Source organism: Micromonospora sp. DSM 43699, assembly GCF_055517075.1.
The window spans coordinates 1-112,055 of sequence record NZ_JBTMMT010000013.1 but is presented as its reverse complement, the minus strand read 5'-3'; the positions used below and the strand labels follow the sequence as shown (position 1 = coordinate 112,055).

Below are 112,055 nucleotides of genomic sequence, written 5' to 3'. Positions count from 1 at the left end.
CCGAAGGCCAACCCCGAGCCGGGCATCGACGCCTACGTCTGGGTGAAGCCCCCGGGTGAGTCCGACGGCTCCAGCTCCCTCATCCCGAACAACGAGGGCAAGGGCTTCGACCGGATGTGCGACCCGACCTACACCGGTAACGCCCGTAACGGCAACAGCATGAGCGGCGCCCTGCCCAACGCGCCGATCTCCGGCGCCTGGTTCTCCGCGCAGTTCCAGGAGCTCATGAAGAACGCCTACCCGGCGCTCTGACGAACCTGCCCGCCGCGGCTGGAGTGAGGCACTGACGCGGTAGGGCGCACCCGGGCCCCCGGTCCGACCGAGAGGTTGGACCGGGGGCCCACCCGTATGCCAGGGCGCGGGCTCAGGGAACTGTGCGTTCCACAGCGGCCCGGCCCAGCTCGGCCAGATCCCGCCGGGCCCGTTCCAGGTTCTCCGGCGTCAGGTCCTGCCCGCGCGCCATGACCAGGTCCTCCGGCTCCCAGGGCTGCTCGGCCCCGGTACGGATGCCGTCCCCGCCGGCCCCGGTGCCGGTCCCGGTGGCCCCGGTGCCGGCCGCGTACGGGTCACCGATCAGGTCGCCGGGCTGGGCGTCGGTCGCCGCCGGCCGGTCACCCGGCGCGGTGAACGTCGGGTCGTCCGGGTCGGTGCCACCGGCGCCGGCCAGCTGCGGCACGGTGGAGTCGTCGTCCACCGCGGCGGCCACCTCCGGGCTCTCCTCCATCGGTCGGCTCGGGTCACGATCGGTCATGGTGCCGCCCTCCTGTCCCAGACGCGTTCCCGCGATCCGGGTACCCCGTCCGGGCGGCCCCATGCCGGGAGCGGATCAGACCTCCCGGGCCTCCTCGGTGGTGGGCGGCACCACCGGGCGCAGCCACTGCCAGGCCAGCATGAACAGCCCGAAGGCCAGCATCGCCAGCCCGGCCCAGAGGTTGATCCGGACGCCCTGTGCCTTGTCGATCTCGGCAGCCGAGTCGAAGACGCCGACCAGCCCGACGATCACCCCGTACGCGACGAAGAGGCCACCGATCACCCGGCGGATGTCGAACAGCCGGGCGGCGGCGGACCGCTTCCGTTCGTTCTCGGTCTCCTCGACCTGCGGGTCGTTCGCCCGCTCGCTGTGCTGGTCCATGTCCTACGCCTCCCTCTCGTGACCGACCGGGCTCAGAAGACCGGGATGTAGAAGAGCACGGCCAGCACCAGCGCGATCGCGCCGAGCAGCACCGGCGACCGCCACCAGACCTGGTCCCCGGTGAGCACGTCGCCCTTCAGGTCGACCCCGCCCATGCCGTAGACCAGACCCTTCAACTCCTCGGCCCGCTTGGGCCGGGTCAGCGGGGTGACCACCGCGGCCACCACGGCGACCGTGACGAACGCGATGCCCGCGCCCCAGAAGCTCTCCTCCAGGTCGGAGTTGAAGTGCACCACGCCGGCCTTGTAGAGCAGGTAGGTCGCCAGCGCGGCCAGGGTGCCCGCCAGCAGCGACCAGAAGCCGGCCAGCGCGCTCATCCGCTTCCAGAACATGCCGATGATGAAGGTCGCGAAGAGCGGGGCGTTGAACAGCGAGAAGAGCGCCTGGATGTAGTTCATGATGTTGCTGAACCCGGCGGCGATGAACGCGGTGCCGATGCCGACCACCACGCCGGCCACTGTCGCGATCCGACCGATCCGGATGTAGTACTCGTCGGGCCGGTCCCTGCGGACGTACGCCTGCCAGATGTCGTAGGTGAAGACGGTGTTGAAGCCGCTGACGTTGGCCGCCATGCCGGCCATGAACGAGGCGACCAGGCCGGTGACCGCGATCCCGAGCACCCCGTTGGGCAGCAGGTCGCGCATCAGCAGCGGAATGGCGTTGTTGTAGACCAGGTCGCCGGACTCGGCACCCAGCCCCTTGACGGTGACCAGCGCGATCAGGCCGGGGACCACTGTCACCACCGGGATGACCAGCTTCGGGTACGCGGCGATGATCGGCGTACGCCGGGCGGCGCTCATGTTCTTGGCCGACAGCGCCCGCTGCACCTCGGCGAAGTTGGTCGTCCAGTAGCCGAAGGACAACACGAAACCGAGCCCGAACACGATGCCCAGCCAGTGCGCGCCGAGCGGGTTGGCGGTGCTGCCGGTGCCCTCCCAGGCGTGCAGTCCGGCCTCACCCAGCTTGGAGTCGCGGACCGACTCCATCAGGCCGGACCAGCCGCCCACCTTCACCAGGCCGATGACGGTGATCGGCACCAGACCGGCCACGATGACGAAGAACTGGAGCACCTCGTTGTAGATCGCGCCGGTGAGCCCGCCGACGGTGATGTACGCCAGCACGATCGCCGCGCCGACGACGATCGCCAGCCAGAGCGGCCAGCCGAGCAGCGCCTGCATGATCAGCGCCAGCGCGTACAGGTTGACCCCGGCGATCAGCACCTGGGCCACCGCGAAGCTGATCGCGTTCAGCAGGTGGGTCGGGCGGTTGAACCGCAGCCGCAGGTACTCGGGGACGCTGCGCACCCGGGAGCCGTAGTAGAAGGGCATCATCACGATGCCCAGGAAGATCATCGCCGGCACGGCGCCGATCCAGTAGTAGTGGACGGTCATGATGCCGTACTGCGCGCCGTTGGCGGCCATCCCGATGATCTCCAGCGCGCCCAGGTTGGCCGAGACGAAGGCCAGACCGGTCACCCAGGCGGGCAGCGAACGCCCGGAGAGGAAGAAGTCGACGCTGGTGCGGATCGCCCGGCGGGCGGCGAAGCCGACGCCCAGCACGGTGACGAAGTAGAGCGCGAGGATGCCGTAGTCCAACACGTTCATGTTCAGTCTGAGTCCGGCACCGTCCATCGTCCCGCCACCCTTCCGCCGCGCCGTCGGCACTCGCCGGGGGCGCTATTACCCCTCGTGCGGAGTTTCATGCCGTCCGTCCGGGTCGAACTCGGGGTGAGCCGACGACGCCCCGGCCGGGAGTGGCTCCGGCCGGGGCGTCGACTGGTTCGGCAATGGTGGTCGGGTCTGCGCCAGGGCCTCGGCGGCCCGGTGCGCGGGGTCAGCGGCCCAGCACGCGGTCCAGGAAGTCCCGGTACTGGCGGACCGCCACCCGGAGCTGCTCGGTGTCGGCCTCACCGGCACCCTGCCAGCCACCCAGCTTCTCCTTCTGCGCGGCAAGCGCCTCGGAGAGGGCGTGGATCGCCTCCTCGACGAGCGACTGCGCCTCGTCGGCAGCGGCCCGGGGGTCGTCGACGAAACGGAGCTGGACGTCGCGCCAGCGGTCCCGGAACCCCTGCGCGGCGTCCGCCTCGAACAGGGTGGCGGCGTCGCTCGGCACGTTCCCGGTGGACACCTGGCCGGCATCCGCCGCCACCGCCGCACCTGCCGCGCCGCCGTCGGCCGCCACCGTCGTCACCCCGCCGGAGGCCGCCGCGTCGGGGTCGACCAGGGCGGGGTCGGCGCTGCCGTATCCGGCGGTGTCGGTCTCCGACAGGTCGCCGGGAGCGACCCGGTCGACGACGTCCGGGCCGCCGTGCCGCCCCCGGTCGTGGATCCGGTCCGCCGCGGTCGGGTCGGCCCGCTCGTCGTCGAACGGCTCGGTACGCCCCGGTGCCCCGTCGCCGGGCAGTGCGGTGTCCTCGTCCCGGGCGTCCCGTTCGTCCTGCGGTCGCCCACCGGCCAACGCCGACGCGGCTACCGCATCGCCCACGCTCGTCGCCCCGAAGGCGGTCGGCAGGGGAGCCGGCTCGTGGAACTCCGGGCGGCCGTCGCCGTCCGGGTCGGTCACGGTGTCCCGGTCGGCCCTGGCGTCCCCGTCTGTGGCGTCGGTGTACCCCGCGTCCGGGGGTGGCACCGCCACCGGAGTGGACCGGACGGTCTCCGGGTGGTCGTTGTCGAGCTGTCGTTCTTCCTGGCGCATGACGGTGTTCTCCTCAGCGGGTGGTGGCGTCCTGGGCGCTGTCCGGGTGCTGCTGTTCGGTGGGGCGGTGTCCGACAGGTTCCTCGCCGAGCAGGTCGGCGAAGAGGGCCCGGTAGTGGACGACCGCCTGGCGGAGGTCCTCGGTGCCGGCCTCGCCCCGCTCGTTGCGTACCCGGATCTCGTGCGCCTCCCGGTAGTGGGTCAGGGTGCGGGCGTGCTCCACCGAGAGGTGGGCTGCCTGCTCGGTGAACTCCCCGGTCGGGTAACCGCGGTCGGCGATCAGTCGGCTGACCAGCTCGTCGGCGTCGCCGACGGTTTCCGCCGGCGAGTCGACGAAGCGGACCTGGAGCTCCTCCCAGGCGGCGGCGTAACGGGCCCGGTCCTGCGGGCTGAGCGGGGTGAGCTCCAGCTCCGCGTGGCGGCGCTCCCGTTCGCGCAGTTCCCGCTCGGCGGCACCGCGGCTGTCCTGCTCGGCGACCACCCGGTCGTACTCCGGGCCGAACCGGGACCTGAGGGCACGCCGGCGGTTGGCCACCACGGCCACGGCGACCAGCGCCGCCACCACCAGTACGACGAGAACCAGTAGGACTATCTGCGTGGGCGACATGGCTCCTCCTTCCTCTGCGGTATTCCCTCCCCGCACTGATCACCAATCCCGATCCGCTGAATTTCCTCCACCGGGTGCCGCCGCGGACCGCGCCGAACCGGTCACCACGGACGTGGGGCACGATCCGGGTGGAAAAACCTGATCACGATTCCGGTCGGCCGCCGGGGAGCGGCCGACGGGTCGACGTGGGCCTGCTGCCCACCGTCGATGCCTGGTCAACCTGGTGGCGACCCGATGCTCCGCAGGCCCGCGCGGGGAGGTCGGCGGACCGGGCGACGACGACGCAGCGGTGACGCCGGGGGACGCACGGTAGTGCTGAGCGTCAGGATTACGTATCCTGCCCAAGGTGCCGTGCCGGTGCCCGGCGCCGATGCCGGAACCACCCGGCCACCGCCGACACTCCGCCCCGGGCGAGGACTGATGGACACCCGCGACTGGCCGATCCGCGCCAAGCTGACCGCCCTGGTCGTCACCCCGGTGGCCGCCCTGCTGGCGCTCTGGATCTTCGCCACCACGTTGACCTTCGGGCCGGCGCTCGACCTGCTCGCCGCCCGGACCCTGCTGTCGGACTTCGGTCGTCCCGGCGAGCGGGTGGTGGCCGAGCTGCAACGCGAGCGCCGGGCCTCGGTGGTCCAACTGGCCGGCACCGAGACCCTGCCCGCCCTCGCCGAACAGCGGCGACGCACCGACGAGGCGATCCTCGAACTCCGTCGGAGGATGGCCGGCGAGCAGCTCCGGGACGCCGCCGGCGACCTGCTCGACGCCCGGCTCGACGCGCTCGGCGCCGCCCTGGAGGCGCTGCCGGCCGGTCGGGGATTCATCGACCGCAGGCAGGTCGACCGGGCCGGTGCGATCGGGCTCTACAGCGGAATGATCTCCTCGGCGTTCCAGGCGTTCGCCGCGACGGCGGCCCTGCCCGACGCCGAGCTGAACCGGCAGGCGCTCGCCCTGACCGCGGTCGGCCGCTCCCGTGAGCTGCTCGGCCAGACCGACGCGGTGCTGGCCGGTGCGTTCGTCACCGGCCGGTTCACCGAGGGCGAGCACCTACGGCTGGTGCAGACCATCGCCAACGAGCGGTTCCTCGTCGAGACGGCCGTGGCCGACCTGCCGGCCGCCGACCGGGCCGCCTACCAGCGGCTGGTGGAGGGGGAGGCGTTCGTCCGGCTGCGCACCATGCAGGAGCGGCTGCTGACCGCCGGGCCGTCCGCCGCTCCACCCGTCGACGCGCGGAACTGGCAGGCCAGCCAGGAAGCGGTCCAGCAGGAGTTGCGGGACTTCGAACTGAGTCAGGCCGACGGGCTGGCCGAGCGCTCCGTACCGGTCGCCGTCACGATCCTGGTCCGGCTCGGTGCCGCCGGGGTGTTGGGGCTCGTCGCGATCGTGGTGTCGCTGCTGGTCGCCGTCCGGGTCGGCCGGACGCTGGCCCGCCGGTTGACCGCGGTCCGCAGCGCCGCGCTCGAACTGGCCGGGCACCGGCTGCCCGACGTGGTGGCCCGGTTGCGCCGGGGCGAGCCGGTCGACGTGGCCCGGGAGGCACCGCCGCTGTCCTACGGCGCGGACGAGATCGGCGACGTGGGCCGGGCGTTCACCGAGGTCAGCCGGGTGGCGGTCCGCTCGGCGATCGACGAGGTGACACTGCGACGCGGGTTGAACGAGGTCTTCCTCAACCTCGCCCGACGCAGTCAGGGGCTGGTGCACCGGCAGCTCGCCGTGCTCGACCGGATGGAGCGCCGCGCCGAGGACCCGGACGAACTGGCCGAGTTGTTCCGCGTCGACCACCTGGCGACCCGGCTGCGCCGGCACGCCGAGGACCTGGTCATCCTGGCCGGGGCGGCCCCGGGGCGGGGCTGGCGGCAGCCGGTCGCCGTGCTGGACGTGCTGCGCGGCGCGATCTCCGAGGTGGAGGCGTACGACCGGGTGGACATCGGTCGGGTCGAGTCGGCCGGGCTGCTCGGCCGGGCCGTCGCCGACGTCATCCACCTGCTCGCCGAGCTGATCGAGAACGCCACCGCGTTCTCCCCACCGCAGCGTCGGGTCGAGGTGACCGGGGCGGCGACGGCCGACGGCTACCTCGTCGAGATCATCGACCACGGGCTCGGGATGTCCCCGCAGGCGGTCGAGGACGCCAACCGGCGACTTGCCACCCCGCCGGAGTTCGACCCGGCCGACAGCGCCCGGCTCGGCCTGTTCGTGGTGTCCCGGCTGGCCGCCCGGCACGACGTCCGGGTCACTCTGCGGGCCGGGACCACGGTCGGGCTCACCGCGCTGGTGCACGTCCCGGCCGACCTGGTCACCGAGGAACCGCCTGTCGCCCCGCCGGCCCGCGACCGGCCGGCGACCCGGTTGACCACCCTGCCCCGGCCACGGACCACCCGGGCCGTCCGGGCCCGGCCGGAGCCGACCGTGCTGCCGTTCGCCCCGGCCCGTACCTCCTCGGTGGAGGCGGCCCCCGACGGCGAGGGGCTGCCCCGCCGGGTCCGTCGCCAGGGGCCGGTGGCCCGCCCACGTCCGGCAGCCGGTCACGACGCGCCCACCGCCCGCTCGCCCGAGGAGGTACGGCGGCAGATGTCGGCCCTCCAGGCCGGTACCGCCCGGGGTCGCCTGGAGAGCAGCGGCGTCCATCCGGTGTCGCCGGTCCGGCCCGACCCGACCGTCGGTGACGACCCGGGGAGGCGGGACGACGCCGTTGCACAGTCGCCGGCCGGTCCGGTGGCGACGCCCGATTCCACCGCGACTGAGAGGGACGCCTAGTGGTGCACACGACAAGGCAGAACGCCGACCTCGGCTGGTTGCTCGACGAGCTGGTCGAGCGGGTGCCGGCCGCCCGGCAGGCGGTGGTCCTCTCCGCCGACGGCCTGCTGCTCGGCGCCTCCGCCGGGCTGGAGCGCGCCGACGCCGAACACCTCTGCGCACTGGCGTCGGGCTTCTCCAGCCTGGCCAAGGGGGCCAGCAGGCAGTTGGCCGCCGGTGGGGTGCGGCAGACCGTGGTGGAGATGGAGGAGGCGTACCTCTTCGTGACCGCCGCCGGGCAGGGCGCCTGCCTCGCGGTCGCCTGCGCGGCGGACGCCGACATCGGCCTGGTGGCGTACGAGATGGCGATGCTCGTCGTCCGGGTCGGCGAGAACCTGACCGCGCCGGCCAGGGCGGCGGTGGGGATCGCCGATGCGGGCTGAGCAGCCGGGCCCCCAGCACGAGTGGTTGGACGGTGCGGCCGGCCCGGTCGTCCGCCCGTACACCCTCACCGGTGGTCGGGTGCGGCCCGCCGTCGGCGGCTTCGACCTGGTGGCCTTCGTCCTGGCCGCGGCGGGCGTCGACCCGTACGGTCAGCCGGGCCTGCAACCGGAGCACCGCCGGCTGGTGGAGTACGCCCGGCACCCGGTGGCGGTCGTGGACCTCGCCGCCGACCTGGACCTCGCCCTCGGGGTGGTCCAGGTCCTCCTCGGTGACCTGCTCGCCCGGGGGCTGGTCACCGTGCACGAGCCGCCGGCCACCGCCGGCATTCCCGACGACGACATCCTCAAGGCGGTGGTCAGTGGACTACGTGCGCTCTGATCGCGACTCCTCACCGGCCAGGCTGCCCCTGGCCCTGAAGATCCTCATCGCCGGCGGTTTCGGCGCCGGCAAGACGACCCTGGTGAGCGCGCTCAGTGAGGTCCGGCCGTTGCAGACCGAGGAGGTGCTGACCGACGCCGGCATCGGCACCGACGACCTCTCCGGGGTGGAGGGCAAGTCGACCACCACGGTGGCGATGGACTTCGGTCGGATCACCATCACCGACGATCTCCAGGTCTACCTGTTCGGCACCCCGGGGCAGGACCGGTTCTGGTTCCTCTGGGACGAGTTGGCCTTCGGCGCGCTCGGCGCGGTGGTGCTGGCCGACACCCGTCGGCTGGCCGACTGCTTTCCGTCGATCGACTACTTCGAGCAGCGCGGCATCCCGTTCGTGGTGGGGGTCAACTGCTTCGAGGACACCCGCCGGTTCGGCGTCGACGCGGTCCGGCAGGCGTTGGACATCGAGCCGGAGGTGCCTGTGGTGCTCTGCGACGCCCGGGACCGGCAGTCCGGCAAGCTGGTGCTGATCTCGCTGGTCGAGCACGTGGCGCGGCAGCGCGGCGAGCCGGTGCCGGTAGGCTGACCGACCCGGTCCGGTTCGACGGAGGGTGGTGCGGTGACGGGCACGATCGTGCACATCGGTGGTTACACGGCGCAGACGGGTGGGCGTGGTGAGGGCATCGTCGCCGCCCGACGGGATCCGGAGTCGGGGGAGTTGACCCCCCTCGGCACGGTCGCGGTGACCCCGGCACCGTCCTTCCTCGTCCGCCATCCCGACCGGCCGGTGCTCTACGCGGTCAACGAGCTGCCGGAGGGGCAGGTCAGTGCCTTCGACGTCGATCCCGACGGCGGGCTGACCCCGTTGGGGGTGTGGTCGACCGGGGGTGCCGAGCCGGCCCACCTGGCGGTCGCCCCCGACGGTGGGCACCTCTTCGTCGCCAACTACGGCGGAGGCAGCGTCGCCGTCCTGCCGTTGGACGGACGCGGGGTGCCGGGGGAGCGCACCGACCTGGTGGTGCACCAGGGGCACGGCCCGGATCCGGAGCGTCAGGAGCAGGCGCACTGCCACATGGTGTCGCCGGATCCCGGCGCCGGCCCGCTGCTCGCCGTGGACCTGGGCACCGACTCGGTCTACCGCTACGACCTGGACGTCGGCTCGGGCCGGCTGACGCCGCGGGCGCCCCGGGTGCGGACGGTCCCCGGTACCGGCCCCCGGCATCTGGCCCGGCACCCCGACGGGCGGCGCTGCTGGCTCGTCGGCGAGCTGGACGCGACGGTGACCGCCTACGAGGTGACCGCCGACGGGGTGCTGCACCAGCGGGGTCGGGTGGACGCCAGTGCGCGGGCCGGTCACGTCCAGCCGTCGGAGGTCACCGTCGGGCCGGACGGCCGGTTCCTCTACGTGGGTAACCGCGGGGTGGGCACGGTGGCGGTCTTCGCCCTCGACGGGGAGCTGCCCCGGCTGGTCGACGAGGTGGCCACCGGCGGGGAGTGGCCCCGCCACTTCGCGCTGCGCGGGCGGCACCTCTATGTGGCCGACGAGCGGGCCGACATGATCCGGGTGTTTTGGGTCGACCCCGACTCGGGCGTGCCGTCGCCGGTGTGCGAGCCGTTCCCCACCCCCAGCCCCACCTGCGTACTGCCCTGATCCCTGGGCTGTCCGGTGTGGTTCAGTGCCACGTCACGAGACTGTTTGGTTACGCAGAGTGGGAAAACGGTGATCAACTGTTTCTCCTGCGTAACTTTCGTCCGAACGGTCATGGCAGAAAGCGAACGAGATACGCAAGATGGTCAGCGTGTCTGGCCGCCATCGCATGCGTTCAACAATCCGTGGAGCGGGCGCCGCCGCGGCGGCGACCGCGCTCGTCGTCGTGGTCGCGGGTTCCTGGGTCGGCTACCAGCAGTTGGCGGGACCGTCCTGTTCCGGTGAGATCCAGCTCGGCGTGGCTGCCGCGCCTGAGGTCGCGCCGGCTGTCGAGGCGGCGGCGGCCCAGTGGATGGCGGACGGGGCCGCTGTCGGCGGGACCTGCATCAAGGTGAACGTCACCGCCTCCGAGCCGGTGGAGGTGGCCGCCGCGGTGGCCAGCAAGCACGGGGCCAGCCTCGCCGGGGTGGGGCAGGCGAGCGGCACCGCGGTCACCCCCGACGTCTGGATTCCCGACTCGTCGACCTGGCTGCTGCGCCTCAAGAGCGGCGGCGCCACCGCGTTCGCGCCGGGCAACGGCGCCTCGATCGCCCGCAGCCCGGTCGTGGTGGCCATGCCACAGCCGGTGGCCGCCACCAAGTTCGGCTGGCCGGACAAGAAGCTCACCTGGAACGACATGCTGCGCGCCGTACGCAGCGACAAGCCCCTGCGGGCCGGCATCGTCGAGCCGACCCAGGACGCCGCCGGGCTCTCCGGCCTGCTCTCCCTCACCGCCGCCGCCAGCGGCGGCGGTGGCGACGCCCAGCAGGCGACCACGGCCGCCCTGCGGGCACTGGCCACCGGTCGCTCGGCGCTGCGGCAGGACCTGTTGGCCCGGTTCCCACGCTCCAACGACCCGACGTCCATCGCCAGCGCGCTCGGTGCCGCCGCGCTCTCCGAGGAAGACGTCATCGCCTACAACAGCACCAAGCCGCCGATCCCGCTGGCCGCGCTCTACCTGGAGCCGTCGCCGATGCCGCTGGACTACCCGTACGCGGTGCTCCCCGGGATCGACCAGGCCAAGTCGTCGGCCGCGAAGGTGCTCTTCGAACTGCTCACCACGCAGGGCTTCAAGAACCGGCTGGCGGTCCAGTCGCTGCGCGCCCCGGACGGCAACTGGGGCGACGGCTTCCAGGCGCCACAGGGTGCGCCGAGCCCGGCCGGCGGCGGTACGGCCGTGCCCCCGGCCGGTGGGACCGCCGCGGGCGGCCTGGACCCGGTGGCCATCGACCGGGCGGTCTCCGGATGGTCGATCGCCACCCAGTCGGGGCGGATGCTCTGCGTCATCGACGTCTCCGGCTCGATGAAGACCCCGGTCCCGTCGGCCAACAACGCCAGCCGGGAGCAGGTGACCGTGGCGGCGGCCAGCCGGGGCCTGAACCTCTTCGACGACTCCTGGTCGATCGGGCTGTGGACCTTCTCCACCAAGCTGGTCGGCTCGCGGGACTGGCGGGAGATCGAGCCGATCAACCCGCTGTCCGGCAACCGGGGCAAGTTGGAGCAGGGGCTCGCCGGCATCCGCCCGTCCAGCGGCGACACCGGCCTGTACGACACCATGCTGGCGGCGTACAAGACCGTCCAGGACGGTTGGGAACCCGGCCGGGTCAACTCGGTGGTGCTCTTCACCGACGGCAAGAACGAGGACGACGACGGCATCTCCCAGCCCGCCCTGATCAGCCGGCTCAAGCAACTCAACGACCCGGAGCGGCCGGTGCAGGTGGTCGTCATCGGCATCGGTAGCGAGGTCTCCAAGGCCGAACTCCAGTCGATCACCAACGTCACAGGTGGCGGCGCCTTCGTCACCGAGGACCCGTCCAAGATCGGTGACATCTTCCTGAAGGCCATCGCGTTGCGTCCGAACGCACCTCGCTGAGCCCTCACACAGAGCAGAGGAACCCGCCGCGCCGGGCAAACCGGTGCAGTGGTGCCCTTTCCGGCTCCGGCCGGGTAGAGAAACTGACGGTAATGCGTCCGAAGCAATCGGTGTACGTCGTTGTAGGGCAGGATGTTGGGAGCGCCCCGGTGGTGGGCCCGCACCGGTGAACACCAGGCCCGGAAGCGACCAGTGTGATGTGGGGGAGGTTGGGTGACCCCGGCGACGCTGTCCACGCCCGTCCGTACTCCGCCGTCGGCGCCAGCTGGCCGGTCGGCGGGTACCCGATCCCAGACCAGCCAGCGGGGCTACGTACGCACGCTCGTGGTGCTGGACACCGCCGTGCTGTCGCTCGCGGTCCTCGCCGGCTACGCCACCCGGTTCGGCGACGCGGTGCCGCGCGGCTCCGAGATCCCGTACGTGGTGGTGGCCCCGGCCCTGGTGCTCGTCTGGTTGGTCTCGCTCAAGGCGCTGCGCTGCTACGACAACCGGGTGCTCGGCTACGGCGCGGACGAGTACCGGCGGGTCAGCGGGGCCAGCCTGCGACTCGCCGGCGGGGTCGCGATCGCCGGGTACATCTTCGACGCCGGGGTCTCCCGGGGCTTCCTCGGCATCTCCTTCGCCGTCGGCACGGTCGGCCTGGTGGTCACCCGGTTCGCCGCCCGTAAGGCGCTGCACCGGGCCCGCTGCCGGGGTGGCGGCTGGTCCCGTCGGGTCCTCGTCGTCGGGGACACCGCGCACGTGTTGGAGCTGGTGCACACCCTGCGCCGGGAGCCGTACGCGGGCTACCACGTGGTCGGCGCGTGCATTCCCGACGCGTTGCTCGCCCCGGTGCCGCAACGGCTCAGCGACGTGCCCGTGGTCGGCTCCCTGCGGGGCATCCCGGAGGCGGCCACCGCGATCGGCGCGGACACCGTGGCGGTCACCGCGTCCGGCGAGCTGACCGCGACCCGGCTGCGCCGGCTCGGCTGGCAGTTGGAGGGCACCGGGATCGACCTGGTCGTCGCCCCCGCGCTCACCGACGTGGCAGGTCCACGCATCCACACCCGGCCGGTCGCCGGCCTGCCGCTGATCCACGTCGAGGCGCCCGAGTTCCGGGGTGCCCGCAAGCTGGTCAAGGAGTTCGTCGACCGGTCCGCCGCCGCGGTGGCACTCCTGCTGCTGCTGCCGCTGGTGGCGGTGATCGCGCTGGCCGTCAAGCTGGACAGCCGGGGCCCGGTGCTGTTCCGGCAGACCCGGGTCGGGCAGGGCGGCCTGGAGTTCGGCGTGCTGAAGTTCCGCACCATGGTGGTCAACGCCGACGCGCTCCTCGCCGAGCTGGCCGTCCGCAACGAGACCAACGGGCTGATGTTCAAGATGCGGGACGATCCGAGGGTCACCCGGATCGGGCGGCTGCTGCGCAAATGGTCGCTCGACGAGCTTCCCCAGCTGGTCAACGTGATGCTCGGCCAGATGAGCCTGGTCGGTCCCCGCCCACCGCTGCCCTCCGAGGTGGCCCGCTACGACGGCGACGTGGCCCGCCGGCTGTTGGTCAAGCCCGGCATGACCGGTCTCTGGCAGGTCAGTGGCCGGTCCGACCTGAGCTGGGAGGACGGCATCCGGTTGGACCTCTACTACGTGGAGAACTGGTCGCTCGCCGCCGACCTGACCATCCTGTGGAAGACCTTCGGCGCGGTGCTGCGGGGCCGCGGGGCCTACTGACCCCGGCCGCCGATCCCGGCCCTCGGCATCGGCCCCGGCCCGGCCTAGGCTCACGGCTGCGGGCCGGTCCAGTCCAGGCAGACCACCACCGCGTCGTCGATCAGGTCGCCGGCGACGAAGGCACGCAGGTCGCCGATGAGCGAACGGACCGCGTCCAGCGGCGTCATCGGGCCGGTACGCCGCAGGAAGCGGTCCAGCGCCGCCTCCCCGTAGCGGACCTGCTGACCGGTCGCGTCGATCACGCCGTCGCTGAGTACGAAGAGCCGGTCGTCGCGGCGCAGTTCGAAGCGTTGATGCCGGTAGTCGGTGTCCTCGAACATGCCCAGCGGGAACTGTTTCTCCAGCACCTGCTCGCTGACCTCGCCGTCGCGCAGCAGCACCAGCCGGGGTGACCCGGCGTCCACCGCCGTCAACACGCCGGTGGCCAGGTCCAGCTCCATCACCAGTGCGGACAGGTGCTGCTCACCCCGGTGCAGGGCGTAGATCGCCTGGTCGGCGAGGGCGACCTGGTCGGCGAGGGCGAGCCCGCCCCGGCGCGCGTTGCGCAGCGCGTGGGTGGCCAGCGCGGTGAGCATCGAGGCGGCCACCCCCTCGCCGGTGCCGTTGATCGTCGACAGCCACAGCCGGTCGCCGTCGTCGGACCAGTCGAAGCTGTCCCCGCGCACCGCGTACGCCGGTTCGAGCTGGCCGGCGAGGCGGAACGAGGGACGGTCCCGACTGCGCCCCGGCAGCAGCTCCCACTGCATCTCGGCGGCCAGGGTGAGCCGGCGGGCCCGGCTGGAGGCCCGGTAGACGTCGGTGCCGGCGGTGACGGCGGCCAGCTCGTGCCCCAGGGCGGTGGCGATGCGGGCCAGCTCCTCGACGGTCGTCGGGTCGTCGGGCACCGGGGTCAACCGCAGCACCCCGCGCCGTTCACCCCGCATCCCGACCGGGAACCAGCCGACGCCGTCGGCGCGCACCGGCTGCTGGTGGTCGAAGCAACGCCAGGCCGGGTGCCCCGGGCCGGTCAGCGGCTCCCCGTCGCCCAGCGGCAGCAGCACCGACAGCCGGTAGTCGACCTGGAACAGCTCCACGCCGGTGATCCGATGGGCCCGCGCCAGCTCGTCGGCGAGCCGGTCCAGCAGCAGATCTGCCGGCGCCTCGGTCAGCGCCTGTCGGGCCCGGGCCTCGCCGCCGCTCGTCATCACGCCTCCTGACAGCGCAGATCCCCTGGTAAGGGGGGTAGTCTCGGGCCCACCATGGCCGAAGAAATTGGTCCTCGTGGACCAGACATGAGTATGGTCGCCGAGCTGGACGCCGCGGCGGGGGCCCTGCTGTCCGTGTGGGAGGCGGCCCGGGAGAGCACCACCAGCCGGCTGTCCAGCGCGCAGCTGCGCGCCGTCATGGTGGTCGAACGGCACGACGGGATCAACCTCCGTCGGCTCGCCGCCCTGCTGGACATGCTGCTCTCCTCGGCGAGCCGGCTCTGTGACCGGTTGGTCGCCGCCGGCATGCTGGAGCGGGAACCGGGCCGGCAGGACCGGCGGGAGATCGCCCTGCACCTGACCCCGGAGGCGGCTCGCCTCCTCGGCGAGCTGCGTCGGGACCGTCGCCAGCGGCTCGCCGACGTGCTGGCCGAGATGAGCGGCGAGGGGCGGCAGGCGTTGCTGCACGGGCTGGTGGAGTTCGACCGGGTGGCGCGGGCACGGGAGGGGGCGACCGGTCCGGTGGTCGAGTTCCGGTCGGCGGCACCCCCGCCGGTGCGGCCCCGGACGTCCCCGGACGGTCCGTCGGTGGTCCGCACGGCCTGACCCCGCCGCCCGGGTGCGGTCAGGCCGGGTACGCCGCGCGGACGGCCAGCATCGCGATGTCGTCGTGGCTCTCCCCGTCCAGCCACTTGTCGACGAGTTGCCGCAGCCGGTCGATCACGGTGGCCGGTGGCAGCCCGGCCACCGAGGCGAGCGCCCGGCGCAACCGGTGCTCGCCGAACATCTCGACGCCCGCCGGGCCGCCGCGCGCCTCGGTCACCCCGTCGGTGTACGCCAGCAGCAGCTCCCCGGGGGCGAGCCGGATCTCCGCCTCGGCGAAGGTCGCCGAGGCGAACGCCCCGATCGGCATCCCGCCCACCCGGACCGCGACGGTGCTCCCGTCGGCGCGTACCACGATCGGGGACGGGTGCCCGCCACCGGCGATGCGGACCCGTACGCCGCCGTCGGGCTCCGGTTCGGTGGTGCCCAGCAGCAGGGTGGTGAACTGGCCACGCCGGGCGGTGTCGGGAAAGTCGAACAACGCCCGGTTGAGCAGTGCGACGAGTTCCCGGGGGCGTTGCTCGACCAGCCGCAGGGTCCGCAACGACTGGCGTACCCGCCCGGTGAGCACGGCCGCGCCGACCCCCTTGCCGCAGACGTCCCCGAGGGCGAACAGCGCACCGGTGGCGGTGGGGAAGACCTCGTAGAAGTCGCCGCCGATGCGCAGGGTGTCCCCGGCGGCCCGGTAGCCGCCGGCGAGGGTGACCCCCGGCACCGGGGGCAGCCGTGGGGGCAGCAGGCTCTGCTGGAGCACCCGCGCCAGGTGGGCCTGCGCACCGTAGAGCTCGGCGGCTGCCACCGCCGACCCGGCCCGGGCGGCGAATTCCCTGACCAGCTCGATGTCGCGTGGGTCGAACCCGGCCCGGCCGGCCCGGCGGACCAGGATCAGCGCGCCGGCCGGGCGGCCGGGGCTGAGTATCGGGCTGACCAGCACGGTGCCGGGGCGGCCGAAGCTCGCCGGCAGCACGGTGGCCAGGACGGCCGGGTCGGCGTCGAGCCAGGGACCGGGGTCGGTGGGCTCGTCGCCGAGTGCCTCGACGAGCCGGGGGACCTCGTCGATCAGCCCCGCACCGCCGGGCACCTCGACCGGGCCGGGTTCGCCGTCGGCGTACCGGAGCCAGCGCGGGAGGTCTCCGCCGGGCTGCGGCGACCGGTGCACGACAAGCGAGGCGTCCGCCAGGTAGGGCACCGGCAGGGTGACCGCGGCCCGCAGTGTCTGCGCGCGGTCCAGGGACAGCCCGAGCCGGCTGCCGGCGCGGGCCAGGAACGTGGTGCGGGCACGCTCGGCCAGCAGCGCGTCGGCCCGCGCCTGCTCGTCGGTGACGTCCCGCACGTACCAGGCGTGACCACCGGCGGCGAGCCGACGGCCCTCGCCCCGCAGCCGGCGGCCGTGGTGCTCGGTGGCGAACGTCCTGATGCCCTGGGCGACCGCTCGGGCGAGCGCCGGCACGGCGCCGCAGGCCAGGTCGGTGCCGGGGGTCAGCTCCGGCAGCAGGTGCCCGGCCATCGCGTTGGCCAGGGTGACCCGCCCGGCGTGGTCGGTGGTGACCACCGCCTCGGCGAGGCCGTCGAGCAGTTCACGGGCGAGCTGCGGGTCGGTCGGCGACGGCTGGTCCGGTGACGGGTCGGCCGGCGTGCGCGCCGCCCGGGCACCCCCACCCGCCGGGCCGACGGGCCCGTCCCGGTGGGTCGTCGTCACCGCCGGTCGCCGGGCGCGTCGGCCTGTCGACCTCTGCGCATGCTGGGAGTGCTCTCCTCGGTAGAAAGATCCTTGCCGCAGGGAAAGCGTACCGAGGTGGGGCGGTGATCGCCCAGCGCGCAGGGGGTCAGTCCGGGCGGGACAGCCACCCGGACGGACGGGCGATGATCCGACGTACCACCGAACCGGCCCCGCCGACGGCGGCGGACTCGGCCCCGAGCGCCGCCGGGCGGACCGTGACCGGGGACCACCCGCTGGTGAGCACCCGGTCGTCGAGTTCGGCCAGCACCGGCGGGCACAGCCACTGCGCGAGTGTCGCGTATCCGCCGCCGAGCACGACGGTGTCCAGATCGAGCAGGTTCACCACGCCGGAGACGGCCACCCCGAGCGCGGTGCCGGCGGCCTGCAGCGCGGCGAGCGCGGCCGGGTCGCCGGCCCCGGCCAGGTCGGCCAGCCGGCGGGCGGCGGTGTCGGCCGGCAGGTCCGCGCCCGCCAGCCCGGCCGCCGCCAGCACCGCCTCCTGCCCGGCGTACGTCTCCAGGCAGCCCCGGGCGCCGCAGCGGCAGGTGGGGCCACCGGGATCCACGGGTACGTGGCCCAGCTCGCCGCTCCAGCCCCGGGAGCCCCGGAACAGCGCCCCGTCGAGCACTATCCCGGCACCGATGCCGATCTCGCCGGAGACGTGCAGGAAGCTCTGTGGCCCGCCGGGGCGGGCATGCAGTTCGCCGAGCGCGGCCAGGTTCGCCTCGTTCTCCACCAGCAGTGCCGGCACCCCGTCGACCGGGTCGGTGAGGGCGGGGTGGGCGGCGAGCAGGCCCGGCACGTCCACGTCCCGCCAGCCCAGGTTGGGGGCGAGCCGGACCAGTCCGTGGGCGTCGACCAGGCCCGGCACGGCCAGGGCCGCCCCGGCCAGGGTCAGCCCCGCGTCGGCGGCGGCGGCGCTCACCCGCGTGGCCAGGGCGACCAGGCCGGCGAGCGCGTCGGCGGGGGAGAGCGGGCGCAGGTCGACCCGGCGTACCTCGTGGTGTCGGACGGCACCGGTGAGGTCCACCACGCAGGCGGCCAGGTAGTCGACGTTGACCTCCAGCCCGAGCCCGGCCGGGCCGGTGTCGCCGAGCAGCAGCCCCCGGGCGGGTCGGCCGGCGCCGGTGCGGGGCGCGGGGTCGGCCTCGGTGACCAGCCGCCCGGCGATCAGGTCGTCGACGACGGCGGAGACGGTGGCCCGGGTCAGGCCGGTGTCGGCGGCGATCTCGGCCCGGGAGGGCGGCCGACCGGTGGTGGCGATCCGCCGCAGCACCACGGCGAGGTTGAGTTCGCGCAGGCTTCCCTGGCGGACCGCGCCGGCGGTCCGGGTGTCGGTCACCCCTTGACAGTGCCACAGCCCCGCCATTTAATTCAACCACTGAACAAATTGTGCGCGACACACCCACCGCCACCATCATCACCACCGGAGGTCTGCCATGGCACCCCGTCCCACTCCTGCCGACAAGTTCTCCTTCGGGCTCTGGACGGTGGGCTGGCAGGCCCGTGACCCGTTCGGTGACGCCACCCGCCCCGAGCTGGACGCCGTCGAGGCCGTGCACCGGCTCGCCGAGCTGGGCGCGTACGGCATCACCTTCCACGACGACGACCTGATCCCGTTCGGCGCGGACAACGCCGCCCGGGAGGCCCAGCTCGCCCGGTTCCGCAAGGCGCTCGACGAGACCGGCCTGGTCGTGCCCATGGTCACCACCAACCTCTTCACCCACCCGCTGTTCAAGGACGGCGGCTTCACCAGCAACGACCGCGACGTCCGTCGCTACGCGCTGCGCAAGGTGCTGCGCAACGTCGACCTCGCCGCCGAGCTGGGCGCCAAGACCTTCGTCATGTGGGGTGGCCGCGAAGGCTCCGAGTACGACGTGGCCAAGGACATCCGGGCCGCGCTGGACCGCTACCGCGAGGCCGTCGACGTGCTCTGCCAGTACGTCGTGGACCAGGGCTACGACCTGCGGTTCGCCATCGAGCCCAAGCCGAACGAGCCGCGCGGCGACATCCTGCTCCCCACCGTCGGGCACGCGCTGGCGTTCATCTCCGAGCTGGCCCGGCCCGAGATGGTCGGTCTCAACCCGGAGGTCGGGCACGAGCAGATGGCCGGGCTCAACTACGCCCACGGCATCGCCCAGGCGCTCTGGCAGGGCAAGCTGTTCCACCTCGACCTCAACGGCCAGCGGGGCATCAAGTACGACCAGGACCTGGTCTTCGGCCACGGTGACCTGATGAACGCGTTCGCCCTGGTCGACCTGCTGGAGAACGGCGGCCCCAACGGTGGCCCGGCGTACGACGGTCCGCGCCACTTCGACTACAAGCCCTCCCGTACCGAGGACATCGCCGGGGTGTGGGCGTCGGCCGAGGCCAACATGCGCACCTACCTGCTGCTCAAGGAGCGGGCGGCGGCGTTCCGGGCCGACCCGGAGGTGGCCGAGGCGCTCGCCGCCAGCAAGGTCGACGAACTGGCCAGCCCCACGCTGAGCGCGGGCGAGGGCTACGCCGAGCTGCTCGCCGACCGGTCCGCGTTCGAGGACTTCGACGTGGACGCGACGGCCGCGAAGGGCTTCGGCTTCGTCCGGCTCAACCAGCTCGCCGTCGAGCACCTGCTCGGCGCGCGCTGAGGCGGCCCGACATGCCGCTCGTCGCCGGGGTGGACTCGTCCACCCAGTCCTGCAAGGTGGTCGTCCGGGACGCGGAGACCGGCGTGCTGGTCCGACAGGGCCGCGCGCCGCACCCGGACGGCACCGAGGTCGACCCACGGGCCTGGTGGGATGCCCTGCTGGCCGCCGTCGAGGCGGCCGGCGGGCTGGCCGACGTGGCGGCCGTGGCGGTCGCCGGCCAGCAGCACGGGATGGTCTGCCTGGACGAGGCGGGTGAGGTCGTCCGGCCGGCGCTGCTGTGGAACGACACCCGGTCGGCCGACGCCGCCCGGGACCTGATCGCCGAGGCCGGCGGTGGGGAGACAGGCCGCCGGTTCTGGGCCGACGCGGTCGGCCTGGTCCCGGTGGCCAGCTTCACCGCCACCAAGCTGCGCTGGCTGGCCCGGCACGAGCCGGAGCGGGCGGCCAGGGTCGCCGCCGTCTGCCTGCCGCACGACTGGCTGACCTGGCGGTTGGCGGGCGCCCCCGGGCTGGCGGCGCTGCGCACCGACCGGGGCGACGCCAGCGGCACCGGCTACTGGTCCCCGGCGACCGGGCAATACCGTCCTGACCTGCTGGAGCGGGCGTTCGGCAGGGTCGTCGAAGTGCCCACGGTACTCGGCCCGGCCGACCAGGCAGGCGTGCTGGACCCGACCGTGCTGGGCGACGGTCGGCCGGTGCCGGTCGGTGACGCCGGCCGGCCCGACGGCGCTGCGGGCTCGCCGTTGCCGGGCGGGGACGTCCTGCTCGGTCCCGGCACCGGGGACAATGCCGCCGCCGCGCTCGGCGTCGGGGCCGGTCCGGGCGACGTGGTCGTCTCGATCGGCACCTCCGGCACGGTCTTCGCGGTGGCGGACACGCCGGCAGCCGACTCCGGTGGCGCGGTGGCCGGCTTCGCCGACGCGACCGGCCGGTTCCTGCCGCTGGTCTGCACGCTCAACGCGGCCCGGGTGCTCGACTCGGCGGCGGCGCTGCTCGGCGTCGACCTCGACGAGCTGTCCGACCTGGCGTTGAGCGCCCCGCCCGGGGCGGACGGCCTGGTCATGGTGCCCTACCTGGAGGGGGAGCGGACCCCGGACCGCCCCACCGCCACCGGCTCGGTGCACGGCCTCACCCTGCGTACCGCCACCCCGGCCCACCTGGCCCGCGCGGCGGTGGAGGGGATGCTCTGCGCGCTGGCCGACGGTCTCGACGCGCTGGTCGCCCAGGGGGCCACGGTCGAGCGGGTGATCCTGGTCGGTGGCGGGGCCCGCTCGGCGGCGGTCCGCCGGATCGCGCCGCAGGTCTTCGGTCGCCCGGTGGTCGTGCCCCCGCCCGGGGAGTACGTCGCCGACGGCGCGGCCCGCCAGGCCGCCTGGGTCGCCCTGGGCGGGGCGACCCCGCCCACCTGGGCCCCCAAGGACACCGAGGAGTACGCGGCGGAGCCCGTCCCCGCCATCAGGCAGCGGTACGCCGAGGCCCGCGACCGTACTCTCGACCGGGTGGCCGCGACCGGGGAGTAGTGACCCACCCGGCCGACGACCGGGGTCGCCCGGCGGGGCCGGTCCGGTGGCCCGGCCCGGTAGTGCCGGTCCGGTGGGGCCGGTCGTCGGGACGGGAGGCGTACCTGGTTGGCTGCCGGACATGACCGGCAGCAGGATCTCCCGGCGCGGGAACGCGGTGCACCGCCTCTACAGCGTCGTGGTGTTCGTGGTGCTCGCCTCGCTGGACAACGTGGCGATCGGGCTGGTGCCCCCGTTGTACGGGCCGATTTCCGGGGCGCTGGGGGTGCCGCAGCGGATGCTCGGCCTGGTCACGGCGGTGAGCTTCCTGGTCAGCGCGGTCGCTGCGGTGGCCTGGGCGTACGTCGGCGACCGGACCAACCGCAAGCCGCTGCTGATGGTGGGCACGCTGGTCTGGGCGGCCGGCACCGGCGGCAGCGCCCTGGCCACCGGCTTCCCGACGTTCCTCGCCGCGCAACTGGTCGCCGCGATCGGGTTGGGCGCGGTCGGCTCGGTCGGGTTCTCCGTGGTCACCGACCTGATCTCGCCGCGCCGACGGGGCCTCGTGATGAGCTTCTGGGGGCTGTCCCAGGGGGTCGGCACCCTGGCCGGCACCCTCACCGGTGGGCTGCTCGGTGCCACCGACTGGCGACGCCCGTTCCTGCTGCTCACCGTGGTCGGCCTGGTCGCCACGGTGGCCTACCTCCTGACGTACGACATCCGGCGCGGGCAGAGCGAGCCGGAGTTGGCCGAGGCGATCGACGCCGGCGTCGAGTACGACTACCGGATCACCCGGGCCGACCTGCCGCGAATCCTGGGCCGACGGACCAACAGGTGGCTGATCCTCCAGGGCCTCACCGCGCAGGCGGCGTTCGGCTCGCTGGTGTGGCTGCCGGTGCTGTTCGCCGAGCGGGCCCAGGACCAGGGCTATTCGGCGGCGACGGCGGTCGTGGTGGGCAGCGTCTTCGCCACCCTGTTCCAGCTCGGCGGGGTGTTCTCCATCGTCGGCGGGCTGGCCGGGGACGCGCTGCAACGGCGTACCCCCCGGGGGAGGGCCCTGGTCGCGGCGGTCGGCGTCCTCGCGGCGCTGCCGTTCTACCTGGTGTTGTTCTTCGTGCCGATCCGGATCGACGTGCCCGACGGCGGCGGCACCGGCGCGGTGGTGGCTGCGGTGCTGGCCAGCGTGGTGACCGAACCGACGGTCGGGCTGAGCCTGCTCACCGCCGTCGTCGCGTTGGCGCTGACCTCGGCGAACTCACCGAACTGGTTCGCCCTGATCGCCGACGTCAACCCGCCGGAGCACCGGGGCACCGTCTACAGCCTGGGCAACCTGGTCAACGGGGTGGGTCGGGCGGCCGGCAACGGTCTGGTCGGGGCGGTCTTCCACGCCCTGCGGGCGGCCTTCCCACCGCCGCTGAACTACGCGGTCGGGCTGGCCGCGTTCCAACTCTTCTTCATTCCCACCGGGCTGATGTACTGGTTGGCCTCGCGCACCTCGCCCCGCGACATCGAGGCGGTACGCGACCTGCTGCACCGCCGCGCCGAACGTCGCTGAAACGGCCCTCTGCGCCTACTCTGCGCCTACTCTGCGCCTGCTTTGGGCCTGCTTTGGGCCTGCTTTGGGCCTGGTTTTGGCCTGCTCTGCGCCGACCTGTTGGCCCACGGATCGGCCGCGGCCGGTGCGCGGGCCTCGTCATGGTTGCCTTCGGGTACGGATGGGTCGGTCGCGTTCGTGGCTGTCACGGTCTGCCGCCGGGCGGCGCGGGCCTGGTCACCGCAGCTTTCCGGGAGGCCATGGTTACCTCGGTCGCATCCTTTAGAGCTGATGACGTTAACGAATCACCGATCGGGGGCGTACGCCTCAGCCCCGGTTCGGGTGGTCTCCCTATCAGTGGTTCATCAACGTCATCCGACCCGACGACAGCGCCCCGATCATGCGTACGACAGGGGCAGGAAATCGAACCGGGCCGCCCGACCGAGGTGTCACCAACCGGGGACGATCAAAAGGAAACGGGGCCACCCGGTCGAGGTGTGGGCCCATCGGCTGGGGCGACGGCGGGTGAGGGGGTCCGGTGTGGGCCACCGGTCGGGGTGAGGGTCGGTGCGGTGGTCGGGACGAGGGCTGGTGGTCGGGGTGAGGACTGGTGGTCGGGGCCACGGCTGGTGGTCAAGACGAGGGCTGGTGGTTGGGTGGGGCTCGCCCGGTGACTCCCGGCTGTGAATCGCTAACGTCATCAGCTCTAAAGGACGCGACCGGAACTACCGGGGTGCCACGTTCCGCCTCTGCACCAGCCGCCTGCTGACGCCTCAGCGCCCGGCCCAGCGCCGATTGCCCAGCGCCCATTGCCCAGCGTCCGGCGTCTGGTCCAGGCACCGGCCCGGCGTCCGGTCCAGGCACCGGCCCGGCGCCGGGGCCTGGACCGGGAGGGGATCAGGGGCGGACCCAGACCGTCACGTCGGTGGGGACCCGGCCGTCGGCGTCCAGCGGCGCGCTGCTGTGCAGCAACTCCCCGGCCGGCGGCGGCACCGCGGCGGCACCGAAGTTGGTCAGCACGGTCAGCCCGGCGTTGTGGAAGCTCAGCGCCTCGTCGCCCGAGGACAGCCATTCCAGGGTGCCCCGGCCCAGGCCGTGCTCGCGGCGCAGCCGCAACGCGGTCCGGTACGTCTCGTAGGTCGAGCCGGGCACCCCCTGCTGCCGGTCCAGCGCGTACTCGGCCCAGAGCGGCGGCTGCGGCAGCCAGCTGGCGTCGGTCGGGCCGAAGCCGTACGACGGGGCGTCGGCCTCCCACGGGATCGGCACCCGGCAGCCGTCCCGGCCGCGTTGGGTGTGGCCGCTGCGCTCCCAGGTCGGGTCCTGCCGGGACTCGTCGGGCAGCGTGGTGTGCTCCGGCAGTCCCAGCTCCTCACCCTGGTAGAGGTAGGCCGAACCGGGCAGGGCCAACATCAGCAGGGTGGCCGCCCGTGCCCGGCGCAGGCCCAGCGCGGCGTCCGGCTGGGGGTCGCCGATGCCGATGCCGTTAGGCCGGCCGCCCTTGGCCGACAGGCCCATCCGGGAGGCGTGCCGGATGACGTCGTGGTTGGAGAGCACCCAGGTGGTGGGGGCACCGACGGCGTCGGTGGCCTCCAGCGAGCGGGTGATCACCGCGTACTGGGCGGGAGCCGTCCAGGCGGCGAGCAGGTACTCGAAGTTGAACGCCTGGTGCATCTCGTCGGGGCGTACGTAGCGGGCGATCCGTTCGGCCGGCTCCACCCACGCCTCGGCGACCAGGATCCGCTCGCCGTCGTAGGAGTCCAGCACCTGCCGCCAGTCCCGGTAGATCTCGTGTACGCCGTCCTGGTCCCACATCGGCGGGCGCGGCTTGTCCACCTCGTTGCCGGAGAGGATCTCCTGCGGCTCCTCCCAGTTGGCCAGGTCGGCCTGCTTGATCAGGCCGTGCGCCACGTCCACCCGGAAACCGTCGACGCCCCGGTCCAGCCAGAACCGGAGCACGTCCAGGAACTCGGCGCGGATCTCCGGGTTGTCCCAGTTGAGGTCCGGCTGGGCGGTGTCGAACAGGTGCAGGTACCACTGGCCGGGCCGCCCGTCGGGCTCGACGAGCCGGGTCCAGGCGGGGCCGCCGAAGACGCTCTGCCAGTCGTTCGGCGGTTCGACGCCGTCCGGGCCGAGGCCGTCGCGGAAGACGTACCGGTCCCGTTCGGGGCTGCCGGGGGCGGCGGTGACGGCGGCCCGGAACCACGTGTGCGCCGACGAGGTGTGGTTGGGCACCAGGTCGACGATGACCTTCAGGCCCTTCGCCCGCGCCTCGGCGATCAGCGTGTCGGCGTCCGCCAGGCTGCCGAAGAGCGGGTCGACGTCGCGGTAGTCGGCGACGTCGTACCCCGCGTCGGCCTGCGGCGACGGATAGAACGGCGACAGCCAGACGGCGTCGACGCCCAACTCGGCCAGATGTCCCAGCCGGGCGGTGATGCCGGGCAGGTCACCGATGCCGTCGCCGTCGGAGTCGGCGAAGGAACGCGGATAGATCTGGTAGATGACGGCCTCGGTCCACCATCCGTGGGCCACGCCCATGGACTGTTCCTGCTGCCTCGCGTCGGTGTTCAGAGCCTTCTCCCTGTGTCGAGCCGGTCGAGCCGTGCGGTCGAATCCGTTCAGTGTGCCCGGGGCGGCGCGGTCGACTCCCGTACCACCAGTCGAGTGGGCAGGATCACCGACCGGCCCCCCGCGGTGCCGTCGCCGTCGACCCCGCGGGGGGCCGGCACCCGGCCGGCGTACGGCTCGACGGTGCCGGTGCCCAGCGGATCGAGCAGCAGCCGGGCGGCGAGCCGACCCTGCTCGGCAGCGGGTTGGGCGATGGTGCTCAACCCGAGCACGCCGGACAGGTCGTGGTCGTCCACGCCGATCACGCTGACGTCCTGCGGAACCCGTAACCCGGCGTCACGCAGCGCGGTCATCGCGCCCATCGCGATCTCGTCGCAGGCGGCGAAGATCGCGGTCGGTGGCTCTCCCCGGGCCAGCAGTTCGACTGTCGCCTGGTTGCCGCCGTCGATGCTGAACTGCGACTCCATGTCCAGGCTGGGGTCGGGGCGCAGGCCCGCCCGGCGCAGCGCCTCCCGGTAGCCCCGGCGACGGTCGGTGTGGGTGGTGAAGGCCAGTTCGTCGTTCGGATCGCCGGAGATGTGGGCGATCCGCCGGTGGCCCAGGTCGAGCAGGTGCCGGGTGGCCGTCCGGGCCGCCGCCACGTCGTCGATCCGGACGCAGGGCCAGCCCGGCACCGTGCTTCCCGAGCTGATCGTGATGCCGGGCAGGTCCAGCTCGGCCAGGGCGGTCAGGTCGGCCGGCCGTAGCGGGGTGGCGACCAGCATGATCGCGTCCACCCGCTTGTGCAGGTTGGCGGTGCGCAGCACCCGTTGCCGGACCTGCTCGCGCCCACCGAGGTTGTAGAGCAGCAGGTCGTAACCGGCCTGGTGGAGGAAGTCCTCGACCGCCTCGACGACGGTGCCGAAGAACCAGCGGGTGATCCGGGGCACCACCACGGCGACCGTGCCGGTCCGGCCCCCGGCCAGCCGGGACGCGCTGGGCGAGACCGCGTACTGGAGCTGTTCGGCGGCGGCGAGCACCCGACGGCGCGTGGCGGCCGACACCGTCGGCAGGCCGCGCAACGCCCGGGAGACGGTGGCGGTGGAGACCCCGGCGAGCCGGGCCACGTCGTCGATCCTCGTCACGCTGTCGTTCCCCCGCTCCGCGCCGACCTCCGCCGCCGCCCGGTGCTGCCGGGCGGCGGCGGGCGGACGTCAACCCTTGACGCTGCCGGCGAGCAGGCCGCGCACGAAGAAGCGCTGCAACGACAGGAACACGACAAGCGGTACGACGATCGAGACGAACGCGCCGGCGGTGAGTCGCTGCCACTCGTTGCCCCGGGTGCCGGCCATCTCGGCCAGCCGGACGGTGAGCGGGGCGGTCTCGTTGCCGCCACCGGCGAAGATCAGCGCGACCAGCAGGTCGTTCCAGACCCAGAGGAACTGGAAGATGCCGAACGCCGCCAGCGCCGGGGTGATCAGCGGCAGCACGATGGTGCGGAAGATCTTGGGGTGGGTGGCCCCGTCGACCCGGGCCGCCTCCATCAGGTCCCGGGGGAGCTGCGAGACGAAGTTGTGCAGCAGGAACACCGCGAACGGCAGGGCGAAGCAGGTGTGCGCGAACCACACCTGGGCGAACTTCTGCTCGTCGACCAGGTCCCAGGCCGGCATCAGCTGCACGCCGCCCAGGGTGACCCCGGTGGAGAAGAACTTCAGCAGCGGCACCAGGGCCATCTGCAGCGGCACGATCTGCATCGCGAAGATCGCGATGTAGAGCCAGTCCCGCCCCCGGAAGTTGATCCAGGCCAGCGCGTACGCGGCAAGCGAGGCGAAGGCCAGCGGGAACAGCACCGACGGGATGGTGATGGCCAGCGAGTTGATGAAGTAGCTGGCCAACTGCCCCGACGACGAGGAGGACCCGAAGAGCACGTCCTGGTAGTTCTCCAGGGTGAACTGCGGGTCGGTGAAGAAGGTCCACCAGCCGGTGGACTTGATCTCGGCCTCGGGCCGGAACGAGGAGACGAACAGGCCGAACGTCGGGATCGTCCAGAGCAGGGCGATGACGATCGAGACCAGGGTGGCGGTGCGGCTGTTGAGCCGGTTGCGGACCCGGCCGGCCGTGGTGGTCGGTTTCCCGGCCGCCTGGGCGCCGGCTCCGACGGTGGGCGTGGCGGTGGTCATCTCAGCCCTCCCGCTGCTGACGCAGGTTGCGGATCTGGTAGATCACGAGCGGGATGACCAGGATGAAGAGGAAGACCGCCAGGGCGGAACCCTGCCCGGCCTCGCCGTACCGGAATGCCTGGTTGTACATCTCGTTGGCGATCACGCTGGTGTCGTAGTTGCCGTTGGTCGCGGTCCGGACGATGTCGAAGACCTTGAGCGTGGCGATCGACAGCGTCACCACCACCACGATCAGCGCCGGTCGGATGCTCGGCATGGTGATCTGCCAGAACATCTGCCACGGGGTGACCCCGTCGAGGCGGGCCGCCTCGACGATGTCGCCGGGGATCGCCTTGATCGCGGCGGCGAGCACCACCATGGCGAAACCGGCCTGGATCCAGACCATGATGACGATGAGCAACAGCGTGTTGAGCGGGCTCTCCTGGAGCCAGAACCGAGGCTCGCCGCCCAGGCTGACCACTATCTGGTTGAGCAGGCCGATCTGGTCCTGGTCGTCACCGCGGTACGCGTAGACGAACTTCCAGATGATGCTGGCCCCGACGAACGAGATCGCCATCGGCAGGAAGATCAGTGACTTGGCGATGGACTCGAACCGGGCCTTGTCCACCATGACGGCGTAGAGCAGGCCGAAGGTGGTGGCCACCAGCGGCACCAGCAGCACCCAGATCAGGGTGTTGAGCAGGACCCGGACGATCGAGTCCTCGGAGAACATCCAGCCGTAGTTGCGCAGCCCCACCCAGTCGTTGCCACCGGAGTCCATGAAGGAGAGCAGGACGGTCCGGATCGCCGGCCCCACCAACCCGATGGCGAGCAGAAGCAACGTCGGCAGCAGGAAGAAGAGCGCGAACAGCCCCTCCCTCGGCTTGCGCCGGCGGGGTAGCGGGGCACCGCCGGTCGAGGCGGCGACCAACTGCGCCTCCCGACGGCGGGCGAACCAGGCCGGCACCACGTCGAGGAGCAGGAGCAGACCGCCCACCACCGCGACGAAAGCGATCAGCCCGTACATCAGCATGAGGAACTTCGGCTGTTCCTCAGCGAAGTCGAACTCCATCGACCCTCCTTCAAGGGTTCGGTATCCGACGGTGGCCCGGTCCGTGGGTACGGACCGGGCCACCGTCGCAGATCACTTCCAGCTGTTTTCGATGCCGCCCAGCACGGTGGCGGTGTCCTTACCGTTGATCCACTCGATCATGCCCTTCCAGAAGGTGCCGGTGCCCACGGCGGCCGGCATCAGGTCGGAACCGTCGAAGCGGAACACGGTCTTCGGGTCCTGGAGGATGCCCACGGAGAGCTTGTCCACCGGGTTCGGCACGTTGGCCAGGTCGAGCTTCTTGTTCGCCGACACCCAGTCGCCGATCTTGGCGCGGCTGTTGGCGTACTCGCCGGAGGCGAGGTAGGTCTGCACCGCCTGCACCTCGGGACGGTCGGCGAAGGCCGCGACGAACTCGCCCGCGCCCAGCACCGGCTTGCCCTGGGCCGGGTCGATGGCCGGGAAGTAGAACGCGAAGACGTCACCGTCCTCGGCGACCTTGGTGCCCTTGGGCCACTGGTTGGCGTAGAAGGACGCCTGCCGGTGCAGGGCGCACTTGCCGGTGGTGATCGGGACGCCGGCCTCCTGGAAGGAGGTGGTGGCGATGCTCTTCACGCCGCCGAAGCCGCCGTTGACGTACTTCTCGTTCTTGAGGATGGTGCCGGCCCGGTTGAGCGCGTCGGCCACCTTCGGGTCGTTGAACGGGATGCCGTGGGTGGTCCACTGGTCGTAGACCTCGGGGCCGGCCGTACGCAGCAGCACGTCCTCGATCCAGTCGGTGGCCGGCCAGCCGGTCGCGTCCTGGGATTCGATGCCGACGCACCACGGCTTGGTGCCGCTGGCCGCGATGGTGTCGGAGAGCTTGATCAGCTCGTCCCAGGTGGTGGGGACCGTCCAGCCCTTCTCCTTGAAGGTCTTCGGCGAGTACCAGACGAACGACTTGACGTTAGAGCCCAGCGGGGCGCCGTAGAACTGGCCGTTGACGGTGCTGTACTTCAGCCAGTCGGGGGAGTAGTTCGCCTCGGCCTCGGTCTTGGTGGCGGCGGCGGCCGGCTTGAGCTTGCCGGCATCGGCGAACCGCTTGAGCAGGCCCGGCTGGGGGATGAAGGCCAGGTCGGGCGCATTGCCGCCGTCGACGCGCACGGGCAGCTGGGCCTCGAACTCGCCGGAGCCCTCGTGGTCGATCTCGATGCCGGTGCAGTCCTCGAACTGCTTCCAGGACTGGGCCAGCCGGTCGGCCTCGATGTCCCGGATCGACGAGTAGACGGTGACCTTCTTGCCGTCGTTGTCGCCGTACTTCTCGTATGCGGCGCACTCGGCCGAGCCCGCGTTGCTGCTCTTCTTGTCGTTGCCGGTGCCACAGGCGGCGGCGCCGAGGGCCAGCCCCAGCACGCCGGCGATCGCGAGAGCCTGGCGTGATCTGGCAAACGCCATGCCGTTCTCCTTCCTTGCCGGCGCGCCCACAGGTGGGGGAACCCGACGCCGGTCCGATGAGTCGTCCCCACATGTAAGCGCTTGCATCCCGATCGGTCCACCCCCCTGGCGGACACGGCCCGGTAACAATCGCGAAACCCCCTCATCCGAGGTGGGTGCGCTCCCACCCGTGCTCGTCGGACAGGGGTGGGCAGGGGGTTCACCACCTTTTCATCGATGGCGATACCTGCCACTCTCGGGGTAGGCGATTGAAGGATCTCGACATCGGAGGTGCTGGATGCGTAGACGGTGGTGGAGCCCGGTGGTGGCGGCCGTGCTGGTCGGCGGGGTGCTTGTCCCGGCCGGCCCGGCGTGGGCCGCCGCGCCCACGTTCAAGGTGCCGTTCCCGTGCGGCCAGTCCTGGTCCGGCCAGACCCGCTCGGACCACAGCCCGGCCAACGCGGTGGACTTCAACCGCACCGACGACCTCGGCGATCCGGTGGTGGCCAGCGCCCCCGGCACCGTCGACCGGGTCACCGACCTCGGCGGGACGAGCTACGGCAAGTACGTCCGGATCGACCACGGCGGCGGTTACACGACGTACTACGCCCACCTCAACGGCTTCAACGTCTCGGTCGGCCAGCGGGTCGGCTACGGCAAGGTGATCGGCTGGGTCGGCAGCACGGGCGGGTCCACCGGCCCGCACCTGCACTACGAGCAGCGCCTCGACGGTGCCGACATCAAGGTCAGGTTCAACGGCACGCTCGCGCTGTACTGGGGCACCAAGACGTACACCAGCGGCAACGACTGCGCCAGCGGCACCGGATCGGGCACGGTCGACACCGCCGGGGCCCCGCTGACCGTCCGGTCCGGGCCGGGCACCGGCTACTCGTCAGTCGGCACGGTCGCCGACGGCGCCAAGGTCACCATCGGGTGCCAGACCAGCGGCACCACGGTCACCGGCACCTTCGGCACCAGTTCGATCTGGGACCGGATCGGCTCCGGCCGGTTCATCGCCGACGCCTACGTCTACACCGGCCACGACGGCTACATCCCGAACGTGCCCCGCTGCTGAGACCGGGGGTCGCCGGGTCGGGGTGACCTGCCCCGGCCCGGCGACGACCCCGCAGCGGCCTGTGGGGCGGCGACAGTCAGTTGTTGAGCTGCCAGATCGAGAAGTTCAGCGCGGCGGCGAAGGTGACCCAGGCCCAGTAGGGCAGCAGCAGGGCCGCCGCCGGCCGGGAGATCCGCCGGAAGGCGACCACCGTGACCGCGATCGCCAGCCACATCAGCACGATCTCGGCGAACGCCAGACCGTAACGGCCGGCGCCGAAGAAGAGCGGGGTCCAGACCGCGTTCAGCACCAGCTGGACCGACCAGGCCCAGAGTGCGGGGCCGAAGCCGACCCGCCGCCAGACCAGCCAGCCGGCGACCGCGATCATCGCGTAGAGCAGGGTCCAGACCGGGCCGAACAGCCACGAGGGCGGGGCCCAGGCCGGTTGCCGCAGGGCGGCGTACTCGTCGCTGGTGCCGGACACCCCCAGCCCGCCGATCGCGGCGGCGACCGTGACGGCGGCGCCGAAGCCGAGCAGCGCCCACCAGGTCCGTGCGGTGCCGGCCCGCCGGTCGCTCCGGGTTGTCTCCATAGTCAAGATATTTCCCCGGTACGCCCCGACAAACCCGTCACCACGCCGCCGGCCCGACCGGGGAACCAGCCGGACGGCAAGACGCCGGGGTCGTCGATGCCGGATGCTCCTGTCTGGGAGGACGGAGCTTCCGGTGGCGACGACCCCGGCGGGTCAGGTGTGGACCGGTGTCAACTGAAGATGCTGACACCACCCGGGCCGACCAACAGGCCGACCACGATGAGGACGACGCCCCACAGGATCTGCCGGCGGAACAGCGCGAGGATGCCGGCGACCACGAGTACGACTGCGAGAATCCAGAGAATCAGCTCCATGGCTGCTGAATACCCGGCGGTCCGATCCCGAAAACCTGCTTCTCAGTTGATCTGGTCTCCCAGATGGAAGACGCTGTACGCCTGCTTGATCACCGGGTGGGCGACGTTGCGCACCCGTACCCCGCCGGGGGTGACGCCGCGCTCGGTGCCGGCGTGCGCGTGCCCGTGCAGGGCGAGCGCCGTCGGCGCCGAGTCGATCGCCTGACCGAGCTGGTACGACCCGAGGAACGGATAGATCTCCAGCGGCTCACCGGCCAGGGTGTCCGGCACCGGGGCGTAGTGGGTGAGCGCGACGAGCAGGTCGCAGTCCAGCCCGCGCAGCGCCTCGCCCAACGCCGCCGCGCTCTCGTTGCTGGTGCGGACGAAGGACTTCATCTCCGGCTCGCCGAAGTCGCTGGCGCACCGGCCGGCGAACCCGCCACCGAAGCCCTTGACCCCGGCCACCCCGAGCCGGCCACCGGGGCACTCCAGCACCGTGCCGGTCCCCTCCAGCACGGTGATGCCGGCATCCTCCAGCACCTTGACCACCTGCGGCACCTGATCGCACTGGTGGTCGTGGTTGCCCAGCACGGTGATCACCGGCACCCCGAGGCCACCGAACTCCTGGGCGACGCAGCGGGCCTCGGCCTCGGTGCCGTGCCGGGTCAGGTCGCCGGCGAGCAGCAGCACGTCGGCACAGTCGGGCAACTCCTCCAGGGCCGGGCGGAACCGACCCAGCACGTCGGCGTCCAGGTGGACGTCGCCGACGGCGGCGATCCGGATCATCGGGTCCTCCTCACGGCAGCTCCTCGACCTGGGCCGGCGCCTGGGCGCGGATCACGCCGATGTCGCTGGTGACCGCCTCGTCCGGGAAGCGTTCGGCCACCCGACGCAGGATCTCCGCCCGGCGGTGCGGGCTCTCCACCTCGCCGGTCAGGACCAGGCCACGCTCCCGGCGGACCACTGTGATGCCCTGCTCGGCCACGTCCGGGTCCTCGGTCAGCAGCCGTTGGATCGCCGCCTCGACGTAGTCGTCCGGCGGGCCGGCGCTGTGCTCGGTCACGGGGTCTCCCTTTCCTCGGGGATGCGGGCGTACGGCACCGGCGTGCCCCCGTACGGGACGACGTCGAGCCGGTCCAGCAGCATCAGGAACGCTTCGGCGTACGGCGAGTGCTGGGTCTCCTTCCGTACCCGCTCCCAGTCGATCTGTTCGCGCAGCGACCGGGCCAACGGCAGGCCCCGGGCGAAGTCGCAGTAGTGCTGGGAGAAGCTGAGCAGCTTGTGCACCATCAGCCGGGTCGCCGACAGCACCGGCATCCGGATGGCGTCCACCGGGCGGACCACGGTGTCGGCGAGGGTCTCCTGGGTGACCGGGGTCTCCACCGGTCGGTGGATCAGGTCCACCATCCGCCCGTCGTCGTAGACCTTGACCAGCCAGTCCTCCGGCGGTCGCTCGGCGGTGAAGCCCTCGTCGGTAAGCGCCTCCAACGCCCGCTCGACATGCTCCTCGGGGAGCAGGAAGTCCACGTCGTGCTCGCTGGAGTGGCCGCCGTGCGCATAGACGGCGAAGCTGCCGCCGAGGGCGAAGGGGATCTCGTTCTGCTTGAGCACGGCGGCGACCCGCTTGAGGGTGTGCAGGAGGCTGACGTCCCCGCGCTCGGCCATCTGGTCGCTCCCGTCGTGGATTATCGGTGGGAAATGACGTTGCGTACCCGGCTGTCCGCCCGCCCACACCTGGGTCGGCGTGTCGATCCGGCTATCACCTACTCAAGTGGGATCAACCGGGCAGCCGGCAAGCGCGGGTCGGATAGCCTGTGGAGGGTGGCCAGAGCGCGGCGCGTGACCGACCGTAGGGCCCGACTGCGTCGCGTCGCGTTGATCGGCATCGACGGTTCGGGCAAGACCACCCAGGCGTACCGGCTCGCCGCCGCCCTCACCGCGGCCGGGCGGCCGGCCACCTACCACCGCAACGCGAGTGGCAGGCGCTGGCTCGGCCGGGTCGCCCACCGCTTCGGCCGTACCGACGCGCAGCTGCTGGTGGGTCGGGACGGGATGATCGCCGTGGAGTCCGTACTGCGCTGGCTGGCCATCGCCGCCGCGCTGCTCAGCTGCCTGGTGACCGGTCGCACTGCCGTGATGGACCGCTACTCCGCCTGTCAGTACGCCAGCATCCGGGCGCACGGTGGGCAGCGGTGGGAGCGGCTGGCCCGGGTCGGCTACCGGGTCTTCCCCGCACCGCAGGTCACCTTCCTGCTGGCCGTCGACCCGGTCGAGGCGTACCAGCGGATCGAGCGGCGGGGCGAGGACCACGAGACGATGGGCTGGTTGACCGCCGCCGATGCGGCCTACCGGTCGTTGCCGGAATATCCGGGCTTCGTGGTGGTCGACGCGGCTGGTGGGCCGGACGAGGTGTCCCGGCGGATCCGGGCGCACCTGGCGCGCTGGCTGCCGCCGGAGGAGGCCGGGTCGACGGTCGACGGCCCGCCGGACGACACCGGGCCGTCCGCCCCGAAGGTCGACGACGTGGCCAGGGAGCCGGTCGCGGCTCAGACCGGACCGTAGGCCGGGCGATTCCACCGGACCGGCGGAGGCGCGTCAGGCTGCGGAAATGGAAGTCTGGGCCGGCAAGGCCCCCCACCCGGGGGATACTTCCTGTCGGATCCGCGCGGTCGTGGTTGACGCTCGCGGCTCGTGAAAGTAAGTTTCATCCGTGGCGAAGAGTCCGAAGATTTCTGCGAGTCACGAGCCGGGTGGACTGATCGTCCACATCAGTGGCCTGCTCCCGTCGCTGTCCCCCGCCGAGCAGCGGGTCGCCCGGCTGGTCGTCGCGGATCCGGCCGCCGCCGCCCGTCGGACCATCACCGACCTCGCCACCGCCGCCGAGACCTCCGAGGCCACCGTCATCCGGTTCTGCCGGTCCGTCGGCATGGACGGCTACCCGCAGCTGCGGATCCGGCTCGCGGCCGAGGCCGCCCGACGGGTCGAGCCACCGGACGCCCGGGTGGTCGGCGGCGACATCCCGCCCGGCGCCGACCTGGCGCAGATCATCGCCACCATCGCCTTCAACGACGCGCGGGCCGTCGAGGAGACCGCCGAGCAGCTCGACCCGGCGGTCTGCGAGCAGGTCGTCGAGGCGATCGTCAGCGCCGGCCGGATCGAGGTCTACGGCGCCGGCGCAAGTGGCTTCGTCGCCTCCGACTTCCAGCAGAAGTTGCACCGCATCGGCCGGATCGCCTTCTCCTTCCCGGACGTGCACACCGCGTTGACCTCCGCCGCCCTGCTCGGCAAGGGCGACGTGGCGATCGGCATCTCGCACACCGGTACCACGTCCGACGTGATCGAGGTGCTCGAACAGGCCCGGTCCCGGGGTGCGGTCACCGTCGCGCTCACCAACTTCCCCCGCTCGCCGATCACCGAGGTCGCCGACTACGTCCTCACCACCGCCGCCCGCGAGACGACCTACCGTTCGGGCGCGATGGCCAGCCGGCTGGCCCAGCTCACCGTGGTGGACTGCCTCTTCGTCGGAGTGGCCGCCCGGAACCGGACCCGGGCCCGCCGGGCGCTGGAGGTCACCGCCGAGGCGGTCCGCACACACCGGGTCGGCGGCAGCCGGAGGCGCTCGTGACCGCCGGCCCGACCGGGCCGGACGGCGTGTTCGGGCCGGACGGCGTGCTCGGGCAGCGGGGCCACGAGGGCGTGGTGGACCTGCATCAGGTGGTCCGCGTCGGCGCGCCCACCGAACGGCGCAACCCGCACAGCACCGACCTCGACCTGATGTCGACCCGGGACGTACTCACCGTGATCAACGACGCCGACCGGCGGGTGCCGGCGGCGGTGGCCGCCGTCCTGGACGAGATCGCGGCGACCGTCGACCTCGCGGTCACCGCGTTGCGCGGCGGGCACCGGGTGCACTACTTCGGCGCCGGCACCTCCGGCCGGCTCGGGGTGATCGACGCCGCCGAGCTGGCCCCCACCTTCAACTCCCCGGACGGCTGGTTCTGCGCCCACCTGGCCGGTGGACCCGATGCGATGTGGCGTGCCGTCGAGGACGCCGAGGACGACCTGCGCGGGGGCGCGGCCGAGGCCGCCGGGTGCGTCGCCGCAGGCGACCTGGTGGTCGGACTGGCGGCCAGCGGGCGCACACCGTACGTCCTCGGGGCGCTCGACGCGGCCGGGGAGCGGGGTGCGGCGACGGTGCTGCTCTGCGCCAATCCGGAGGTCCGGGCGTCAGCCCGGGTCGACGTGGTCATCGGGGTCGACACCGGCCCGGAGGTGGTGACCGGGTCGACGCGGATGAAGGCGGGCACCGCACAGAAGTTGGTGCTGAACACCTTCTCCACGGCGGTGATGGTGCGGCTGGGCCGGGTCTACTCCAATCTGATGATCGACATGGTGGCCACCAACGCCAAGCTGCGGGGCCGGATGATCTCCATCCTGATCGAGGCGACCGGGTGCTCCGAGGAGGTCTCCCGGCGTGCCCTGCACGAGGCCGACGGCGACCTGAAGACCGCCCTCGTCTCGCTGCTCTCCGGGGCCGAGGTCGGCGCGGCCCGGGCCGCGCTGGCCCGCACCGCGCACCAGGTCCGCGGTGCCATCGCCCTGCTCGCCTCCTGAGCCTGCCGCCGGTGGCGGCGATGGGACGCGGCGACGTGCCGCGCTGCGGGGCCCGCCGGGCGGGGTGACCGGGAACACCCGCCGCCGGGGACGTCCGCCACGTCACGGATTGTTGTTCGGGGCGTGGGGTAATCCAGGACCGCCGGGTGAACCGACCGGTCCACCGGCCCGTATCTGGCAGTGACCGGAATCGCAGCCAGGCGGTGACGAGGGTCGCTGTGTGCCGGATGTCGCAATGGTGCGGCGTTTCGGAAACGGACGACGACCTCCCGTTCCACAGGCGGTGACCGTCGGTCGACGGGGCTGCCCCAAGGGGCGCTGACAGCAAACGTGGACCGGGCTTTCAGCTGGTACTCAGGCATTCGTGACACTTTCGACTCACGACATGGAATCCCCGACCCGTCTCGACTGTTGTGTAGGTGTCAGCACCCGCGGGCAGCACGGGGGAGGGCTGATGGACGTGGGGATGGCAAGGAACCGGGCAACCGGCGCGAGCGAGGGGACCGTGGACACCGTGGACAAGAACATCGGCATGCGAACCGACGAGGTCGCCGAGGAGCGTGACCTGGTCGGCGTCTACCTTCACGAGATCTCCCGGACGCCACTGCTGGACGCCGCCAAGGAGGTCGATCTCTCCAAGGCGATCGAGGCGGGCCTCTACGCCGAGCACCTGCTCGGCGAGGACCGCGTCCCCGCCGGCGTCGACCGGGAGGACCTGGATCGGCTGGTCGTCGAGGGTGAGCGGGCGAAGGACCTCTTCATCCGCGCCAACTTGCGGCTGGTCGTCTCGATCGCCCGCCGCTACGTGCGGTCGGGCATGCCCATGCTGGACCTGATCCAGGAGGGCAACACCGGCCTCGTCCGGGCGGTCGAGAAGTTCGACTACGAGCGCGGCTACAAGTTCTCCACCTACGCGACCTGGTGGATCCGTCAGGCGATCAGCCGGGCGATCGCCCAGCAGGAACGCACCGTGCGGCTGCCCGTGCACCTGGTCGAGGACGTCAACCGGATGCGCAACGTCGCCCGCCAACTCACCCGTGAGCTGGGCGGCGACCCGGAGCCGGAGCAGATCGCGGCCTCCCTCGGCGTCACCGTCGAGCGGGTCAACGAGCTGCGCCGCTGGTCGCAGGACACCGTCTCGCTGGACACGCCGGTCGGCGACGACGGGGACACCAACCTGGGCGATCTGGTCGCCGACAGCGACGCCCCGTCACCCGAGGACATCGTCCTCACCGGGTTGGAGCGGCAGCGCATCGAGGGTCTGCTCAACCACCTCGACGACCGGTCCGCCGGCATCATGCGGGCCCGGTACGGCCTGGAAGACGGGCGGGAGCACTCGCTGACCGAGGTCGCGTCGCGCTTCTCGCTCTCCCGGGAGCGGATCCGGCAGTTGGAGATCCAGGCGCTCGGCCGGCTGCGCGAGCTGGCCCGGGCGGAGGGCCTCCAGGCCGCCTGACCGGGCCTCGTCGGGACAGGTGCCGGTTCCGTGGCACCGAGCGGCTCAGTAGCCGCCTGAGCTGGTAGTAATGACGGCGAACGGCCGGCGTCCGATAGGGGGACGCCGGCCGTTCGCCGTAGCCGTGCCGGTCAGCCGACCCGGCCGTAGCCGGCGATGCTCATCATGTTCATCTTCCGTTTGAGCACGTTGCGACCGGCGCTCGGCGCGTCGATCACCTGACCGCCGCCGACGTAGAGCGCGACGTGCCCGAGCCCCGAGTAGAAGACCAGGTCGCCGGGGCGCAGCTCGCTACGGCTGACCCGGGAGGTGGCGTTCCACTGCATCGCCGCGTTGTGCGGCAGCCGCTTGCCGGCAGACCGCCAGGCGGCCAGGGTCAGCCCGGAGCAGTCGTATCCGCCGGGGCCCTCGGCACCCCAGACGTACGGCTTGCCGATCGCCCCGTACGCGTACCGAACGGCGGCGCCGGCGCTGCCGGAGACGGCCGGTGCGTCGGGGGTGGCGGCCGGGGTGGACCGGACCGGCTTGGCCGCCGGGGCCTCGGTGGCCCGCCCGTACGCCGCCCGGCGCATCTCGTAGAGCTTCGCCAGATCCTGCTCGATCCGCTTCTTGGCCTTGACGACGGCCCGGGACTGGGCGGCCTGCCGGGCCAAGGTGCTGTCGAGCCGGGTCTTCTGGTCGAGCAGCGCCCGCTGGTCGGCGGTGTACCCGTCGATCTGCTGTTGACGCTGCCGGGTGAGCTGGTCGAGGGTGCCGAGCCGGTCGACAAGTGAGCCGCCGGCCGGGTCGAGGATCGCCTCGGCGGTGCGCAGTCCCCCGGTCTTGTAGGCGGTGGCGGCGATCTGCCCCACCGCGGCCCGGCTCTGGGCGGCCTGGGTCTCCAGCGGGCCGATCCGCGCGTGCAGACCGGCCGCGGTGGCCTGGTTCGTCTTGATCTCCTCGTTGAGCTTGTTGTAGGACTCGACGATCCGTTCCAGCTCCGCCGAGGACTTCTCGATCCGGCTGGTGAGCTCGGCGACCGAGGGCTCGGCCCGGGCCGGTGCCGAGGGGGCGATCAGCGCGGCCGACAGGCCGGCGACCGCCAGGGTGCGCAGCAGCATCCGTAAGGACGACAAGAGCGGAAGACTCCTCTCCCACCGGTCACCGGGGGATGCTGACGCCCTCGGTGACACCGGCCGGGCCCGTCCGGATGGACGGCCGTTTACCGTGCCGGCCCGATCAACCTAACCCGTGACGGGAGTGACGCGCAGACAAAGCAGCGTCGAATGTTGCCGGAGCGGTGCGGCGTGTCGTTGTGGCAGCTGGAAACGGGTGCGGCCGGGGAGGGGGCGGTGACCGGGTGCTGAGTGGTTAGCGAGGAAGGTCTGATTCGTCGTTCCAGGCGGATACCGATGGGGATCGCGTGGGAAAAGAGGGATAAAACCGGAATGGTGGCCAGATGTGCCGGAGCAGGGAAGTGGCGGTCGCCGGATCTGTCGGAAATCGGGAAGCGGCCCGGGTGTGCCGGCAACAGAATGGAGCCTCAGCCGGGAATCCCGCCGTACGCAGGTGGATATCGCGGTGGGACACACCGGCCCCCGTCGGCCCCTGGGAGGACGCCGTGCAGGCAGACCGCGCCAGCACCCGACCGCCGCGCTGGTCCCGACCGACCACGCTGCTGTACGCCCGGCCCGGGATCGTGGTGACCACCGAGCGGTTCACCGCCGGCCGGAGCAGTTACGCCGTCGCCGACCTCACCCACCTGCGCACCGGCCGTGGGCCGCACGACCGGCTCGCGGCCCGGGTGGTCACCCTCGCCGCCGTCGGCGCGGGTACGGCCGGGGTGCTGCTCGGCTTCACCGGCGGCCTGGAACGGCTCACCGCCGGGGCGTACCTGGGGCTGGGGGTGGTGTGCCTGATGCCGGTGCTGCTGGTGCTGCTGGGGGACCGGTGGCGACCACCGGCCCACGAACTGCACGGGCACTGCCACGGCACCGAGCTGCTGCTGTTCAGCAGCGACGACCGGGAGCAGTTCGACCAGGTGGTCGACGCCCTGCACCAGGCCCGGGAGGAGCACCGCTACCCCGACGCCGACGACCCGTCACGCACCGCCGCCTACTGGCGACCGGCCCGCTGAGCACGGGCCGTCAGAGGACGGCCGGCTCCGGGGTACGGGGACGCGCGGTGGACAACTCGCGGGTGACCTTGCGCTCCGCCACGAACGACACGAAGGGCACCGTGCCGGCGAGCATCACCAGCAGCATCCGCTTCAACGGCCAGTCCACCCGACGCCCCAGGTCGAAGGTGGCGGCCAGGTAGAGCAGGTAGAGCCAGCCGTGCGCGGTGCCGACGACCGCCACCACGATCGGCTCGTCGAACGCGTACTTCAGCGGCATGCCGATCAACACCAGCACGGCCAGCGCCACGCCCACGATCCAGGCGATCACGCGGTACCGGGTAAGGGCTCCGCCCACCGTCGTCCGTCCTTCCGACCGGCCTCAGCCGGGATAGTCGCCGGGCCTCGCGCCCGGATTGGCGTTCAGCCAGTGCAGATAGCGGTTGTACGCGGCCAGGTCGGCGTCGTCCGCGCCGTCGGCCGGGGCGGCCGGCACCCGGGCGACCCGCACCGGACGGCGTACCGCCGGGGTGGCCGACGGTGCGGTGGCGGTGTCGACCGGTGCCGTCTCGCCCGGCGCGGTGGCCGGCGGCGGCGCGGTGTGCGGGCCGCGCAGCGTGTGCCGGACCTCACGCCACCAGACGAAGACCACGAAGCCGGCGAAGATCGGCCACTCCACCGCGTACGCCCAGCTCAGCGTGTTGCCGGAAGCGGCCCGGCTGATCTGCCACCAGCCCAGCGCCAGGAAGCCCGTCACCAGGACGACCAGGGCCACGTGGCGGAGGATCCACGCCGGGGTCCAGAGCCGCTTCATGCCGTCGAGGGTACCGGGGCGGGCCGGTGTCTCCGACGCGGCGTCGTAGCTGGCGCGCCGGAGGGTTTGGTGACATCCCGGCTGGGCATCCGTCTAGACACCAGCACAGTCGAACCCGAGGGGGCGACATGACCGAATCAGTACACCGCTCCGAGGCCAGCCCGGAACAGCGGATGCCCGAGTGGGACGGCGACCACGTCCACCACGCGGCCACCGTGATCTCCGGGACCGACGGCGAGCTGCTCGGGGTGGACCCGGCCGAGCTCGACGAGGACGACCTGATCCGCGAGTTGCAGAGCCTGCACCGCACCCGGCTCGACACACTCCGGCACGCCGCCGACTCGGCGCTCGCCAACCACCTGCGACGCACCGCCGAGTTGGAGACCGAGTACCTGGCCCGGCACCCCGGCCGCGAGGTCGACCCGCACCGGCTGCGGGACTCCTGATGGGCGTGCGCGCCGAGCGGGGCATGTCCGCGCCCCCCGAGGTGGTGTTCAGCACCGCCACCGACCCCGACCGGACCGACGCCTGGTTGCCCGGGACGCTGCGGGCCGACGGCCCTGCCCCGACCACCCGGTCCGACCACGAGCTGCGGGCCCGCTGGGACGGCCCGGACGGCGCGGCCGAACTCCAGGTCGCACCGGCCGACGCCGGCGGGGCCCGGGTCCGGCTGGAACTGCCCGCCGGGTCGGCCGACGGGCTGGCCGACGAATCCCTGGTCAACCTCGAACGTGAGGTCGCCGAGAACCTGACCGCGGGCTGACCCCCGACCCGCCCCGCTGGACACCGAAGACGTGATGCGAAGCACCCACCGATGCGAACGGACGAGGAGACCCGGTGACCGACAGCGGCCTGAAGCAGAAGGTGACGCGTCTGCGTCAGGCGTACGCGCCGCACGAGCATCGCCCGTTGGGTGGTTACCTGGCGGCGATGGGCACGTACGCCGGGGTGACCGCCTCCATCGCGGCGCTGGTGAAGGCGACCGGTCGACCGGTGCCCGAACGGCCCTCCCCGGGTGACGTGGTGCTGCTCGCCGTCGCCACCCACAAGCTGAGTCGGCTGCTCTCCAAGGACGCGGTGACCAGCCCGCTGCGCGCCCCGTTCACCCGCTACGACCACCCGATCGGCAGCGGCGAGGTGATGGAGCAGGTCCGTGACCAGGGCAGCGCCACCCGGCACGCGATCGGCGAGCTGCTCAGCTGCCCGTTCTGCCTGGCCGTCTGGGTGGCCACCGGGCTGACCGGTGGCCTGGTGCTGGCCCCCCGGCTGACCCGGCTGGTGGCGACCGCGCTGACCGCCGTCGCCGCGTCCGACTTCCTCCAGATGGGGTACGCGGTGGCCCAGCAGGCCGCCGAGGGCGGGCGTCCCGACGAGAAGTGACAGGTACGCGGAAGGGGCCGGCAGATCGTGTCCGCCGGCCCCTTTCCCGTCATCCGCCCGCTCAGGTGGGGGTGGTGCCGTGGTCCTCACCCGCCCAGCCGCGCGACGTCTCCGGTTCCCGCTCGTCGGCGTCCGCGCCGGTGATCACGTCACTGTCGACGGCGGTCCGGTCGTGCTCGTTGGCGAAGTCCGGCTCGGGCAGGGTGTCCTGCCCCTCGGGGGGTTGGCCGAGGGCCGGCACCCGCTCGTGGTGTTCCTGCTGGTCGGACATCTCGATCTCCTCTCGCCGGCAACGGCCGGTCAGCCCGCCGTCCCGCCCAGCAGGTCGGCCACCTCGTCCACCGCGTACTCGCCCTCGGGGAGCGCGGCGACCCGGGTGAGCAGCTCCGCCGGCAGGCCCGCGCTGACCGCCGAGCGGTAGATGTCGGCCTGGCTGAGCCGTTCCTGGCCGTGGTAGATCTCGTCCAGCAACTCGTCGAGCTGCCGGATGTCCGGCTGGTCGGTCCCGGGCAGGTCGTCGGTCACGGGTGCGTCGTCGGTCACGGGTGCGTCGTCGGTCACCCCGCCCTGCTACCCGGGGTCGAAACGGTCAAACCCGTCAGGCCGGGGTGGGCAGGGTTGCCCGGCGGGCCCGGACGGCGGCTCCGAGGTGCTCCAGCACCTCCGCCGTGGTGCCCCAGTCGATGCAGGCGTCGGTGACCGACTGGCCGTAGGTCAGCTCCCGGGTCGGGTCCAGGTCCTGCCGGCCCGCCAGCAGGAAACTCTCCAGCATGATGCCGACGATGCCCCGCTGCCCGGCGGCGAGCTGGGCGGCCACGTCGGCGGCCACCCTCGGCTGGTTGCGGTGGTCCTTGCCGCTGTTGGCGTGGCTGGCGTCGACCACCAGCCGCTCCGGCAGCCCGGCCGCCCGGAGCAGGTCCAGCGCCCCGGCCACCGACCCGGCGTCGTAGTTCGGCCGGCCCCCGCCGCCGCGCAGCACCAGGTGCCCGTCGGCGTTGCCCCGGGTGTGCATGATCGCCGGGGTGCCGGAGACGTCGATGCCGGGGAAGACGTGCGGCACCTCGGCGGCCCGGATCGCGTCCACGGCGGTGGCGATGCTGCCGTCCGGGCGGTTCTTCATGCCGATCGGCATGGACAGCCCGGAGGCGAGCTGCCGGTGCACCTGGCTCTCCACCGTCCGGGCACCGATCGCGCCCCAGGCCACCGTGTCGGCGATGTACTGGGGGGTGATCGGGTCGAGGAACTCGCAGCCCACCGGGAGCCCCAACCGGACCACGTCGCGCAGCAGCGCCCGCGCGGTCCGCAGGCCGGTGTTCACGTCACCGGAGCCGTCCAGCGCCGGGTCGTTGATCAGGCCCTTCCAGCCGACAGTGGAACGCGGCTTCTCGAAGTAGACACGCATCACCACCAGCAGGTCGTCGGCGTGCCGGTCGGCGGCCTCGCGCAGCCGGTGCGCGTAGTCGAGCGCCGCCGCCGGGTCGTGCACCGAGCACGGGCCCACCACCACCAGCAGGCGGTCGTCGGCGCGGTCCAGCACCCGCCCGACCGCGCGTCGACCGGCCAGCACGGCCGAGGCCAGCGGCGGATCCAGGGGCAGCTCGTGCAGGAGCAGGGCGGGGGTGGTAAGCGGCACGACACGGTCGATCCGTTGGTCGATGACCGCGCCGTTGTCCGGGGTCGGCCCGTTGTCCGGGGTCGTCACGGGGGAAGTCCTTCCGCCGACCGTGCCCGGTGCCGGTGCCCGGGTCGAGCCGGCTGCTCGTAAACAGAAGGGCAGGAAGCTGAAGGCTCCTGCCCGGCCGGCTCGAAACGCGGTGACGTCAGCTCATGGTGAGGTCACCGGCTCCGCAGCCGGCTGCCTAAACCATCGATACGAACGTGTCACGCCGGCAAGCGTACCCGAGGCGGAGGAAAGACTCATCCGGTAGTCGGCCGAACCTCGCCTGACGTTCACTTCCGGCACGGCGACCGTCGGTAACTTCGGCGGCACCGCTCGCATCCCCCGGAGGTTCCGATGGACCGTCGTACCGTCCTGCGCGCCACCGTCGCCGGTGGGGCCGCCGCCTTCGCCGGCAGCCTCTGGTCCGGCGCCGCGCTGGCCGCCCCGGCCCAACCCGGCGTCGGCCCCTACGGTCCACTCGGCACCGCCGACGGCAACGGCATCCAACTGCCCGCCAGCTTCACCAGCCGGGTGATCGCCCGCTCCCGGCAGGTGGTCCCCGGCACCTCGTACACCTGGCACAACGCTCCCGACGGCGGGGCCTGCTTCGCCGCCGGCACCGGTTGGATCTACGTCTCCAACTCGGAGATCACCCCCAGCGGCGGCGCGTCGGCGGTGCGGTTCACCGCCGAGGGGACGATCGCCTCGGCGTACCGCATCCTCTCCGGCACCAACCAGAACTGCGCCGGCGGCGCGACGCCGTGGGGGACCTGGCTCTCCTGCGAGGAGATCAGCCGGGGCTTCGTCTACGAGACCTACCCGCAGGGCGGCACCGCCGCGGCGCAGCGCCCGGCGCTGGGCCGGTTCAAGCACGAGGCGGCGGCGGCCGACCCGGTCCGCCAGGTGATCTACCTGACCGAGGACGAGACCGACGGCTGCTTCTACCGGTTCCGCCCCTCCGTCTGGGGCGACCTCTCCGCCGGCACCCTGGAGGTGCTGGTCGCCGGCACCGCCACCAGCGGCCCGGTGAGCTGGGCCCGGGTCCCCGATCCGGACGGCTCGCCGACGGCGACCCGCAACCAGGTCTCCGGGGCGAAGCGGTTCACCGGCGGCGAGGGCTGCTGGTACGCCGACGGCACCTGCTGGTTCACCACCAAGGGCGACAACCGGGTCTGGGCGTACGACGTGGTCGGCCAGCGCATCGACCTGGCGTACGACGACTCGCTGGTGACCGGCGGCAGCGCCCCGCTGACCGGGGTGGACAACATCACCGGCACCCGCTCCGGCGACCTCTACGTCGCCGAGGACGGCGGCAACATGGAGATCAACCTGATCACCCCGACCGCAGTGGTGACGCCGTTCCTGCGGATCACCGGGCAGTCCTCGTCGGAGATCACCGGGCCGGCGTTCTCGCCGGACGGCAGCCGGCTCTACTTCTCGTCCCAGCGCGGCACGTCCGGCCTCTCCGCCGGCGGCATCACCTACGAGGTACGCGGCCCGTTCCGCTCCTGACGCCCGCCCGCTACGCCCGCCCGCTACGCCCGCACGTCCCCCGCTCGCCCCTCGGGCCTCGTCTCCGTCCCGCTCATGACCGCGCTCGGTCCCCGACGATGGCCGTCTGTCGAATTCCGCCGATGATCGTGCTCGATCCAGGATGTAGTGGCCTCAGGTCGGCGGGAGGCCCCTACATCCTGGATCGAGGGTGGGCTCGGGCGGTGGGGGATCTCGTTGCGGGGTTGGGGGTCTGGGGGCGTGGCGGAGGCGTCGGTGGGGTATCGACAACCTCATGACCCACGAGCAGAGCGACCAGGAACGGGTGGAGTCCCGGGCCCACCTGCTGCCCGAGGAGGCAGCGGTCGGCAGCGACGACCCGCAGGCCCAGGCCGAGGCGATCCTCGCCGAGTCTGATCTCCGCGAGGCCGACCAGCGGGCCGCCCCCGACACGGTGCTGGAGCACCGGACGTCCGAGCAGACCGTCACCACGATCGAACCCCCCGACTGACCCACCCCTGACCGATCCACCCGCTGACTGATCCACCCCCGACCCACTCCAGGTCGCCGAGGTGGCGGTGTCCACTTCCGGGTGATCCCGCCACCTCGGCGTCATTGAGTCGATCAAGGCCGGTTGTTCGCCCGTCGAGGCCAGGTGGACAGGCCGGGCGGACAGGCCAGGTGGAGTGTGGTCCGGGTGGTGTGCCGGTGCGGGCGGTGGTGGTGCGGCGGGGCCGGACGGTGGCGCGTCGCCCCGGCGGCGTGGAGATCGGATAGCGTCGGGTCATGCCCGACAGCGGTTACCCCTGGCCCATCGAGACGACCCGACTGGACAACGGCCTGCGCGTGGTGGTGAGCGAGGACCGCACCGCCCCGGCGGTCGCGGTCAACCTCTGGTACGACGTGGGCTCCCGCCACGAGCCGGCGGGACAGACCGGCTTCGCCCACCTCTTCGAGCACCTGATGTTCGAGGGCTCGGTCAATGTCGCCAAGACCGAACACATGAAGCTGATCCAGGGCTCCGGTGGCTCGCTCAACGCCACCACCAACCCGGACCGGACGAACTATTTCGAGACCGTCCCGGCCGAACATCTGGAACTGGCCCTGTGGCTGGAGGCCGACCGGATGGGCGGGCTGGTCCCCGCGCTGACCCAGCAGACCCTGGACAACCAGCGGGACGTGGTCAAGAACGAGCGTCGACAGCGCTACGAGAACGTCCCGTACGGCGACGCCTGGCTGCGGCTGCTCCCGCTGCTCTACCCGCCGGGGCACCCCTACCACCACGCGACGATCGGGTCGATGGCCGACCTGAACGCCGCCGACCTGGCCACCTTCCAGGCGTTCCACCAGACCTACTACGCGCCGGACAACGCGGTGCTCACCGTGGTCGGCGACGCCGCCGCCGCCGAGGTGCTCGCGCTGGCCGAGCGGTACTTCGGGGGGATCCCGGCGCGCGGTGACATCCCCGCCGCGCCGGACGGCCACACCGTCGCCCGCACCGACCGGCCCGCCGTCGAGACGGTCACCGCCGAGGTTCCGGCCGCCCGGGTCTACGTCGCGCACCGCACCCACCCGTTCGGCAGCCCCGGCTACGACGTGGCCACGGTGGCCGCCACGGTGCTCGGCAGCGGCCGGGGCAGCCGGCTCTACCAGCGCCTCGCCGACGGCGAACGGCTCGCCCAGCCGGACCTGGTCGGCGCGTACGGGGTGGACCTGGCGCACGCCCCGGCGCCATTGATCGCCACCGCCACCGCCCGCCCCGGAGTGACCGCCGAGCGGCTCACCGAAGGGGTCGCCGAGGTGGTCGACGAACTCGCCACCGTGCCGGTCACCGCCGCCGAGCTGGACCGGGCCAAGGCGCTGCTCAGCACCGCCTGGTGGCGGCAGATGGCCACGGTGGACGGCCGGGCCGACGCACTCGGCCGGTACGCCACCCAGATCGGCGACCCGGCGAAGACCGCCGACCGGCTGCCCGGCTGGCTGTCGGTGACCGCCACGCAGATCGCCGAGCTGGCCGCCGACGTGCTCACCCCCGCCGACCGGGTGACCCTGACCTACCTGCCGGAGGAGACCTCATGACGCTGATCACCACCCGTCCGGGTCCGGGCACCGCCCGGCCCTACCGGTTCCCGACGGTGGTCCGGCGGGAGGTCGCCGGTGGCCGGGTGGTCGCCGCGCACCTGCCCGGCCAGAACCTCGCCGTCGCGTTGCTGCTGCTCGACGCGGGTGCCGGGCGTGAGCAGGTGGGCAAGGAAGGGCTCGGCGCGGTGCTGGCCAAGGCGCTGGAGGAGGGCACCGCGCAGCGGGACGCCACCGGCTTCGCGCTGGCCGTCGAGGGCCTCGGCACCGAACTGGCCACCGGGCTGGACTGGGACAGCTTCCAGGTCAGCGTCCAGGTGCCGGTGGACCGGCTCGGCGCCGCGGTGGAGCTGCTCGCCGAGGCGGTGCGGACGCCCAGGCTCGACCCGGACGACGTGCGCCGGGTCCGCGACGACGAGGCGACCGCGCTGCGGATGGACTGGTCCAACCCCGGTCCACGTGCCGACGCGGCGCTACGTGCCGACCTGTTCGGCGCGCAGAACCGGTGGGGCCGGCCGCTGTACGGCGACCCCGGCTCGGTGGCCGGGCTGGACGTGGAGGACGTCACCGTCTTCCACTCCGAGTGGTTCCTCCGCCCCGGCACCCTGATCGTCGCCGGTGACCTGGACCGGATCGACCTGGACGCGCTGGGCGCGGCGGCGTTCGCGGGCACCGGCGGCGGTCCCGTCGAGCGGGGCGGCCCGATCGAGGTGGCGCTGCCCGCCGGACGGCGGATCATCCTGGTGGACCGCCCCGGCTCGGTGCAGTCCACCCTGCGGCTGGGCCACCCGTCACCGCACCGCGCCCACCCCGACCACGTGCCGATGACGCTCGCCGGCACGGTGCTGGGCGGGGCGTTCACCTCCCGGCTCAACCACCTGATCCGCGAGGTACGCGGCTACACGTACGGCATCCGGGGCGACTTCGCCTCGTCCCGCCGGTTCGGTCGGTTCGCGGTCAGCTCCGGCGTGCAGACGTCGGTGACCGCCCCGGCCCTGGTCGAGGCGATCGGCGAGATCACCCGTACCCGGGCCGGCGGGGTGACCGAGGACGAGCTGGCGGTGGCCCGGTCCTGGCGGGCCGGTCAGCTCTCGGTCGAGTTGCAGAGTCCCCGGGCGATCGCCTCGGCGTTGACCACCCTGGTCGTGCACGACCTGCCGGACGACTACCACGCGCGGTTGCGGGAGGAACTGCTCGCCGCCGACGTCGCGCAGGTCTCCGCGGCTGCCGGCGAGCACCTGCACCCGGATGCGCTCACCCTGGTCATCGAGGGGGACGCGGCGCTGATCCGCGACGAGCTGGTCGCCTCCGGGCTCGGCGAGGTGACCGACCACGCCGGCTGAACGGCGCTCGACGGGTGGCCGACCACCGGGCTGAGGGCAGGTCGGGGAGCGGGGCGGTGTGATTCCGGTCGCGCCGCCCCGGGAGGGCCGGGCCGGGCCGGTGGTGCGGATGCTGCGGCCGGACGGCCTGGTCACGGGCGATCTTCCGGGGCTTCGGGGCGTACCGTCGGGTGGTTTGTGGTGTGGTGGGGGGCACGGGCGGTGACCGGCGGGCGGGCGGTGACCCGGGCGGTGGGAAAGGTTTCCCGCCGTGGGCCTGCGGCTGGGTAGCCTCGCGGGCATGAGGATCGGCATTGTGGGAGCCACCGGCCAGGTCGGTGGGGTCATGCGGCAGGTGCTGGCGGAACGCGGGTTCCCGGCGGAGCAGGTGCGGTTGTTCGCCTCGGCCCGGTCGGCCGGGCGCACCCTGCCCTGGCAGGGCGGCGAGGTCACGGTGGAGGACGCGGCCACCGCCGACTACTCCGGGCTGGACATCGTGCTCTTCTCCGCCGGCAAGGGTACGGCGAAGGAGCTGGCGCCCCGGGTCGCCGCGACCGGTGCCGTGGTGATCGACAACTCGTCGGCGTTCCGCACCGACCCGCAGGTGCCGCTGGTCGTCGCCGAGGTCAACCCGCACGCGATCGCCGACCGGCCGAAGGGCATCATCGCCAACCCGAACTGCACCACGATGGCCGCGATGCCGGTGCTGCGCCCGCTGCACGACGAGGCCGGGCTGGTCAGCCTGGTCGTCGCCACCTACCAGGCGGTCTCCGGTGCCGGTCTGGCCGGCGTCGCCGAGCTGGACGAGCAGGTCCGCAAGGTCGTCGAGGGGGCCGCCGGGCTGGCCTACGACGGGGCGGCTGTGGAGTTCCCCGCGCCGCGTTCGTTCGCCCGGCCGATCGCCTTCAACGTGCTCCCGCTGGCCGGCGCGATCGTCGACGACGGCTCGTTCGAGACCGACGAGGAGCAGAAGCTGCGCAACGAGAGCCGGAGGATCCTGGAGATCCCCGAGCTGAAGGTCTCGGGCACCTGCGTCCGGGTGCCCGTCTTCACCGGCCACTCGTTGCAGATCAACGCCCGGTTCGCCAGGCCGATCACCCCGCAGCGGGCCCGGGAACTGCTCGACGGTGCCCCCGGGGTGGCCCTGTCGGACGTACCGACGCCGTTGCAGGCGGCCGGTCAGGACCCGACGTACGTCGGCCGGATCCGGGCCGACGAGACCGTAGAGCACGGCCTGGCGCTGTTCTGCGCCAACGACAACCTGCGCAAGGGTGCCGCGCTGAACGCGGTACAGCTCGCCGAACTGGTCGCCGCCGGACTCCGCTGACCGGTCGCGTCGGGTCGGGCGCTCTCGGCGTCCGGCCGGTCCCGCCGGGCCGGCGTCCCCCGCGCTCGGCCCGGCGGCGGGGACGGCCGTGCCGGTCACCGGGTGCGCTGGTGGAGGTGCGTTACCTGGTCGGGAGCGGCGGGTAGACGGCCGTGCCGACACCGAGAGGAGAGCGCCATGACAACGGTCGGAGAGTTCATGACGACCCGGTTGGTGACGATGGACGGCAACGACACGCTCACCGCCGCCGCGCAGGAGATGCGGGACAGTGCGATCGGCGACGTGGTGGTGACCAGCGGTGACGACGTGGTCGGAATCGTCACGGACCGGGACGTCACCGTCCGGGCGGTAGCCGAGAGTCTGGACCCGAACCGTACCCGGCTCAACGAGATCACCAGCAGGGACGTGATCACGGTCAGCCAGCACGACGACGCGGTCGCCGCCGCGGACCTGATGCGCACCTACGCCGTACGCCGGCTGCCGGTGATCGACGACGGCCGGTTGGTGGGCCTGGTGTCGATGGGTGACCTTGCGGTCGAACGGGAACCCCAGTCGGTCCTCGCGGACATCAGCGCCGACGACCCCAACAACTGACCTCCGCATGCGGACGGCCCAGACGCCGGCCCCCGGGACATCCCGGGGGCCGGCGTTCGTCGTCCCGTCGGCGCGGGTGCCGGCCCCGGCGGATGGCCTCACCCGATCCGGGCGAGGTTGACGGCGGACCGGGCGGGGATCCCCCGCCGGTACCGGCAGGCGGATGGGACGACGGGGGAGAGGCCCGATGGTGGACGCGACCACGAGGTTCTTCGAGAGTCTGGAGCGGCGGGGTTACGAGCCGCTGTTGGACAAGGCCGTGGGGACGCTGCGTTTCGACCTGCACGAGGGGGCGCAGACCACCCACTGGCTGCTCCGGGTTGACCGGGGCAAGGTGGCGGTCAGCCAGGAGGACCGCGAGGCGGACACCGTCATCGGGACGACTCCGGCGTTGTTCGAGGAGATGGCGGCGGGTCGGGAACACGGCCTGGCGGCGCTGCTGCGCGGCGACATGACGGTGACCGGGGACGCCCGGCTGGTGGTGCAGATCGAGCGGGTCTTCCCCAGTTCCCCGGACGCCCAGGGGCCGCACCGGCTCCACCAGCGGGAGGTGCGGTGATGGGACAGAGCAACACGGTCCGGATCCTGGACGGCAACACGTTCGTCGTCTCGGAGGAGACCGGCGACATCGAGGCGACACCGACAGAGCCGACCGGCCTGTTCTCCCTCGACGTCCGCTTCCTGTCCCGCTGGGTGCTGACCGTCAACGGGGAACGGCTCAACGCGCTGTCCTACGACGACCTCCAGTACTACGAGGCGCGGTTCTTCCTGGTGCCCGGGATGGCCACCCACTACGTCGACGCGAAGCTGTCGATCATCCGGGAGCGCGCGGTCGGTGGCAGCTTCCGCGAACAGTTGACCATCCTGAACCACGACGAGAAGGCGGTCGACCTGGAGGTCCGGATGGACGCCGGGGCCGACTTCGCCGACCTCTTCCAGGTCAAGGACGAGATCCTCAACAAGAAGGGCGAGCTGTACGCCGAGGCCGAGTCCGACCGGCTGCGGCTGGGCTACCGCCGGGGCAACTTCCGGCGGGAGACGGTCATCTCGTCGTCCCGGCCGGCCCGGTACGACCGGAACGGCTTCGCGTACTCGGTGCACCTGGAACCCAACGAGGAGTGGACCGCGGAGATCGACGTACAGACCTTCGCGATCGGCCCGGGGGGCCGGGACCTGCGGCTGGGCGTGACCGTGCACGGCCACGAACGGCTCGCCCTCGCGCACGACCTGGAGGAGTGGATCGCCAAGGCCCCCAAGGTGAACAGTGAGCACGACCGGGTGGCCGCCACCTACCGGCGCAGCCTGATCGACCTGGCGGCGCTGCGCTTCGCGCCGCTGTCGCTCGGCGGCCAGACCCTGCCCGCCGCCGGCCTGCCCTGGTTCATGACCATGTTCGGCCGGGACAGCATCCTGACCTGTCTGCAGGTGCTGCCGTTCGCCCCGGAACTGTCCAAGACCACGCTACGGATTCTGGCTGCCCTCCAGGGCACCCGGTTCGACGACTTCCGGGACGAGGACCCGGGCCGGATCCTGCACGAGATGCGCTACGGCGAGACGGCCGCCTTCGAGGAGCAGCCGCACTCGCCCTACTACGGTTCGGTCGACGCCACCCCGCTGTTCGTGGTCCTGCTCGACGAGTACGAGCGGTGGAGCGGGGACGTCGCGCTGGTCAAGGAGTTGGAACGGGAGTGCCGGGCCGCGCTGAGGTGGATCGACGACTACGCCGACCTGGCCGGCAACGGCTACATCTGGTACGAGCGGCGCAACACCGAGACCGGGCTGGAGAACCAGTGCTGGAAGGACTCCTGGGACTCCATCTCGTACGCCGACGGTAGCCTGCCGCCGTTCCCCCGGGCCACCTGCGAGGTGCAGGGCTACGCGTACGACGCGAAGCGCCGGGCGGCCCGGATGGCCCGGGAGTTCTGGGACGATCCGGCGTTCGCCGACCGGCTGGAGCGGGAGGCCGCAGCGCTGAAGGAGCGGTTCAACCGGGACTGGTGGGTGGCCGACGGGGAGTACTACGCGCTGGCCCTCGACCCGGACGGCCGGCAGTGCGACGTGCTCAGCTCCAACATCGGGCACCTGCTGTGGAGCGGGATCGTCGACCACGACCGGGCCGAGAAGATCGCCAGGCACATGGTCGGGCCCCGGCTGTTCACCGGCTGGGGCGTGCGTACCCTCGCCGAGGGGGAGGTGCGGTACAACCCGATCGGCTACCACAACGGCACGATCTGGCCGTTCGACAACTCCTTCATCGCCTGGGGCCTGCGCCGGTACGGCTTCGCCGAGGAGGCCGCCACCATCGCCAACGGCATCCTCGACGCGGCCACCTACTTCGAAGGGCGGCTGCCCGAGGCGTTCGGTGGTTATCCCCGGGAGCAGACCAAGTTCCCGGTCGAGTACCCGACGGCGTGCAGCCCGCAGGCCTGGTCGACGGGCGCCCCGCTGCTGCTGCTGCGGACCATGCTCGGCCTGGAGCCGCACGAGGGGCACCTGGCGGTGGAGCCGGTGCTGCCCGTCGGGATGGGCCGGATCGAGGTGTTGGACATCCCGGGCCGGTGGGGACGGGTGGACGCCTTCGCCCGGGGCCGGGCCGACCGGCAGCGGCTGGCCGACTGACCGGCGTGCCGTACGCCGACCGCGCCTCGGCCGGGCTCCCCGAGCCGGCTCCGCCCTACGGTTCCGTAACCTACGCGGGGTAAAGTAACCGGATGCCGGAACTCGTTTACCCGCCCGTGATCGCCGCCGCCAAGACCATGTTCCGGGTCCTCGACCTGCGGCTGACCGTCGACGGCAACCACCACGTGCCCCGTACCGGTGGGGTGGTGCTGGCCAGCAACCACGTCAGCTACCTCGACTTCATCTTCTGCGGGTACGGGGCGCACGAGTCCCGGCGGCTGGTCCGGTTCATGGCCAAGCACGAGGTCTTCGCGCACAAGGTCTCCGGCCCGCTGATGCGCGGCATGAAGCACATCCCGGTGAACCGGTCGGCGGGGGTCGGTTCGTACAACACGGCGGTGGACGCGCTGCGCCGGGGCGAGGCGGTCGGTCTCTTCCCGGAGGGGACGATCAGCCGTTCCTTCACGGTGAAGGAGTTGAAGACCGGCGCGGCCCGGATGGCGCAGGCGGCGGCGGTGCCGCTGCTGCCGGTGGCGCTGTGGGGCACCCAGCGGCTCTGGACCAAGGGCCGGCCGAAGACCCTGACCCGGCGGCACACCCCGATCACCATCCTGCTCGGCGAGCCGATGGACCCGGCCGCCTATCCGGACGCCAACGCCATGACGGCGGAGCTGAAGACCCGGCTGGCCGCGCTGGTGGACCGGGCCCAGCGGGAGTACCCCGACAAGCCGGCCGGCCCGGACGACACCTGGTGGCAGCCGGCCCACCTGGGCGGTACCGCGCCCAGCCTGGAGAAGGCCGCCGAACTGGACCGCCGCCCCCGCCGCTCGACCGCCTCCTGACCGCCTCCTGACCGCCCGGCGCATGCGGTCGACGCCGCCGCCCTGGTGTCATACGCGCGTCCTGTAGAGCTGATGACGAAAACGAATCGGGATGAACTCCGTCCGGCGCGGCCTCGACGCCGCGGCAGAGCGGCCACCACAGGTGATGCGTCGAGTCATCGGGCCGGTGCCGCCTCGTCGCGCCCTTCATGATCGTGCTGCAACCATGTTGTCAACACCGTTGCGTTAACGCCGTGGGCGGCTGGTCAACCCGGGACAGAAAGTGCCCGATCGGGGAGCGGGGTGGGCCAGCTTGGCGATCATGGAGTGGTGGTGCCGGCTTTGAAGGTTTTGCGGGCGTTCTGTTACCCACCACAACTCCATGATCGGCGAGGCAGCGGTGGTTGACGAACAGCCGTTCCACCTAACGCAACGGTGTTGACCATGTTGTAGTGGCCTCCGTTGTTCAGAAGCCCACTACAACATGGTTGCAGCACGATCATATGGCTGAGGCACCGCGCGGGAGCGACCGGAACCAGCCGAACAGCGATGGCGGATGTGGTCGCGGTGACGGTGGCGGTCGCGGTCGCGGTCGCGGTAAGGATGCGGTGACGGTGACGGTGGTGGGTGCGGTCCCGGTGGGGATGCGGTGGCGGTGGTGGTGGTGGTGGGTGTGGTCGCGGTGACGGTGGCGGACGCGGTCGCGGTGGGGATGCGGTGGCGATGGCGGTGGTGGGTGTGGTCGCGGTGGGAGTCCGCCTTCCCGGCCGCACCGGCCCCCCGGCCGCACCGGCCCCCCGGCCGCACGGGCCCCCCGGCCGCACGGGCCCCCCGGCCGCACGGGCCCCCCGGCCGCACGGGCCCCCCGGCCGCACGGGCCCCCCGGCCGCACCGGCCCCCGGCCCCGCCCGCTCGGCCTCGCTCGCCCGCTCGGCCCTGCTCGACCGCTCGGCCCTGCTCGACCGCTCGGCCCTGCTCGACCGCTCGGCCCTGCTCGACCGCTCGGCCCTGCTCGACCGCTCGGCCCTGCTCGACCGCTCGGCCCTGCTCGACCGTTCGGCCCTGCTCGACCAGCCATGCCCCGCCCGTGCTGTTCGCGGTCCACTGTGGCGCGTGGTCGGTCAGCTGCCGACGGCGTCCTGCCCCGCCGGCTCGGGGGTGCGGTAGTAGTCGTCGCGGGAGAGGAACTCCACAGGCAGCGAACCGGGCAGGGTCACCCGCGCCTCACCTGTCATCGGAGCGGCGGTGGCCCGTCGGATCAGCACGTCCCGCTCCGGCGGTGCCAGCTCCACCAACTCGGGACGGGTGACCCGGAAACAGGCCACCGTCCGTCGGATCAGCCGGGCCAGCTCGGTCACCGGGCCCACCTGGCCACCAAGGGCCAGGGTGGGTTGTTGGATCGTCCGCAGCGCGTCGCAGACCACAAGCAGTTCGGCGTCCGGAGCCGTACCGTGCGCCCCGGAGGGGGTGGACCGTAGCTCCAGCCGGGACGGCCACTGCCAGCGGACCTGCCCGCTGACCAGGCGAGGCAACCGGACGGCCCGCCGGTGCCGGACGCCCGCCGAGTCGATCTTGCCGGCGACCAGGGCCAGGTCACCGGCGAGGCAGACGTACGCGAGGCGACGGTCGGTGACGGTGACCGAGGCGGGTGCCGGCAGGACCCACTGCCGGCGGGTGCCGGTCGGGCTGAGTAGACAGCCGGCCACCGACGTCAGGTACCGGCCGAGCACCCGTTCACCGGGTTCCGGGACCAGGTCGTGGTGCCGGTCGAGTACGGGGGCGAATTCGTCCTCCGGCGCGTCGAACCGATGCGGTGCGATGAAGAACGGGGACATGTCCTCGCGCATCGTCACGACCTCCCCCGCGCAGTGGTCTCGTGGCGTTCAGCCTCACCGACCCGTGACGCGCTGTCATGACACCCGTTAGGGGGTCGGCCGGTCGTACGACGCCTGTGACCGGTAGGTGCCGATCTCCTCCGGCCGGACTAGTCCGTCCTCGATCGCCCGGGCCAGGAGAGCGGCCTTCGTGGCGGCCGGTCGGCCCGCTCGGGTGTACTTGATCCGGGCCCGGTCCACATATTGTTTGACGGTGTGCTCGCTGATCTGCATCCGGCGGGCCACCGACGCCTTCGACATCGACTGGAACCACAGCAGCAGTGCCTCGCGTTCCTTGTCCGACAGGGCCGGTCGGTCCGGGCGCGGATCACCCACCATCGCCCCGGCCAGGGCCGGCGGCACGTACGGGCGGTCACTTGCGGCGGCCAGCACGGTCGCCACGCAGTGTTCCCGCCCCTCGTGTTTGGCCAGGAACGCGGTCGCCCCGGCGTCGAGCGCCGTGAGTATCGTCGCCGGATCGGTGTGCTCGGAGTAGACCACCACCCGCCGACCGGCGGTGCTCAGCTCGGCCAACTTGTCGATGACCATCCGCCCGCGCAGCCGCAGATCCAGCAGGATCACGTCTGCCTCCGGCGCGGTCCGCAGCACCAGGTCCGGGTCGTCGCCGGTGGCGAGCACCCGTAGTCGAGGCTCGGTGGACAACCAGGCCCGCACTCCGTCGATCACCACCGGATGGTCGTCGACGATCGACACTCCGACGGGTCGCTCCCCGCTCATGGCCGGCGCCACCGGGTCTGCGTCCACCTGATCTCCCCGTCCCGCTCCTGTAGGTGTTCCACCTGTTCGTCGTCGCCCGCCGGAGCGAACGGCGGGTCGCCCGGCTGGGGTCCCGGCGCGTCGGCCGTTCCCGGGCCGCCCACGTCCGGTGCCACCAGGCTGACAGCAACCTCGTCCGGACCGGCCACCACCGTCAGCCGGGCCCAACCGGTGGCGGCGGCCAGCGCGGCGGCCAACGGGTCGGCCAGCCGCCGGCGGACCTCCACCGGCAGCGGCGGCGGCGTGCCGATGGCGATCAACTCGATCGGCAGCCCGTTGCGTTCGGCCAGGTCGGCGGCGGCCCGCAACTCGTGCAGCAGCGGATCCGGCACGTCGTCGGATTCGGCGATCAGCCGGCGCAACCGGGTCGCCGCCAGCACGCACCGGCGCTGCACGAACGGGTCGGTCGGGTCGGCGCGACCATCGGCCAGCTCCGCCAGCACCTGCTCGGCGGCCCCACCGACAAGCGCCAGCCGGGTCCGCCGGTCGGCCAGGGCCCGTTCGGCGGCGTCCCGTTCGGCGCGTACGGCGAGGGTCGCCGCGGCGGTGCCGGCCCGGTCCCGGGCGAGGGTGGAGATCACCGCGGCACCGGCGAAGACCGCCACCGGCAGCGAAGAGGTGCCGTAGACGTACATCGTGAAGCGGGTCAGGTCGGCGGGGGCGGTCGCGCCGTGGCCGATCAGCGCGGCGAGCGCGATCACCGAGTGACCGGCCGACAGGGCGATCATCCAGCGGATCGGGCGACCCCAGAGCACCACCACGAGGAACCAGGCCAACCCGGTCCACGCCCAGTTCCCGGCGGCGAAGAACTGCCGTTCGCCGGCCGCCGCGAAGACCGCCGTGTCCACCGCCAGCAACGTGGTCACCAACGGAAGCACCGGTGGCAGGGTGCCGTGCAGCAGCCGGTGGGCGGCGTACCCGCCGACGACGAGGGCGGTCAGCCAGCCCACCGCGACCACCGTCGGCGCGGCCAGCTCGGACCAGGCGCCGAGCAGCGCCGGCAACCCGATCGCGGTGTGCCAGACCAGCGCGATGGCCACCGCCGCGATCCGGGCGCCCCGGTCCGAGACCCGGGCCACGTCCACGGCGGTGCCGTCGGCCACCGCCAGGCTCCCCGACGACATCACCGGCCGGGGTACGCGGGCCGGTGCCGTCGCGCTGAGGTCAGTGGACATCCGGCCATTCCAGCCTGATCCGGGTGCCCTCGCCAGGGGCGGAGGTCACCTCCGCCCGCCCGCCGACATCGGCCAACCGGCCCCGGATCGACTCGCGTAGTCCGTACCGATGGGCCGGGACGGTGGCCGGGTCGAAACCGGGACCGTCGTCGACCACCTCGACCACGACGCCGCCGTCGTGCCGGCCCAACCGCACGACCACCTCGGCATCCGGCGCGTGCCGGGCCACGTTGGCCAGCGCGGCGGCGGTGGCGTCGACGAGCGCGGCGACCACCCCCGCCGGGGCCGTGCAGGGCGGCAACGTGGCGGTCACCGTCAGCTCCGGGTGGATGGCGAGCAGCGCGCGTAGACCGGCGTCGACATCGGCCGGACCGGCCCCGACAGCGATGCCGACCTGGCCGGCCTCATTGCCGACCTGGCCCGCCTCGTTGCCGGCCGGAGCGGTCTCGTTGCGGACCTGGCCGGTCTCGTTGCCGACCGGGTCGGTCGAGGGGGTGGACCGGGCGTTCGCGAGCGCCACCAGGGTACGCAGATCCGCGTCGGCCCGTTCGCGTAACGCCGCCGAACCGGCCGGCAGGGCACCCAGCCCGACCATGGTCAACGTGGACAGGACCGTGTCGTGCAGGTCCCGGTTCTGCCGCCGTTCCACCTCCCGGACCGTCCGGGCAAGCACCGCCTCCCGGCGCAGCCGCTGGAATTCGGTGAAGGCGGCGTCGGCCCGTCCGATCCACCGGCGCATCACCGTCGCCGTCATCGCCGCGCAGCCTGTCTGCACCAGCAGGGTCGCCGCGTGCGCGGACGCCTCGACGGTGTTGCCGGCGGCCGAGGCGCCGGCCGCGTATCCGGCGGTGACCAGCAGGCCCGCCGGCACCGACCAGCGGACCGGCGCGGTGGCCTGCGCGTTGATCACGGTGGTGCTGGCCAGCACGGCGAGCCAACTACCCTCGCCCGGCAGCACCTCCGGGGCGACGAGCAGCGGGGCCAGCAGGCTCGCCGCGAGGGTGAGCGCGACGTCCCCGGCGACCAGTCCCGCGCCGATGCCGACCCGCAGCGCCCGCGCCGCGTACCAGACGGACCAGCCGGTCAGTGCGATCACGGCGGCTAGCAGCACGGGCACCCGGACCGGCGCGGTGCGTACCGCCAGCGCGGTCGCCGCGCCGAACAACCCGCAGGTCAACCGCAGCAGCGCCGGCAGGGCGGTGAAGATGAGCTGCAGCGCGCCATCCGCCGGCCGATCCAGCAACGACGGTGACGAGGTCGGAGCGGGTACGGCCGACATCAAGGGGAGTGCGTCCTTCGGGCGGTGACCCGTCCGGGTCTGCTCGGCGGTGCATCGACGCCGGAGAATAGCATCAGTTTCCCTAACTGATCACCATTGGTGTACGGCGTGTCGCGTGGCGTTCCGCACCTGCGTCGGGCCGGCCCCGCCGCCGATCAGCGGCGCAGCCACTCCAGGGCGGCGGGTGCACCGCCGAGCACCGAGATGTGGCCGTCGTCGGCGGTGATCCGCAGCTCGGCCGTCGGGCAGACCCCGGCCAGCCAACGGCTGTGGGTGGCCGGGACCACCCGGTCCCGCCCGCCGTGCAGCAGCAGCACCGGCACCCGCACCAGGGCCGGGTCGAAACCCCACGGCGCGACGTACGCGAGGTCGTCGTCGACAAGCCCCGCCGGGCCGCCCCGGACCGCCGTGCCGACCACGCTGTCGAACCAGGACCACGGCCCGGCCAGGGCGGCCAGGTCGGCCGGGGTGAACTCCGGGTCGTAGTCGACGTCGGACGCGGCGTGCCGTTCCTTGGCCGCCCGGCCCTCGGTGGCGGCGCGCAGCGACGCCACCCCGGACGGCGTCATCCCGGCGAACCAGTCCAACCCGGCCGCGTCGTAGGGGGCCAGACCGGCGCCGGCGACCACGGCGGTCACCCGGTCGGGCAGCAACGCCCCGCAGGCCAGCGCGTGCGGGGCACCACCGGAGTGGCCGAGGGTGGCGAACCGGTCCAGGCCCAGCGCGTCGGCCACCCGGGCGGTGTATCCGGCCGCCGAGGCCACGTCCCGACCGGGGCGACGGGTGGAACCGCCGTACCCGGGCCGGTCGTAGGACACCCAGCGCAGGCCGAGGCGGTCGGCGGCGGCGAACAGCGGGGCGGGCGGGGTGCCGATGTTGGGGGTGCCGTGGTGCCAGACGACAGGCAGCCGGCCGGTGCCGTCGTCGCCGGTGTCGTAGACGTGCAGGGTGCCGCCGTCCGGCAGCGCCAGGTCGGTCTCGGTCAGCGCAGCGGGTGGGTGGCTCACTGGTCCGCCCAGCCTGTCGGGTTGGTGCACGACTCCCGGGAGATGCCGGAGCCGGTCCGGGGCCAGTCGCCGAACCGCTGCTCGTGCAGGCGGCCGAAGAAGTAGCAGATGCCCTGCAGGTAGCCGTCGGGCAACGCCCAGCTCGGGTCGGCCCGGACCGCCTCGTAGAACTCCCGCCCCAGCGCCACGACGTGGCCCCGGCCGTAGAGGAAGCCGTCGTCGGAGCCGTCGATCACCGCATGCACGTCGGCCCGGTCGATGTCGTACAGCTTGCGTTCGACCACCCGGTCGAGGTCGGTCAGCTCGGGGCCGGACAGGTCGGCGCAGAGCTGGCCCAACTGGTCGAGGAAGGCGTCCAGCCAGGCGTCGATCGCGTAGGCGCTGTCGTCGTCGGCGGCCCGGTCGCGGGTGAGCAGCGCCCGGCGCAGCGCGGCCGGCTCGGGGCCGAGTCGCTGCCAGGCGGCCTCCACCAGGCCCCAGAACCGGGCCTCCTCCTCGGCGGTGGGCAGCCGGGTCGCGGTCTCCGTGTCACTCATAGGCCGGACGGTAGCGGGCCGCCCCGACGTTTTCCGGGGATCCGCTTCGTTCGCCGGGTGACCGGGAGGGCGCGCTACGGCCTCGGGGCCGCCCTCCCGGTGGTGGGCGGCCCCGGACGGCGGCGGTCAGCGCAGCCCGTGGCGTACCTCGTGGACGAAGGTGGACCAGGCGGTCGGGTGGAAACGCAGGGTCGGGCCGGACTGGTCCTTGCTGTCCCGTACGCCGATCACGCCGGGCAGGTTGTCGGCCACCTCGACGCAGTCGCCGCCACTGCCGCCGCTGCGGGTGCTCTTGCGCCAGAGGGCACCGGCCAGGTCGTTCATGCTCGCTCCTCGATGATCGTCCCCGGCAACAACAGGGGTACGCGCAGGGCGCATGGAATGGGAGCCTACTTTCCCCCTGCTACGTAGACCCCGCGCCCGGGTTGCCCCACGACCAGGTCGCGGTCGTGCAAGAGCGAGACGGCGCGGTACGCGGTGGCGACGCTGACGGCGAACTGGTCGGCGAGCTCGCTGGTGCTGGGCAGCTTCGTTCCCGGCGTGAGCTCGCCGCTCTTGATCTTCGTGGTCAGCTCGTCGGCGATGCGTCGGTATTCGGCAGGTGCAGAGGGCATGGCTTTGGTCCCTTGGTTCGGCCCTGCCATCTGACCACGAGCCGACCAACGTCAGCAAGTGATGCAAGACAATCACGCGCTGTGGCTTTACCTACGTCAGATAGTGACGTAGATTTCTTCGTGGCTGCCCTTGGTTCGGCAAACGAAGGCCAGTCCCGTCAGGGCGGCGCGGATCCCGTCGCCCTGACGGTCCACTCTGTCCCGAACGCCGGGGAGTAACGATGGGCCGGATCCACCATGACGACTACCTGTTGACCGCCGCACTGACGTTCGCCGACCGGCACCGGCCGGTCTGGAGTTGGCGGCGCTGGCGCAGGGTGTGCCGCTGCGGCGCGGAGCTGCCCTGCCGGGCGCGGTACCGCAATCCGGCCAGCCGGGCGAACCGGCCAGCCGCCGGTGAGCTGCCGTTGCTGGTCCGGTCGGCGTGGGACTGCCTGGACCAGCACCGGCGCAGGCGTTGCGGGAAGTGCGCCGACGCCGGGTTCTGCCCGGTGGTGGAGGCCGCCCGGCACCGGATCAGGGAGTGGCGCAGGTTCCGGCACGTCTGGGGGCGGCGGTGAGCGCGCCGCTGCCCAAGGCGGGTGACCTGGTGGTCGTCGGCCGGGAGGTCAGTGTGCAGTTCCTCAAGCCGATCAGGTGCCGGGTGATCCGGGTGCTGGACTGGATCACCTACGACGGGTGGTGCTGGCTCGACGTCTACCAACTGGACGCCAAGGGTGACGCGGTGGCCCGGCGGTCGATCTTCGTACAACCGGCGGGGTTGGCGGTGGTGCGGCCTGCGCCGACGCCTCGCGCGCCGAGCCGGGCGGGGGTGACGCCCAACGTACGCCGGGGGCCTCGGCCGGCCGGGGTGCCGCCGGTGCGGCGGCCGGCGGCCGGCGGACGGGGTGGGGCCGTTAGGGGGTGACGGAAAGTCAGGTCGTGCTCGTGGCGGCGAAGTAGGGCTCGGCTGCTTCCAAGCGGGGCGCCCGCACGCCCAGCCTGCGCGCCTCCGCCAGGGTGTCGCGGCAGACCGCGCGCAACTCCTCGGGGTTGGCGTGGGCAGTTGTCACCCTGCGCACCGGCGGGAAACGGTGGAACAGCCAGGAGAGCGCCGGTGCCGCCAGCCAGGCGGGGGCGGTGAAGGGCCGCAGTTCGGCGCGGTGCCGCCGCAGGTCGACGCCGCGCGCCTCGACGAGCGGCAGCAACTCGCGGGTGGCGAGGATGGCCTCGCGTACGTCGTTGCGCGTCAGCGCGGACAGCGAGCCCCGTCTCAGGCTCTGGGTGTGCAGACCCGCGTTCTGGACGAAGTGGACCGACAGCCAGCCCCGGAAGTCGGAGTTCTCCCGGATCCTGAACCCCGCCCCGCGAAACACCTGGCGGACGGCCTGCTCGCGTGGGGTCGGCGGCCGGTCGAGAGTGCCGAGGAAGACCACGGGCAGCAGAGCGGCACGCAGTACGCCGTCGTCGCCGAACCCCCCGCCGGCCCCGGGAAAGCCCCAGGCGACCTGGTCGGCCGGGAGGTGTTCGATCGCGGTCGACGGCTCGACCCACAGGTTGTTGAAGACCAGCACCGTGGCCCCGCCGACCCGTGGCCCCAGGAAGGCGGCAGCCTCCGCGAAGTGGTAGTGCTGCACGCTCAGCACGATCAGATCGAAGTCGTGATCGGGCTCCAACGACTCGCGGTAGCGCACCGGCCACTTCTCGGCGACGCGCTTCCCCCACGGCCGCCGTCGTACGTCGAGCAGGTCGAGGTCGATCGATTTCCCGTACGCCGCCGCCCGCCCTGGCCGGACGTAGAACTCGACGTCGTGCCCGGCCCGTTCCAGCGCCCATCCGTAGGTCGCGCTGATCACGCCGCGACCGAACATCAAGATCTTCACGCGTACCCCATGGCTATAATCGGAGACCATCTCCACTTTCAAAATATGGAGACAGTCTCCACTTGTCAACATGAGGTCCCGCATGACTGACGCCAAGTCGCTGAGTGCCGCTGCCAAGCCGCTGCGTGCCGACGCCCGCCGCAACCGTGACGCCCTGATCGCCAAGGCCCGCGAACTCTTCGCCGACGGCTGCTTCGACCTGCGCTTCGACGACTTCGCCAAGCTGGCCGGGGTGGGCACCGGCACGCTCTACCGGCACTTCCCCACCCGGGAAGCTCTGGCCGAAGCGGTCTACCGGGAAGAGCTCCGGGCGATCTGCGATCGGGCCCGGGAGTTGCAGGCCACCCTCCCCGCCGACGAGGCGCTGGAGTCCTTCCTGCGTGGATTCGTCGAGCACCTGCACGCCCACGAGGGGTTGGCCCGTACCCTCTCGACGCTGATGGCCTCCCGGTCGGGTGTGCTGGCGGAGGGTGCCCAGGCTCTGGGGCAGGTCGTCGATGAGCTGTTGGGGGCTGCCGTCACAGCGGGGACCGTCCGCGACGACGTGGGTGTGGGTGCGGTCATGATGGCCATTCAGGGCATCTGCGCGGCGTACGGTCACCCGGCCTACCGGGCCGACGCGGACGGCGTCGTCACCGTCGTGCTCGCCGGCCTCCGCTGCCCGGCGCGTTGAGTGGTGCCCGACGGGTACCGCCTCTCGCGCAATCGCGGAACCACCCGAGGATGCCCTGCCGGTGGTCGGTCCGTCGAGCCGTTCCCGGTGGAGGCTGTCACCCCGGGAACCGCAGCGCTTCCGCACGATGAAATACTCCGCGCGAGCCGGTGGGAAGAGGAAAGTACGTGTGCGCTCGGCAGGATTCGGCGGGCTGCGCGAAACGCATGCGAAACGAGGCGCCGACGGCATGGCACCATGCACCTGAGTATCGAGCGGGCCGACTTCACCGACCCCGGCCTTCTTGCGTTTCTACAGGCCCATCTGGATGACATGGCTCCCACAGCTCCGGCAGAGAGCCGGCATGCGTTGGATCTTCGTGGACTGCAGGCACCAGATGTCCGACTGTGGGTCGCTTACGTCCGTGAGCAGGTCGTGGGCACTGGTGCTGTGGTGGCGCTGGAACCTGGGCACGAGGAAGTGAAGAGCATGCGGACCGATCCGGCGAGACGAGGTCAAGGGATCGCTAGCCGAATTCTCCAGCATCTCGTGCAGGACGCTCGCGGACGCGGTATCCGTCAGCTCTCTCTGGAGACCGGCAGCATGGAGTTCTTCGCATCCGCGAGAGCACTGTACGCCAAGGCGGGGTTCACCTTCTGCTCTCCATTTGGCTCCTACACCGAAGACTCCAACAGCGTCTTCATGACGAAGACCCTGTAGCGCTACTCGCGCTTCTACGCCCCGAGCAGTCCGCATATGGCCCGCAGCAGGCCGACGGAGGGTGGGAAGTGATGTGAGATGTTGATAGGTGTTCCTGCTTGCTCGCGCAGCTCGGCGGCGATCCTCTGGTACGGACCACTCGCCACGGTGCGTCGCGTCGGCGTGACCGGGCGCGGCGGCATCCGCGCAGCCAGTGTCCCGGCGGCCCGCTGGTCCGACTCCGACACCAGGCCGCAGATACCCTGGGCGCGGTTGTCCGGCCGCCGCCACGACCGAGCCGGGACGGCGACCGTCCGCACGTCGACACCCACATTGATCAGCTCGGTCGCCGAGAAGTGGCGCAGTGCGTGGCTGTGACTGCGCCCTCTCGGCGTCCTTCGCTGCGGTGCGGCCCGCCGGGATGGTCTCGGAAGGTAGTGCGCACCACGCGGCTTGATCGGCTGGGAGAAAGTGCTGTGCGCCCGGCAGGATTCGAACCTGCGGCCTTGGGATTAGAAGTCCCCTGCTCTATCCGCTGAGCTACGGGCGCGCGGCGTACGTGTCGCGCCAAGAGGGTACCGCCGACCCTCCGCCGTACGGCGGAACGGGTCGCTTCCGGACACGCATGATCAGGGTCGCACGGCACCCCCGGGCCCGGGCACCCCTCATCCGGGCGGCGCGTCGGGCCGTACCCTCGGGTCCGTGTTGCTGGAACCGGATCTCGAGAACGAGGTCGCCTACGAGCTGTGCCAGCTCCTGGGCCGGGCCATCCTGCCGGTCGACGCGGCGGACGACCCGGGTACCGCCTTCTTCCTCGCGCATCCCGACGGTGGGTTCCTGCTGACCGCCGACGTCGTGGCCGGGCGGGCGCAGCGGCTCGGCCTGCGGCCCAGCGTCACCGAGCCGGCGGACGTGGCAGGTGAGTCGTTGGTGCTGGCGGACCTTCCGGCGCGCTGGGTGCGTGACACGCGGCTCGGGGTGGCGGCCCTGCCGACCGGCGAGTTGCACGCGTTCGCCGAAGGGCAGGGCTGGCGGTGGCGGGTGCAGCCGGTGCCGGCGGCGGTCGCTGTCGGGGCGGACGACCTCGCCGGGTTCGGTGCCGGGCCGGTCACCGCGATCGTGCTGGCCCTCGGCGTCGGCGGCGACGGCAGCCGACCGCTGGAGGTCGCCGTAGAGCGGGCCGTCCGCGACGGCGACCGGCTGCGGATCACCGCCACGCTCCCCGCCGGCTACGTCGGCGCTCCCGTCTTCGGGGTACGCTCCGACGCCGCCGGGGAGATCAGTCTGCGCTGCCTCGGGGTGCTGCTGCCCGCCGACGGCAGTGGCTCCGGAGGCGGGCACCCGGTGGCCACTCTCGACCGGGTGCTCACGACCCTGCCCACCGCCTGATCCCCACCATCGGCCCGGCGGGCGGCAGGCGGGCGTCCTGATCGACTCACCGGGGCCGAAACGGCGTGTCCCGCGCTGCTCGTTGCCGCGCCCCCGGCCCAGGTGAGTCGACCATTGCGGCCTTGCCGCTACCTCGGCCCCGGTGAGTCGATCATGTCGCCGGCACGCGGGGCGGGGATCGGGTCGGCCTGGGCGACCGGGGTCGGTTCGCCGGGGGGAACCGTTGCGGTGGAGGGCGGCGCGGTGTCGGCGGGGCGGGTGGGGCCGGCACCGAGGAAGGCTTCGGCCCAGCGGCCGACCTCGGTGAAGACCTGCTCGCGTACGGCCTGGCCGGAGAGGACCAGGTCGTGCTTGCCGCCGTCGAAACGGGCCACGGTGACGTGCCGGCCGAGCCGGGGTGCCCAGCGGACCATGTGCTCCACGTCCAGCACCGCGTCGGCCAGGGCCGCCGAATCATGCCAGCGGGTGCCCCGGAAGCTCCGGGTCGAGCAGGCCAGCAGCACCGGGACGGGGATGTCCAGGCCGGCGCGGAGCTGCCGTTGGGCGGTGCGGATCGCGGCCAGCCAGCCGGCCCGCACCGGAAACCCGGCGAGCGGCTTCCAGGCCAGGTCGTACGTCCACTCGCCGCGATGGTCGGCGTGCAGGCTCTCGCCGTACACGGTGCCCAGGCCGAAGGGGAGGGCACGGTGCGGCGCGCGACGGCCCAGCCGGGCGACGGCCGCCGCGAGGGGTCGACGGACCAGCCAGGGGGCGTTGATGTCGAAGAAGGGGCTGTTCAGGACGAGCCCGTCGACCAGCCCTGCGTCGCGGCGGGCGTGTGCCCAGAGCGAGATGATCAGGCCGCCGGTGGAGTGGCCCATGACGAGCAGGGTGTCGTGCCCGTCCCCGTCGCGGATGATCCTGGCGGCGGCGTCCAGCTCGGGGAAGTAGTCGCTCAGGTCGCGGCAGAAGTTCGGGGTCTGGTGGGGCAGCAGGCTGCGGCCGTACTTGCGCAGGTCGAGGGCGTAGAAGTCCCAACCACGGGCGGCGTAGAAGTCGGCCAGGTGGGTCTGGAAGAAGTAGTCGACGTAGCCGTGCACGTAGAGCACCGCCCGACCGGTGGGGCGGTCCGCGCGCCGGCGGACCAGCGTCGCGACCACCGGCCCCTCGTCGTCGGTGCCCAGGTCGATCGTCTGCCGCTCGTACGGCGGCCCCAGCACGTCCTGTTCCACGACCGTGACGCTACGCCCGCCGGCCTACCCGGCGGTAGCCCCCGGTTCGGCCGTGGTGGTCGACGTCTCCACGACCGGCGGCTCGGTCTTGCGGGGCGGGCCGGCGGGGGCCTGGTGGAGCACCGTCCCGCGCCTGTCGTCGACGGGTTCGGGGCGGGCCGGGTCCCGTCCGGCGTGGCGCGCGGACGGGGACCCGGCCCGGTGGGCGGTCAGGCGGTCTCGGCGTCGACCCGGTCGGTGTCGGTATCGGTGTCGAGGTCCGGCAGCGGTACGGGGACGGGCTGGGCCATCTCCCTGATGTGCTTGTTGTGCCGGGGCTCCTGCCGGGTCTTGGAGTCGTTGAGCTTGCGGCGCATGTCGTCCCGGGCGTCGTTGAGGGCGGCCCGCAGGTCCACCTCGGTCGACGTGGTGACGATCTTCTGCCGGCCGGCGATCCAGCACTCCAGGGTGACCTTCTGCCCGCGCGCCTCCCGGTCCTTGACCGACACCTCAAGCTCGGTGGCGTCGGCGTGAAAGGCGGCCAGCCGGGCGTCCAGGGTGCCGAACTGCTCGACGATCCAGTTCCGGTCGCCCTGGGAGAAGCCCGCGCCCATCCGCAGACACTCGGCCACGGTCGCCGGGTTCGCCACCGCGCTCATCGCCGCACCTCCCGCTCGGTGCGGACGGAGCCGGTCGTACGGAGCGGGCTGCGAATCATCAGCACTGCCTTTCTCGTCGGACGTCGTGCCTGGTGGCGCTTGGTTGATCAACTCATTACCCAGTCGGGGCCGGGCTCACTCCGGGTGCTGCCGTCTTCTCGGTGCTGCCGTGGTCGCCTCCTCCCGATGCCGGTCGCTCCCTCGGGGCGGTGGTGGCCTCGATCCTCGTGAATTCATCCTGGCCCGGCCCGGTGGAGCTCCTCCAGGGCCGGTAGGCCTAGCACACCGGGACCTTGATCAGGTTGTTGTCCACAGCCGGCCCGGTTGTCCACAGGGCGCGGGTGAGTGCTCGCCGCCGGACGTCATGCGGGCCAGGCTCGGTGGCGAGTCGACTCACCATCGCATCCGCAAGGACCCCTGGGAGGGGACGATGTTCGATACCTACGTCACCATCGTCGGTAACGTTTTGACCGCGCCGGAGTGGCGTCGTACGGCGCAGAGCAACACCCTGGTCGCCAATTTCAAGGTGGCCTCGACCGCCCGCCGCCTCAACCGGGACAGCGGTCGGTGGGTGGACGGCAACAGCCTCCGCGTCCGGGTCAACTGCTGGCGCAAGCTGGCCGAGGGGGTGGCCGCCTCGGTGATGGTCGGCGACCCGGTGGTGGTGGCCGGGCGGCTCTACACCCGCGACTGGACCGACGACGCCGGCAACCACCGCGTCCTCTACGAGTTGGAGGCGGTCGCGGTCGGGCACGACCTGTCCCGGGGCCGGTCCCGCTTCCTGCGCAACCGGCCGAGCATGGCCACCAGCGCGGTGGAGGACGAGGAGGCGGCCCAGCGGGTGCAGGGCGAACCGACCGAGCCGGTGCCGGTCGGGCAGGCCCCCGCCAGGCCGGACGACCGCCCCCTCGACGACGACTTCGAGCTGTCCGGCTTCGGGTTCCCACGTGCCGGCCACGACCTGTCCGGCGGCAGGTACGCCCCGGCAGCCGACCCGCTCGACGACGAGCCCGACGGCCACGAGCCCGACGACGACCTGTCCCCGTTGCCCGACGACGGGACCGACCCCGAACCGGGGTCGCTGTCCCGGGCCGGCGGCGGGACCGGCACGGGCCGGGGACCGCTGGCCGGGGCTGGTGGCGGGACCGGCGCCGGGGTACCGACCGGGCGACCCGGCGACGAGGGACAGGCGGGAGATCCCGGCCAGCCGGACGACCAGGACCAGCCGGCAGAGCACGGTCAGCCGGGCTACGAGGGGGAGCCCGGCGACGAAGGCAAGCCGAGTGGCCCGGTCGCCCCGACGCCGGGCGAGGTGGCTGCCGGCCCGGCGGGTCGGGCTCGGCGTGGTCGGGGCCGGGTGCCGGTCCCGGCCTGAGATCCCGGCCCGCAGCTGCCGGGCGCGGCGGGCCGTGCCCGGCAACTGCGCCGGGGAAAGAGGGTGCAAGATCCGGTCCGCGCCGGGGAAGGGGCGCGGGCCGGGGCTCGTAGGGGCGGGGGCGGGGGTGGCGACAGTGACGTGGCCGCCCCCGCCCAGGGGCTAGGCTGGCCGGCCGGAGGTGGTGACGGGTGGGGCGGCGCACAGCGACGGCGAACGCGGTCGGCCTGGTGGCCGGGTACGCGCTGGACAGCCTGCTCGGCGATCCCCGGCGCTGGCATCCGGTGGCCGGCTTCGGGCGGGCCGCCGGCACCCTGGAGCATCGGGTCTACCGGGCCGATCGCCGGGCGGGAACGGTCTTCACCGCCATCGCGGTGGGTGCGCCGGTGCTGCTCGGCGTGGCCGTCGACCGGGCCACCCGGCGACACCCGGTGGCCCGGGTCCTGGTCGTTGCCGCCGGCACCTGGGCGGTACTCGGTGGCCGGACCCTGCGCCACGAGGCGAAGGTGATGGGTTCCGCCCTGCGCGCCGGTGACCTGCCGGCGGCGCGACACCGGCTCGGCCACCTCTGCGGCCGGGACCCGTCCCGGCTCGACGAGGCCGAGTTGGCCCGCGCCACAGTCGAGTCGGTCGCCGAGAACACCTCCGACGCCGTGGTCGCCCCGTTGCTCTGGGGTGCCCTCGCCGGTCTGCCCGGCCTGCTCGGCTACCGGGCGGCGAACACCCTGGACGCCATGGTCGGGCACCGCTCACCCCGTTACGCCCGGTTCGGCACCCCGGCCGCCCGGCTCGACGACCTGCTCAACCTGGTACCGGCCCGGCTGACCGGGCTGCTCACGATCGCCGCCGCGCCCACCGTGCACGGCGACCGGGAGCGGGCCTGGCAGGTCTGGCGACGGGACCGCCACGACCATCCCAGCCCCAACGCCGGGCAGTGCGAGGCGGCCATGGCCGGGGCGCTGGGCGTCCGGCTCGGCGGCCGGAACGTCTACTTCGGGCGGTCCGAGGTGCGTCCGTTCCTCGGCGACGGCCCGCGCCCCGAAGCCCGGCACCTGAAGCGGGCCGCCCGGCTCTCCGGAAAGGTCGGCCTGGCCGCCCTCGCTCTGGCCGCGGTATGGCCGCTGACCGGTGGCCGGCTGGTCGCCGCCACCGGCCGCGCGCTGCTGGGCCGCCGGTGAGCGGTGGGCTGCTCGTCGCGGGCACCACGTCCGACGCGGGCAAGAGCGTGCTCACCGCCGGCATCTGCCGCTGGCTGCACCGGCGGGGAGTCGCCGTCGCACCGTTCAAGGCGCAGAACATGTCCAACAACTCCGCCGTGGTGGTCGGCCCGGACGGGCGGGGCGGCGAAATCGGGCGGGCCCAGGCGATGCAGGCCGCCGCCTGCGGGCTCGCCCCCGACCTGCGGTTCAACCCGGTACTGCTCAAGCCGGGCAGCGACCTGGCCAGTCAGGTGGTGCTGCTCGGCGAGGCCGTCGACACGGTCACCGCCGGCAACTTCCGTACCCTGCGTCCGAGGCTCGCCGAGACGGCGTACGCGGCCCTGGCCGAGCTGCGTACGGCGTACGACGTGGTGATCTGCGAGGGGGCCGGCAGCCCCGCCGAGATCAACCTGCGGGCCGGGGACTACGTCAACATGGGGCTGGCCCGGCACGCCGGTCTGCCCGCCATCGTGGTCGGCGACATCGACCGGGGTGGCGTGTTCGCCTCGATGTTCGGCACGGTGGCCCTGCTCGACCCCGCCGACCAGGCGCTGATCGCCGGCTTCGTGATCAACAAGTTCCGGGGCGACCTCGGTCTGCTCCGCCCGGGGCTGGACATGCTGCACCGGGTGACCGGCCGTCCCACCTACGGGGTGCTGCCCTGGCAGCTCGACCTCTGGCTCGACGCCGAGGACTCGCTCGCCTACGGGCGGGTGCTCGGCCGCCCCGCCGCCCCGTACGGCAGCGAATGGCTCGACGTCGCAGTGGTCCGGCTGCCCCGGATCAGCAACGCCACCGACGTGGAGGCCCTGGCCACCGAGCCGGGTGTGCGGGTCCGGCTCACCGTCGAGCCCGCCGAGCTGGCCGCCGCCGACCTGGTCGTCCTGCCCGGCTCCAAGTCCACGGTCGCCGACCTGACCTGGTTGCGGGAGACCGGGCTCGCCGAGGCCGTCACCGCACACGCCGCCGCCGGTCGGCCGCTGCTCGGCATCTGCGGCGGCTTCCAGATGCTCGCCACCGCCATCCATGACCCGGTGGAGAGCCGGCGGGGCAGCGTCCCCGGCCTGGGCCTGTTGCCCGTCGAGATCACCTTCGACCCGGTCAAGACCGTCCGCCCGGCCGTCGGCACCGCCGCCGACGTGCCGGTGCGCGGCTACGAGATCCACCACGGGTACGTCTCCACCGCCGATCCGGAGCTGCCCCCGCTGCTGCACCACGCCGACGGTCGCCCCGAAGGCGCCCGGCTCGGCGCGGTGCACGGCACCCACTGGCACGGCGCGTTCGAGTCCGACGGGTTCCGCCGCCGGTTCCTCACCGAGGTGGCCCGGTCGGCCGGGCGGCACGGCTTCACCGTCGCGCCGGACACCAGCTTCGCCGCCGCCCGGGAACGCTCCCTCGACCTGCTCGGCGACCTGGTCGAGGAGCACCTGGACACCGCCGCGCTGTGGCGGCTCATCGAGGCCGGCGCCCCCGCCGACCTGCCGTTCATCCCACCCGGCGCACCACCTGCGGGCTGACCGCGCCGGTCCGGCGGCCCCCGCCCGCCGGCTGACCGTCAGACCCGGAAGGCCGACCTACCGTCAGGGGCGGATGTCGGCGGGCTGGTCGGACAGGGGCAGCCCGGCCTCCCGCCACGCCTGCACGCCGCCGATCAGGTCGGTGGCCTTGCGCAGGCCCAACGCCTGGAGGCTGGCCGCCGCCAGGCTGGAGCTGTAGCCGTGCCGGCACACCACCACGATCTCCCGGTCGTAGCCGGTCGCCTCGGGGATGTGCCACTCGCTGGCCGGATCGAGCCGCCACTCCAGCACCGTCCGGTCGATGACGATCGCGCCGGGCAGCTCCCCCTGCTCGCGGCGCTGCCCCTCGGTGCGCGTGTCGACAAGCAGCGCACCCGCCCGTACCGCCTCGACCGTCTGCTGAGGACTCAACCGCCGCAGCCCGGCTCGGGCCTGTTCCAGCAGGGCGTCCACGCCCGGACTCATCACGTCATTGAGCACGTCCAGATCATGCCCCGGCACCCGGAGCACCGCCCGACGAACAGCACTCCCCACGGCGGAACCAGGCTCACGGGGGACACCCACTAGCGTCACCTGAGTGACGGTGGCCCTGGTCGAGGCGTACGCGATGCTGGCCCGGCGGGTGCTCGCCGGCCCGGCGCGGTTGGGCCGTACCCGACTGGTGGCCGTCGACGGGCCCAGCGGCGCGGGCAAGAGCGCCTTCACCGCGCGCCTCGCGGACGCCCTGGCCGGGTTGTCCGACGGTGGACGACCACAAGTGGTGCACACCGACGACCTGCTCGACGGCTGGGACGACCAGTTCACCTTCTGGGCCCGGCTGGAGGAGCGGGTGCTGGCCCCGCTGCGGGCCGGTCGACCGGGGTCCTACCGGCGGTACAGCTGGGTGCGGCGGGCGTTCCTGCCCCGCGACGTGCCGGTGCCTGTCGTGCCGGTGCTGCTACTGGAGGGGGTGAGCGCGGCGCGGGCGACGATCCGGCCGGAGCTCACCCTGTCGGTGCAGGTCACCGCGCCGGCCGGGCTACGGCTGCGCCGCGCGCTGGACCGGGACGGGGCACATCTCCTGGCGGAGCTGCGGCGTTGGCACGCGGGGGAGGAGGCCCACTTCGCGGCCGACCGGACCGCCGCCGCCGTCGACCTGGTGGTCGACGGCGCACCGACCCTGCCGCACGACCGGGACCACTACTACGTACGCCGCCCGGCACCCGGTCGCGGCTCGCCGGGTACGACCCGGTAAGGCCGGCATACCATGCCGGTCATGACCTCTCCGATCATGTCCGAGTCCGAGGTACGGGCCGCCGTCGAGCGGGAAATGCCCGGTGTCCGTGCCGACCTGGAACGCCTCGTCCGCATCCCCGGCATCGCGTTCGAGGGGTTCGACCACTCGCATGTCGAGCGGTCCGCCGAGGCGGTCGCCGAGTTGCTGCGCGGTTGCGGTCTCGACGTGCGGATCGTGCGTTCCGGCGGTCAGCCCGCGGTGGTCGGAACGCGGGCCGCCCCGCCCGGCGCACCCACAGTGCTGCTGTACGCCCACCACGACGTCCAGCCCGTCGGCGACCTGTCGCTGTGGGAGTCCGCGCCGTTCGAGCCGGTCGAGCGGGACGGTCGCCTCTACGGGCGCGGTGCCGCCGACGACAAGGCCGGCGTGATGGCGCACGTCGCCGCCCTGCGCGCCTTCGGCGACCGACTCCCGGTCGGTGTGGTGCTCTTCGTCGAGGGCGAGGAGGAGTACGGCTCCGACTCGCTGGAGCGGCTCCTCGTCGAGCACCGCGAGGAGATCGCCTCGGACGTCATCGTGATCGCCGACTCCGCCAACTGGGACGTGGGCGTACCGGCTCTGACCACCTCGCTGCGCGGCATGGTCAACCTGTTCGTCGAGGTGCGGACCCTGGACCACGCGGTGCACAGCGGCATGTTCGGCGGTGCCGTGCCGGACGCGTTGACCGCGCTGGTCCGGCTCCTGGCCACGCTGCACGACGACGCCGGGGACGTGGCCGTCGAGGGCCTGACCGGCCGGACGGGCGCAGCCGTCGACTACCCGGAGGACCGGTTCCGGGCCGAGGCCGGCCTGGTCGACGGGGTGTCGCTGATCGGCACCGGCCGGATCACCGACCGGCTCTGGACCAGACCGGCGGTGGCGGTGCTCGGCATCGACGCCCCGGCCACCGGCGAGGCACCGAACGCGCTGGTTCCGGCCGCGAAGGCCAAGGTGAGCGTACGGCTGGCGCCGGGTGACGACCCCAAGCGGGCGTACGACGCGGTCCGTACCCATCTGGAGAGGCACGCGCCGTGGGGTGCGCGGGTGGCGGTGACCCTGGAGCACAACGGTGATCCCTGCGTCATCGACGCGTCGGGGCCGGTGTTCGACGCCGCCCGGGCGGCGTTCCGGGCCGCCTGGGACGGCGCCGAGCCGGTGGACATCGGCATCGGCGGCTCGATCCCGTTCATCGCCACCTTCCAGGAGATGTTCCCGCAGGCGGCGATCCTGGTCACCGGGGTGGAGGACCCGCACGCGCGGGCGCACGGCCCGAACGAGAGCCTGCACCTCGGCGAGTTCGCCCGGGTCTGCCTCGCCGAGGCGTTGCTGCTGGCGAAGGTGGCAGGGCAGGGGCGACCGGTCGGTTAGGTCGCGGAACCGTAACTTCGGGGTCGATGTCGGAGTTTGCGGCGTGTCGGACGGCACACTGGTATAGCCTTTCGAACATGCGTACGAACGACGTGATGACGCGGCTGGAAGCCGCCGTGAGCGCTCTGGGGGACGTCGACGTCTCCGCGTGGCCCGAGGACACGCTCAAGGAACAGCTCGGCGAGCTCTCGGCCGTGCTGGTCGCCCTGGACGGGGTGCTGTCCCGGGTCGCCGACGGGGTCCGCGCCCGTGGTCTGCGCGTCGAGGAACCCGTCTCGGCCTGAGCCGGGCGGCCCGGGTACGGCAATGCCCGGGTGATGTCGGGGGTGGCTGGCAGGATGAGGTGCGTGCGGTTCCTCGACCTGGCAGCCACCTCCGCGGCCGTCTCGGCCACCTCCGGCCGACGCGCCAAGGTGGAGCTGTTGGCCGGCGCGCTCCGGGCGCTCGACCCGTCCGAGGTGTCGGTCGGCTCCGGCTACCTCGCCGGTGAGCTGCGCCAGCGGCAGACCGGCGTCGGCTGGGCCAGCCTGCGTGACCTGCCGCCCCCGGCCACCGAGCCGGCCCTGACCGTGACCGCCGTCGACGCGGCGATCGACGAGATCGCCGCCGTGCACGGTCCGGGCTCCCAGGCCCGACGCCGGCAACTGCTCGTCGCACTCTTCGGCGTCGCCACCGCCGATGAGCAGCGGTTCCTGGTCGACCTGTTCCGAGGCGAGCTGCGCCAGGGCGCACAGGCCGGTCTGCTCGCCGACGCCATTGCCCGAGCCGCCGAGGTACCGGTGGCGACGGTACGTCGGGCCCTGTTGCTCGCCGGCGACCTGCGGGCCGTCGCGGTGGCCGCCCGCACCGGCGGTGCCGCCGCGCTGGCCGGGTTCGGGCTCCAGGTGGGCCGCCCGCTCGCGCCGATGCTGGCCTCCAGCGCCCCCTCGGTCGACGCCGCCCTCGATGTCACCGGGGTTCCGGCGGTGGTCGACGTCAAACTCGACGGCATTCGCATCCAGGTGCACCGCTCCGGCGACGAGATCGCGGTCTTCACCCGCAGCCTCGACGAGATCACCGCGCGGGTGCCCGAGGTGGTTGCCGCGGTGCGCGCGTTGCCGGCCCGGGAACTGGTGCTCGACGGCGAGGCGATCGGGCTGGACCTCAGCGGTAGGCCGTTACCGTTCCCGCAGACCTCCAGCAGGGCGGCCAGACGCGCCACCGCCGCCGCGACCGGGGCCACCTCCGCCACCGGTGCGACCGCGGCGACCGACGTCACCCCGCTGGCCGACGCGACCGCGCTCACGCCGTACTTCTTCGACCTGCTGCACCTCGACGGCGACGATCTGATCGATCTGCCCGGCCGGCGGCGGTGGGCCCAACTCGCCGATCTGGTCGACGGGCCGTTGCTGGTCGGCCGGGTCGAGGTCGACGACCCGGGGCAGGCCGCCGCGGCGTTCGCCGCCGCACTCGACGCCGGTCAGGAGGGGGTCGTGGTCAAGTCGACGGACGCCCCCTACGACGCCGGTCGGCGTGGCTCCGCCTGGGTCAAGGTCAAGCCCCGGCACACCCTCGACCTGGTGGTGCTGGCGGTCGAGTGGGGCAGCGGCCGACGGCAGGGTTGGTTGTCCAATCTTCATCTCGGTGCCCGGGAGCCGCGCACCGGTGAGTTCGTGATGCTCGGCAAGACCTTCAAAGGCCTCACCGACGAGCTGCTGCGTTGGCAGACCGAACGGTTCCTCGGGTTGGCCGTGGAGCGCGGCGACTGGGTGGTGCGGGTCCGCCCCGAGCAGGTGGTCGAGGTCGCCTTCGACGGGGTGCTCGCCAGCACCCGCTACCCGGGCGGGGTGGCCCTCCGGTTCGCCCGGGTGCTGCGCTACCGCGACGACAAGTCGGCCGCCGAGGCCGACACCATCGATACGGTCCGGGCACTGCACGCCGGGCGAGCCGCCGATTGACCGTCACCGGACGGAGCGACACAGGGTAGTCAGGCCGCTGGGCTAACGGGGCGGAGGGGCGATGGGGCGGAGGGCCGCTGGCCCGGGATTTGTGAAGACGACCCCGGGGTCAGACCGTCGACAGCGACCGGGCGTAGTTGACCTGATTGTTGATCTGCTGCACCTGGCCCGGGTCGACGACCGGGATGCGGGCCACGTACTGATGGGCGCCACTGGTCACCGTCACCTGCACGGTGCCGTGGTGTCGCGTCTCCTTGATCAGCAGGAAGAGCAGGCTGAAGATGGTCAGACAGAAGAAACCGAGGATGGCGCAGACGATCGCCCAACTGGCGATCTTCTCCTCCCGCTGCCAGTGGTCGGTCACGTACCAGCCGGCACCGGCCAGGGGCATCACCCCGGCCGGGGTACGGATCACCGGCGGGCTGACCATGATCTCACCGATCTGCACCGCCGGCGGCTGGTGCCCTACTGCCGCCCCCGGCACCGCTCCCGTCGGCGCGAACAGCGGCGGGTAGGGCCCGGCCTGCGGCACGGCATAGGGACCGGTCCCGGGTGGCGCGGAGAACTGCGCCGGTGGGGCGGAGAACTGTGCGGGCGGTGCGAATGGGGCGGGTGGCGCGGAGAACTGCGCGGATGGCGGTGCGAATGGTGCTGGCGGCGCGGAGAACTGTGCGGGCGGTGCCGGGTACGGCCCGGCCTCCGGCGGGGTGGCGGGCTCGAACGGCGCTGCCGGGGAACCTGCCGTCGGGAACTGGGCGGTGGAGGGTGCGGGCTGCGTCGATGGCGGGTGGAACGTCGCCGTTGTCGAGGCCACGTCCGGCGACGGTGCCCACGGGTCGTAGGCGGGGCTCGCCTGCGTGGGCGGATCGGACGGGTACGACGGGGCAGGATCGGAGGTCATCACGACACCTCACGCGCGTTGAACACGTTGCGGACCATACCGCCTCCCGCGTCGTCGTGCGTTCCGACGATGGCGTCGTGGTCGTGGTCGTGGTCGTGGTCGTGGCGGTGGTGGCGGTGGCGGTGGTCGAGGTAATCGTGGCGGTGTCGCGGTCGTGTTAGCTGTGGTCGCGGTGGTCGCGGTGGTCGCGGTGGTCGCGGTGGTCGCGGTGGTCGCGGTGGTCGCGGTGGTAGTGGTCGCGGTGGTCGGCGCTGCGGATGCCACGACCACGACCCGCGCTTGAGCCCGGCAGGGGAGGGCAGGCCGGTATACCTGTTCGGGTCCTTTCGAGCTGATGACGTAAACGACTCACCACCGATCAGTGGTGGGCGACTCACCACCGACCAGTGGTGGGCTGAATCGCCAACGTCATCAGCTCGAAAGGACGTACACCCATAGGTCGGTGGTCCGTCGTGGCCTTGCGATGGTCTCAGCGGGTGATCCGTCGTGACGTAGCGATTGTGTCGGCCCGATGGGCTGTCGTGACCGGGGGTGTCGGCCCGGTGGTCCGACCTTGAGCCGGTGGCCCGAGGTGGGGTGACGTGGGTGGTGGCGCGACGTGGGCGGTGGCGCGACGTGGGTGGTGGGGTGACGTGGGTGGTGGGGTGACGTGGGTGGTGGCGTGACGGGGGTGGTGGCGTGACGTGGGCGGGGCGGCCGTCGGGTGGGGGCCGGGGGGGCGACGGAGCGGTCCACCAGCCCGGTTCCACACGCCGAATGCAGCTCAGGCAGGGGTGACGGGCTCGGCGGCCCGGTCGACGGGGAGCTTCGGGGCGTCCAGCCCGGCGGCGTGGCGGGCCTCCCGACGGGCCACCCAGCCGTAGCCGAAGAGCGTCATCGCGGCGAACAGCCACCACTGGACGACGTAACCGAAGTTCTGCCAGTTGTTGGTGTGACCGATCGGCACCGCCCGGAACGCCGGGTCGTTCGCCGGGGTCTGCTCGTCGAGCAGCAGGTAGGCCCCGTGCAGCGGGTAGGGCAGTTCCCGGGCCAGCTTGTCCACGGTCACCCGACGGGTCTCCAACCGGCCGTCGCGCCGGTCCACGCCGTTGCCGCCGGTCTCGGTGGGGTGCACCCGGCCGACGACTGTCACCGCACCGGTCGGCAGCGCGGGCACCTGGGGCATGGCCAGCGCACCACCGGGCGCTGGCGGCACCCAACCCCGGTCGACAAGCACCGCCGTGCCGTCGTCGAGCACCAGCGGGGCGAGCACCTCGAAGCCGACCTTGCTCTCCACGGTCCGACCCCGGACCAGGACCACGTTCGCGGCGTCGTACCGACCGGTGGCGGTGACCCGGCTCCACTCGGCCTGCTCGGCGGGGGGCGGGCCGACGCTGCCCGCGCCACCGGTCGGGGCGGGCAGCGTGGCCCGCAGCGGCGCGGGGGTGCCTGCGGTGCCGGCGTCGATGCGCTCGTTGACCGCGGTGCGTTCCCGGTAGCGGTCCAGCTGCCAGTTGCCGAGCAGCACCATGACGGCGGCGGCGACCAGGGTCAACGCGAGGATGCCCAGCCAGCGTGGGGTCAGCAGGAACCGGTACACAGCACGAGGCTACCCGTATGACCGACGCCACCCTCCGCGACGGCCCGGGACCGGTCCGTACGGCCTCGGATCGGCGGTCTCCAGCGTCGGCTTGGGCGGGTATGGTCACGCGAGCGGATCGCCGCCGGTGTTCCTCCCGGCCGTCCGCGCGCCACCACCCGTCGCCACCGAGGAGTCGATGATGACCGCCGTGCCGCGCCTCGTGTTCAGCGCGCCGTCCTCCGGTCACGGCACCAACGCGCTCTCCGTCGGCCTGCTCGCGGCCCTCGCCGACCGGGGGCTCGACGTCGCCGGTTTCAAGGTCGGCCCGGACCACGTCGACGCCGCGTACCTCGGCCTGGCCGCCGGTCGCCCCGGCCGCACCCTCGACCCCCGGCTGGTCGGCGCCGACCGGCTCGGGCCACTCTTCGCGTACGGTGCCGAGGGCGCCGCGTTGGCCCTGGTCCAGGGCACCATGGGCCTGTACGACTCGGTCGCCGGCCGGCCCGACGCGGAGTCCACCGCCGCCGTCGCGACCGCGCTGCGCAGCCCCGTCGTGCTGGTGGTGGACGTGGCGGCGATGGGGCAGTCGGTGGCCGCCCTGGTGCACGGCTTCCGCTCGTACGACGAGCAGCTCTGGTTGGGTGGGGTGATCCTGACCCAGGTCGCCTCCGGCCGGCACGAGTCCATGCTCCGGGAGGCGCTCGACGACGTCGGGATGCCGGTCTACGGCGCGCTGCGTCGCCACGAGCTTCCCCCGGTGCTCCCCTCGCGCCGGCACGGTGTGGTGCCGGTCCTCGCCCGCGACGCCGAGGCGACCCGGGCGGTCCGCCGGCTCGGGGAGGCGGTTGCCGGCACGGTCGACCTGGAGCGCCTGCTCGCGCTGGCCCGTTCCGCCCCGGCGCTCTCCGTCCCACCGTGGTCGCCCGTCCCCGGGGCTCCGGCCACCACGGCTCCGGCCGGGGACGCGCCGGTGGTGGCACTCGCCGGGGGACCGGGTGGCAGCTACGGCCACCCGGAGGTCGCCGAGCTGCTCCGGGCCGCCGGGGCGCAGGTGGTCACCGTCGACCCGCTACGCGACGAGGCGCTGCCCGCCGGCACCCGCGCGCTTGTCGTCGGCGGCGCGTTGCCCGAGTCGTACGCGCGGGATCTCTCGGCGAACCGGCGGCTCTGCATCGCGGTGGCCGAGCTGGCCCGCACCGGGCGTCCGGTGGTCGCCGAGGGCACCGGCCTGCTGTGGCTGGCCCGCGAGCTGGACGGGTTGCCGATGTGCGGGGTGCTGGACGCGATCGGCGGCAGTCGGGACGGCCTGGTGGTGGGCTACCGGGAGGCGGTCGCCCAGTCCGACAGCGTGGTCGCCGGCACCGGGGCGACCGTGGTCGGCTACAAGCAGCACGGTGCCGTGCTCACTCCCAGGTCGGGGCCGCGGGCCGCCTGGAGTTGGGAGGGTGGCACGCCCGAGGGCTTCGTCTGGCGGGGCGTGCACGCCTCCCAGCTCGGCCTGCACTGGGCGGCGTACCCCGAGATCGCGACCCGGTTGGTGACGGCGGCGGCGCTGCCCTCGCCGGTCGAGGGCGTCGCCGCCCCGGCCTGACCACCACCGCCCGGCGGCCCGGGTCTCACCCCCAACGCCAGCATCCGGGTGTCAGCCGACGATGGCGTCCGACGGTGGGGTGAACTGGCGGGTCGGGGTGCCCTTGAGGCCGTCCCGCAGGGTCTGGGCGACCGCGTTGACCGGGACCTGGGACTGCCCGTCGCCGACGGCGTTGAACGGGTTGTCCGGGTCGGCGATGAAGCTCGCCGCCGCCAGTTCCGGGGTGTAGCCGACGAACCAGGCCGACCTGGTGCTGTCCGTGGTACCGGTCTTGCCGGCCACCGGGCGGCCCACTGTGCGGCGGACGCTGTCCGCCGTCGACCAGCCGCCGCAGGTGCCCTTGGCCGGGGTGTCGCCGGTGGGGCAGCGGGCCGCGTCGGTGGCGGCGCGGGCCGCGTCGGCGTTGACCACCTGGCGGCAGCGGGGCTTCGCGACCTCCCGTTCGATGCCCCCGGCGGTCTTGTAGGTGGCCGGGGTGCCGTCCCGGTTGGTGATCGAGTTGACGGGCATCGCCTCGCAGTACCGGCCGTCGGCGGCGATCGCGGCGTACGCGTTGGCCATCTCCAGCGGGGTGGCGTCGGAGACACCCAGGGTGAACGCGCCCCACTTCTTCGCCTTGGCGGGCGACGCCTGCTCCTTGTCGACGTCGGTACGCCAGCGCAGCCCCAACTGCTCGGCGAGGTGCACCCCCCGGTCCGCGCCGATCTTCTCCTCCAACTGGACGAAGTAGGTGTTCACCGACTTGCCGAATCCGGACCACATGGTCTGCCGGCCGGTCATCGCCCCGCTGGCGTTGGACGGCACCCAGCCGTCGTAGACGGCCGACTTGTACCGGTACGGCGAGTCGAACGCCGTGGACAGTGGCATCCCGGCGTCCAGGGCGGCCAGCATCGGGAACATCTTGAACGTCGAGCCGGCCTGGTAGCCGGGGAGGGTGCCGCCGCCGAGCAGCGGGGCCACCGTGTTCGGATAGTTCGCCTTCGTCTTGGGGTCGGCCTCGGGGTTGGAGCTGGGTCCGTTCTCGCTGACGTCCAGCGAGTACGTCCGGTTCACCGCCATCGCCTTGATCCGCCCGGTGCCCGGTTCGGCGACCACGATCCCGTTGGCGAAGGGGCTGCCGACCGCGTCCTTCGCGCCGACGTTCTTCTCGGCGGCGGCCTGGACCTTGGGGTCGAGACTCAGCACGATCCGGTAGCCGCCCCGGCGCAGCTTGTCCATCCGTTCCAGCCGGTTCTCCCCGAACGCGGGCTGCGCGCTCCACCAGTTCTTCACGTAGTCGCAGGCGAAGCCCCAGGTGTTGTACCTACTGGGTATCGAGGCGCAGTCGTTGGGCGGGGTGGTGGGCCGGGTGCGGATCGGTTCGCTCTTGGCGACCGCGGCGGCGTCCGGGGACAGGTAGCCGAGTTGGGCCATCTTGTCGAGGACGTAGTTGCGCCGGCCGGTGGCCTCCTTCTGGTCCGAGCTGAGCGGGTCGTACTCGGAGGGCGACTTGACCAGGCCGGCGAGGGTGGCCGCCTCGACCGGGGTGAGGGTGGCCGGGGTCTTGGAGAAGAAGATCTGCGCCGCCGCGTAGATGCCGTACGCCCGGTGGCCGAAGTACGCCGAGTTGAGGTAGCGCTCCAGGATCTGCTCCTTGGTCAGCTCCTTCTCGATGTCCAGCGCCATCCGCATCTCCTTGACCTTGCGCAGGCTGGTCTGCTGGGTTGCCTCCTGCACCTCCTGTGGCGTCTGCGAACTGTCCCGCAGCGCCATCCGGACGTACTGCATGGTCAGCGTGGAGGCGCCCTGGGAGACGCCGCTGGAACGGGCGTTGGCCACGAAGGCGCGGGCGACGCCCTTGGGGTCGACCCCCCGGTGCTGGTAGAAGCGGTTGTCCTCGGCGGCGACGATGGCCTGCTGGATGTTCGGCGACATGTCCGACAACTTGGTGTACTGCCGGTACTCCTCGTAGAACATCGTCAGGATCGTCGTGCCGTCCGGGGCGTAGAGGTAGGACGTCTCGGCGGGCAGGGCGGTGCGCAGGATGTTCGTCTTGTGCTCCACGGCGTGCGCGGTGGCCTTGGCGCCCAGGCCTGTCACGGCGGCCAGCGGGTACGCCACGGCGGCGAGCACGATGCCGGCGATCAGCCCGGCGCGGAGGAGTGGAACGGAACGACCTGCGGCGGCGAAGGATCGATTGCTCACCTGGTCAAGTTATGACATTTCCGATTCATCCATGAGAAGAATTCATGAACGCTCCGGAGTTGGTCGAGTCCCGTGATGTGGCCCACGCCCGGATCGGCTGTCCCAGGCGTCGGCTTCCCGGCAGGATCGCGGTCATGCAAGGGCAACCGACAGGCACCGCGCCGGCCACCGGCACCGAGCCGGACCTCGCCCACCACGGCGACGCCGAGGCCGCCCCCGGCCTGGTCGACCTGGCCGTGAACGTCCGCCGGGACCCGATGCCGGACTGGCTGGCCGACCCGATCACGGCCGCCCTCGCCGACCTGGCCGGCTACCCCGACCCCCGCCCGGCCCGCGCCGCCGTCGCCGCCCGGCACCGCCGTCCACCGGCGGAGGTGCTGCTCACCGCCGGTGCCGCCGAGGGCTTCGTGCTGCTCGCCCGCGCCCTGACCGGGGTACGCCGGCCGGTGGTGGTGCACCCGCAGTTCACCGAGCCGGAGGCTGCTCTGCGGGCCGCAGGCCACCAGGTCGAGCGGGTGCTGCTCGACGCCGCCGACGGTTTCCGGCTCGACCCGGCCCGGGTGCCGGTCGACGCCGACCTGGTCATGATCGGCAACCCGACCAACCCGACCTCCGTGCTGCACCCCGCCGCCGACCTGGCCGGGCTGGCCCGCCCCGGCCGGGTGCTCGTCATCGACGAGGCGTTCTCCGACACCACCGGCGTACCCGGCGTCGACGGTGAGCCGGAGTCGCTCGCCGCTCGTCGGGACCTGCCCGGCCTGGTGGTGGTGCGCAGCCTCACCAAGACCTGGGGGCTGGCGGGCCTGCGGATCGGTTACCTGCTGGGCGAGGCCGCCCTGCTGGAACGGCTGGCCGCCGCCCAGCCGCTCTGGGCCGTCTCCACCCCGGCGCTGGCCGCCGCCACCGCAGTCGCGTCGCCGACCGCCGTCGCCGTCGAGCGCGCCGTCGCCGCCCGGCTCGCCACCGACCGCGAGCACCTGGTGACCCGCCTGTCGGCCCTGCCCGGGGTACGCGTCGCGGGCCGCCCGGCCAGCGCCTTCGTCCTGATCCACCGGCCCGGGGCCGACCGGCTACGCCAGTTGCTGCGCGAGCGCGGCTGGGCCGTCCGACGCGGCGACACCTTCCCCGGGCTGGGACCTGACTGGCTGCGGATCGCCGTCCGCGACCCGGCGACCACCGACGCGTTCATCGAGATACTGGCGGAGATCCTGGAGGCATGATGCTGGAGACGACGATCGCGGCGATCGGTCCGCTCGACGGGTCGGCGATGACCGCCGCCCGGGACCTCCAGGCCCGGCTCACCAAGCCGGCCGGCTCACTCGGTGCCCTGGAGGAGCTGTCCGTACGCCTGGCCGGCCTGGCCGGAGCCTGCCCGCCCCCGCTGCCCGAACCGGCGGCGGTGGCGATCTTCGCCGGTGACCACGGCGTGCACGCCCAGCGGGTCACCCCGTGGCCGCAGGAGGTCACCGCCCAGATGATCGGAAACTTCCTGGCCGGCGGGGCGGTGGTCAACGCGTTCGCCCGGCAGGCCGGCGCCTCGGTCACCGTGGTCGACGTCGGGGTCGCCACCCCGCTGTCATTCCCACCCGAGGCGACCGCCGGCACCGCCGGCCCGGCGGGCGGCCCGACCGGTGCCGTCCTCGCGCCGCCGCGCCTGGTCGACGCGAACGTGCGGCGGGGCACCCGGGACATGACGGTCACCGCCGCACTCACCCGGGACGAGGCGCGGGCGGCGATCGAGGTCGGCATCCGGGTCGCCGACGAGTTGGTCGACGCCGGGGCGGGTGTGCTGCTCACCGGGGACATGGGGATCGCCAACACCACGCCGTCCGCCGCACTGATCGCCGCTTTCACCGGGGTGGACCCGGGCGAGGCGACCGGCCGGGGGACCGGGGTGGACGACGAGACGTACCGGCGCAAGGTCGGCGTGGTGCGGGCGGCGCTGGAGCGGCACCGGCCCGACCCGGCCGATCCGCTGGGGGTGCTGGCGGCCGTCGGTGGCCTGGAGCACGCGGCGCTTGCCGGCCTGATCCTCGGTGCGGCGGCCCGCCGGGTTCCGGTGCTGCTCGACGGGGTGATCGCGGTCAGCGCCGCGCTGGTCGCCGCCGCCCTCGCCCCCGACGCGGTCGGCGCGATGATCGCCGGGCACCGCTCCGCCGAGCCGGGTGCCAGCGTGGCGCTGCGCCACCTCGGCCTCGACCCGCTTGTCGACCTGGGCCTGCGGCTCGGCGAGGGCACCGGCGCGCTGCTGGCGTTGCCCGTGGTCACCGGCGCGGTCCGGGTGCTGCACGAGGTGGCCACCTTCGATGCGGCGGGGGTCTCCGAGAAGTGAGCGCCAACCCGTACCCCCTCGGCCTGCGGCTCGCCGGGCGGCGGGTGGTCGTGGTGGGCGGCGGCGCCGTGGCCAGCCGCCGGGTGCCCGCCCTGCTGGACGCCGGCGCCGACGTGCTGCTGGTCGCCCCCGAGGTGACCCCGGCGCTGCGCGCGCACGTCGATGCCGGCCGGCTGCACTGGCGGCCCCGCCGGTTCGCCCCCGACGACCTGGACGGCGCATGGCTGGTGCAGGTCGCGGTGGACGACCCGCACGCCGCCGCCTCGGTCAGCGCGGTCGCCGCCGAACGGCGGATCTTCTGCGTGCGGGCCGACGACCGGGCGGCGGCCACCGCCTGGACCCCGGCGGTCACCCGGCACGGGCCGGTGACGGTGGCCGTGTTGGGCGGGGGCGACCCGCACCGGGCGATGAGTGTCCGGGACGCCGTCCGGGAACTGCTCACCGCGCGGACCGGGCTGCTCGCCGATCCGGGGGACACCGTGGTGGTCGGGGCCGCCGCGGGCGCGCAGGGTCCGGTACCGGCCGGGCTGGGAAGCGGGGAGGCCCCTCCCCCCGGCCCGATCGGACGGGTGTCGCTTGTCGGCGCGGGACCGGGCGACCCGGAGCTGATCACCGTGAAGGGGTGGCGGCTGCTCACCGAGGCGGACGTGGTGGTCGCCGACCGGCTGGTCCCCGGGCTGCTCCTGGACGAGTTGCGCCCCGACGTCGAGCTGGTCGACGCCGCCAAGATCCCCTACGGGCCGTCCCGCGCGCAGGAGGAGATCAACCGGATCCTGGTCGACCGGGCGCTCGCCGGGAAGGTCGTGGTCCGGCTCAAGGGCGGTGACCCGTACGTCTTCGGCCGTGGCGGGGAGGAGCTGCTGGCCTGCGCGGCGGCCGGCGTACCGGTGACCGTGGTGCCGGGGGTGACCAGTGCGATCGCCGTGCCGGCGGCGGCTGGTGTCCCGGTCACCCACCGGTCGGTGGCGCACGAGTTCACAGTGGTCTCCGGGCACGTCGCCCCGGACTCGCCGGTCTCCCTGGTGCGCTGGGAGGCCCTCGCCGGCCTGCGCGGCACCCTCGTGGTGCTGATGGGGCTGAAGAACCTGGCCGCCATCACCGCCGTCCTGACCCACCACGGCCGGGACGCGGCGACCCCGGTCGCGGTGATCCAGGAGGGCACCACGGGGAGCCAGCGGAGCCTCCGCTCGACCCTCGGCGCGGTGGCGGCGGACGTCGTCGAGGCGGGTCTGCGTCCACCGGCCATCGTGGTGATCGGCGACGTGGTCGACGCACTCACCACCTGACCGCCGGGCCGAGGGACGGCGACTGGCAGCAGCGACGAGCAGTGCCGGCCGGCCGACTATGACCGTGCGCGGCCCCTTTGGACCTGATGACGTCAACGAATCGCTCGCGGCGGTGTGGGACCGGGTCGTCAGCCTGGTCGTCGACCGTCGCGGGCAGCAGCAGCGCGGGTGAGTCGCATACGTCATCAGCTCCAAAGCACGCGAATGTCAGCTCTGGAGCCCGCCACACGGTGCCGAGCCTCGTCGCCGTGCCGAGAGACCCGCGGCGCTGACCACCGGACCCGCGGCGGTTACCGTCGGGCCCGGGGCGGCGGTCAGCGGGACGGTAGGCGCTGCGGGACGGTACGAACGCGACGACGGCCGGGAGTGGCTCCTCCCGGCCGTCGTCGGTGCTGTTCAGATCACTGCTTGAGCATGTTGTCGAGCAGCAGGGCGCAGCGGATCAGCCCGAGGTGGCTGTACGCCTGCGGGTGGTTGCCCAACCCGCGTTCGGCAAGCGGGTCGTACTGCTCGGGGAGCAGCCCGGTCGGGCCGGCGGTGTCGACCATCTGGGCGAACAGCTCCTCGGCGTCGGTGCGCCGACCGGTGCGCAGGTACGCCTCGATCAGCCACGCCGTGCAGATGTGGAAGCCACCCTCCCGGCCGGGCAGGCCGTCGTCCCAGTGGTACCGGTAGACGACCGGACCGCTGCGCAGATCCGCCTCGATCTTGAGCACGGTGGAGAGGAAGCGCGGGTCGTCCCCCGGGAGGAGGCCGGAGAGCCCGATCCAGAGCGAGGAGGCGTCCATGTCCTCGTCGCCGTACGCGACGCTGTACGCCTCGACCTCCTCGTGCCAGCCGTTCTCCAGCACGTTGGCACCGATCCGGTCGCGCAGTTCGACCCACTCCGGCCGGTCCTCGCCGTCGTGCTGACGCACCACGTGCAGGGCCCGGTCGACGGTCATCCAGCACATCACCTTCGAGAAGATGTGGTGCCGAGGTGGGAGGCGGGCCTCCCAGATGCCGTGGTCGGGCTCGTGCCAGCGGCGACGGACCGCCTCGACCATGTTGTCGAGCACCCGCCACTCGTCGTCGCGGACCGAACCCCGGGCGTCGGCGACGGCCGCGATCAGATCGGCGATCGGCCCGAAGACGTCCAGTTGGAGCTGGTGGTTGGCGAGGTTGCCGACCCGGACCGGCCGGGAACCGGCGTACCCGGGCAGGGTGTCGATGACCGCCTCGGCACCCAGCTCGTAACCGTCGACGGTGTAGAGCGGGTGCAGCCGCTCGGGGTGCCCGCCGGTGCGCTCGATGCAGCCGTCCACCCAGCGCAGCAGCGCCTCGGCCTCCTCGATCGAGCCGAGGTCGACCAGGGCCCGCGCGGTCATCGCCGCGTCGCGCAGCCAGCAGTACCGGTAGTCCCAGTTGCGGACGCCGCCCAGCTCCTCCGGCAGCGAGGTGGTCGCCGCCGCCAGGATCGAGCCGGTCGCCTCGTGGCAGAGCCCGCGCAGGGTGAGCGCGCTGCGGGCGACCAGGTCCCGGGCGGTGGCGGGCAGCCGTAGCGAGGCCACCCAGTCCTTCCAGGGCTGCTCGGCCCTGGCCTGCCGGTCGTGGATGGCGACCGTGTGGTCCTCCAGGCTGTGCGTGCCGAAGCGTAGCTCCAGCACCACCCGGCCGCCGGTGGCGGAGAGGTCGACCACGGCGTGCGCGGTCTGGTACCCGCCGTCGTTGCGGACCTGCCAGGACACCCCGGGGGAGTAGAGCGCGACCGGCTCGTTGGAGCCGAGCACCAGCAGGCCGTCGTCCATCGGCTGGAGCTGGGTGGCGACCTGGCCGAACTCGGGGCGCGGGGCGAACTCGATCCGGGCCCGGCCTGAGCCGGTGAGCACCCGGACCAGGGTGGAGTCACCGGTGATGACCGCCGGGCCGTCCGGGGTGGTCTCCCGGGCCGGTAGGTCCAGCCAGTCGGTGACGGTGAGCCCCGACCAGCGGGTCTCGACGGTCATCGTGCCGTTGCGGTAACGCTGGCCCAGCGGGATTCCGCCGCGCTCCGGCCCGACCGTGAAGTGCCCGGCCGGGCTGCCGCCGACCAGGTCGGCGAAGATCGCCGCCGAGTCGGGCTTGGGGTGGCAGAGCCAGCTGACCTTGGCCTCGGGGGTGAGCAGCGCGACGGTACGGCCGTTGGCCAGCATCGAGTGCCGCTCGATAGGCACCGCCCGCTCGCCGAAGAGCCAGTGCCGGCGGGTCTCCAGCAGCAGACCGAGCGCGCGGGCCGCCTCGATCGGCTCGGCCACCCGGTAGTGCGCCTGGGTGTCGCCGGGGCCGATCTTGATGCCCAGGTCGGGGCCGTGCAGGTTGCCGAAGGCGTTCTCGTCGGTGACGTCGTCGCCGATGAAGAGCACCGCGCTGGCCGAGAGCTGGGTCCGGAGCTGGTCGACCGCGGTGCCCTTGTGGGTGGCGACCACCGACAGCTCGATGACCTCCTTGCCCTGGGTGACGGTGACGTCGTCCCACTTCGCCGGCCCGTTGCGGACCGCCTCGACGGCGGCGGCGGCGACCTGCGGGTCGACCCCGCGGGTGTGCACCGCGACGCTGGCCGGCTTGCGCTCCAGCCGTACCCCCGGGTGGGCGACGGCGATCTCGCGCAGCGCGTCGCGCAGCCGGGTGCGGACCGCGACCAGTTCGGGGGAGAGCCGCTCGACGAAGCCGATGTCGAACTCGGAGCCGTGGCTGCCGACGAGGTGGATCTCGTTGGGCAGCCGGGACAGCGCGGCCAGGTCGCGCAGCGCGCGCCCGGAGACCACCGCGACTGTGGTCTGCGGCAGCGCGGCCAGCGCCCGGACGGCGGCGACCGACTCGGGCAGCGGCACCGCCTTGCTCGGGTCCTCGACGATCGGCGCGAGGGTGCCGTCGTAGTCGCAGGCGACCAGGAGCTGTGGTACGCGGGCGATCCGGCCGATCGCGGCGAGCAGCTCCGGGTCCATCGTCCCGGCGGCGGGGGTGATGATCTCGGCGGTGGGGGCGTTCACTCGGCCTCCGTCCCCGGTGCGCCCAACTCGGTCAAAAAGGAATTCGCCCAGTGCCCCACATCGTGGGTGCGCAGATGACGTTGCATGATCCGCATGCGTCGACGGGCCTCCGGCTTCTCTACGTGTACAGCCCGCAGGAGGGCGTCCTTGACGGCGTCGGGGTCGTGCGGGTTGCACAGGAACGCCTGACGCAGCTCGGTGGCCGCGCCCGCGAATTCGCTGAGCACGAGCGCACCGCCCTGGTCGGCGCGCGACGCGACGTACTCCTTGGCCACCAGGTTCATTCCGTCTCGCAGCGGGGTCACCATCATCACGTCGGCCGCGACGTACATCGCGGCCAGTTCGGAGCGACTGTACGACTGATGCAGATAATGCACCGCAGGCACGCCGACCCTGCCGAATTCGCCATTAATCCGACCAACCTCGCGTTCTACCTTGACACGAAGTGCCTGGTAGTGCTCCACGCGCTCGCGGCTGGGGGTGGCGACCTGCACCATAACCGCGTCCGGAACTGTCAACTTTCCGTCAGCAAGAAGTTCGCGGAAAGCCTTGAGTCTGAGCTCGATGCCCTTGGTGTAGTCGAGCCGGTCCACGCCCAGGATGATCGTCTTGGGGTTGCCCAGCTCCTCGCGGATCTGCTTGGCCCGCGCCTGGATCGCCGGGTCCTCGGCCAGCCGTTCCATCTCCCTGGTCTCGATGGAGATCGGGAACGCGCCGGCCTTCACCTGCCGCCCGTCGACCTGGATCATCTGGCCCTCGTAGCGCAGGCCGAGCAGGTGCCGGGCCAGCCGGACGAAGTTCTGCGCGGCCAACCGCTGCTGGAAACCGACCAGGTCACTGCCGAGCAGACCGCGCAGGATCTCGGTGCGGAACGGCATCTGCATGAACAGCTCGATCGGCGGGAACGGGATGTGCAGGAAGAAGCCGATCTTCAGATCCGGCCGCAGCTCGCGCAGCATCGCCGGGACCAGCTGGAGCTGGTAGTCCTGCACCCAGACCGTCGCGCCCTCGGCCGCGACGTCCGCCGCGGCCTCTGCGAACCGGGCGTTGACCAGCCGGTACGCCTCCCGCCAGCGGCGCTTGTAGGCGGGGGTCTCGACGGCGTCGTGGTAGAGCGGCCAGATGGTCGCGTTGGACTGGCCCTCGTAGTAGCGTTCCAACTCCTCGGCACTCAACGGCACCGGGTGCAATCGGATGCCCTCCAGGTCGAACGGCTCCGGGGCGGCGCCGGTGCCACCGGCCCAGCCGACCCAGGTGCCCCGATGCTCGGCGAGGACGGGGTGCAGCGCGGTGACCAGCCCACCCGGGCTGCGTCGCCACTGCCGTCCCTCAGGTGTGCTCACCTCGTCGACCGGCAGTCGGTTGGCCACAACGACAAAGGAGCTACGGACGGTCACGATCGGCCACCTCCGGGTGCTGACGGGTCCACCGCGATGAGCGTACTGAGCGTAGCTGCGGCCTCTGGGACCCAGTGCCGCAGTTACCTACCCGTACCACGCCTGCTGAACCCGTACCGTGATCTTGTCGACATCGCCTGCTCAGAGGTCGATGACCGGCCACTGCTTGGGTAACACCTCAGCGAGCAGTTCCCGCCGGTCCGTCATGATCGGCACCAGGGGGTTGGTGGCGGCTTCCATGGCGAGCTGGGCCAGATCCAGCCGGCCGCTCATCCGGCGCGACCAGCCGCCGAGGTAGCTGCACATGTCCGGCTCCACCGCAGTGACCTGCACCTGGGGCAGCGCGGCGAGCAGTTCGAGCAGTTCCCACTGCGCGACCGTGGCCCGCTCGTGGGCGTGTGCCAGGCAGAGGCCGGGTACCAGCACGTCCCGGGCGTAGTCGGCGGCCTCGGCGATCCGCACCCCGACGGCCCTGGCGCCGGACGAGTAGGCAAGCAGCGCGGCGGTGTCGAGCGCCAGGCCGAACTGCGTCACCGGCGGGCCCTGGCCCGCGCGGCGCGTACCTCTGTCTGGACTCGCGTGGCCTGCTCGCGAAGCTCGGGCGTGATGCCGGCGGCGAGCTGCTGCATCTCCGCGTGGGCCCAGGCCACGTCCTCGTCGGTGATCGCGAACCCGGCGTGGGAGAGGACCGCCCGGGTCTGCTCACCGGCCATCTGACGACGCACCGCCCGCGCGACGAAGGCGGAGACGTTCGGCTCCCGGGCCAACCGCTCCGCGACGTCGTCCGGCAGGCTCACCGCGATCTTCTTGGTCATACAAAGACGCTAACCAGTTATACCGCGCTGCCGCAACGCGGCACGCCGTACCGCTGCCGGGGCGGGGTGATGTGGGCGCGGCGGGCCGTACCTGTCAGGATTGACTATGGCGTGCGCGTGGCCGGCCCCCGGCCGGCGGCGGCGGGCGAAGGTCGCAGCCCGCGCCGCGCCGCCGCCCGAGGCGACAGCAATCGACGGAGGTAGCCCGCACCGTGGCCCAGTACATCTACGTCCTGGAAAAGGCGCGCAAGGCGCACGGCGACAAGGTCGTGCTCGACAACGTGACGCTGAGCTTCCTGCCGGGGGCCAAGATCGGTGTGGTCGGTCCGAACGGCGCCGGCAAGTCCAGCCTCCTCAAGATCATGGCAGGGCTGGACAAGCCGAGCAACGGCGAGGCCCGGCTCATGCCCGGCTACACCGTCGGCATGCTCGCCCAGGAGCCCCCGCTCAACGACAGCAAGACCGTGCTCGGCAACGTCGAGGAGGCGGTCGCCGAGACCAAGGCCAAGCTGGAGCGGTTCAACGCCATCGCCGAGCAGATGGCCACCGACTACTCCGACGAGCTGATGGAGGAGATGGGCCGGCTCCAGGAGGAGCTGGACCACGCCGACGCGTGGGACATCGACTCCAAGCTCGAACTCGCCATGGACGCGCTGCGCTGCCCACCGCCGGACGCCGACGTGACCCAGCTCTCCGGTGGTGAGCGCCGCCGGGTCGCGCTGTGCAAGCTGCTGCTGGAGGCACCCGACCTGCTGCTGCTCGACGAGCCCACCAACCACCTGGACGCGGAGAGCGTCTCCTGGCTTGAGCAGCACCTGGCCAAGTACGCCGGCACCGTCATGGCGATCACCCACGACCGGTACTTCCTGGACAAGGTGGCCGGCTGGATCCTGGAACTGGACCGGGGCCGGGCCATCGGCTACGAGGGCAACTACTCCACCTACCTGGAGAAGAAGGCCGCCCGGCTGGCCGTCGAGGGTCGCCGGGACGCCAAGATGAAGAAGCGGCTCACCGAGGAGCTGGAGTGGGTCCGCTCCAACGCCAAGGCCCGCCAGACCAAGTCCAAGGCCCGCCTGGACCGCTACGACGAGATGGCCACCGAGGCGGAGAAGACCCGCAAGCTGGACTTCGAGGAGATCCAGATCCCGCCGGGCCCGCGCCTGGGCAGCACGGTGATCGAGGCCAACCAGCTCGGCAAGGGCTTCGGCGACCGGCTGCTGATCGACGACCTGTCGTTCTCGCTGCCGCGCAACGGCATCGTCGGCATCATCGGCCCGAACGGCGTCGGCAAGACCACCCTGTTCAAGACCATCGTCGGGCTGGAGCAGCCGACCAGCGGCGAGGTCCGGGTCGGCCCCACCGTCGCCCTGTCGTACGTCGACCAGAACCGCGAGGGCCTGGACGGCGACAAGACCGTCTGGGAGGTCGTCTCCGACGGGCTGGACTACCTCATGGTGGGCAAGGTCGAGATGCCGTCCCGGGCGTACATCGCGGCGTTCGGGTTCAAGGGGCCCGACCAGCAGAAGCCGACCAAGGTGCTCTCCGGTGGCGAGCGCAACCGGCTCAACCTGGCGCTGACCCTCAAGATCGGCGGCAACGTGATCCTGCTCGACGAGCCGACCAACGACCTGGACGTCGAGACGCTGTCCAGCCTGGAGAACGCGCTGCTGGAGTTCCCCGGCTGCGCCGTGGTGATCTCCCACGACCGGATGTTCCTCGACCGGGTCGCCACCCACATCCTGGCCTGGGAGGGCGACGACGAGAACCCGTCGAAGTGGTTCTGGTTCGAGGGCAACTTCGACGCGTACGAGAAGAACAAGATCGACCGGCTCGGCGCCGAGGCGGCCCGCCCGCACCGGGTGACCTACCGCAAGCTGACCCGCGACTGAACATGGCGGACCGTTTCGTCTACCACTGCACCCTGCGCTGGTCCGACCTGGACGCGTACGGCCACGTCAACAACTCGCGCTTCCTCACCCTGTACGAGGAGGCGCGGGTGGCGTTGATGTTCGCCGGCGGCAAGGCGTGGGGGGTCGGCTCGTTCGCCGACGGGGTCGTCATCCGCCGACACGAGGTCGACTACCTGCGCCCGGTCGACTACGCGCTCGGCCGGGCGACCGCCGAGGCCGCGCCGACCGTCCGGATCGAGCTGTGGGTGGAGCGGATCCGGGCCGCCTCGTTCACCGTCGCCTACGAGCTGTACGACGGTGCGGTGCTGGCCAGCACCGCCCGTTCGGTGCTGGTCCCGTTCGACCTGGTCGAGAAGCGGCCCCGCCGGCTCAGCGACGACGAGCGGGCCTTCCTGGCGTCGTGGGCCCTGACCGGCGGAGCGGCGTGAACGCCGGGTCGCCCGCCCACCAGGGGCGCGGGGACACTCCCCACCCGGTTCACGCAGGCGCGGCCGACGCGGGGCGCGGGGACGTCGCCCACGCCGGGCGCGGGGACACGGCCGACGCGGGGGCCTTCCTCGCCCGGCTGGTGCGCTTCGACCCGGCCACGGTGGTCCGGTTGCGCCCGCTGGCCGATGTCGGCCGTACCGCCCTCTGGGCCCGGTTGCCGTGGGACGTGCTTGTGGTCCGGACGGTGGCGGGGCGGGCCCCGGCCGACGTCACGGTGGTCGCGGCCGAGCTGCTGGCCCGGTTGGCCCCGGCCGACGCCGGGCCGCCCGCGGCCGGCGATGCCCTGGCCGACGGCGACCGGTGGCCCTGGCCGTTGCCCCCGGCCCGGGACGACCGGTGGCGCTGGCCGCTGCCCCCGGCGGCGAGTCGACCGGTCGAGGCGCTGCCCGCCGCCGAGCTGAGAGGGATCGCCGAGGCGGCGGCGGGCACCCTGCGTGCCGCCGCCACCGAGGGGGTACGCGGTCGCGCGGTGGGGCAGCGGATGCTGCGGGACGCGCTGTTGGACCATGTCGCGGTGACCGTCACCCCGGACACCGGGCCGACCGAGCCGGTGGAGGTGACCCAACGACTGGTGCAGGGTCTGGTCCGGATGGGATTCCTCGGCCCGGCCGGTGGCGGTGGGGCGGGGGAGGTCCAGGTCCGGGTGGCCGGTCGGTGGGTCGGCCTGGTGGGACCATACGGAGCCGCCTGGTCGCGGAAAGTTCCCGATCTCGCAATTCGTCCGGTACGGGATCAGCCGAAAGTATGACCCCGGCTCATTCTTCCGGACTGGGGCTGCCGTTGGGGGGGTGTCTCAACCCGGCTGTCCGGGTACCGTCCATCCTCGGATCCAACGCACCGTAGGCGATTGGATCCGCTGGGGAGTGAGGTGCGCGAGCGATGCCGTGGTGGTCATGGCGCCCTGGTCCCGCCGCTGGCGGCGACTCGGAAACTCGAAGCGGGATCACGGTGGACAGTGTCCGGGTGGGGCCACCGTCCCCCCGCCAGCCGGCGGACGACTGTCCGGTCAGCGAGCGGCCGGTGGTGACCGACCGGCCGGTCTCCGTGGCACCGGTCACCCTCGCCCGGGTCTGTGACGCGCTCGATCTGCTCGACGTGCGTTATCTGGCCGACGGCGACGGCAACCTGCTGGCCATGTGGGAACGGCACGCGGTGCTGGTCACCCTCGAGGGCCCCGAGGACGAGATCCTGGTGATGCGGGCCCGTCCACACGCGACCGTCCCGCCGGACTGGGCAGACCGGGCCTACCGGGTGGTCAACGAGTGGAACCACACCCGGCGGTTCTGCAAGGCCTATGTCGGTGACCCGACCGAGCGCGGCCAACTGCCCATCTACGCCGAGTTGCAGGTGCCGCTCGGTGCCGGGGCGCACGATGCCCTGCTGGTGGAGATGCTGGACTGCGGGGCGGCAGTGGCGACCACCTTCGTCGACTGGTTGCACGACGAGGGCGCCCTGCTCTGAGCGGGCGGCCGGTGCGGTCAGCCGGAGGCCGGGTCCTCCATCACGTTGACCATGAAGTAGGCCGACCGCTCCAGGTAGTCCCAGAGGGCGGTGGCGATCTCCGGCGGCAGCGCCAACTCGTCCACCGCGTGGCGCATGTGGCGCAGCCAGGCGTCCCGCTCGGCCGCGCCGATCCGGAACGGTGCGTGCCGCATCCGCAGCCGGGGGTGCCCCCGCTGGGCGGAGTAGGTGTTCGGGCCGCCCCAGTACTGCATCAGGAAGAGCGTCATCCGCTCGGAGGCCGGCCCGAGGTCGTCCTCCGGGTACATCGGCCGCAGCAGCGGGTCGGTGGCGATGCCGGCGTAGAACCTGTCGACCAACCTGCGGAAGGTGGGCTCACCGCCGACGGCCTCGAAGAGGGTCATCGACGGAACGGGCCGGGACTCGCCTGCGGAATTCACCGTTCCATCCTGCCAGGTGTGGCGGTGCCACGAGCGCCGCCGCCCGGCCGATCACGTCACAGCGTGCCGGTGACCGGCCTGCTCGCCGACCCGCGTCGGCGTCGTGCCGGGCCGGTCGTCCGGCTGCGGACCGGTGGCGGCATTGGCCAGGTCAGCGGCCTTCACGGCGGCGTCGACGGTCGTCCGGGCCGGCCAGCGCAGCGCGGTGACCAGCATCAGCAGCACCCCCGCGGCGCTCCACACCCCCACCACCACCGGCACCGAGAAGCGATCGGCGAGCAGGCCGGTGGCCAGCACCGCGCTACCCTGGATCACCTGGATACCGGTCGCCATCACGCCGAAGGCACGGGCCCGGTAGCCGTTGGGCAGGGCCCGGACGAAGAGGCCGTTCGCCGTCGGGATCAGACCGGCGACCGCGAAGCCACAGGCCGCCGCGAGCAGGGCGACCACCACCGGCGGGGGATTCAGCAGCGCCGGGACCAGGACCAACGGGGCGAGCACCGCCAGTGGTCGCATCAGGGCGAGCCGGCCGGCAGGTGACACCAACCGCCCCACGAGCAGGCCGCCGACGATGTAACCGACCGGGTTGGCCGCCATGATGACGGCCTGGGCGGCGCCGGAGTCCAGGCCGTTGCCGGAGCGCTCTCCGGCCCAGGCCGCAGCGAGACCCTCCGGGACGATCGAGAAGAGCATGGCGCTGAACACCAGCAGGCTGACCGCCCGCAGGACCGGGGTGCCGAAGACGATCCGGAAGCCCTCGCCGGTCTCCCGCAGCAGATGGGTGCGGTGCGCCGCACTCAGCGTCGGCTCGCGATCGTGGACGCCGAACTGGACGATCAGGGCCGACAGGCCGAAGGTGGCCGCGTTGAGCAGCAGCGCCGCCGTCGGACTGACCGCGGCGACCGCCGCGCCGGCCAGATAGCCGACCACCTGTGCGGCCTGGCTGGCGCTCGCGTTGAGCGACAGGCCCAGCACCAACCGGTCACCGGTGAGGATCACCGGCAACAGCGCCGATCGGGCGGCCTGCCCGGGTGGGTTGGCGAGGGTGGCGGCGAAGAGCAGGGCCAGGATCGCCCAGACCGGCAGACCGGGCAGCACGATCAGGGCGGTCAGCACCATCCGGATCACGTCGCAGGTCACCATCACCTGCCGGTGCCGGTGCCGCTCGGCCAGCGCGGCGAGCAGTGGACCGCCGACCAGCCACGGCAGGTAACTGACCGCGAACGCGGCGGCGGAGAGGGCGACGGACCTGCTCTCCTGGTAGACCAGCACGGTGACCGCGGCCTTGGCGACGTAGTCACCGACCCAGGACAGGACGCTGGCGCCGAAGACCGCTCGGAACTCGGCCCGGCCGAACACCTCACGGAAGGTGGCCGGGTGGTCCGGATCGGGTCGCTGGTCGGACACCGTCGCCTCCATCGTGCCCCGACGCCGGCCACTTGTGATGGCCCGGCGGGGCACCGTCGTCAGATTCGCGGATCAGCGATGACGCGATCACGCTCCTCGGGAACGCGTGCACCGGATTCTGCCCGATCGTCTGACAACTGACTAGGGCGAACGGATTGATCGTCGTATCCCCGACTGAACGAACGGACGATACCCGAGGGGTCAGCCGGTGCGCGAGCAGCGCCCTTCGGGTGGCCGCAACCCGTGTGGACGGCCCTGCGGAGCCACACTGTGGACGTCAGGTCGCGCTGCCCTGCCCGGTGCCGGTGAGGCCGCTCTGCCCGGTGCCGGTGGGGGCGGCCGGGCCGGGGGCGGCGGGGCCGGTGGTCATGCCGACCGGCGGCAGCCCCGGATAGAGCCGGGCCGCCGCGATCCGCGCGGTGATGCCCGAGTTCTCCAGCGCCTCGGCGAGCCTGCGGCGCAACTCCCGGCCGACCGCGAACTGGCCCTCCGCCGTGGTCTTGACCACCGTACGGATCACCGCGCCGTCGACCGTCACCTGCTCGACCCCGAGCACGTCGGGTGGCTCGACGATCTCCGGGGCCAGCTCCGGGTCCATCGCCACCGAGGCGGCGGCCGTCCGCAACACCGCGTTGGCCTCCTCGCTGCCGGCGAACCCGATCGGCAGGTCGATCACGACCAGCGCCCAGCCCTGGCTCTTGTTGCCCACCCGGATGATCTCGCCGTTGCGGATGTACCAGAGCACCCCACGACCGTCGCGGACCGTGGTGACCCGCAGCCCCACCGCCTCGACCACCCCGGTCGCCTCGCCCAGGTCGACCGTGTCGCCGACCCCGTACTGGTCCTCGATCAGCATGAACAGCCCGGCGATCAGATCCTTCACCAGGCTCTGCGCGCCGAAACCGAGCGCCACTCCGGCGATCCCGGCGCTGGCCAGCAGCGGGGCCAGGTCGAAGCTGAACTCGCGCAGGATCATCAGCAGGGCGATGCCGAAGACGAACGCGGTGACCAGGCTGCGCAGCACCGAGCCGATCGCCTCGGCGCGTTGGCGACGCCGTTCGGGCACGAACTCGGTCGGGTCGAGCGTGGCGGTGGGCACCCGCTCGCGCAGTGGACGCAGCAGCGTGGGCACCGCCCCGTCGGTGGTGGTACGGACCAGCCGGTTGATCGTCCGGTGCAGCGCCCACCGGGCCACCAGCGCCAGCAACAGGATCAACACCACCCGTAGCGGCTTGAGCAGGATCCAGTAGCTCCCCTCGGCGAACCAGTCCGAACCGGTCACCCGGTACAGGTATTCGCAGGAGGTGCTGCCCTGGCAGTCGGCACCCGAGCTGCTGCTCGGTTCCGGGCTCGGTGCGGCGGGCAGGACGACGGACCACAGGCTGACGGCGCTCACCCTGTCTTCGTACCGCAGGGGGCCGGACGCCCGACGGGCGACCCACCGCGTCCGCCCCGGGCCTCTTCGTAACACGGCGCGGATCCTCAGACGGGTACCCCGGATTGGTGCGTGCGATCCCTGGTTGAGTAGTCGGTCTGCACCCCGCGGCTTGGCGGGTAGAACTGAAGACGTGCAGCGGTCTACCTGAGGAGGCAAGGTGGTTCCACGCTCGCAGCCCCAGCGGGGTCGGTGCGCCGTCTGCAAACGCGTCGTAGCCCTCACCGCTGACGGAAGAGTCGGGCGGCACGACGGCACCATTCGTGCCTACGCTCCGCCCGAGGAGTGCGCCGGGAGTGGACAGCGAGCGGAAGCTACCGGGTCATGATCGACAGCGACTGCCCGGCATGAGTGAGTGCCACCGGGCGCGCGACTTGATCAATTCCAGCAATCGGCTTCAATGTGAATTCATGATCACCGGGCACGGGACCGGCCCGACTGAGCGCGGAAACTGGTGCAGAACGTCGATAGCTGTTGAGCGCCCCCGCCCTGCTCAGGAGCCGGATCTGTCCGGTTCCGGATGATGCCCGGCCACCGTCCGACATTAGTACGTGCAATCCGGGGTCCGATCAGGGACGATTGGCGCAACGGACGACGGTGATCCCGCCGGAGCCGGTCGGGGTTCCCTGCTGCCCGAGGGCCGACCGGCGCAGCCAGCGGTGGGAGCGGCTGGACCGGGAGGGTGAGCACGATGCCTGACATACGACCCACGGTGGGCTCCGGCGCGCTGGTTCTCAACGCCACCTACGAGCCGCTGTGTGTCGTGTCCGTGCGTCGTGCCGCGATCCTGGTGCTCTCCGCCAAGGCGGTCTGCGTCGCCGACGGCGACGGCATCCTGCACAGCGCCCACGACGCGCTGCCCGTGCCCTCGGTGGTGCGGCTGACCCGCTTCGTCCGGGTGCCCTACCGCACCCACGTCGGGCTCTCCCGGCGGGCGATCTTCGCCCGGGACGGTGGCCGCTGCGCCTACTGCCGGGGGCCGGCCGAGACCATCGACCACGTCTTCCCGCGCAGCCGGGGCGGCCGGCACGCCTGGGAGAACGTGGTCGCCGCGTGCGCCCGGTGCAACCACACCAAGGGCGACAAGACCCCGGCCGAGCTGGGTTGGCGGCTGCACAGCCTGCCGGCGGCCCCGAAGGGCAACGCCTGGCGGGTGCTCGGCCACCGCGCGCCGGACCCGCGCTGGGCGGACTGGCTCGACCTGCGCGACCCGCTACGCGAGACCGAGGCTGCCTGACCCGCTACGCGAGACCGAGGCCGCCTGACCCGCTACGCGAGACCGAGGCCGCCTGACCCGGGCAGTGGGCGGGTCAGCGGGCCCGGACCAGGGTGGCGTACACCACGAGGTTGTCGGCGTAGCCGGTCCCGCCGCCGATCCAGCGTCCGCCACAGGTGATCAACCGCAGGTTGGGGCGGCTGAAGTCGCCGAAGATCTGGTCGACCGGTAACCGTTCCTTGCCGTACCGCTGGATCTGGTCGACCTCGAAGACGGCCACCCGGCGGTCGGCGCGGGTGACCTCGATCTCGTCACCGTCACGCAACTCCTTGAGCCCGTGGAAGACCGCAGGCCCGGTGGTGGTGTCCACGTGCCCGACGATCACCGCCGGGCCGTACTGGCCGGGGGTGGGGCCCTGGTCGTACCAGCCGGCCTCCTGGGCGCGGGCGGTGTCCGGGACGGCGATGCTGCCGTCCGGGGCGATGCCGACCTGGTGCACCGCCGCCCGCAGGTCGATGCGGGAGATGGCGATCCGGGTCGGTGGGCTCCCCGGCATGACCGGGAACTTCTTCGGCGGCGGGCGCAGGCCGGCGATGAACCGGTCCGGCAGGACGCGCAGCCCGGTGACCCGTTCCACCCCGAGCATCGTCACGATCAGCAGCATCACGGCGGCGATCGCCAACACCGGGAACCCTGGTCCGGATCCGGCGAACCGGCCGCCGAACGCCGGATTCCGGGGCACCGGGCGTACCGGCCGGGCCTGGGTGACCGGGTCGGTGGTGGTCACGCTGGCGGAGAACGCCTGGCCGGCGACCTGGCGGACTCGACCGGCGACCCGGCCGACGCGACCGGCGACCCGGCGGAGACGACGGGCCACCCGGTCAGGAGCCTGGCCGGGGCCGCCGACGATTGCCGCCGAAGACGCCGAGCCCGGCGACCACGGCGACCACGGCCAGGCCACCGACCAGCAGCAGGGAACCGCCGCCCCGGCCGCTCGCGGTGCCTCCGCCGCCGGTAGCCGGACCCTTGCTCGGCTGGGTCATGTTCAGCACGGTCAGCATGGTCGAGGCGGTGGTGCCGTTGGCGCACCGCAGGTCGACCGGGTAGTCGCCGGGTTGCTTGTTGCCGGGGACGGTGACCGCGCCGGTGAGGAAGCCGTGGTCGGGCCGCAACACCACCCGTCCGAAGGCGTCCGAGTGCACGGTGGCCTGCTGGTTGTTGGCGTTGTCGCAGCTGGCCCGGACGGTGACCCGGGTGCCGGCCTGCGCGCTGTTCGGCGTGACCTCGACGAAGGTGTTCTCGCCGGCCCGCGCCGCTGGGGCCGCCACCAGGACGAACGCCCCGACCAGGGCGAACATCGCCAGTACGGCGAAGACGGCACGACGGTGCAGAGTGAGCCCCCGCATGATTCCCCCCTCCCGGCGACGATTCGCCGGAATCCTGCGACGGGTGTGCGGGCCTGCATTCCCGCTGGCCCGGGGGCAAACCCGGACTCAGCGGTGCCGGGGCCCCGGTGCGGGCGGCAACGGGGTGACCGGATGCCATTGCAGCGGGCTGGAGAGCACCATCGTGCTGGACGGCTGCCCGTATGGGGCGAGCCGGTCGATCACCGCCTCGAACTGCCCGATCGAGCCGGCGGCGACCTTGAGCATGCTGCACGCGTCGCCGGTGATCCGGTGGATCTCCCGGATCTCGGGCCAGTCGACGACCTGCGGGTCGTGCAGGATGCAGCGGGAGCCGTAACAGGACATCCGGATCAGCGCCACCACCGGGCGTCCGGCGCGGGTCAGGTCGACGTGGGCGTGGTAGCCGGTGACCACCCCTGACTCCTCCAGCCGGCGGACCCGTTCGGCGACCGCCGGCGGGGACAGGTGCACCCGCCGGGACAACTCGCTGTACGACAGCCGCGCGTCGGCCTGCAACTCCCGCAGCAGCGCCCAGTCCATCTCGTCCACGCGCTGACCTTACCTTCGACAGGCTTCAGCGCCGAAGTGCTTACCGTACGAAAGGTGATCGGTGGGATCGCCGTCGAATCGGCATTCCATCGCCGGTGTGTGCCGGGGGATCATGACGGGACGGGCATCCGGAGGAGGCGACACGATGGAACAGACGGACCTGCGGGCGCGTACGCCGATCCCGGCGGTGCGCCCGGTCACCCCGCAGCAGCGCAGCGCGCGGGCCGCCCGCAACGGCGGTGAACCCACCCTGGAGTTCACCGACCGGGTGCCCTACGACACCTACGTGCAGGCCAGCACCCTGCACACCCTCCAGCAGCCGCTCAGCTCAGACCCGGGCGAGATGTCCTTCCTGATGGTCAGCCAGATCATGGAGCTGTACTTCGGGTTGACCTGTCACGAACTGCGCCAGGCCCAGCTCGACCTGCGGGCCGACCGGGTCTGGGCGGCGCTCGCCCCGCTGCGCCGGGCCGCCCTGCACCTGGAGGGGCTCAACGCCGCCTGGCGCGGGTTGCGCTGGATGACCCCGGCCGACTTCAACCGGTTCCGCAACCTGCTCGGTGAGGGCTCCGGCTTCCAGTCCGCCATGTACCGCCAGTTGGAGTTCCTGCTCGGGCTGCGCGAACCGGCGCTGATCCGCCCCTTCCGCCGACAGGCCCAGGTGTACGACGAACTGCGTGCCGCGCTGGCCGTACCGAGCCTCTGGGACGAGGTGGTCGCCCTGCTCGGCCGGTGCGGGCACGAGCTTCCCGCCGAACTGCTCACCCGGGACGTCGCCGTCGAACACCTGCCGCATCCCCTGGTCGAGGCGGCATGGGTGACGGTCTACGACGACGACGGGCCGGACAACCACCTGCGGCAGCTCGGCGACGCGCTGGCCGACGTGGCCGAGCAGTTCGGTGACTGGCGGTGGAACCACGTGAAGGCCGTCCAGCGCACCATGGGCGCCAAGGTCGGCAGCGGTGGGTCGGCCGGGCTGGCCTGGTTGCAGCGCAGCATGTCCCGGGTGGTCTTCCCCGAGCTGTGGTCGGCCCGCACCGCGATGTGACCGGCCGGGTCCCCGCCGCCGTGCGGGGTGACGGGCCCGGCCGGTGCGTGGTCAGGAGTGCGGGCAGGTGTCCCGGTACTCCTCGATCGCAGAGCCCCGGGGCGCGGGGCAGAGGAACTGCTCGTAGCGGGTGTCGTCGTCGACGAACCGCTTGAGCCAGGAGATGCTGTACTTCGCCACCGTGACGTTCGCCGAGGTGGGCGCGGAGTGGCCGGCCGCGTTCAACTCCAGGTACGCCTTGTCCAGGCTGGCCGGCAGGCTGGTGTAGAACGGCTCCGAGTGTGACGCCACCGGGGCGGTGGTGTCGTTCTCCGCGCCGATCACCAGCGTCGGCACCCGTACCGACGACCAGTTCTTGACGGTGTGCCAGCCGGTCAGCGGGATGGCGGCCTGCAACGCGGGCCGGGTGTTCGCCGCCGACAGACTGCCGCCGCCGCCCATCGAGTGCCCCATCACCGCGAGCCGGTTCGGGTCGATCCGGCTACGCACCGCGCTGCTGCCGGTCAGGTAGTCCAGGGCGGCGAGCAGTTGGGTGCCCCGGGCGGCCGGCTGGTCGTACACCGAGAGGGTGTCGATGGTGATGACGACGAAGCCCTGCGAGGCCAGTCGCGGGCCGAGCCAGGCGACGCTGGACTGGCTGGCGGTGTAGCCGGGGGAGACGGCCACCGCGCCGAAGGTGCCCTCGGCGGTGCTGGTGGGGTAGTAGACGGTGCCACCCCGGAAGCCGCTCACGGTGGACGCGGCGACTGTGCTCTGGGCGATGGCGAACGGACCACGGGTGGCCTCGATGCCGGCCACCGTGGGGGCGGGGCCGCGTTCGTAGGGGTTGGCGGCGGCCGTGGTGGCGGGTCGGTTGTCGATGGTCGCGGCCGTCGCGCCCGGAGCGGCGACCGCACCGACGCCGACCAGGGCGAGGGTGAGCAGCGGCCGGGCGGCCAACCGGGGCCAGGAGCGGCGGGGGCGGACGGGGTGGGGGTGGAGGGCGGGCACCGGTTGCACGGGGGCTCCCTGCGGGGTGGGTGGACCGGATTCGATCGATACTTGCCGATCGGTACGGGTCATCCTCCGGGTCGCGGCGCGGCGTCCGGCAATCCCGGCCGGGTCATGTCAGGGGAATATGGGGCGGACGCCACACCCGCGCCGCCCGTGTCGGCCCGGCGCAGCGCACACCGAACCGGCAGGATAGGGACGCGCGACCCGACTCGTCGCCACCGCGAAGCCACTGGGACACTGGAGTGACTGTGGGATCGGCACCCCGCAGGCTCGCGGGGCGTCGGCTCCGCTAACGTGAATGGCAGCGGAGTCGGGAGCTCGATGCCATCATGATCGTCCACCCGACCCGGAAGCTCTGGTCTCTCTTACCGCCTGGGGGCGTTGGGATTGTCTGTCACTGACACGTTGCTGATCTTCGTCGGCATCCCGGCGGCGGTGGTGCTGGTGATCGTCGGGCTGGTCTACGCCGCCAACCACGGCAGCGGCGGCGGCGCCAAGCGCTACCGCCCCGGCCGACGCTTCGACTTCACGCCGGTCTGGTTCCTGGGCCGCCCGGAGCAGTTGGCCGACTCGGCCGGCACCGCCCTGGCCGCCGGTGCCCAGGCGCCGGCGCTGACCAGCCACAAGCAGGAGCAGGCCGGCATCGAGGCGCCGGCCGGTGGAACCGGAGGCGCAAGTGACCGTTGGTGAGCAGGTCGACCAGACCGGGACGGGCACCCCACCCGAGGTGCTGGACGGGCCGTTCTCGACCCGCCAGCTGCTGCGCATCGACGAGGCGCTGCGCCTGGCCGACCAGGGCAGCGGCCTGGTCTTCTCGGTCTACGTCGGCGGCCTCGACGCGCCGGTCCGCGAGCACGCCGAGCGGCTGCACCGCCAGCTCGCCGAGCCGGACCGGTCCGTGCTGATCGCCGTGTCGCCCAACCAGCGCCAGCTGGAGGTCGTCACCGGCAAGTACGCCCGCAAGCGCATCCCCGACACCTACGTCAAGCTGGCCGCGCTGTCCATGGTGGCGTCGTTCGGCGGCGGCGACCTGGCCGGCGGCATCATCCAGGGCCTCGACCAGCTCGCCAGCCACGCCGGCCGAGGCTGAGCCCCACCCGCACGCCTGACCGACCCGGAGCCCGGCCCGCACCACGCGGACCGGGCTCCGGCACATCCGCACGCGGCCGGGCGCCCACGCCAGACCGGACCGGTTCCGGTCAGCGGCCGCTGCGCGGGCAGCGCTCAGCGGGGCCAGCCGGCGGGATCGAGCCGCATCGGCCACGGCTCGTCGACCTGCACCGCCTCGTCTGGGCCGACCGTGCCGAGCAGGTTGTAGTGCACCCCTTTGACCAGGGTGTACCGGTAGACGACCGGACCGAAGTCGCCCCGCTCGACGCGCCAGTACGCGGGAATACCGGACTCCGCGTACAGCGCGGGTTTGGTCAGGCGGTCATGGCGGCGACTGTTGGGTGACTCCACCTCGACGACCAGAGCGACGTCTGACGGGTCGGCCCACATCCGGTCCCGGGGGGCACCCGGCCGGAGCACCGTGACGTCCGGGATGAGGTTGCCCGCCGGCACCCGCACCCCGATCTCCCGGATCACCCGCCAGCCGGCGGGCGCGCTCTGCCGCAGTGCCATCCGGATGTCGTCGGCGAGTTCGTGATGGTACGGCCCGGCCGGAGGGGTCACGTGCAGACTCCCGTCGATGATCTCGTAGCGGTTACCGTCCTCGGGCAGGTCGAACAGGTCCTGTTCGCGCCAGTCCCGCCCGGGTGGCCGCCACTCGTACGTCGGCTGTGCCATCACGTCCACCTCCTCGACACACGATAACGGCCCGGGGTCGGCGTGGGCTGCCACCCGCGCCGGCCCCGGGCCGTGCCGCCTCAATCAGCCGCTGCGGGCATCCCGGGCGCGGGCCTTCAGCGCGCGGACCACCCCGTCGCGCCCCTCGGCCACCAGCCGGCGCAGCGACGCCGGGTGGCCGTCGCCGGCGAGCCAGGAATCGGTGGCCGTCACCGTCTCCTCCTCGACCAGGTAGGCCGGGTACGCCAGCTGCACGAACTCCTGCGCCGGCTCGCTGTCGCGCTGCGCCCACACCTGCGCCACGGTGGCGAAGTACCGCTCCCGGTACGGCGCGGTCAGCGCCACCTGCGCCGGGTGGGTCAGGCCCTGCAACAACGCCCGGTTGCGCCAGTTGGGCAGTGCCTCCGGGCCGGTCAGCAGGGACCACACCGTCGCCTTGTTCTCCTCGGTCGGCACCAGCGCGTGCGCGTACGCGGCCTCCCGCTCACCGGAGGCCGTCCGGTCGCCGGCCAGCTCCGCCTCGATCTCGGCGGGGCCGGCCGCCCCGTTGGCCACCAGCACCTGCAGGACCGTCCAACGCAGCTCGGTGTCGATGGTCAGGCCGGTCGGCACACCGGTGCCGGCCAGCCAACCGCGCAGCGTCGCCAGGTCCTCGTCGGCGCGGGCCGCCGAGGCGTACGCGCGGGCCCAGGCGAGCTGGAAGCCGCTGCCCGGCTCGGCCGCCGCCAACGTCGTCTTCGCGGTACGCGACAACCCGGCCCAACCGGTCGGCGCCCATGCCGGGTCGGCGTAGAAGACCAGCGCGGTGCTGGCCTGCCGCAGGGTGGCGGTGACCAGGTTGATGTCGGTCTCGGCGGGCAGCCCGGCCAGCACCAGCGCCAGGTAGTCGCGGGCGGACAGCTCGGCGTCGCGGAGCATGTCCCAGGCCGCCGTCCAGCACAGCGCCCGGGCCAGCGACGACTCGAAGCCGGCGATGTGCTGCACCACGGTGGCCATGGACCGCTCGTCGAGCCGCAGCTTGGTGTAGGTCAGGTCGTCGTCGTTGAGCAGTAGCACGTCGGCGGCGGGCCGGCCGTGCAGCGCCGACAACTCGGTCGCCTCGCCGGTGACGTCCACCTCGACCCGTTCCCGGCGGACCAGCCGGCCGTCGGTCAGGTCGTACAGGCCGACCCCGATCCGGTGGGTGCGCAGCGTCGGGTGCCCGGCCGGTGCCTCCTGCCGGATCAGCACCCGCTCGTACCCGCCGTCGGCACCGATGGTCACCTCGGGGCGCAGGGTGTTGACCTGGGCGGTCTCCAACCACTGGGCGGCGAACTTGCGCAGTTCCCGGCCGGAGGCCGTCTCCAGCTCCGACAGCAGGTCGTCGAAGGTGGCGTTGCCCCAGGCGTGCTTACCGAAGTACGCCCGCAGCCCGGCCAGGAACGGCTCCTCGCCGACGTACGCCACGAGCTGCTTGAGCACGCTGGCGCCCTTGGCGTACGTGATGCCGTCGAAGTTGACCTCGACCGCCTCCAGGTCCGGCATCTCGCAGTAGACCGGGTGGGTGGAGGAGAGCTGGTCCTGCCGGTAACCCCAGTTCTTGCGGATCGACAGGAACGTCGTCCAGGCCTCGGAGAACCGGGTCGCGTGGGTGTTGCACCAGTGGCTGGCCCACTCGGCGAACGACTCGTTGAGCCACAGGTCGTTCCACCAGCGCATGGTGACCAGGTCACCGAACCACATGTGGGCCAGCTCGTGCAGGATCGTGTTGGCCCGCTGCTCGTACTCGAAGTCGGTGACCTGCGAGCGGAACAGGTAGTGCGACTCGGCGTGGGTGACGCAGCCGAAGTTCTCCATCGCGCCGGCGTTGAAGTCGGGCACCCAGAGCTGGTCGTACTTGGGCAGCGGGTAGCGCACCCCGAACTGCGCGTGGAAGAAGTCGAAACCCTGCTTCGTGACCAGGAACAGGTCGTCGGCGTCCAGGTGGGGCGCCATCGACGCCCGGCAGAAGACCCCCAGGTCGATGCCGTCGTGGCTGTCCCGCACCTCGTGGTACGGGCCGGCGCAGAGCGCGGTGACGTAGGTGCTCATCCGCACCGAGGTGGTGAAGTGGACGGTCTTGAGCCCTTCGCCGGCCGGCTCCTCCCGCTCGGCGGGCATGTTGGACACCACCCGCCAGTGCGCCGGGACGGTGGCGTGCCAGGTGTAGACGCTCTTCAGGTCGGGTTGGTCGAAGCAGGCGAAGACCTTCTGCGCGTCGGCCGTCTCGAACTGGCTGTAGAGGTAGGTCTCGCCGTCGACCGGGTCGACCGTCCGGTGCAGGCCCTGCCCGCTCGTGGAGTAGCCGAAGTCGGCGTCCACCACGAGCACGTTCTCGGCGGCCAGACCGGTCAGCGCCAGGCCCTTCTCGGCCGACCAGCCGGCCAGGTCCACCGGCTCGCCGTTGAGCGTGGCCGCGCGTACCGACTCGGCTGCGGTCTCGATGAAGGTGCCGGCACCGGGTTCGGCGCAACGGAACCTGACCTCGGTCACCGACCGGAACGTGCGGCCCTCGGCCTGCACCGCGGTCGACAGGTCGAGGTCGATGTCGTACCCGGTGACCTCCAGCAGGCGGGCCCGCTCGGTGGCCTCGACCTGGGTCAGGTTGCGCACTCCTGGCACTTTCGTCTCCATCCCACTCTCGCCGCCTCCCGGCTGCGCCAGCCCCTGCCGGCCGCTCGTGGCGGCGACCCGAGCCGAGTCTTCCATGCACCGACCCTGCGGTGGTCGACGTCACGCTCTCATTCCGCTACCGATCGACGCCCTCCGGGGTGAGGATCGAGGTCAGCCGCGCCGGGTCCGCCGGCGTGCCTGACGTCACGAAGGGACTCCACCGTGACCGAACGTGTCGCCGTCGACATGTGGTTCGACCCGCTGTGCCCGTGGGCCTGGATCACCTCCCGTTGGCTGCTGGAGGTCGAACAGGTCCGAGAGGTGGACATCAGCTACCACGTGATGAGCCTCTCCGTGCTCAACGAGGGTCGGGAACTGCCCGAGCAGTACCAGGAGATGATGAAGCTGGGCTGGGGGCCGGTGCGGGTCTGCATCGCCGTCGAGCAGGCGCACGGCGGCGCGACGCTGGCGAAGCTCTACACCGCGATGGGCACCCGGATCCACCTCGGCAAGGAACCGCTCGGCCGGGACATGATCACCGCCGCGCTCGCCGACGTCGGGTTGGACCCGTCGTTCGCCGACGCCGCCGACTCCACCGAGTACGACGAGGCGCTGCGGGCCAGCCACGAGGCGGGGATGCGGCCGGTCGGCACCGACGTCGGCACCCCCGTGGTGCACGCCCCCGGCCCGGACGGCGGCAAGATCGCCTTCTTCGGTCCGGTCGTCACCCCGGCCCCGAAGGGGGAGGCCGCCGGCCGGCTCTGGGACGGCGTCCTGCTGGTCGCCGGCACCCCCGGCTTCTACGAGCTCAAGCGTTCCCGCGAGCTGGGCCCGATCTTCGACTGATCCCGACCCTGGTGGGGCCCGGCCCGGTCGGGCCCCACCAGGGGACGGTTCATCTGGTGGACCTGGTGCGGGGTCGGCGTGATGCGGACCGCCCGCGTCGGTAGCGTCAACCCCCATGACGGTCGTACATCCGATCGCCCGGGCCTGGATCACCACTGGCGGCACCGGCGCGCAGAACTACGACGAGTTCGCCGACGACGCGGAGATCACCGCGATCATCGAGTCGAACCCGCACAGTGCCCTCGGCATCGAGATGCCCCACCGGGCCCCGGAGAGCCTGGGGAGGTCCTTCCTCGACTCGCTCGGCGACGCGGCGGCCCGGCTCACCGAGGCGAAGGCCGACGGCAGCTACACCCCGGCCGAGCAGGTGGTCGTCCTCTACCGGATCAGCGCCCCGGGCGAGGATTCGGCGTACGGGCTGTTCGCGATGGTCGACACCGACCAGATCTCCACAAGCGCCGACGAGCCCGGCCTGGTGATCCGCAACGAGGACGTCTTCATCGCCAAGGTGCGGGAGCGGGTCGCCCTGGCCGAGGCGCTTGGTCACCTGCTCTCGCCCGTACTGCTGCTGCAGACCGGGCGGGGCGACGAGCTGCACGCCGCGCTCGCGGCGGCGACCGACGCGGCCGGCGTCCCGGCCGCCACCGACACCGACCAGGCCGGCCGGACGCACGCCATCTGGCTGCTCGGCCCCGGCCCCGAGCAGGACGCGCTGACCGCGCTGGCCGGCGGCGGCGAGCTGGTGGTCGCCGACGGCAACCACCGCAGCCTGGCCGCACAGACCGGCGGCTTCCCGCGCTTCCTCTCGGTGATCACCACCCCGGCCTCGGTCGCCATCCAGCCCTACAACCGGCTGGTCAGCGAGCTGACCAGCACCCCCGACGAACTGCTCGACCGGCTCCGCGCCGCCGGCGCGCAGATCGACCCGATCGACGGCCCGGTCGAGGTCCCGGCGGCCGGCGGCACCGTGCACCTCCGCCTCGCCGGCCAGGGGTACGCGGTGACCCTGCCGCACGACACGGCCGCCGCCCGGCTGGAGAACCTCGACCACGCCCTGGTCGAGCGGCTGCTGCTGCGTGACGCGCTCGGCCTCGACCCCGGCGACAAGCGGATCACCTACGTCGGTGGCGACTACCCGGCGAGCTGGCTCACCGGCGAGGTCGACGCCGGCCGGGCCGAGCTGGCCGTCCTGATCGCCCCGGTGACCGTGGACGACTTCGTCGCGGTGAACCTGGCCCGGGAGAGGATGCCCCGCAAGAGCACCTGGTTCACCCCGAAGGCGCGCGGCGGCCTGGTCGTCGCCGAGCTGCCGCACTGATCATGTGACGGATCCGCCCCGGCACGCGGCCCCCACGGCGGGCCGGGGCGCGGCCCTGACAGACTGCCCGGTATGCGCGTCTACCTGGGATCCGATCACGCCGGTTTCGAGTTGAAGGTGCACCTGGCCAATCACCTGGCCAAGCAGGGATACGAGCTGGTCGACGTCGGCCCGCACGCCTTCGACCCCGACGACGACTACCCGACCTTCTGCCTGCACACCGGCGACCGGGTGGTGGCCGACCCGGGCAGCCTGGGCGTGGTCATCGGCGGCTCCGGCAACGGCGAGCAGATCGCCGCCAACAAGGTCGTCGGCGTCCGGGCGGCACTGGCCTGGAGCGTCGAGACCGCCCAGCTCGGCCGGCAGCACAACGACGCCAACGTGGTGGCCGTGGGCGCCCGGCAGCACACCCTGGACGAGGCCGCCGCCATCGTCGAGGCGTTCCTCACCACCCCGTTCTCCGGCAACGAGCGGCACGGTCGGCGGATCGCCCAGGTGGCCGAGTACGAGCGCACCCGCGAACTGCCCGAACTGCCCTGACCCAGTCCCGCCCCCGCTCGTCGCCCGCCGCTCACCGACCGGGTCGGCCCCAACCGGCCCGGTCTCTGCTCGGCGCCCGGTCCCTGGGCTGCCCGTTTCCTGGACGGTCGCCGTCGGCGCCCGACACCGTGCCGCCGCTCGGTCGCCGTCGGCGCCCGACACCGTGCCGGGGGGTCGGTCACCGGGCCGAGCGGGGGAGGTCCTCCCGGGGCGTCCAGTTCCGTCGGATGATCACCAGTCGTTCCTCGGCCTCGGTGAGGTCCTGTTCGGTGGGCCGGGCGGCGTCCCGGGCCCGTAGCGAGGCGCTCACCCCGACCTGCGACGAGCCGGAACCGACCAGCCCCCGCAGGCCCCGCTCACCGTCCTCGCCCCCCCGCCGGACCCGAGGTGCCGCGATCCCGTCGTGCACCTCGGCCGTGGTCGCCGCCGGAGGCTCGTCCGTGCCGGTCGCCGGCTCGGGTGAGTGCCGTAACCGGCGTCGTCGCCGCTCCACATCCGCCATCTGCCGACCGTACCGCCTGCGGCTCCGGGCGGGCCCGTGTCGGTCGGGCGGGCCGTACCGCCCGGCGGCTCCGGGCGGGCCGTGTCGATTGGGCGGGCCGGGCGGCCCCAGGTGGCCCGGGCGGGCCGACCGTACCGCCCGGCGGCCCCGGGCCGGGCGGAGCAGTTTGTCCGCTCGCTACCCTCGAAGGTGGTGGACCGGTCGACGGCCGGCACCGGTCATGGGGAGGACACAAGATGGCAGACCAGACACAGCCGTGGGCCGAGCGGACCGTCGAGGTACCGCCCCAGCCCGGTGTCGGGGTGCCGCCGCAGCGGGACCCGTTCCGCCGGGGCGTCGCCTCGGTGGGGCAGCCCCGGGCTCCGCGCACCGAGCCGTTCCCGGTGGTCGATCACGACGTACCCGACTGGGCCGAGCCGCCGGCGCCGCGCCGGCCGATGAGCTGGCACGTGGAGCAACTGCGTCGGGGCGGTGAGTGGAGTGCGGCCGGCGCGCTCTTCGCCTTCGTCTGTTGGGGGATCTGGGCCATCTCCGGTCGGGGTGACCTGGGTGCCCCGCTGCTCACCTTCCTGCTCAGCCTGCTGGTGGCGGCCGGCCTCTTCGCGCTCTCCCGGCTGCTCGGCCGGGTGATCCTGGAGCGCCAACTGGGCCGGGTACGCCGCAGTGCGCGCGGCGCCCACCTGGTGACCGGGATCTTCCTGGCCGGGGTCGGCATCGCCTACCTCCAGCAGACCCAGTGGGTGATGGACGCCTGGAACTTCCTCACCGGCAACTGACCACCCACCCACC

General features: G+C 72.6%; 110 protein-coding genes, 1 tRNA gene and 3 pseudogenes (1 of these 114 running past the window's edge). 59 read left to right on the top strand and 55 right to left on the bottom strand.

All coding sequences use genetic code 11. From position 1 onward, the window contains the following. Positions 1-252, top strand: partial view of a glycoside hydrolase family 6 protein gene (locus AC0AIB_RS09930; RefSeq protein ID WP_465096463.1) — the 3' end only. Its footprint begins 1,548 nt before the window's first position; only the last 252 of its 1,800 coding nucleotides appear in the window; its start codon lies beyond the left edge, outside the window; the stop codon is at positions 250-252. 112 nt (positions 253-364) lie between these two features. On the opposite strand, the gene AC0AIB_RS09925 is transcribed toward AC0AIB_RS09930, so the two are convergent. The 5 genes from AC0AIB_RS09925 to AC0AIB_RS09905 all read right to left on the bottom strand — a co-directional run bounded on the left by AC0AIB_RS09925 (position 365) and on the right by AC0AIB_RS09905 (position 4,493). After that, entirely contained in the window at positions 365-751 is a 387-nt protein-coding gene (locus tag AC0AIB_RS09925) for a hypothetical protein (protein WP_465096462.1), read from the bottom strand. A gap of 75 nt (positions 752-826) precedes the next feature. Continuing rightward, complete coding sequence (locus tag AC0AIB_RS09920) at positions 827-1,132, bottom strand: hypothetical protein (RefSeq protein WP_328343531.1); 306 nt, start codon at positions 1,130-1,132, stop codon at positions 827-829. A 32-nt stretch (positions 1,133-1,164) separates the two neighbouring features. Next, complete coding sequence (locus AC0AIB_RS09915; protein WP_328343533.1) at positions 1,165-2,823, bottom strand: sodium:solute symporter family protein; 1,659 nt, start codon at positions 2,821-2,823, stop codon at positions 1,165-1,167. 202 nt (positions 2,824-3,025) lie between these two features. Continuing rightward, positions 3,026-3,886, bottom strand: coding sequence for a hypothetical protein (locus AC0AIB_RS09910; protein ID WP_465096461.1), 861 nt, complete (start codon positions 3,884-3,886; stop codon positions 3,026-3,028). Positions 3,887-3,899: 13 nt separating this feature from the next. Next, positions 3,900-4,493 (bottom strand): hypothetical protein, encoded by a 594-nt coding sequence (locus AC0AIB_RS09905; protein WP_328343536.1) that lies wholly within the window; start codon positions 4,491-4,493, stop codon positions 3,900-3,902. 420 nt (positions 4,494-4,913) lie between these two features. On the opposite strand from AC0AIB_RS09905, the gene AC0AIB_RS09900 reads away from it, so the two are divergent. The 7 genes from AC0AIB_RS09900 (at position 4,914) to AC0AIB_RS09870 (ending at position 13,303) form a co-directional block, all read left to right on the top strand. Then, a complete protein-coding gene (locus tag AC0AIB_RS09900) occupies positions 4,914-7,244 on the top strand; it encodes a sensor histidine kinase (protein ID WP_465096460.1) in 2,331 nt (776 codons plus the stop codon). Then, on the top strand, positions 7,244-7,666 hold the full coding sequence (locus AC0AIB_RS09895; RefSeq protein ID WP_328343540.1) for a roadblock/LC7 domain-containing protein: 423 nt from the start codon (positions 7,244-7,246) through the stop codon (positions 7,664-7,666). The genes AC0AIB_RS09900 and AC0AIB_RS09895 overlap by 1 nt, the downstream gene beginning before the upstream one ends. Next, positions 7,656-8,045, top strand: a complete 390-nt coding sequence (locus tag AC0AIB_RS09890) for a DUF742 domain-containing protein (RefSeq protein WP_328343541.1) — start codon at positions 7,656-7,658, stop codon at positions 8,043-8,045. Before AC0AIB_RS09895 ends, AC0AIB_RS09890 begins: the two co-directional genes overlap by 11 nt. Continuing rightward, entirely contained in the window at positions 8,026-8,628 is a 603-nt protein-coding gene (locus tag AC0AIB_RS09885) for a GTP-binding protein (RefSeq protein WP_328343543.1), read from the top strand. Before AC0AIB_RS09890 ends, AC0AIB_RS09885 begins: the two co-directional genes overlap by 20 nt. Positions 8,629-8,661: 33 nt before the next feature. Beyond that, entirely contained in the window at positions 8,662-9,693 is a 1,032-nt protein-coding gene (locus AC0AIB_RS09880; protein ID WP_328343545.1) for a lactonase family protein, read from the top strand. A 166-nt stretch (positions 9,694-9,859) separates the two neighbouring features. Continuing rightward, positions 9,860-11,602, top strand: coding sequence for a VWA domain-containing protein (locus AC0AIB_RS09875; RefSeq protein ID WP_328343547.1), 1,743 nt, complete (start codon positions 9,860-9,862; stop codon positions 11,600-11,602). Between the two features lie 213 nt (positions 11,603-11,815). Further along, entirely contained in the window at positions 11,816-13,303 is a 1,488-nt protein-coding gene (locus tag AC0AIB_RS09870; protein WP_442930625.1) for a sugar transferase, read from the top strand. A 50-nt stretch (positions 13,304-13,353) separates the two neighbouring features. Here the strand turns inward: AC0AIB_RS09870 and AC0AIB_RS09865 are convergent, their stop codons facing one another. Beyond that, the gene (locus AC0AIB_RS09865; RefSeq protein WP_465096459.1) at positions 13,354-14,487 is read right to left on the bottom strand and encodes a PP2C family protein-serine/threonine phosphatase; all 1,134 of its coding nucleotides are present in this window, start codon (positions 14,485-14,487) and stop codon (positions 13,354-13,356) included. An 87-nt stretch (positions 14,488-14,574) separates the two neighbouring features. Between AC0AIB_RS09865 and AC0AIB_RS09860 the strand changes: the two genes are divergently transcribed. Beyond that, positions 14,575-15,093: a MarR family winged helix-turn-helix transcriptional regulator gene (locus AC0AIB_RS09860; protein WP_328343551.1), complete on the top strand. Its 519-nt coding sequence runs from the start codon at positions 14,575-14,577 to the stop codon at positions 15,091-15,093. A 19-nt stretch (positions 15,094-15,112) separates the two neighbouring features. Here AC0AIB_RS09860 and AC0AIB_RS09855 read toward each other — a convergent pair whose 3' ends face one another. Further along, positions 15,113-16,789, bottom strand: a complete 1,677-nt coding sequence (locus AC0AIB_RS09855) for a PP2C family protein-serine/threonine phosphatase (protein WP_328343553.1) — start codon at positions 16,787-16,789, stop codon at positions 15,113-15,115. A gap of 127 nt (positions 16,790-16,916) precedes the next feature. Then, on the bottom strand, positions 16,917-18,179 hold the full coding sequence (locus AC0AIB_RS09850; RefSeq protein ID WP_328343555.1) for an ROK family protein: 1,263 nt from the start codon (positions 18,177-18,179) through the stop codon (positions 16,917-16,919). Between the two features lie 70 nt (positions 18,180-18,249). On the opposite strand from AC0AIB_RS09850, the gene xylA reads away from it, so the two are divergent. From xylA to AC0AIB_RS09835, 3 genes are all read left to right on the top strand, one after another. Continuing rightward, complete coding sequence (xylA, locus tag AC0AIB_RS09845) at positions 18,250-19,437, top strand: xylose isomerase (protein ID WP_328343557.1); 1,188 nt, start codon at positions 18,250-18,252, stop codon at positions 19,435-19,437. An 11-nt stretch (positions 19,438-19,448) separates the two neighbouring features. After that, positions 19,449-20,957: a xylulokinase gene (locus tag AC0AIB_RS09840; protein WP_465096458.1), complete on the top strand. Its 1,509-nt coding sequence runs from the start codon at positions 19,449-19,451 to the stop codon at positions 20,955-20,957. 121 nt (positions 20,958-21,078) lie between these two features. Further along, on the top strand, positions 21,079-22,491 hold the full coding sequence (locus AC0AIB_RS09835) for an MFS transporter (RefSeq protein ID WP_328343561.1): 1,413 nt from the start codon (positions 21,079-21,081) through the stop codon (positions 22,489-22,491). Between the two features lie 876 nt (positions 22,492-23,367). Here AC0AIB_RS09835 and AC0AIB_RS09830 read toward each other — a convergent pair. From AC0AIB_RS09830 to AC0AIB_RS09810, 5 genes are all read right to left on the bottom strand, one after another. Then, positions 23,368-25,005 (bottom strand): glycoside hydrolase family 13 protein, encoded by a 1,638-nt coding sequence (locus AC0AIB_RS09830; RefSeq protein ID WP_328343564.1) that lies wholly within the window; start codon positions 25,003-25,005, stop codon positions 23,368-23,370. A gap of 80 nt (positions 25,006-25,085) precedes the next feature. After that, a complete protein-coding gene (locus AC0AIB_RS09825) occupies positions 25,086-26,159 on the bottom strand; it encodes a LacI family DNA-binding transcriptional regulator (RefSeq protein WP_328343566.1) in 1,074 nt (357 codons plus the stop codon). A 69-nt stretch (positions 26,160-26,228) separates the two neighbouring features. Next, the gene (locus AC0AIB_RS09820; RefSeq protein ID WP_328343568.1) at positions 26,229-27,194 is read right to left on the bottom strand and encodes a carbohydrate ABC transporter permease; all 966 of its coding nucleotides are present in this window, start codon (positions 27,192-27,194) and stop codon (positions 26,229-26,231) included. 1 nt (position 27,195) lies between these two features. Beyond that, positions 27,196-28,245, bottom strand: coding sequence for a carbohydrate ABC transporter permease (locus AC0AIB_RS09815; protein WP_328343570.1), 1,050 nt, complete (start codon positions 28,243-28,245; stop codon positions 27,196-27,198). 72 nt (positions 28,246-28,317) lie between these two features. Beyond that, positions 28,318-29,658 carry an ABC transporter substrate-binding protein gene (locus AC0AIB_RS09810; protein ID WP_328343572.1) on the bottom strand — a complete coding sequence of 447 codons (1,341 nt, stop codon included), beginning with the start codon at positions 29,656-29,658 and terminating at the stop codon, positions 28,318-28,320. A gap of 277 nt (positions 29,659-29,935) precedes the next feature. On the opposite strand from AC0AIB_RS09810, the gene AC0AIB_RS09805 reads away from it, so the two are divergent. Beyond that, positions 29,936-30,712: a peptidoglycan DD-metalloendopeptidase family protein gene (locus AC0AIB_RS09805; RefSeq protein WP_328343574.1), complete on the top strand. Its 777-nt coding sequence runs from the start codon at positions 29,936-29,938 to the stop codon at positions 30,710-30,712. Between the two features lie 76 nt (positions 30,713-30,788). On the opposite strand, the gene AC0AIB_RS09800 is transcribed toward AC0AIB_RS09805, so the two are convergent. The 5 genes from AC0AIB_RS09800 to AC0AIB_RS09780 form a co-directional block, all read right to left on the bottom strand. After that, positions 30,789-31,283, bottom strand: a complete 495-nt coding sequence (locus tag AC0AIB_RS09800) for a TspO/MBR family protein (protein ID WP_328349087.1) — start codon at positions 31,281-31,283, stop codon at positions 30,789-30,791. A gap of 170 nt (positions 31,284-31,453) precedes the next feature. Next, positions 31,454-31,597: a GPGG-motif small membrane protein gene (locus tag AC0AIB_RS09795; RefSeq protein ID WP_167179460.1), complete on the bottom strand. Its 144-nt coding sequence runs from the start codon at positions 31,595-31,597 to the stop codon at positions 31,454-31,456. 42 nt (positions 31,598-31,639) lie between these two features. Further along, complete coding sequence (locus AC0AIB_RS09790; protein ID WP_328343581.1) at positions 31,640-32,362, bottom strand: metallophosphoesterase family protein; 723 nt, start codon at positions 32,360-32,362, stop codon at positions 31,640-31,642. A gap of 10 nt (positions 32,363-32,372) precedes the next feature. Further along, positions 32,373-32,639, bottom strand: coding sequence for a hypothetical protein (locus AC0AIB_RS09785; RefSeq protein ID WP_328343583.1), 267 nt, complete (start codon positions 32,637-32,639; stop codon positions 32,373-32,375). Continuing rightward, the gene (locus tag AC0AIB_RS09780; protein ID WP_328343585.1) at positions 32,636-33,241 is read right to left on the bottom strand and encodes a nucleotidyltransferase; all 606 of its coding nucleotides are present in this window, start codon (positions 33,239-33,241) and stop codon (positions 32,636-32,638) included. The genes AC0AIB_RS09785 and AC0AIB_RS09780 overlap by 4 nt, the downstream gene beginning before the upstream one ends. A 174-nt stretch (positions 33,242-33,415) precedes the next feature. On the opposite strand from AC0AIB_RS09780, the gene AC0AIB_RS09775 reads away from it, so the two are divergent. The 4 genes from AC0AIB_RS09775 to AC0AIB_RS09760 all read left to right on the top strand — a co-directional run bounded on the left by AC0AIB_RS09775 (position 33,416) and on the right by AC0AIB_RS09760 (position 37,646). Further along, on the top strand, positions 33,416-34,138 hold the full coding sequence (locus AC0AIB_RS09775) for a dTMP kinase (protein ID WP_328343587.1): 723 nt from the start codon (positions 33,416-33,418) through the stop codon (positions 34,136-34,138). 148 nt (positions 34,139-34,286) lie between these two features. Beyond that, entirely contained in the window at positions 34,287-35,201 is a 915-nt protein-coding gene (locus AC0AIB_RS09770; protein ID WP_328343589.1) for a MurR/RpiR family transcriptional regulator, read from the top strand. Positions 35,202-35,290: 89 nt separating this feature from the next. Continuing rightward, positions 35,291-36,190 (top strand): N-acetylmuramic acid 6-phosphate etherase, encoded by a 900-nt coding sequence (locus AC0AIB_RS09765; protein WP_328349089.1) that lies wholly within the window; start codon positions 35,291-35,293, stop codon positions 36,188-36,190. Between the two features lie 466 nt (positions 36,191-36,656). Next, a complete protein-coding gene (locus tag AC0AIB_RS09760; RefSeq protein ID WP_328349091.1) occupies positions 36,657-37,646 on the top strand; it encodes a sigma-70 family RNA polymerase sigma factor in 990 nt (329 codons plus the stop codon). Positions 37,647-37,777: 131 nt separating this feature from the next. Here AC0AIB_RS09760 and AC0AIB_RS09755 read toward each other — a convergent pair whose 3' ends face one another. Further along, positions 37,778-38,761, bottom strand: coding sequence for a C40 family peptidase (locus AC0AIB_RS09755; protein WP_328343591.1), 984 nt, complete (start codon positions 38,759-38,761; stop codon positions 37,778-37,780). 485 nt (positions 38,762-39,246) lie between these two features. Here AC0AIB_RS09755 and AC0AIB_RS09750 point away from each other — a divergent pair, with 485 nt between their 5' ends. Next, positions 39,247-39,762: a DUF6232 family protein gene (locus AC0AIB_RS09750; protein WP_328343593.1), complete on the top strand. Its 516-nt coding sequence runs from the start codon at positions 39,247-39,249 to the stop codon at positions 39,760-39,762. Positions 39,763-39,772: 10 nt separating this feature from the next. On the opposite strand, the gene AC0AIB_RS09745 is transcribed toward AC0AIB_RS09750, so the two are convergent. Both AC0AIB_RS09745 and AC0AIB_RS09740 read right to left on the bottom strand, forming a co-directional pair. Continuing rightward, positions 39,773-40,099: a DUF3817 domain-containing protein gene (locus AC0AIB_RS09745; protein WP_328343595.1), complete on the bottom strand. Its 327-nt coding sequence runs from the start codon at positions 40,097-40,099 to the stop codon at positions 39,773-39,775. A 24-nt stretch (positions 40,100-40,123) separates the two neighbouring features. Beyond that, positions 40,124-40,555 carry a hypothetical protein gene (locus AC0AIB_RS09740; protein WP_328343597.1) on the bottom strand — a complete coding sequence of 144 codons (432 nt, stop codon included), beginning with the start codon at positions 40,553-40,555 and terminating at the stop codon, positions 40,124-40,126. Positions 40,556-40,683: 128 nt separating this feature from the next. On the opposite strand from AC0AIB_RS09740, the gene AC0AIB_RS09735 reads away from it, so the two are divergent. From AC0AIB_RS09735 to AC0AIB_RS09725, 3 genes are all read left to right on the top strand, one after another. Further along, a complete protein-coding gene (locus AC0AIB_RS09735; RefSeq protein WP_328343599.1) occupies positions 40,684-41,001 on the top strand; it encodes a DUF6158 family protein in 318 nt (105 codons plus the stop codon). Beyond that, on the top strand, positions 41,001-41,318 hold the full coding sequence (locus tag AC0AIB_RS09730; protein ID WP_328343600.1) for an SRPBCC family protein: 318 nt from the start codon (positions 41,001-41,003) through the stop codon (positions 41,316-41,318). The genes AC0AIB_RS09735 and AC0AIB_RS09730 overlap by 1 nt, the downstream gene beginning before the upstream one ends. A gap of 74 nt (positions 41,319-41,392) precedes the next feature. Beyond that, positions 41,393-41,935, top strand: a complete 543-nt coding sequence (locus AC0AIB_RS09725) for a DUF1360 domain-containing protein (RefSeq protein ID WP_328343602.1) — start codon at positions 41,393-41,395, stop codon at positions 41,933-41,935. Between the two features lie 61 nt (positions 41,936-41,996). Here AC0AIB_RS09725 and AC0AIB_RS09720 read toward each other — a convergent pair whose 3' ends face one another. The 3 genes from AC0AIB_RS09720 to AC0AIB_RS09710 are packed head-to-tail and all read right to left on the bottom strand — an operon-like array spanning position 41,997 to position 43,637. Further along, on the bottom strand, positions 41,997-42,206 hold the full coding sequence (locus tag AC0AIB_RS09720; RefSeq protein ID WP_328343604.1) for a hypothetical protein: 210 nt from the start codon (positions 42,204-42,206) through the stop codon (positions 41,997-41,999). Between the two features lie 29 nt (positions 42,207-42,235). Beyond that, entirely contained in the window at positions 42,236-42,478 is a 243-nt protein-coding gene (locus tag AC0AIB_RS09715) for a hypothetical protein (protein WP_328349093.1), read from the bottom strand. A 55-nt stretch (positions 42,479-42,533) separates the two neighbouring features. Further along, positions 42,534-43,637, bottom strand: a complete 1,104-nt coding sequence (locus AC0AIB_RS09710; RefSeq protein WP_328343606.1) for a 3-deoxy-7-phosphoheptulonate synthase — start codon at positions 43,635-43,637, stop codon at positions 42,534-42,536. Between the two features lie 312 nt (positions 43,638-43,949). Between AC0AIB_RS09710 and AC0AIB_RS09705 the strand changes: the two genes are divergently transcribed. From AC0AIB_RS09705 to AC0AIB_RS09665, 9 genes are all read left to right on the top strand, one after another. Continuing rightward, the gene (locus AC0AIB_RS09705) at positions 43,950-45,107 is read left to right on the top strand and encodes an alkaline phosphatase PhoX (RefSeq protein ID WP_465096457.1); all 1,158 of its coding nucleotides are present in this window, start codon (positions 43,950-43,952) and stop codon (positions 45,105-45,107) included. Positions 45,108-45,381: 274 nt separating this feature from the next. Next, positions 45,382-45,597, top strand: coding sequence for a hypothetical protein (locus tag AC0AIB_RS09700; RefSeq protein WP_328343610.1), 216 nt, complete (start codon positions 45,382-45,384; stop codon positions 45,595-45,597). Between the two features lie 275 nt (positions 45,598-45,872). Further along, complete coding sequence (locus tag AC0AIB_RS09695; protein WP_465096456.1) at positions 45,873-47,165, top strand: M16 family metallopeptidase; 1,293 nt, start codon at positions 45,873-45,875, stop codon at positions 47,163-47,165. Next, complete coding sequence (locus tag AC0AIB_RS09690) at positions 47,162-48,508, top strand: M16 family metallopeptidase (protein WP_465096455.1); 1,347 nt, start codon at positions 47,162-47,164, stop codon at positions 48,506-48,508. Before AC0AIB_RS09695 ends, AC0AIB_RS09690 begins: the two co-directional genes overlap by 4 nt. Positions 48,509-48,788: 280 nt before the next feature. After that, a complete protein-coding gene (locus AC0AIB_RS09685) occupies positions 48,789-49,814 on the top strand; it encodes an aspartate-semialdehyde dehydrogenase (protein ID WP_465096454.1) in 1,026 nt (341 codons plus the stop codon). A 177-nt stretch (positions 49,815-49,991) separates the two neighbouring features. Then, positions 49,992-50,408 carry a CBS domain-containing protein gene (locus AC0AIB_RS09680; protein ID WP_328343617.1) on the top strand — a complete coding sequence of 139 codons (417 nt, stop codon included), beginning with the start codon at positions 49,992-49,994 and terminating at the stop codon, positions 50,406-50,408. Positions 50,409-50,595: 187 nt separating this feature from the next. Then, positions 50,596-50,967 (top strand): SCP2 sterol-binding domain-containing protein, encoded by a 372-nt coding sequence (locus AC0AIB_RS09675; RefSeq protein ID WP_328343619.1) that lies wholly within the window; start codon positions 50,596-50,598, stop codon positions 50,965-50,967. After that, positions 50,967-53,027, top strand: coding sequence for an amylo-alpha-1,6-glucosidase (locus AC0AIB_RS09670; RefSeq protein WP_328343622.1), 2,061 nt, complete (start codon positions 50,967-50,969; stop codon positions 53,025-53,027). The genes AC0AIB_RS09675 and AC0AIB_RS09670 overlap by 1 nt, the downstream gene beginning before the upstream one ends. 92 nt (positions 53,028-53,119) lie before the next feature. Then, a complete protein-coding gene (locus AC0AIB_RS09665) occupies positions 53,120-53,869 on the top strand; it encodes a lysophospholipid acyltransferase family protein (RefSeq protein WP_328343624.1) in 750 nt (249 codons plus the stop codon). A 1,100-nt stretch (positions 53,870-54,969) separates the two neighbouring features. On the opposite strand, the gene AC0AIB_RS09660 is transcribed toward AC0AIB_RS09665, so the two are convergent. From AC0AIB_RS09660 to AC0AIB_RS09625, 8 genes are all read right to left on the bottom strand, one after another. Then, positions 54,970-55,695 carry a hypothetical protein gene (locus AC0AIB_RS09660; protein WP_328343628.1) on the bottom strand — a complete coding sequence of 242 codons (726 nt, stop codon included), beginning with the start codon at positions 55,693-55,695 and terminating at the stop codon, positions 54,970-54,972. A gap of 75 nt (positions 55,696-55,770) precedes the next feature. Further along, the gene (locus tag AC0AIB_RS09655) at positions 55,771-56,487 is read right to left on the bottom strand and encodes a response regulator transcription factor (protein WP_328343630.1); all 717 of its coding nucleotides are present in this window, start codon (positions 56,485-56,487) and stop codon (positions 55,771-55,773) included. Beyond that, a complete protein-coding gene (locus tag AC0AIB_RS09650) occupies positions 56,457-57,674 on the bottom strand; it encodes a hypothetical protein (RefSeq protein ID WP_465096453.1) in 1,218 nt (405 codons plus the stop codon). The genes AC0AIB_RS09655 and AC0AIB_RS09650 overlap by 31 nt, the downstream gene beginning before the upstream one ends. Continuing rightward, on the bottom strand, positions 57,664-58,953 hold the full coding sequence (locus tag AC0AIB_RS09645) for an ATP-binding protein (RefSeq protein WP_465096452.1): 1,290 nt from the start codon (positions 58,951-58,953) through the stop codon (positions 57,664-57,666). The genes AC0AIB_RS09650 and AC0AIB_RS09645 overlap by 11 nt, the downstream gene beginning before the upstream one ends. A 155-nt stretch (positions 58,954-59,108) precedes the next feature. Then, positions 59,109-59,960, bottom strand: a complete 852-nt coding sequence (locus AC0AIB_RS09640) for an alpha/beta fold hydrolase (RefSeq protein WP_465096451.1) — start codon at positions 59,958-59,960, stop codon at positions 59,109-59,111. Beyond that, positions 59,957-60,496: a DUF4240 domain-containing protein gene (locus AC0AIB_RS09635; RefSeq protein WP_328343637.1), complete on the bottom strand. Its 540-nt coding sequence runs from the start codon at positions 60,494-60,496 to the stop codon at positions 59,957-59,959. Before AC0AIB_RS09635 ends, AC0AIB_RS09640 begins: the two co-directional genes overlap by 4 nt. A 126-nt stretch (positions 60,497-60,622) precedes the next feature. Then, positions 60,623-60,820 carry a DUF397 domain-containing protein gene (locus AC0AIB_RS09630; protein ID WP_328343639.1) on the bottom strand — a complete coding sequence of 66 codons (198 nt, stop codon included), beginning with the start codon at positions 60,818-60,820 and terminating at the stop codon, positions 60,623-60,625. Between the two features lie 65 nt (positions 60,821-60,885). Then, a complete protein-coding gene (locus AC0AIB_RS09625) occupies positions 60,886-61,110 on the bottom strand; it encodes a winged helix-turn-helix domain-containing protein (RefSeq protein WP_328343641.1) in 225 nt (74 codons plus the stop codon). A gap of 221 nt (positions 61,111-61,331) precedes the next feature. On the opposite strand from AC0AIB_RS09625, the gene AC0AIB_RS09620 reads away from it, so the two are divergent. Together AC0AIB_RS09620 and AC0AIB_RS09615 are read left to right on the top strand one after the other, a co-directional pair. Next, positions 61,332-61,670: a hypothetical protein gene (locus AC0AIB_RS09620; protein ID WP_328343643.1), complete on the top strand. Its 339-nt coding sequence runs from the start codon at positions 61,332-61,334 to the stop codon at positions 61,668-61,670. A gap of 8 nt (positions 61,671-61,678) precedes the next feature. Beyond that, positions 61,679-62,017, top strand: a complete 339-nt coding sequence (locus AC0AIB_RS09615) for a hypothetical protein (protein ID WP_465096469.1) — start codon at positions 61,679-61,681, stop codon at positions 62,015-62,017. A 7-nt stretch (positions 62,018-62,024) separates the two neighbouring features. Here the strand turns inward: AC0AIB_RS09615 and AC0AIB_RS09610 are convergent, their stop codons facing one another. Next, entirely contained in the window at positions 62,025-62,972 is a 948-nt protein-coding gene (locus AC0AIB_RS09610) for a ketopantoate reductase family protein (protein ID WP_328343645.1), read from the bottom strand. An 82-nt stretch (positions 62,973-63,054) separates the two neighbouring features. On the opposite strand from AC0AIB_RS09610, the gene AC0AIB_RS09605 reads away from it, so the two are divergent. Further along, positions 63,055-63,645: a TetR/AcrR family transcriptional regulator gene (locus tag AC0AIB_RS09605; protein WP_328343647.1), complete on the top strand. Its 591-nt coding sequence runs from the start codon at positions 63,055-63,057 to the stop codon at positions 63,643-63,645. Positions 63,646-63,882: 237 nt separating this feature from the next. Continuing rightward, complete coding sequence (locus tag AC0AIB_RS09600) at positions 63,883-64,344, top strand: GNAT family N-acetyltransferase (RefSeq protein WP_328343649.1); 462 nt, start codon at positions 63,883-63,885, stop codon at positions 64,342-64,344. A 14-nt stretch (positions 64,345-64,358) separates the two neighbouring features. On the opposite strand, the pseudogene AC0AIB_RS09595 reads toward AC0AIB_RS09600, so the two are convergent. Together AC0AIB_RS09595 and AC0AIB_RS09590 are read right to left on the bottom strand one after the other, a co-directional pair. After that, a pseudogene (locus AC0AIB_RS09595) lies at positions 64,359-64,703 on the bottom strand (hypothetical protein); the annotation flags it as partial. 97 nt (positions 64,704-64,800) lie between these two features. Beyond that, positions 64,801-64,873, bottom strand: a tRNA-Arg gene (locus AC0AIB_RS09590). 152 nt (positions 64,874-65,025) lie between these two features. Between AC0AIB_RS09590 and AC0AIB_RS09585 the strand changes: the two genes are divergently transcribed. After that, positions 65,026-65,712: a hypothetical protein gene (locus AC0AIB_RS09585; protein WP_465096450.1), complete on the top strand. Its 687-nt coding sequence runs from the start codon at positions 65,026-65,028 to the stop codon at positions 65,710-65,712. 128 nt (positions 65,713-65,840) lie between these two features. Here AC0AIB_RS09585 and AC0AIB_RS09580 read toward each other — a convergent pair whose 3' ends face one another. Continuing rightward, positions 65,841-66,923 (bottom strand): alpha/beta hydrolase, encoded by a 1,083-nt coding sequence (locus AC0AIB_RS09580; RefSeq protein WP_465096449.1) that lies wholly within the window; start codon positions 66,921-66,923, stop codon positions 65,841-65,843. 209 nt (positions 66,924-67,132) lie between these two features. Beyond that, positions 67,133-67,561: an HPF/RaiA family ribosome-associated protein gene (locus tag AC0AIB_RS09575; RefSeq protein ID WP_328343674.1), complete on the bottom strand. Its 429-nt coding sequence runs from the start codon at positions 67,559-67,561 to the stop codon at positions 67,133-67,135. A 430-nt stretch (positions 67,562-67,991) separates the two neighbouring features. On the opposite strand from AC0AIB_RS09575, the pseudogene ssb reads away from it, so the two are divergent. The 3 genes and pseudogenes from ssb to AC0AIB_RS09560 form a co-directional block, all read left to right on the top strand. After that, positions 67,992-68,766 (top strand): annotated as a pseudogene (gene ssb / locus AC0AIB_RS09570) (single-stranded DNA-binding protein); the annotation flags it as partial. A 361-nt stretch (positions 68,767-69,127) separates the two neighbouring features. After that, positions 69,128-70,114, top strand: coding sequence for a cobalamin biosynthesis protein (locus AC0AIB_RS09565; RefSeq protein WP_465096448.1), 987 nt, complete (start codon positions 69,128-69,130; stop codon positions 70,112-70,114). Then, positions 70,111-71,652 (top strand): cobyric acid synthase, encoded by a 1,542-nt coding sequence (locus tag AC0AIB_RS09560; protein WP_465096447.1) that lies wholly within the window; start codon positions 70,111-70,113, stop codon positions 71,650-71,652. The genes AC0AIB_RS09565 and AC0AIB_RS09560 overlap by 4 nt, the downstream gene beginning before the upstream one ends. A 63-nt stretch (positions 71,653-71,715) precedes the next feature. Here the strand turns inward: AC0AIB_RS09560 and AC0AIB_RS09555 are convergent, their stop codons facing one another. Beyond that, a complete protein-coding gene (locus AC0AIB_RS09555; protein ID WP_328349097.1) occupies positions 71,716-72,117 on the bottom strand; it encodes a rhodanese-like domain-containing protein in 402 nt (133 codons plus the stop codon). Here AC0AIB_RS09555 and AC0AIB_RS09550 point away from each other — a divergent pair. The 4 genes and pseudogenes from AC0AIB_RS09550 to AC0AIB_RS09535 all read left to right on the top strand — a co-directional run. Next, positions 72,052-72,930, top strand: a pseudogene (locus AC0AIB_RS09550) (uridine kinase family protein); the annotation flags it as partial. The gene AC0AIB_RS09555 and the pseudogene AC0AIB_RS09550 overlap by 66 nt on opposite strands. Next, positions 72,923-74,275 carry a M20/M25/M40 family metallo-hydrolase gene (locus AC0AIB_RS09545; protein WP_465096468.1) on the top strand — a complete coding sequence of 451 codons (1,353 nt, stop codon included), beginning with the start codon at positions 72,923-72,925 and terminating at the stop codon, positions 74,273-74,275. The pseudogene AC0AIB_RS09550 and the gene AC0AIB_RS09545, both read left to right, overlap by 8 nt. A 77-nt stretch (positions 74,276-74,352) precedes the next feature. Continuing rightward, positions 74,353-74,559, top strand: coding sequence for a hypothetical protein (locus AC0AIB_RS09540; RefSeq protein WP_067308586.1), 207 nt, complete (start codon positions 74,353-74,355; stop codon positions 74,557-74,559). Positions 74,560-74,613: 54 nt separating this feature from the next. Next, positions 74,614-76,212 (top strand): ATP-dependent DNA ligase, encoded by a 1,599-nt coding sequence (locus AC0AIB_RS09535; RefSeq protein WP_465096446.1) that lies wholly within the window; start codon positions 74,614-74,616, stop codon positions 76,210-76,212. 109 nt (positions 76,213-76,321) lie between these two features. On the opposite strand, the gene AC0AIB_RS09530 is transcribed toward AC0AIB_RS09535, so the two are convergent. Next, complete coding sequence (locus AC0AIB_RS09530) at positions 76,322-77,113, bottom strand: hypothetical protein (RefSeq protein WP_328343684.1); 792 nt, start codon at positions 77,111-77,113, stop codon at positions 76,322-76,324. Between the two features lie 154 nt (positions 77,114-77,267). On the opposite strand from AC0AIB_RS09530, the gene AC0AIB_RS09525 reads away from it, so the two are divergent. Next, entirely contained in the window at positions 77,268-77,396 is a 129-nt protein-coding gene (locus AC0AIB_RS09525) for a hypothetical protein (protein WP_465096445.1), read from the top strand. 480 nt (positions 77,397-77,876) lie between these two features. Here AC0AIB_RS09525 and AC0AIB_RS09520 read toward each other — a convergent pair whose 3' ends face one another. Continuing rightward, on the bottom strand, positions 77,877-78,692 hold the full coding sequence (locus AC0AIB_RS09520; protein WP_328343686.1) for an SURF1 family cytochrome oxidase biogenesis protein: 816 nt from the start codon (positions 78,690-78,692) through the stop codon (positions 77,877-77,879). Positions 78,693-78,819: 127 nt separating this feature from the next. Between AC0AIB_RS09520 and AC0AIB_RS09515 the strand changes: the two genes are divergently transcribed. Then, positions 78,820-80,265 carry a cobyrinate a,c-diamide synthase gene (locus tag AC0AIB_RS09515; RefSeq protein ID WP_442930629.1) on the top strand — a complete coding sequence of 482 codons (1,446 nt, stop codon included), beginning with the start codon at positions 78,820-78,822 and terminating at the stop codon, positions 80,263-80,265. A gap of 51 nt (positions 80,266-80,316) precedes the next feature. Here the strand turns inward: AC0AIB_RS09515 and AC0AIB_RS09510 are convergent, their stop codons facing one another. Continuing rightward, positions 80,317-82,449 carry a transglycosylase domain-containing protein gene (locus AC0AIB_RS09510; RefSeq protein WP_465096444.1) on the bottom strand — a complete coding sequence of 711 codons (2,133 nt, stop codon included), beginning with the start codon at positions 82,447-82,449 and terminating at the stop codon, positions 80,317-80,319. Positions 82,450-82,583: 134 nt separating this feature from the next. On the opposite strand from AC0AIB_RS09510, the gene cobC reads away from it, so the two are divergent. The 3 genes from cobC to cobA are packed head-to-tail and all read left to right on the top strand — an operon-like array spanning position 82,584 to position 86,067. Next, the gene (gene cobC / locus AC0AIB_RS09505) at positions 82,584-83,669 is read left to right on the top strand and encodes an Rv2231c family pyridoxal phosphate-dependent protein CobC (protein WP_465096443.1); all 1,086 of its coding nucleotides are present in this window, start codon (positions 82,584-82,586) and stop codon (positions 83,667-83,669) included. Continuing rightward, the gene (gene cobT / locus AC0AIB_RS09500) at positions 83,669-84,781 is read left to right on the top strand and encodes a nicotinate-nucleotide--dimethylbenzimidazole phosphoribosyltransferase (RefSeq protein ID WP_328349103.1); all 1,113 of its coding nucleotides are present in this window, start codon (positions 83,669-83,671) and stop codon (positions 84,779-84,781) included. Before cobC ends, cobT begins: the two co-directional genes overlap by 1 nt. Then, positions 84,778-86,067, top strand: a complete 1,290-nt coding sequence (gene cobA, locus AC0AIB_RS09495; RefSeq protein ID WP_465096442.1) for a uroporphyrinogen-III C-methyltransferase — start codon at positions 84,778-84,780, stop codon at positions 86,065-86,067. The genes cobT and cobA overlap by 4 nt, the downstream gene beginning before the upstream one ends. 401 nt (positions 86,068-86,468) lie before the next feature. Here the strand turns inward: cobA and otsB are convergent, their stop codons facing one another. From otsB to AC0AIB_RS09475, 4 genes are all read right to left on the bottom strand, one after another. After that, entirely contained in the window at positions 86,469-89,030 is a 2,562-nt protein-coding gene (otsB, locus tag AC0AIB_RS09490; RefSeq protein WP_328349105.1) for a trehalose-phosphatase, read from the bottom strand. Positions 89,031-89,071: 41 nt separating this feature from the next. Then, positions 89,072-90,472 carry an alpha,alpha-trehalose-phosphate synthase (UDP-forming) gene (locus tag AC0AIB_RS09485; RefSeq protein ID WP_328343693.1) on the bottom strand — a complete coding sequence of 467 codons (1,401 nt, stop codon included), beginning with the start codon at positions 90,470-90,472 and terminating at the stop codon, positions 89,072-89,074. 141 nt (positions 90,473-90,613) lie between these two features. After that, positions 90,614-91,006 carry a hypothetical protein gene (locus tag AC0AIB_RS09480; RefSeq protein WP_328343695.1) on the bottom strand — a complete coding sequence of 131 codons (393 nt, stop codon included), beginning with the start codon at positions 91,004-91,006 and terminating at the stop codon, positions 90,614-90,616. After that, complete coding sequence (locus AC0AIB_RS09475; protein ID WP_465096441.1) at positions 91,003-91,287, bottom strand: hypothetical protein; 285 nt, start codon at positions 91,285-91,287, stop codon at positions 91,003-91,005. Before AC0AIB_RS09475 ends, AC0AIB_RS09480 begins: the two co-directional genes overlap by 4 nt. A gap of 212 nt (positions 91,288-91,499) precedes the next feature. On the opposite strand from AC0AIB_RS09475, the gene ettA reads away from it, so the two are divergent. From ettA to AC0AIB_RS09455, 4 genes are all read left to right on the top strand, one after another. Then, positions 91,500-93,176 carry an energy-dependent translational throttle protein EttA gene (gene ettA / locus AC0AIB_RS09470; RefSeq protein WP_328343699.1) on the top strand — a complete coding sequence of 559 codons (1,677 nt, stop codon included), beginning with the start codon at positions 91,500-91,502 and terminating at the stop codon, positions 93,174-93,176. A gap of 2 nt (positions 93,177-93,178) precedes the next feature. Continuing rightward, positions 93,179-93,625 (top strand): acyl-CoA thioesterase, encoded by a 447-nt coding sequence (locus AC0AIB_RS09465; protein WP_328343701.1) that lies wholly within the window; start codon positions 93,179-93,181, stop codon positions 93,623-93,625. Beyond that, entirely contained in the window at positions 93,622-94,434 is an 813-nt protein-coding gene (locus AC0AIB_RS09460) for a DUF8185 domain-containing protein (RefSeq protein WP_465096440.1), read from the top strand. Before AC0AIB_RS09465 ends, AC0AIB_RS09460 begins: the two co-directional genes overlap by 4 nt. A 131-nt stretch (positions 94,435-94,565) precedes the next feature. Then, positions 94,566-95,147, top strand: a complete 582-nt coding sequence (locus AC0AIB_RS09455) for a type III secretion system chaperone family protein (protein WP_328343703.1) — start codon at positions 94,566-94,568, stop codon at positions 95,145-95,147. A 17-nt stretch (positions 95,148-95,164) separates the two neighbouring features. Here AC0AIB_RS09455 and AC0AIB_RS09450 read toward each other — a convergent pair whose 3' ends face one another. The 3 genes from AC0AIB_RS09450 to AC0AIB_RS09440 all read right to left on the bottom strand — a co-directional run bounded on the left by AC0AIB_RS09450 (position 95,165) and on the right by AC0AIB_RS09440 (position 98,408). Next, positions 95,165-95,551: a globin gene (locus AC0AIB_RS09450; RefSeq protein WP_465096467.1), complete on the bottom strand. Its 387-nt coding sequence runs from the start codon at positions 95,549-95,551 to the stop codon at positions 95,165-95,167. Positions 95,552-95,638: 87 nt separating this feature from the next. Further along, positions 95,639-97,006 (bottom strand): MFS transporter, encoded by a 1,368-nt coding sequence (locus AC0AIB_RS09445; protein WP_465096439.1) that lies wholly within the window; start codon positions 97,004-97,006, stop codon positions 95,639-95,641. A gap of 265 nt (positions 97,007-97,271) precedes the next feature. Beyond that, entirely contained in the window at positions 97,272-98,408 is a 1,137-nt protein-coding gene (locus AC0AIB_RS09440; protein ID WP_442930871.1) for a mechanosensitive ion channel family protein, read from the bottom strand. A gap of 712 nt (positions 98,409-99,120) precedes the next feature. Between AC0AIB_RS09440 and AC0AIB_RS09435 the strand changes: the two genes are divergently transcribed. After that, positions 99,121-99,666 carry an HNH endonuclease gene (locus tag AC0AIB_RS09435; protein WP_465096438.1) on the top strand — a complete coding sequence of 182 codons (546 nt, stop codon included), beginning with the start codon at positions 99,121-99,123 and terminating at the stop codon, positions 99,664-99,666. Positions 99,667-99,739: 73 nt separating this feature from the next. Here AC0AIB_RS09435 and AC0AIB_RS09430 read toward each other — a convergent pair whose 3' ends face one another. From AC0AIB_RS09430 to AC0AIB_RS09420, 3 genes are all read right to left on the bottom strand, one after another. Then, positions 99,740-100,522: a class F sortase gene (locus tag AC0AIB_RS09430; protein ID WP_328343711.1), complete on the bottom strand. Its 783-nt coding sequence runs from the start codon at positions 100,520-100,522 to the stop codon at positions 99,740-99,742. A gap of 4 nt (positions 100,523-100,526) precedes the next feature. Continuing rightward, positions 100,527-101,051 (bottom strand): hypothetical protein, encoded by a 525-nt coding sequence (locus AC0AIB_RS09425; RefSeq protein ID WP_465096437.1) that lies wholly within the window; start codon positions 101,049-101,051, stop codon positions 100,527-100,529. A gap of 87 nt (positions 101,052-101,138) precedes the next feature. Continuing rightward, positions 101,139-101,600 carry an Lrp/AsnC family transcriptional regulator gene (locus tag AC0AIB_RS09420; RefSeq protein WP_328343713.1) on the bottom strand — a complete coding sequence of 154 codons (462 nt, stop codon included), beginning with the start codon at positions 101,598-101,600 and terminating at the stop codon, positions 101,139-101,141. Positions 101,601-101,745: 145 nt separating this feature from the next. On the opposite strand from AC0AIB_RS09420, the gene AC0AIB_RS09415 reads away from it, so the two are divergent. Next, a complete protein-coding gene (locus AC0AIB_RS09415; protein ID WP_328343714.1) occupies positions 101,746-102,648 on the top strand; it encodes a tryptophan 2,3-dioxygenase in 903 nt (300 codons plus the stop codon). A 51-nt stretch (positions 102,649-102,699) separates the two neighbouring features. On the opposite strand, the gene AC0AIB_RS09410 is transcribed toward AC0AIB_RS09415, so the two are convergent. After that, positions 102,700-103,638 (bottom strand): poly(ethylene terephthalate) hydrolase family protein, encoded by a 939-nt coding sequence (locus AC0AIB_RS09410; RefSeq protein WP_442930872.1) that lies wholly within the window; start codon positions 103,636-103,638, stop codon positions 102,700-102,702. Positions 103,639-104,028: 390 nt separating this feature from the next. Here AC0AIB_RS09410 and ctaJ point away from each other — a divergent pair, with 390 nt between their 5' ends. Together ctaJ and AC0AIB_RS09400 are read left to right on the top strand one after the other, a co-directional pair. Beyond that, positions 104,029-104,331 carry an aa3-type cytochrome oxidase subunit CtaJ gene (gene ctaJ, locus AC0AIB_RS09405; protein WP_436837636.1) on the top strand — a complete coding sequence of 101 codons (303 nt, stop codon included), beginning with the start codon at positions 104,029-104,031 and terminating at the stop codon, positions 104,329-104,331. Next, positions 104,318-104,731: a DUF5130 family protein gene (locus AC0AIB_RS09400; protein ID WP_465096436.1), complete on the top strand. Its 414-nt coding sequence runs from the start codon at positions 104,318-104,320 to the stop codon at positions 104,729-104,731. Before ctaJ ends, AC0AIB_RS09400 begins: the two co-directional genes overlap by 14 nt. A 134-nt stretch (positions 104,732-104,865) precedes the next feature. On the opposite strand, the gene AC0AIB_RS09395 is transcribed toward AC0AIB_RS09400, so the two are convergent. After that, positions 104,866-105,429, bottom strand: a complete 564-nt coding sequence (locus AC0AIB_RS09395) for a Uma2 family endonuclease (RefSeq protein WP_465096435.1) — start codon at positions 105,427-105,429, stop codon at positions 104,866-104,868. Positions 105,430-105,513: 84 nt separating this feature from the next. After that, positions 105,514-108,060 (bottom strand): aminopeptidase N, encoded by a 2,547-nt coding sequence (gene pepN / locus AC0AIB_RS09390; RefSeq protein WP_465096466.1) that lies wholly within the window; start codon positions 108,058-108,060, stop codon positions 105,514-105,516. Positions 108,061-108,282: 222 nt separating this feature from the next. Here pepN and AC0AIB_RS09385 point away from each other — a divergent pair, with 222 nt between their 5' ends. The 3 genes from AC0AIB_RS09385 to AC0AIB_RS09375 all read left to right on the top strand — a co-directional run bounded on the left by AC0AIB_RS09385 (position 108,283) and on the right by AC0AIB_RS09375 (position 110,764). After that, on the top strand, positions 108,283-108,906 hold the full coding sequence (locus AC0AIB_RS09385) for a mycothiol-dependent nitroreductase Rv2466c family protein (protein WP_328343718.1): 624 nt from the start codon (positions 108,283-108,285) through the stop codon (positions 108,904-108,906). A 115-nt stretch (positions 108,907-109,021) separates the two neighbouring features. Further along, on the top strand, positions 109,022-110,224 hold the full coding sequence (locus tag AC0AIB_RS09380; RefSeq protein ID WP_465096434.1) for a DUF1015 family protein: 1,203 nt from the start codon (positions 109,022-109,024) through the stop codon (positions 110,222-110,224). A gap of 72 nt (positions 110,225-110,296) precedes the next feature. Further along, positions 110,297-110,764, top strand: coding sequence for a ribose-5-phosphate isomerase (locus AC0AIB_RS09375; protein ID WP_328343722.1), 468 nt, complete (start codon positions 110,297-110,299; stop codon positions 110,762-110,764). A 178-nt stretch (positions 110,765-110,942) separates the two neighbouring features. Here AC0AIB_RS09375 and AC0AIB_RS09370 read toward each other — a convergent pair whose 3' ends face one another. Continuing rightward, positions 110,943-111,266 (bottom strand): hypothetical protein, encoded by a 324-nt coding sequence (locus tag AC0AIB_RS09370; RefSeq protein WP_465096433.1) that lies wholly within the window; start codon positions 111,264-111,266, stop codon positions 110,943-110,945. 236 nt (positions 111,267-111,502) lie between these two features. Between AC0AIB_RS09370 and AC0AIB_RS09365 the strand changes: the two genes are divergently transcribed. Then, positions 111,503-112,042 (top strand): hypothetical protein, encoded by a 540-nt coding sequence (locus AC0AIB_RS09365; RefSeq protein ID WP_465096432.1) that lies wholly within the window; start codon positions 111,503-111,505, stop codon positions 112,040-112,042. The last annotated feature ends 13 nt before the right edge of the window (positions 112,043-112,055 follow it).

Coding starts and splice junctions, on each gene's coding strand:
- AC0AIB_RS09925 (WP_465096462.1), bottom strand. CDS start 751: ATGACCGATCGTGACCCGAGCCGACCGATGGAGGAGAGCCCGGAGGTG.
- AC0AIB_RS09920 (WP_328343531.1), bottom strand. CDS start 1,132: ATGGACCAGCACAGCGAGCGGGCGAACGACCCGCAGGTCGAGGAGACC.
- AC0AIB_RS09915 (WP_328343533.1), bottom strand. CDS start 2,823: ATGGACGGTGCCGGACTCAGACTGAACATGAACGTGTTGGACTACGGC.
- AC0AIB_RS09910 (WP_465096461.1), bottom strand. CDS start 3,886: ATGCGCCAGGAAGAACGACAGCTCGACAACGACCACCCGGAGACCGTC.
- AC0AIB_RS09905 (WP_328343536.1), bottom strand. CDS start 4,493: ATGTCGCCCACGCAGATAGTCCTACTGGTTCTCGTCGTACTGGTGGTG.
- AC0AIB_RS09900 (WP_465096460.1), top strand. CDS start 4,914: ATGGACACCCGCGACTGGCCGATCCGCGCCAAGCTGACCGCCCTGGTC.
- AC0AIB_RS09890 (WP_328343541.1), top strand. CDS start 7,656: ATGCGGGCTGAGCAGCCGGGCCCCCAGCACGAGTGGTTGGACGGTGCG.
- AC0AIB_RS09875 (WP_328343547.1), top strand. CDS start 9,860: ATGCGTTCAACAATCCGTGGAGCGGGCGCCGCCGCGGCGGCGACCGCG.
- AC0AIB_RS09865 (WP_465096459.1), bottom strand. CDS start 14,487: ATGACGAGCGGCGGCGAGGCCCGGGCCCGACAGGCGCTGACCGAGGCG.
- AC0AIB_RS09860 (WP_328343551.1), top strand. CDS start 14,575: ATGAGTATGGTCGCCGAGCTGGACGCCGCGGCGGGGGCCCTGCTGTCC.
- AC0AIB_RS09850 (WP_328343555.1), bottom strand. CDS start 18,179: ATGGCGGGGCTGTGGCACTGTCAAGGGGTGACCGACACCCGGACCGCC.
- xylA (WP_328343557.1), top strand. CDS start 18,250: ATGGCACCCCGTCCCACTCCTGCCGACAAGTTCTCCTTCGGGCTCTGG.
- AC0AIB_RS09840 (WP_465096458.1), top strand. CDS start 19,449: ATGCCGCTCGTCGCCGGGGTGGACTCGTCCACCCAGTCCTGCAAGGTG.
- AC0AIB_RS09835 (WP_328343561.1), top strand. CDS start 21,079: ATGACCGGCAGCAGGATCTCCCGGCGCGGGAACGCGGTGCACCGCCTC.
- AC0AIB_RS09830 (WP_328343564.1), bottom strand. CDS start 25,005: ATGGGCGTGGCCCACGGATGGTGGACCGAGGCCGTCATCTACCAGATC.
- AC0AIB_RS09820 (WP_328343568.1), bottom strand. CDS start 27,194: ATGACCACCGCCACGCCCACCGTCGGAGCCGGCGCCCAGGCGGCCGGG.
- AC0AIB_RS09815 (WP_328343570.1), bottom strand. CDS start 28,245: ATGGAGTTCGACTTCGCTGAGGAACAGCCGAAGTTCCTCATGCTGATG.
- AC0AIB_RS09810 (WP_328343572.1), bottom strand. CDS start 29,658: ATGGCGTTTGCCAGATCACGCCAGGCTCTCGCGATCGCCGGCGTGCTG.
- AC0AIB_RS09805 (WP_328343574.1), top strand. CDS start 29,936: ATGCGTAGACGGTGGTGGAGCCCGGTGGTGGCGGCCGTGCTGGTCGGC.
- AC0AIB_RS09800 (WP_328349087.1), bottom strand. CDS start 31,283: ATGGAGACAACCCGGAGCGACCGGCGGGCCGGCACCGCACGGACCTGG.
- AC0AIB_RS09795 (WP_167179460.1), bottom strand. CDS start 31,597: ATGGAGCTGATTCTCTGGATTCTCGCAGTCGTACTCGTGGTCGCCGGC.
- AC0AIB_RS09790 (WP_328343581.1), bottom strand. CDS start 32,362: ATGATCCGGATCGCCGCCGTCGGCGACGTCCACCTGGACGCCGACGTG.
- AC0AIB_RS09780 (WP_328343585.1), bottom strand. CDS start 33,241: ATGGCCGAGCGCGGGGACGTCAGCCTCCTGCACACCCTCAAGCGGGTC.
- AC0AIB_RS09760 (WP_328349091.1), top strand. CDS start 36,657: ATGGCAAGGAACCGGGCAACCGGCGCGAGCGAGGGGACCGTGGACACC.
- AC0AIB_RS09740 (WP_328343597.1), bottom strand. CDS start 40,555: ATGAAGCGGCTCTGGACCCCGGCGTGGATCCTCCGCCACGTGGCCCTG.
- AC0AIB_RS09735 (WP_328343599.1), top strand. CDS start 40,684: ATGACCGAATCAGTACACCGCTCCGAGGCCAGCCCGGAACAGCGGATG.
- AC0AIB_RS09730 (WP_328343600.1), top strand. CDS start 41,001: ATGGGCGTGCGCGCCGAGCGGGGCATGTCCGCGCCCCCCGAGGTGGTG.
- AC0AIB_RS09720 (WP_328343604.1), bottom strand. CDS start 42,206: ATGTCCGACCAGCAGGAACACCACGAGCGGGTGCCGGCCCTCGGCCAA.
- AC0AIB_RS09705 (WP_465096457.1), top strand. CDS start 43,950: ATGGACCGTCGTACCGTCCTGCGCGCCACCGTCGCCGGTGGGGCCGCC.
- AC0AIB_RS09700 (WP_328343610.1), top strand. CDS start 45,382: ATGACCCACGAGCAGAGCGACCAGGAACGGGTGGAGTCCCGGGCCCAC.
- AC0AIB_RS09695 (WP_465096456.1), top strand. CDS start 45,873: ATGCCCGACAGCGGTTACCCCTGGCCCATCGAGACGACCCGACTGGAC.
- AC0AIB_RS09690 (WP_465096455.1), top strand. CDS start 47,162: ATGACGCTGATCACCACCCGTCCGGGTCCGGGCACCGCCCGGCCCTAC.
- AC0AIB_RS09685 (WP_465096454.1), top strand. CDS start 48,789: ATGAGGATCGGCATTGTGGGAGCCACCGGCCAGGTCGGTGGGGTCATG.
- AC0AIB_RS09680 (WP_328343617.1), top strand. CDS start 49,992: ATGACAACGGTCGGAGAGTTCATGACGACCCGGTTGGTGACGATGGAC.
- AC0AIB_RS09675 (WP_328343619.1), top strand. CDS start 50,596: ATGGTGGACGCGACCACGAGGTTCTTCGAGAGTCTGGAGCGGCGGGGT.
- AC0AIB_RS09670 (WP_328343622.1), top strand. CDS start 50,967: ATGGGACAGAGCAACACGGTCCGGATCCTGGACGGCAACACGTTCGTC.
- AC0AIB_RS09665 (WP_328343624.1), top strand. CDS start 53,120: ATGCCGGAACTCGTTTACCCGCCCGTGATCGCCGCCGCCAAGACCATG.
- AC0AIB_RS09660 (WP_328343628.1), bottom strand. CDS start 55,695: ATGCGCGAGGACATGTCCCCGTTCTTCATCGCACCGCATCGGTTCGAC.
- AC0AIB_RS09650 (WP_465096453.1), bottom strand. CDS start 57,674: ATGTCCACTGACCTCAGCGCGACGGCACCGGCCCGCGTACCCCGGCCG.
- AC0AIB_RS09645 (WP_465096452.1), bottom strand. CDS start 58,953: ATGTCGGCCGTACCCGCTCCGACCTCGTCACCGTCGTTGCTGGATCGG.
- AC0AIB_RS09635 (WP_328343637.1), bottom strand. CDS start 60,496: ATGAGTGACACGGAGACCGCGACCCGGCTGCCCACCGCCGAGGAGGAG.
- AC0AIB_RS09630 (WP_328343639.1), bottom strand. CDS start 60,820: ATGAACGACCTGGCCGGTGCCCTCTGGCGCAAGAGCACCCGCAGCGGC.
- AC0AIB_RS09625 (WP_328343641.1), bottom strand. CDS start 61,110: ATGCCCTCTGCACCTGCCGAATACCGACGCATCGCCGACGAGCTGACC.
- AC0AIB_RS09620 (WP_328343643.1), top strand. CDS start 61,332: ATGGGCCGGATCCACCATGACGACTACCTGTTGACCGCCGCACTGACG.
- AC0AIB_RS09605 (WP_328343647.1), top strand. CDS start 63,055: ATGACTGACGCCAAGTCGCTGAGTGCCGCTGCCAAGCCGCTGCGTGCC.
- AC0AIB_RS09600 (WP_328343649.1), top strand. CDS start 63,883: ATGCACCTGAGTATCGAGCGGGCCGACTTCACCGACCCCGGCCTTCTT.
- AC0AIB_RS09575 (WP_328343674.1), bottom strand. CDS start 67,561: ATGAGCGCGGTGGCGAACCCGGCGACCGTGGCCGAGTGTCTGCGGATG.
- AC0AIB_RS09555 (WP_328349097.1), bottom strand. CDS start 72,117: ATGAGTCCGGGCGTGGACGCCCTGCTGGAACAGGCCCGAGCCGGGCTG.
- AC0AIB_RS09545 (WP_465096468.1), top strand. CDS start 72,923: ATGTCCGAGTCCGAGGTACGGGCCGCCGTCGAGCGGGAAATGCCCGGT.
- AC0AIB_RS09540 (WP_067308586.1), top strand. CDS start 74,353: ATGCGTACGAACGACGTGATGACGCGGCTGGAAGCCGCCGTGAGCGCT.
- AC0AIB_RS09535 (WP_465096446.1), top strand. CDS start 74,614: ATGAGGTGCGTGCGGTTCCTCGACCTGGCAGCCACCTCCGCGGCCGTC.
- AC0AIB_RS09530 (WP_328343684.1), bottom strand. CDS start 77,113: ATGACCTCCGATCCTGCCCCGTCGTACCCGTCCGATCCGCCCACGCAG.
- cobC (WP_465096443.1), top strand. CDS start 82,584: ATGCAAGGGCAACCGACAGGCACCGCGCCGGCCACCGGCACCGAGCCG.
- cobT (WP_328349103.1), top strand. CDS start 83,669: ATGCTGGAGACGACGATCGCGGCGATCGGTCCGCTCGACGGGTCGGCG.
- otsB (WP_328349105.1), bottom strand. CDS start 89,030: ATGGACCCGGAGCTGCTCGCCGCGATCGGCCGGATCGCCCGCGTACCA.
- AC0AIB_RS09475 (WP_465096441.1), bottom strand. CDS start 91,287: ATGACCAAGAAGATCGCGGTGAGCCTGCCGGACGACGTCGCGGAGCGG.
- AC0AIB_RS09465 (WP_328343701.1), top strand. CDS start 93,179: ATGGCGGACCGTTTCGTCTACCACTGCACCCTGCGCTGGTCCGACCTG.
- AC0AIB_RS09455 (WP_328343703.1), top strand. CDS start 94,566: ATGCCGTGGTGGTCATGGCGCCCTGGTCCCGCCGCTGGCGGCGACTCG.
- AC0AIB_RS09450 (WP_465096467.1), bottom strand. CDS start 95,551: ATGACCCTCTTCGAGGCCGTCGGCGGTGAGCCCACCTTCCGCAGGTTG.
- AC0AIB_RS09445 (WP_465096439.1), bottom strand. CDS start 97,006: ATGGAGGCGACGGTGTCCGACCAGCGACCCGATCCGGACCACCCGGCC.
- AC0AIB_RS09435 (WP_465096438.1), top strand. CDS start 99,121: ATGCCTGACATACGACCCACGGTGGGCTCCGGCGCGCTGGTTCTCAAC.
- AC0AIB_RS09425 (WP_465096437.1), bottom strand. CDS start 101,051: ATGCGGGGGCTCACTCTGCACCGTCGTGCCGTCTTCGCCGTACTGGCG.
- AC0AIB_RS09415 (WP_328343714.1), top strand. CDS start 101,746: ATGGAACAGACGGACCTGCGGGCGCGTACGCCGATCCCGGCGGTGCGC.
- AC0AIB_RS09395 (WP_465096435.1), bottom strand. CDS start 105,429: ATGGCACAGCCGACGTACGAGTGGCGGCCACCCGGGCGGGACTGGCGC.
- AC0AIB_RS09380 (WP_465096434.1), top strand. CDS start 109,022: ATGACGGTCGTACATCCGATCGCCCGGGCCTGGATCACCACTGGCGGC.
- AC0AIB_RS09375 (WP_328343722.1), top strand. CDS start 110,297: ATGCGCGTCTACCTGGGATCCGATCACGCCGGTTTCGAGTTGAAGGTG.
- AC0AIB_RS09370 (WP_465096433.1), bottom strand. CDS start 111,266: ATGGCGGATGTGGAGCGGCGACGACGCCGGTTACGGCACTCACCCGAG.
- AC0AIB_RS09365 (WP_465096432.1), top strand. CDS start 111,503: ATGGCAGACCAGACACAGCCGTGGGCCGAGCGGACCGTCGAGGTACCG.